At 72.0% G+C, this 112,793-nt stretch carries 101 protein-coding genes and 1 pseudogene; 46 read left to right on the plus strand and 56 right to left on the minus strand.

All coding sequences use genetic code 11. The features are described from left to right. Positions 1 to 100 (plus strand): annotated as a pseudogene (locus ACZ7MY_RS27010) (IS481 family transposase); the annotation flags it as partial. Positions 101 to 401: 301 nt separating this feature from the next. On the opposite strand, the gene ACZ7MY_RS27015 reads toward ACZ7MY_RS27010, so the two are convergent. From ACZ7MY_RS27015 to ACZ7MY_RS27055, 9 genes are all read right to left on the minus strand, one after another. Next, a complete protein-coding gene (locus ACZ7MY_RS27015) occupies positions 402 to 881 on the minus strand; it encodes a flavin reductase family protein (RefSeq protein WP_499605614.1) in 480 nt (159 codons plus the stop codon). A 106-nt stretch (positions 882 to 987) separates the two neighbouring features. Next, the gene (locus ACZ7MY_RS27020; protein WP_499606015.1) at positions 988 to 2,502 is read right to left on the minus strand and encodes an AfsR/SARP family transcriptional regulator; all 1,515 of its coding nucleotides are present in this window, start codon (positions 2,500 to 2,502) and stop codon (positions 988 to 990) included. Next, positions 2,496 to 3,836 carry a winged helix-turn-helix domain-containing protein gene (locus ACZ7MY_RS27025; protein WP_499605617.1) on the minus strand — a complete coding sequence of 447 codons (1,341 nt, stop codon included), beginning with the start codon at positions 3,834 to 3,836 and terminating at the stop codon, positions 2,496 to 2,498. The genes ACZ7MY_RS27020 and ACZ7MY_RS27025 overlap by 7 nt, the downstream gene beginning before the upstream one ends. 109 nt (positions 3,837 to 3,945) lie before the next feature. Beyond that, complete coding sequence (locus ACZ7MY_RS27030; RefSeq protein WP_499605619.1) at positions 3,946 to 4,833, minus strand: dioxygenase family protein; 888 nt, start codon at positions 4,831 to 4,833, stop codon at positions 3,946 to 3,948. Further along, complete coding sequence (locus ACZ7MY_RS27035) at positions 4,826 to 5,920, minus strand: maleylacetate reductase (protein WP_499605621.1); 1,095 nt, start codon at positions 5,918 to 5,920, stop codon at positions 4,826 to 4,828. Before ACZ7MY_RS27035 ends, ACZ7MY_RS27030 begins: the two co-directional genes overlap by 8 nt. Positions 5,921 to 6,372: 452 nt before the next feature. Then, positions 6,373 to 7,827 (minus strand): glycosyltransferase 87 family protein, encoded by a 1,455-nt coding sequence (locus tag ACZ7MY_RS27040; RefSeq protein WP_499605623.1) that lies wholly within the window; start codon positions 7,825 to 7,827, stop codon positions 6,373 to 6,375. Beyond that, on the minus strand, positions 7,820 to 8,674 hold the full coding sequence (locus ACZ7MY_RS27045) for a methyltransferase domain-containing protein (protein WP_499605625.1): 855 nt from the start codon (positions 8,672 to 8,674) through the stop codon (positions 7,820 to 7,822). Before ACZ7MY_RS27045 ends, ACZ7MY_RS27040 begins: the two co-directional genes overlap by 8 nt. Beyond that, positions 8,671 to 9,327 carry a TIGR04282 family arsenosugar biosynthesis glycosyltransferase gene (locus ACZ7MY_RS27050; protein ID WP_499605626.1) on the minus strand — a complete coding sequence of 219 codons (657 nt, stop codon included), beginning with the start codon at positions 9,325 to 9,327 and terminating at the stop codon, positions 8,671 to 8,673. The genes ACZ7MY_RS27045 and ACZ7MY_RS27050 overlap by 4 nt, the downstream gene beginning before the upstream one ends. Continuing rightward, complete coding sequence (locus ACZ7MY_RS27055; RefSeq protein ID WP_499605628.1) at positions 9,324 to 10,067, minus strand: glycosyltransferase family 2 protein; 744 nt, start codon at positions 10,065 to 10,067, stop codon at positions 9,324 to 9,326. Before ACZ7MY_RS27055 ends, ACZ7MY_RS27050 begins: the two co-directional genes overlap by 4 nt. 114 nt (positions 10,068 to 10,181) lie before the next feature. Here ACZ7MY_RS27055 and ACZ7MY_RS27060 point away from each other — a divergent pair, with 114 nt between their 5' ends. Both ACZ7MY_RS27060 and ACZ7MY_RS27065 read left to right on the plus strand, forming a co-directional pair. Continuing rightward, entirely contained in the window at positions 10,182 to 10,898 is a 717-nt protein-coding gene (locus tag ACZ7MY_RS27060) for a response regulator transcription factor (protein ID WP_499605630.1), read from the plus strand. Continuing rightward, positions 10,888 to 12,003, plus strand: a complete 1,116-nt coding sequence (locus ACZ7MY_RS27065) for a sensor histidine kinase (RefSeq protein WP_499605632.1) — start codon at positions 10,888 to 10,890, stop codon at positions 12,001 to 12,003. The genes ACZ7MY_RS27060 and ACZ7MY_RS27065 overlap by 11 nt, the downstream gene beginning before the upstream one ends. Positions 12,004 to 12,065: 62 nt before the next feature. Here the strand turns inward: ACZ7MY_RS27065 and ACZ7MY_RS27070 are convergent, their stop codons facing one another. The 4 genes from ACZ7MY_RS27070 to ACZ7MY_RS27085 all read right to left on the minus strand — a co-directional run bounded on the left by ACZ7MY_RS27070 (position 12,066) and on the right by ACZ7MY_RS27085 (position 15,468). Continuing rightward, positions 12,066 to 13,118, minus strand: a complete 1,053-nt coding sequence (locus ACZ7MY_RS27070) for an NAD-dependent epimerase/dehydratase family protein (RefSeq protein WP_499605634.1) — start codon at positions 13,116 to 13,118, stop codon at positions 12,066 to 12,068. A gap of 82 nt (positions 13,119 to 13,200) precedes the next feature. Further along, positions 13,201 to 13,602 carry a hypothetical protein gene (locus tag ACZ7MY_RS27075; RefSeq protein WP_499605636.1) on the minus strand — a complete coding sequence of 134 codons (402 nt, stop codon included), beginning with the start codon at positions 13,600 to 13,602 and terminating at the stop codon, positions 13,201 to 13,203. Further along, a complete protein-coding gene (locus ACZ7MY_RS27080) occupies positions 13,599 to 14,735 on the minus strand; it encodes a molybdopterin-dependent oxidoreductase (protein WP_499605637.1) in 1,137 nt (378 codons plus the stop codon). Before ACZ7MY_RS27080 ends, ACZ7MY_RS27075 begins: the two co-directional genes overlap by 4 nt. Before the next feature lie 109 nt (positions 14,736 to 14,844). Continuing rightward, a complete protein-coding gene (locus ACZ7MY_RS27085; RefSeq protein ID WP_499605639.1) occupies positions 14,845 to 15,468 on the minus strand; it encodes a CGNR zinc finger domain-containing protein in 624 nt (207 codons plus the stop codon). A 129-nt stretch (positions 15,469 to 15,597) separates the two neighbouring features. Here ACZ7MY_RS27085 and ACZ7MY_RS27090 point away from each other — a divergent pair, with 129 nt between their 5' ends. Next, positions 15,598 to 16,146 carry a carboxymuconolactone decarboxylase family protein gene (locus ACZ7MY_RS27090; protein ID WP_499605641.1) on the plus strand — a complete coding sequence of 183 codons (549 nt, stop codon included), beginning with the start codon at positions 15,598 to 15,600 and terminating at the stop codon, positions 16,144 to 16,146. 163 nt (positions 16,147 to 16,309) lie between these two features. After that, positions 16,310 to 17,767 carry a dihydrolipoyl dehydrogenase family protein gene (locus tag ACZ7MY_RS27095; protein WP_499605643.1) on the plus strand — a complete coding sequence of 486 codons (1,458 nt, stop codon included), beginning with the start codon at positions 16,310 to 16,312 and terminating at the stop codon, positions 17,765 to 17,767. A gap of 34 nt (positions 17,768 to 17,801) precedes the next feature. Here ACZ7MY_RS27095 and ACZ7MY_RS27100 read toward each other — a convergent pair whose 3' ends face one another. The 3 genes from ACZ7MY_RS27100 to ACZ7MY_RS27110 all read right to left on the minus strand — a co-directional run bounded on the left by ACZ7MY_RS27100 (position 17,802) and on the right by ACZ7MY_RS27110 (position 20,413). Further along, positions 17,802 to 18,311: a PP2C family protein-serine/threonine phosphatase gene (locus ACZ7MY_RS27100; RefSeq protein ID WP_499605645.1), complete on the minus strand. Its 510-nt coding sequence runs from the start codon at positions 18,309 to 18,311 to the stop codon at positions 17,802 to 17,804. A gap of 294 nt (positions 18,312 to 18,605) precedes the next feature. Further along, positions 18,606 to 19,103, minus strand: a complete 498-nt coding sequence (locus ACZ7MY_RS27105) for a hypothetical protein (RefSeq protein WP_499606017.1) — start codon at positions 19,101 to 19,103, stop codon at positions 18,606 to 18,608. A gap of 2 nt (positions 19,104 to 19,105) precedes the next feature. Beyond that, positions 19,106 to 20,413, minus strand: coding sequence for a molybdopterin-dependent oxidoreductase (locus tag ACZ7MY_RS27110; RefSeq protein ID WP_499605647.1), 1,308 nt, complete (start codon positions 20,411 to 20,413; stop codon positions 19,106 to 19,108). A gap of 490 nt (positions 20,414 to 20,903) precedes the next feature. Between ACZ7MY_RS27110 and nhaA the strand changes: the two genes are divergently transcribed. Next, complete coding sequence (gene nhaA, locus ACZ7MY_RS27115) at positions 20,904 to 22,220, plus strand: Na+/H+ antiporter NhaA (protein WP_499605649.1); 1,317 nt, start codon at positions 20,904 to 20,906, stop codon at positions 22,218 to 22,220. Between the two features lie 102 nt (positions 22,221 to 22,322). Here the strand turns inward: nhaA and ACZ7MY_RS27120 are convergent, their stop codons facing one another. Then, positions 22,323 to 25,760 (minus strand): phosphocholine-specific phospholipase C, encoded by a 3,438-nt coding sequence (locus tag ACZ7MY_RS27120; RefSeq protein WP_499605651.1) that lies wholly within the window; start codon positions 25,758 to 25,760, stop codon positions 22,323 to 22,325. A 203-nt stretch (positions 25,761 to 25,963) separates the two neighbouring features. After that, positions 25,964 to 29,788, minus strand: a complete 3,825-nt coding sequence (locus ACZ7MY_RS27125; protein WP_499605653.1) for a S8 family serine peptidase — start codon at positions 29,786 to 29,788, stop codon at positions 25,964 to 25,966. 390 nt (positions 29,789 to 30,178) lie between these two features. Here ACZ7MY_RS27125 and ACZ7MY_RS27130 point away from each other — a divergent pair, with 390 nt between their 5' ends. After that, on the plus strand, positions 30,179 to 31,474 hold the full coding sequence (locus ACZ7MY_RS27130) for an MFS transporter (RefSeq protein WP_499605655.1): 1,296 nt from the start codon (positions 30,179 to 30,181) through the stop codon (positions 31,472 to 31,474). 22 nt (positions 31,475 to 31,496) lie between these two features. Here ACZ7MY_RS27130 and ACZ7MY_RS27135 read toward each other — a convergent pair whose 3' ends face one another. The 3 genes from ACZ7MY_RS27135 to ACZ7MY_RS27145 form a co-directional block, all read right to left on the minus strand. Further along, a complete protein-coding gene (locus ACZ7MY_RS27135) occupies positions 31,497 to 31,952 on the minus strand; it encodes a VOC family protein (protein WP_499605657.1) in 456 nt (151 codons plus the stop codon). 191 nt (positions 31,953 to 32,143) lie between these two features. Next, the gene (locus ACZ7MY_RS27140; RefSeq protein WP_499605658.1) at positions 32,144 to 33,199 is read right to left on the minus strand and encodes an MBL fold metallo-hydrolase; all 1,056 of its coding nucleotides are present in this window, start codon (positions 33,197 to 33,199) and stop codon (positions 32,144 to 32,146) included. Positions 33,200 to 33,356: 157 nt separating this feature from the next. Then, positions 33,357 to 35,720 (minus strand): glycosyl hydrolase family 95 catalytic domain-containing protein, encoded by a 2,364-nt coding sequence (locus ACZ7MY_RS27145; protein WP_499605660.1) that lies wholly within the window; start codon positions 35,718 to 35,720, stop codon positions 33,357 to 33,359. A gap of 331 nt (positions 35,721 to 36,051) precedes the next feature. Between ACZ7MY_RS27145 and ACZ7MY_RS27150 the strand changes: the two genes are divergently transcribed. The 4 genes from ACZ7MY_RS27150 to ACZ7MY_RS27165 all read left to right on the plus strand — a co-directional run bounded on the left by ACZ7MY_RS27150 (position 36,052) and on the right by ACZ7MY_RS27165 (position 40,860). Then, entirely contained in the window at positions 36,052 to 36,834 is a 783-nt protein-coding gene (locus ACZ7MY_RS27150) for a hypothetical protein (protein WP_499605661.1), read from the plus strand. A gap of 156 nt (positions 36,835 to 36,990) precedes the next feature. Beyond that, positions 36,991 to 38,190 (plus strand): bifunctional class I SAM-dependent methyltransferase/NUDIX hydrolase, encoded by a 1,200-nt coding sequence (locus ACZ7MY_RS27155; RefSeq protein WP_499605663.1) that lies wholly within the window; start codon positions 36,991 to 36,993, stop codon positions 38,188 to 38,190. A 13-nt stretch (positions 38,191 to 38,203) separates the two neighbouring features. Continuing rightward, positions 38,204 to 39,319 carry a hypothetical protein gene (locus tag ACZ7MY_RS27160; RefSeq protein ID WP_499605665.1) on the plus strand — a complete coding sequence of 372 codons (1,116 nt, stop codon included), beginning with the start codon at positions 38,204 to 38,206 and terminating at the stop codon, positions 39,317 to 39,319. Between the two features lie 437 nt (positions 39,320 to 39,756). After that, the gene (locus tag ACZ7MY_RS27165; RefSeq protein ID WP_499605667.1) at positions 39,757 to 40,860 is read left to right on the plus strand and encodes a hypothetical protein; all 1,104 of its coding nucleotides are present in this window, start codon (positions 39,757 to 39,759) and stop codon (positions 40,858 to 40,860) included. A 20-nt stretch (positions 40,861 to 40,880) separates the two neighbouring features. Here ACZ7MY_RS27165 and ACZ7MY_RS27170 read toward each other — a convergent pair whose 3' ends face one another. Continuing rightward, on the minus strand, positions 40,881 to 41,318 hold the full coding sequence (locus ACZ7MY_RS27170) for a nuclear transport factor 2 family protein (RefSeq protein WP_499605669.1): 438 nt from the start codon (positions 41,316 to 41,318) through the stop codon (positions 40,881 to 40,883). Positions 41,319 to 41,492: 174 nt separating this feature from the next. Here ACZ7MY_RS27170 and ACZ7MY_RS27175 point away from each other — a divergent pair, with 174 nt between their 5' ends. Then, positions 41,493 to 42,503 (plus strand): helix-turn-helix transcriptional regulator, encoded by a 1,011-nt coding sequence (locus tag ACZ7MY_RS27175; protein WP_499605670.1) that lies wholly within the window; start codon positions 41,493 to 41,495, stop codon positions 42,501 to 42,503. Next, on the plus strand, positions 42,500 to 43,198 hold the full coding sequence (locus tag ACZ7MY_RS27180; RefSeq protein WP_499605672.1) for an SDR family NAD(P)-dependent oxidoreductase: 699 nt from the start codon (positions 42,500 to 42,502) through the stop codon (positions 43,196 to 43,198). The genes ACZ7MY_RS27175 and ACZ7MY_RS27180 overlap by 4 nt, the downstream gene beginning before the upstream one ends. Before the next feature lie 66 nt (positions 43,199 to 43,264). Here ACZ7MY_RS27180 and ACZ7MY_RS27185 read toward each other — a convergent pair whose 3' ends face one another. After that, positions 43,265 to 43,867 carry a hypothetical protein gene (locus ACZ7MY_RS27185; RefSeq protein WP_499605674.1) on the minus strand — a complete coding sequence of 201 codons (603 nt, stop codon included), beginning with the start codon at positions 43,865 to 43,867 and terminating at the stop codon, positions 43,265 to 43,267. A gap of 611 nt (positions 43,868 to 44,478) precedes the next feature. Between ACZ7MY_RS27185 and ACZ7MY_RS27190 the strand changes: the two genes are divergently transcribed. Both ACZ7MY_RS27190 and ACZ7MY_RS27195 read left to right on the plus strand, forming a co-directional pair. Then, positions 44,479 to 45,522, plus strand: coding sequence for a methyltransferase (locus tag ACZ7MY_RS27190; RefSeq protein WP_499605675.1), 1,044 nt, complete (start codon positions 44,479 to 44,481; stop codon positions 45,520 to 45,522). 686 nt (positions 45,523 to 46,208) lie between these two features. Next, positions 46,209 to 50,273 carry a Kelch repeat-containing protein gene (locus tag ACZ7MY_RS27195; RefSeq protein ID WP_499606019.1) on the plus strand — a complete coding sequence of 1,355 codons (4,065 nt, stop codon included), beginning with the start codon at positions 46,209 to 46,211 and terminating at the stop codon, positions 50,271 to 50,273. Between the two features lie 153 nt (positions 50,274 to 50,426). Here ACZ7MY_RS27195 and ACZ7MY_RS27200 read toward each other — a convergent pair whose 3' ends face one another. Further along, positions 50,427 to 50,957, minus strand: coding sequence for a hypothetical protein (locus ACZ7MY_RS27200; protein ID WP_499605676.1), 531 nt, complete (start codon positions 50,955 to 50,957; stop codon positions 50,427 to 50,429). A 209-nt stretch (positions 50,958 to 51,166) separates the two neighbouring features. Here ACZ7MY_RS27200 and ACZ7MY_RS27205 point away from each other — a divergent pair, with 209 nt between their 5' ends. After that, positions 51,167 to 51,922, plus strand: a complete 756-nt coding sequence (locus ACZ7MY_RS27205) for an SDR family NAD(P)-dependent oxidoreductase (protein WP_499605678.1) — start codon at positions 51,167 to 51,169, stop codon at positions 51,920 to 51,922. 91 nt (positions 51,923 to 52,013) lie between these two features. Here ACZ7MY_RS27205 and ACZ7MY_RS27210 read toward each other — a convergent pair whose 3' ends face one another. Then, positions 52,014 to 53,375, minus strand: coding sequence for a tetratricopeptide repeat protein (locus tag ACZ7MY_RS27210; RefSeq protein ID WP_499605680.1), 1,362 nt, complete (start codon positions 53,373 to 53,375; stop codon positions 52,014 to 52,016). 314 nt (positions 53,376 to 53,689) lie between these two features. Here ACZ7MY_RS27210 and ACZ7MY_RS27215 point away from each other — a divergent pair, with 314 nt between their 5' ends. The 4 genes from ACZ7MY_RS27215 (at position 53,690) to ACZ7MY_RS27230 (ending at position 57,615) form a co-directional block, all read left to right on the plus strand. Then, positions 53,690 to 55,336: an alkaline phosphatase D family protein gene (locus tag ACZ7MY_RS27215; RefSeq protein WP_499605682.1), complete on the plus strand. Its 1,647-nt coding sequence runs from the start codon at positions 53,690 to 53,692 to the stop codon at positions 55,334 to 55,336. A 170-nt stretch (positions 55,337 to 55,506) separates the two neighbouring features. After that, complete coding sequence (locus tag ACZ7MY_RS27220) at positions 55,507 to 56,217, plus strand: class I SAM-dependent DNA methyltransferase (RefSeq protein ID WP_499605684.1); 711 nt, start codon at positions 55,507 to 55,509, stop codon at positions 56,215 to 56,217. Between the two features lie 188 nt (positions 56,218 to 56,405). Next, entirely contained in the window at positions 56,406 to 56,825 is a 420-nt protein-coding gene (locus ACZ7MY_RS27225) for a CoA-binding protein (RefSeq protein ID WP_499605686.1), read from the plus strand. 46 nt (positions 56,826 to 56,871) lie between these two features. Further along, positions 56,872 to 57,615 (plus strand): VOC family protein, encoded by a 744-nt coding sequence (locus tag ACZ7MY_RS27230; RefSeq protein ID WP_499605687.1) that lies wholly within the window; start codon positions 56,872 to 56,874, stop codon positions 57,613 to 57,615. A 34-nt stretch (positions 57,616 to 57,649) separates the two neighbouring features. Here the strand turns inward: ACZ7MY_RS27230 and ACZ7MY_RS27235 are convergent, their stop codons facing one another. Beyond that, the gene (locus ACZ7MY_RS27235; protein ID WP_499605689.1) at positions 57,650 to 58,306 is read right to left on the minus strand and encodes a maleylpyruvate isomerase family mycothiol-dependent enzyme; all 657 of its coding nucleotides are present in this window, start codon (positions 58,304 to 58,306) and stop codon (positions 57,650 to 57,652) included. A 235-nt stretch (positions 58,307 to 58,541) separates the two neighbouring features. On the opposite strand from ACZ7MY_RS27235, the gene ACZ7MY_RS27240 reads away from it, so the two are divergent. Continuing rightward, positions 58,542 to 59,285: a sensor domain-containing protein gene (locus tag ACZ7MY_RS27240; RefSeq protein ID WP_499605690.1), complete on the plus strand. Its 744-nt coding sequence runs from the start codon at positions 58,542 to 58,544 to the stop codon at positions 59,283 to 59,285. 20 nt (positions 59,286 to 59,305) lie between these two features. Here the strand turns inward: ACZ7MY_RS27240 and ACZ7MY_RS27245 are convergent, their stop codons facing one another. Next, positions 59,306 to 59,683, minus strand: coding sequence for a hypothetical protein (locus ACZ7MY_RS27245; RefSeq protein ID WP_499605692.1), 378 nt, complete (start codon positions 59,681 to 59,683; stop codon positions 59,306 to 59,308). A 145-nt stretch (positions 59,684 to 59,828) separates the two neighbouring features. On the opposite strand from ACZ7MY_RS27245, the gene ACZ7MY_RS27250 reads away from it, so the two are divergent. Beyond that, positions 59,829 to 60,452: a hypothetical protein gene (locus ACZ7MY_RS27250; protein ID WP_499605694.1), complete on the plus strand. Its 624-nt coding sequence runs from the start codon at positions 59,829 to 59,831 to the stop codon at positions 60,450 to 60,452. Between the two features lie 362 nt (positions 60,453 to 60,814). Next, entirely contained in the window at positions 60,815 to 61,666 is an 852-nt protein-coding gene (locus tag ACZ7MY_RS27255; RefSeq protein ID WP_499606021.1) for a D-alanyl-D-alanine carboxypeptidase family protein, read from the plus strand. A gap of 142 nt (positions 61,667 to 61,808) precedes the next feature. Here the strand turns inward: ACZ7MY_RS27255 and ACZ7MY_RS27260 are convergent, their stop codons facing one another. Then, positions 61,809 to 62,810 (minus strand): helix-turn-helix domain-containing protein, encoded by a 1,002-nt coding sequence (locus tag ACZ7MY_RS27260; RefSeq protein ID WP_499605695.1) that lies wholly within the window; start codon positions 62,808 to 62,810, stop codon positions 61,809 to 61,811. A 162-nt stretch (positions 62,811 to 62,972) separates the two neighbouring features. On the opposite strand from ACZ7MY_RS27260, the gene ACZ7MY_RS27265 reads away from it, so the two are divergent. From ACZ7MY_RS27265 to ACZ7MY_RS27275, 3 genes are all read left to right on the plus strand, one after another. After that, positions 62,973 to 63,281 carry a hypothetical protein gene (locus ACZ7MY_RS27265; RefSeq protein ID WP_499605697.1) on the plus strand — a complete coding sequence of 103 codons (309 nt, stop codon included), beginning with the start codon at positions 62,973 to 62,975 and terminating at the stop codon, positions 63,279 to 63,281. Between the two features lie 173 nt (positions 63,282 to 63,454). Continuing rightward, complete coding sequence (locus ACZ7MY_RS27270) at positions 63,455 to 63,709, plus strand: hypothetical protein (protein WP_499605699.1); 255 nt, start codon at positions 63,455 to 63,457, stop codon at positions 63,707 to 63,709. A 69-nt stretch (positions 63,710 to 63,778) separates the two neighbouring features. Next, complete coding sequence (locus ACZ7MY_RS27275) at positions 63,779 to 64,990, plus strand: aggregation-promoting factor C-terminal-like domain-containing protein (RefSeq protein WP_499605701.1); 1,212 nt, start codon at positions 63,779 to 63,781, stop codon at positions 64,988 to 64,990. Between the two features lie 81 nt (positions 64,991 to 65,071). Here ACZ7MY_RS27275 and ACZ7MY_RS27280 read toward each other — a convergent pair whose 3' ends face one another. The 5 genes from ACZ7MY_RS27280 to ACZ7MY_RS27300 all read right to left on the minus strand — a co-directional run bounded on the left by ACZ7MY_RS27280 (position 65,072) and on the right by ACZ7MY_RS27300 (position 70,859). Next, positions 65,072 to 65,401: a DUF1707 SHOCT-like domain-containing protein gene (locus tag ACZ7MY_RS27280; protein WP_499605702.1), complete on the minus strand. Its 330-nt coding sequence runs from the start codon at positions 65,399 to 65,401 to the stop codon at positions 65,072 to 65,074. Positions 65,402 to 65,410: 9 nt separating this feature from the next. Then, positions 65,411 to 65,980: a helix-turn-helix domain-containing protein gene (locus ACZ7MY_RS27285; protein WP_499605703.1), complete on the minus strand. Its 570-nt coding sequence runs from the start codon at positions 65,978 to 65,980 to the stop codon at positions 65,411 to 65,413. A 180-nt stretch (positions 65,981 to 66,160) separates the two neighbouring features. After that, complete coding sequence (locus tag ACZ7MY_RS27290; protein WP_499605705.1) at positions 66,161 to 67,450, minus strand: tachylectin-related carbohydrate-binding protein; 1,290 nt, start codon at positions 67,448 to 67,450, stop codon at positions 66,161 to 66,163. 347 nt (positions 67,451 to 67,797) lie between these two features. Continuing rightward, a complete protein-coding gene (locus tag ACZ7MY_RS27295; protein ID WP_499605707.1) occupies positions 67,798 to 69,879 on the minus strand; it encodes an NPCBM/NEW2 domain-containing protein in 2,082 nt (693 codons plus the stop codon). A gap of 446 nt (positions 69,880 to 70,325) precedes the next feature. After that, a complete protein-coding gene (locus tag ACZ7MY_RS27300; RefSeq protein ID WP_499605708.1) occupies positions 70,326 to 70,859 on the minus strand; it encodes a hypothetical protein in 534 nt (177 codons plus the stop codon). A gap of 151 nt (positions 70,860 to 71,010) precedes the next feature. Here ACZ7MY_RS27300 and ACZ7MY_RS27305 point away from each other — a divergent pair, with 151 nt between their 5' ends. The 5 genes from ACZ7MY_RS27305 (at position 71,011) to ACZ7MY_RS27325 (ending at position 75,439) form a co-directional block, all read left to right on the plus strand. Then, positions 71,011 to 72,300, plus strand: a complete 1,290-nt coding sequence (locus ACZ7MY_RS27305) for a hypothetical protein (RefSeq protein ID WP_499605710.1) — start codon at positions 71,011 to 71,013, stop codon at positions 72,298 to 72,300. Positions 72,301 to 72,421: 121 nt separating this feature from the next. After that, a complete protein-coding gene (locus ACZ7MY_RS27310) occupies positions 72,422 to 72,850 on the plus strand; it encodes a hypothetical protein (protein WP_499605712.1) in 429 nt (142 codons plus the stop codon). Between the two features lie 176 nt (positions 72,851 to 73,026). Next, a complete protein-coding gene (locus ACZ7MY_RS27315) occupies positions 73,027 to 73,671 on the plus strand; it encodes a dihydrofolate reductase family protein (protein ID WP_499605714.1) in 645 nt (214 codons plus the stop codon). Between the two features lie 443 nt (positions 73,672 to 74,114). Next, entirely contained in the window at positions 74,115 to 74,801 is a 687-nt protein-coding gene (locus ACZ7MY_RS27320; RefSeq protein WP_499605715.1) for a DUF4142 domain-containing protein, read from the plus strand. Between the two features lie 68 nt (positions 74,802 to 74,869). Then, positions 74,870 to 75,439: a class F sortase gene (locus ACZ7MY_RS27325; protein ID WP_499605717.1), complete on the plus strand. Its 570-nt coding sequence runs from the start codon at positions 74,870 to 74,872 to the stop codon at positions 75,437 to 75,439. Positions 75,440 to 75,497: 58 nt separating this feature from the next. Here the strand turns inward: ACZ7MY_RS27325 and ACZ7MY_RS27330 are convergent, their stop codons facing one another. Further along, positions 75,498 to 76,082 (minus strand): hypothetical protein, encoded by a 585-nt coding sequence (locus tag ACZ7MY_RS27330; RefSeq protein WP_499605719.1) that lies wholly within the window; start codon positions 76,080 to 76,082, stop codon positions 75,498 to 75,500. Positions 76,083 to 76,430: 348 nt separating this feature from the next. On the opposite strand from ACZ7MY_RS27330, the gene ACZ7MY_RS27335 reads away from it, so the two are divergent. After that, positions 76,431 to 76,877 carry a hypothetical protein gene (locus ACZ7MY_RS27335; RefSeq protein ID WP_499605721.1) on the plus strand — a complete coding sequence of 149 codons (447 nt, stop codon included), beginning with the start codon at positions 76,431 to 76,433 and terminating at the stop codon, positions 76,875 to 76,877. 35 nt (positions 76,878 to 76,912) lie between these two features. Continuing rightward, complete coding sequence (locus tag ACZ7MY_RS27340; RefSeq protein WP_499605723.1) at positions 76,913 to 77,476, plus strand: hypothetical protein; 564 nt, start codon at positions 76,913 to 76,915, stop codon at positions 77,474 to 77,476. A gap of 187 nt (positions 77,477 to 77,663) precedes the next feature. Here the strand turns inward: ACZ7MY_RS27340 and ACZ7MY_RS27345 are convergent, their stop codons facing one another. Together ACZ7MY_RS27345 and ACZ7MY_RS27350 are read right to left on the minus strand one after the other, a co-directional pair. After that, complete coding sequence (locus ACZ7MY_RS27345; protein ID WP_499605724.1) at positions 77,664 to 79,136, minus strand: DEAD/DEAH box helicase; 1,473 nt, start codon at positions 79,134 to 79,136, stop codon at positions 77,664 to 77,666. A gap of 519 nt (positions 79,137 to 79,655) precedes the next feature. Beyond that, positions 79,656 to 80,081, minus strand: a complete 426-nt coding sequence (locus ACZ7MY_RS27350) for a MarR family winged helix-turn-helix transcriptional regulator (RefSeq protein ID WP_499605725.1) — start codon at positions 80,079 to 80,081, stop codon at positions 79,656 to 79,658. 162 nt (positions 80,082 to 80,243) lie between these two features. Here ACZ7MY_RS27350 and eno point away from each other — a divergent pair, with 162 nt between their 5' ends. After that, positions 80,244 to 81,569 carry a phosphopyruvate hydratase gene (gene eno, locus ACZ7MY_RS27355; RefSeq protein ID WP_499605726.1) on the plus strand — a complete coding sequence of 442 codons (1,326 nt, stop codon included), beginning with the start codon at positions 80,244 to 80,246 and terminating at the stop codon, positions 81,567 to 81,569. A gap of 67 nt (positions 81,570 to 81,636) precedes the next feature. Here eno and ACZ7MY_RS27360 read toward each other — a convergent pair whose 3' ends face one another. Next, complete coding sequence (locus tag ACZ7MY_RS27360; protein WP_499605728.1) at positions 81,637 to 82,881, minus strand: MFS transporter; 1,245 nt, start codon at positions 82,879 to 82,881, stop codon at positions 81,637 to 81,639. Between the two features lie 138 nt (positions 82,882 to 83,019). On the opposite strand from ACZ7MY_RS27360, the gene ACZ7MY_RS27365 reads away from it, so the two are divergent. Together ACZ7MY_RS27365 and ACZ7MY_RS27370 are read left to right on the plus strand one after the other, a co-directional pair. Next, positions 83,020 to 83,955, plus strand: coding sequence for a LysR family transcriptional regulator (locus ACZ7MY_RS27365; protein WP_499605730.1), 936 nt, complete (start codon positions 83,020 to 83,022; stop codon positions 83,953 to 83,955). 302 nt (positions 83,956 to 84,257) lie between these two features. After that, positions 84,258 to 84,455 carry a hypothetical protein gene (locus tag ACZ7MY_RS27370; RefSeq protein WP_499605732.1) on the plus strand — a complete coding sequence of 66 codons (198 nt, stop codon included), beginning with the start codon at positions 84,258 to 84,260 and terminating at the stop codon, positions 84,453 to 84,455. A 108-nt stretch (positions 84,456 to 84,563) separates the two neighbouring features. On the opposite strand, the gene ACZ7MY_RS27375 is transcribed toward ACZ7MY_RS27370, so the two are convergent. The 11 genes from ACZ7MY_RS27375 to ACZ7MY_RS27425 form a co-directional block, all read right to left on the minus strand. Further along, entirely contained in the window at positions 84,564 to 85,253 is a 690-nt protein-coding gene (locus ACZ7MY_RS27375; protein WP_499605734.1) for a hypothetical protein, read from the minus strand. A 204-nt stretch (positions 85,254 to 85,457) separates the two neighbouring features. Next, positions 85,458 to 86,021, minus strand: a complete 564-nt coding sequence (locus tag ACZ7MY_RS27380; RefSeq protein WP_499605735.1) for a dihydrofolate reductase family protein — start codon at positions 86,019 to 86,021, stop codon at positions 85,458 to 85,460. A 73-nt stretch (positions 86,022 to 86,094) separates the two neighbouring features. Continuing rightward, positions 86,095 to 86,676: a dihydrofolate reductase family protein gene (locus ACZ7MY_RS27385; protein WP_499605737.1), complete on the minus strand. Its 582-nt coding sequence runs from the start codon at positions 86,674 to 86,676 to the stop codon at positions 86,095 to 86,097. 94 nt (positions 86,677 to 86,770) lie between these two features. Further along, entirely contained in the window at positions 86,771 to 87,259 is a 489-nt protein-coding gene (locus tag ACZ7MY_RS27390) for an alpha/beta fold hydrolase (RefSeq protein ID WP_499605739.1), read from the minus strand. Positions 87,260 to 87,264: 5 nt separating this feature from the next. After that, positions 87,265 to 87,777 (minus strand): alpha/beta fold hydrolase, encoded by a 513-nt coding sequence (locus tag ACZ7MY_RS27395; protein ID WP_499606023.1) that lies wholly within the window; start codon positions 87,775 to 87,777, stop codon positions 87,265 to 87,267. Between the two features lie 67 nt (positions 87,778 to 87,844). After that, on the minus strand, positions 87,845 to 88,234 hold the full coding sequence (locus ACZ7MY_RS27400; RefSeq protein WP_499605741.1) for a hypothetical protein: 390 nt from the start codon (positions 88,232 to 88,234) through the stop codon (positions 87,845 to 87,847). A gap of 159 nt (positions 88,235 to 88,393) precedes the next feature. Continuing rightward, positions 88,394 to 88,561, minus strand: coding sequence for a DUF5670 family protein (locus ACZ7MY_RS27405; protein ID WP_018561957.1), 168 nt, complete (start codon positions 88,559 to 88,561; stop codon positions 88,394 to 88,396). A gap of 78 nt (positions 88,562 to 88,639) precedes the next feature. Beyond that, entirely contained in the window at positions 88,640 to 89,089 is a 450-nt protein-coding gene (locus tag ACZ7MY_RS27410) for a hypothetical protein (RefSeq protein ID WP_499605742.1), read from the minus strand. A 105-nt stretch (positions 89,090 to 89,194) separates the two neighbouring features. Further along, the gene (locus ACZ7MY_RS27415; protein WP_499605744.1) at positions 89,195 to 89,527 is read right to left on the minus strand and encodes a DUF6233 domain-containing protein; all 333 of its coding nucleotides are present in this window, start codon (positions 89,525 to 89,527) and stop codon (positions 89,195 to 89,197) included. A gap of 275 nt (positions 89,528 to 89,802) precedes the next feature. Next, complete coding sequence (gene pstS, locus ACZ7MY_RS27420) at positions 89,803 to 90,951, minus strand: phosphate ABC transporter substrate-binding protein PstS (protein ID WP_499605745.1); 1,149 nt, start codon at positions 90,949 to 90,951, stop codon at positions 89,803 to 89,805. A 724-nt stretch (positions 90,952 to 91,675) separates the two neighbouring features. Further along, the gene (locus ACZ7MY_RS27425) at positions 91,676 to 92,350 is read right to left on the minus strand and encodes an HSP18 transcriptional regulator (RefSeq protein WP_499605747.1); all 675 of its coding nucleotides are present in this window, start codon (positions 92,348 to 92,350) and stop codon (positions 91,676 to 91,678) included. 126 nt (positions 92,351 to 92,476) lie between these two features. On the opposite strand from ACZ7MY_RS27425, the gene ACZ7MY_RS27430 reads away from it, so the two are divergent. The 3 genes from ACZ7MY_RS27430 (at position 92,477) to ACZ7MY_RS27440 (ending at position 93,909) form a co-directional block, all read left to right on the plus strand. Next, complete coding sequence (locus ACZ7MY_RS27430) at positions 92,477 to 92,911, plus strand: Hsp20/alpha crystallin family protein (RefSeq protein WP_499605749.1); 435 nt, start codon at positions 92,477 to 92,479, stop codon at positions 92,909 to 92,911. 100 nt (positions 92,912 to 93,011) lie between these two features. Continuing rightward, positions 93,012 to 93,407 (plus strand): DUF2267 domain-containing protein, encoded by a 396-nt coding sequence (locus ACZ7MY_RS27435; RefSeq protein WP_499605751.1) that lies wholly within the window; start codon positions 93,012 to 93,014, stop codon positions 93,405 to 93,407. Between the two features lie 64 nt (positions 93,408 to 93,471). Next, entirely contained in the window at positions 93,472 to 93,909 is a 438-nt protein-coding gene (locus ACZ7MY_RS27440) for a DUF2267 domain-containing protein (RefSeq protein WP_499605752.1), read from the plus strand. Positions 93,910 to 94,237: 328 nt separating this feature from the next. Here the strand turns inward: ACZ7MY_RS27440 and ACZ7MY_RS27445 are convergent, their stop codons facing one another. The 6 genes from ACZ7MY_RS27445 to ACZ7MY_RS27470 all read right to left on the minus strand — a co-directional run bounded on the left by ACZ7MY_RS27445 (position 94,238) and on the right by ACZ7MY_RS27470 (position 100,980). Then, positions 94,238 to 96,298 (minus strand): SpoIIE family protein phosphatase, encoded by a 2,061-nt coding sequence (locus ACZ7MY_RS27445; protein ID WP_499605755.1) that lies wholly within the window; start codon positions 96,296 to 96,298, stop codon positions 94,238 to 94,240. Between the two features lie 75 nt (positions 96,299 to 96,373). Further along, positions 96,374 to 96,739, minus strand: coding sequence for an MBL fold metallo-hydrolase (locus tag ACZ7MY_RS27450; protein ID WP_499605758.1), 366 nt, complete (start codon positions 96,737 to 96,739; stop codon positions 96,374 to 96,376). Then, positions 96,739 to 97,266, minus strand: coding sequence for an MBL fold metallo-hydrolase (locus ACZ7MY_RS27455; RefSeq protein WP_499605761.1), 528 nt, complete (start codon positions 97,264 to 97,266; stop codon positions 96,739 to 96,741). The genes ACZ7MY_RS27450 and ACZ7MY_RS27455 overlap by 1 nt, the downstream gene beginning before the upstream one ends. 277 nt (positions 97,267 to 97,543) lie before the next feature. After that, on the minus strand, positions 97,544 to 97,798 hold the full coding sequence (locus ACZ7MY_RS27460; RefSeq protein WP_499605762.1) for an acyl carrier protein: 255 nt from the start codon (positions 97,796 to 97,798) through the stop codon (positions 97,544 to 97,546). Between the two features lie 118 nt (positions 97,799 to 97,916). Then, positions 97,917 to 98,504: a hemerythrin domain-containing protein gene (locus ACZ7MY_RS27465; RefSeq protein WP_499605765.1), complete on the minus strand. Its 588-nt coding sequence runs from the start codon at positions 98,502 to 98,504 to the stop codon at positions 97,917 to 97,919. 1,741 nt (positions 98,505 to 100,245) lie between these two features. Next, the gene (locus ACZ7MY_RS27470; protein WP_499605766.1) at positions 100,246 to 100,980 is read right to left on the minus strand and encodes a D-Ala-D-Ala carboxypeptidase family metallohydrolase; all 735 of its coding nucleotides are present in this window, start codon (positions 100,978 to 100,980) and stop codon (positions 100,246 to 100,248) included. Positions 100,981 to 101,594: 614 nt separating this feature from the next. On the opposite strand from ACZ7MY_RS27470, the gene htpG reads away from it, so the two are divergent. The 3 genes from htpG (at position 101,595) to ACZ7MY_RS27485 (ending at position 104,684) form a co-directional block, all read left to right on the plus strand. Then, positions 101,595 to 103,544, plus strand: coding sequence for a molecular chaperone HtpG (gene htpG, locus ACZ7MY_RS27475; RefSeq protein ID WP_499605768.1), 1,950 nt, complete (start codon positions 101,595 to 101,597; stop codon positions 103,542 to 103,544). A 439-nt stretch (positions 103,545 to 103,983) separates the two neighbouring features. Continuing rightward, a complete protein-coding gene (locus ACZ7MY_RS27480; RefSeq protein WP_499605770.1) occupies positions 103,984 to 104,340 on the plus strand; it encodes an STAS domain-containing protein in 357 nt (118 codons plus the stop codon). A gap of 59 nt (positions 104,341 to 104,399) precedes the next feature. Next, positions 104,400 to 104,684, plus strand: coding sequence for a PNPOx family protein (locus tag ACZ7MY_RS27485; RefSeq protein WP_499605772.1), 285 nt, complete (start codon positions 104,400 to 104,402; stop codon positions 104,682 to 104,684). A 31-nt stretch (positions 104,685 to 104,715) separates the two neighbouring features. Here ACZ7MY_RS27485 and ACZ7MY_RS27490 read toward each other — a convergent pair whose 3' ends face one another. Further along, positions 104,716 to 105,114 carry a VOC family protein gene (locus ACZ7MY_RS27490; RefSeq protein ID WP_499605774.1) on the minus strand — a complete coding sequence of 133 codons (399 nt, stop codon included), beginning with the start codon at positions 105,112 to 105,114 and terminating at the stop codon, positions 104,716 to 104,718. 93 nt (positions 105,115 to 105,207) lie between these two features. Here ACZ7MY_RS27490 and ACZ7MY_RS27495 point away from each other — a divergent pair, with 93 nt between their 5' ends. The 3 genes from ACZ7MY_RS27495 to ACZ7MY_RS27505 all read left to right on the plus strand — a co-directional run bounded on the left by ACZ7MY_RS27495 (position 105,208) and on the right by ACZ7MY_RS27505 (position 109,559). After that, positions 105,208 to 106,197 (plus strand): helix-turn-helix transcriptional regulator, encoded by a 990-nt coding sequence (locus ACZ7MY_RS27495; protein WP_499605776.1) that lies wholly within the window; start codon positions 105,208 to 105,210, stop codon positions 106,195 to 106,197. Positions 106,198 to 106,779: 582 nt separating this feature from the next. Beyond that, the gene (locus ACZ7MY_RS27500; RefSeq protein ID WP_499605778.1) at positions 106,780 to 108,576 is read left to right on the plus strand and encodes a serine hydrolase domain-containing protein; all 1,797 of its coding nucleotides are present in this window, start codon (positions 106,780 to 106,782) and stop codon (positions 108,574 to 108,576) included. A 62-nt stretch (positions 108,577 to 108,638) separates the two neighbouring features. Further along, a complete protein-coding gene (locus ACZ7MY_RS27505) occupies positions 108,639 to 109,559 on the plus strand; it encodes a MurR/RpiR family transcriptional regulator (protein ID WP_499605780.1) in 921 nt (306 codons plus the stop codon). Positions 109,560 to 110,063: 504 nt separating this feature from the next. Here the strand turns inward: ACZ7MY_RS27505 and ACZ7MY_RS27510 are convergent. Continuing rightward, a complete protein-coding gene (locus ACZ7MY_RS27510; protein ID WP_499605782.1) occupies positions 110,064 to 111,011 on the minus strand; it encodes an MIP/aquaporin family protein in 948 nt (315 codons plus the stop codon). Positions 111,012 to 111,797: 786 nt separating this feature from the next. On the opposite strand from ACZ7MY_RS27510, the gene ACZ7MY_RS27515 reads away from it, so the two are divergent. Then, complete coding sequence (locus ACZ7MY_RS27515) at positions 111,798 to 112,637, plus strand: RNA polymerase sigma factor SigF (protein ID WP_499605784.1); 840 nt, start codon at positions 111,798 to 111,800, stop codon at positions 112,635 to 112,637. The last annotated feature ends 156 nt before the right edge of the window (positions 112,638 to 112,793 follow it).

Raw genomic sequence — 112,793 nt, forward strand, 5'->3', positions numbered from 1 at the left:
AGACTTCCTCCACACCTACAACCACCACCGCTGCCACACCGCACTCGGAGGCAAGCCCCCGATCAGCCGCGTCAACAACGCTGCGGGTCAATACACCTAGGTCGTGTCGTCACATGAGCTCCCCCAGCTACCGCTGGGAGGTGCCCCCACCGCCCGGAGGGCGGGCCCCACGGCTCCCCCGGCTTGCGCCGGGAGGTGCCCCCTGGTGCGGTGCATCGCAAGGCGGAGAGTCGTCCTCGTAGTGGGCTACTCGGACGATGCGACAACGCAGCGTGGGGGCACCTCCCAGCGGAGCTGGGGGAGTGCCGTGCCTGGGGGCACCTCCCAGCGGAGCTGGGGGAGCGTTGCTGGGTGGGGGCACCCCCGGCCGAAGGTTGGGGGAGGGCATGTGACGACACGCACTAGCCCAAGGCGCCGAACCCGCCGGCGAAGTAGAGCAGCGGACGGGACTGGCTCTTGTGCCCGAAGTGCCGCACGTCGCCGACGAAGATGGTGTGGTCGCCGCCGGGCAGCGCCTCGGAGACGTCACAGACCACCGAGGCGATGGCGTCCCTGAGCACCGGCACGCCGTGCTCCTCGTCGACGGCCACGCCGGCGAAGCGGTCGGGCACCGGAGCGGCGAAGGTGCGGGCCAGGTCCTCGCAGTCCTCACCGAGGACGTTGACGGCGAAGCGCCCGTGCTCGGCTATGGCGGTGCGGGTGAACAGGTGGTTGCCGACGCACACGATCAGCTGCAGCGGGTCCAGCGACAGCGCGGAGACCGCGCTGGCCGTCATGCCCACGGGCGCGCTTGCGGTCCGGGTGGTGATGACGCTGACCCCGGTCGCCAGGCGTCCCATCGTGGAGCGGAAGGCGACGGACAGGTCGAGGGTTTCAGTCATGGGAGACCTCCGGGAGGGAGTGAGCCGAGCCCTGGTGGACGTGGTGAACTGTGCGCCGCCACCTGTTAATGCGGGGGAAACCGAGCGGAGACCCGGGGTTCACGCCTCACCGGCGCAACCTCTCGACCAGGCGTCGCATCTCCTCCGAAGGACGCACGCCGAGATCGGCCATCGCCCGCCGGTAGCCCCGGTACAGCTCGAGGAGACCGTCGTCGTCCCCGGCTGCCTCGGCGCCCGCGAGCGCCAGCCGCCAGGCCTGCTCACGGTAGGGATCACGTTCCAGCGCCGCTCCCGCGAGTTCCCGTGTCTCGCGGATCCGGCCCAGGCGCAGGGCGACTGCGGCCGCGTCGGCCTGCGCCTGGGTGAACGCCGCCGTCAGCGCGTCGCGGCGGGCGTCCAGCCACGGCGTGGAGACGCCCTCGAAGTACGGGCCGCCCCCCGCCGTCCGCAGCGCCTCCAGCAGGGTGCGGAACCGGTGTTCGCCGTCCTGCCGGCCGGCCTCGGTCAGCAGGCGCTCGAAGGAACCCGAGGACCCCGCCACGGACGCCTCGGGCGTCAACCGGTAGACGTCCGCCTCCTGCACGAGCGCCACGCCCTCGGGCAGCACCTCCCGCAGCCGGTACACCGCCTGCCGCAGGTAGCTGCGCCCCGTCGCGTCGCTCCGTCCCGGGAACAGGGCGGCCAGCAGCGCCGCGCGCCGTGCGCCGGCGGCCGGTCCGTCCAGCAGGAACGCCAGCAGTTCGGTGCTCTTGGCCAGGCGCGGGCGGACCTCCCGCCCGTCGGCGGACAGCCGCACCGTCCCGAACTCCTCGAGGACCAGCCGCGGTGGGACGGGGGCGCGCAGCGCCGCCCGGCCGGCGGACAGTGCCGCCACCAGCGCGTGCCACGGCGAGGAGTGCGAGGGCTCGGCGTCGGCCCTGCGCACGGCGACCGCCGGCACGTCGTCCAGTGCCTGCAGCAGCAGATGGCGTCCGCCGCGGGCGTTCGCCACGCCCAGGGCGAGGTCGGCCGCGGCGTCCGCGGCCGCCGCGTCACCGGCGCGCCACATCGCCTCGCTCAAGTAGACGGCGGCGGTGGGCAGTTCCAGCAGCCGGTCGCCCGTGGTCATGGCGGCCACCGCGGCGGCGAGCCGGTGGGCCGCCTCCTGGTCCCGGCCCGCCAGGAGGAGCTGCAGTCCGCTCCACGTGGCCGCCAGGTCCGCGGTGAAGGCGTAGCGGGTGCTGCCGCGGTGGGCGGCCTCGGTCAGGGCCCGGGTGGCCCGTGCGAGGTCGCCGTCGAGACGCAGGGCCAGTTTGGCCTCCAGCAGCAGGCTGAGGATCCCGTACACGCGTGATCCGGTGGCCGCGACGGCCCGGCGTCCGGCCGTCAGCGCGGCCCAGGCCTCCTCGCGCCGCCCGAGGTCGGCCAGCAGTTCGACGTCGTCGATGGCCGTGAGCCACACCGGCCGGGGCCCTTCACCGAGGGACGCGTACAGCTCACCGGCCCGGGAGATGCGTCCCGTCGCCCGCAGCGCCGCGACCGTCCAGGGCGCACCGGTCGCCCGGTGCCAGGCACCGCGCGGAGCGGGCTCGCCCTGCAACTGGGCGAGCCGCCCGGCCATGTAGGCGATCCGCATCAGCATGACCTCGACGGGGCCCGAGGCGTCGGCCCGCGGGTCCGGGAGCGTCGTGAGGGGGGTGCCGTCCGCCAGGGAGAGGAGGGCGGCGGCGATGTCGCGGTGGCGTCCGGGGGGCATGACGCGCAGCATCCGCCGGGCCTCGTCGGTCCTGCCCGCGTGCCAGAAGCACCACACCAGCAGCGCCAGGTCCTCACTGCCGCCGGGTTGCCCGGGCAACCGCCCCCACCAGGACGCTCCGTGGAGTCCGGCAGTTGCAGCCCGCGCCAGCACTGCTCGCGGCCGAACGCCACGCGCAGCGCCGCGGAGGCCAGCCCCGGGGCGGGCGGCCCGGGCACCGGGCGCATCCGGTCGAGCCAGCTCTCCGCCGTCGCCAGGTCCAGCCGCTCCAGGACACCGGGCAGGACCTGCTCGGCGGCGCGCCGAGCCGCCGCCGACTCCCCGGCCATCAACAGCTCCGTCACGGCCTCCTCATGACGGCCGGCCGTTTCCAGCAACCGGGCGTGACGACGCCTCAGCTCGCGCCGGGCGCCGGCCTCCATGGCGTCGGCGCGCCGGAGCAGGTGCCCGCGGAAGCACGGCAGTATCCGCACGTGGGTGCCGTCGGGGGACCAGGTCAGCGGCAGCCGGCGGCGCCGCAGGGTGGCCAGGACCCGGTCCGGTCCGGACAGCCCGAGCGCGTTGGCGGACTCGGCGGTCACCTCGTCCAGCACGCTGGTGGCGACCAGCAGCGCCACCTCGTCCGCGGTGAGCTGCCGCAGCAGGTCCGCGCAGAGGAGGTCGAGCCGGCCGGCGCCGGTAGCGGGTCCGGTGGCCCACCAGTCGTGCAGGACACCGGTGACCCAGCCCTCGACGGCCCGCACCCGGAACCTCGCCTGCTCCTCCAGGCCGGTGGGCCGCAGGGCCCGGGCGGCCTCGGAGACGTCGAAGGCGAGGTCGGTGTCGTCGAGGAAGGCCACGCGGTGGACGTCGCCGAGGCCGCCCACGCCGTGCGGTGGCTCCGCCCGGGAGACGAGCACCAGCCGCGTCCCCGGGGGCGGTTGCAGGACGAGTGCGGTGAGCGCGTCCTCGGCCGCCGGGTGGCCCGCGAGGTGTTCCAGGCCGTCGACGACGAGGACGGGCGGCCCCACGCGGGCGGCGGGCACCACCCGCGCCAGGCGGTCGCGGAACGCCCCGGCGGTGGTGTCGCCGGCGGCGAGGCCGCCCAACGGGATCCAGGCCGCGGGCCCCGGTAGGGCCCGCGCCGCCTGGAGCACCGCGGTGGTCTTGCCCGCCCCGGCGGAGGCCGCGACGACCAGCACCGGATGCCCGGCGAGCGCCTGGAGGATACGGCGGGTCACCCGTGGCCGCGGGACGACATGGGCCGGCAGGCCGGGCAGGCCCGGCTGTTCGGGACGTTCGGGCTGGCCGGGCGGGCCGGGCTGGCCGGGCGGGGCCGGTGGCCGCCGGTCAGGAAGGCCGGGGGTCATGAGCCGACCGTCCCGGCTCGAGCACGAAGGTGTGACGCAGCAGTGTGTACGGCTCGTCGGTCCGCGTGCCGTACGGGCCGGTGCCGGCCTGGTGGCTCGCGTACTCCGACACCAGCGACTGCTTGACGCCGAAGACCGGGTCCTGGTCCAGGTACGGGTCGTCGGCGGGGAACAGCATGGTGGTCACGCGCTGGAAGCCCTCAGCGGCGACCACGACGTGCAGGTGCGCCGGCCGCATCACGGACCGGCCGGTGGTCCGCATCAGCTCGCCCACCGGCCCGTCGTCCGGGATGGGGTAGCTCGACGGGCGGATGGAGCGGAACCGGAAGCGGCCCTCGCCGTCGCTGCGCAGCAGGGCCCGCATGGCGGGGTCGGACAGGCCGGGGACGTCCACGTCGTAGTGGCCGTCCGCGTCGCTGTGCCACACGTCGATCGCGGCGTCCGCCACCGGCGCGCCGTGGGTGTCGGTGACCAGGCCCTCGAAGAAGAAGGGCGTGCCGGGCAGTCCCTCGGAGATGTCCGCGCCGTCGGCCGCCCGCGGGCGGTCGTCCCGGAAGAAAGGGCCGAGGACGCTGTTCTGCGTCGATCCCGCGGCGCGCCGGTTGCCGAGGGCGTCGACCAGCATCGTGATCCCCAGTACGTCGGAGAGCAGGATGAACTCCTGCCTGGTGGCCGTGCACTTCAGGCCCGTCCGGGTGAGGAAGTCCACACCGCGCGCCCACTCGTCCTCGGTCAGACCGGTCTCACGGACGAAGTCGTGCGCGTGGCGGACCAGGGCCTCGAGGATGCCGGCGAGGCGGGCGTCCTTCGCGTGGCGGACGGTGGAGGCCACGGCCTCCGTGATGGTGGAGTCGGTGAGGTCACGCATGACGGGCTCCCGTCGGGTCGTGGGGCTGGTCGGAGGTGGCCCGGAGCGGCGGTTCGCCCGCCCAGGCGCGTCGGAGGAGGTCGTGCACGGCGTCCCGGTGCACCGGCCGCGGGTTCCAGTAGCCGTCGCGGACGATCAGGTCCGCCGCCTCGGCGATGCCCGACTCGGGCATGCCCAGGTCGCGCAGCGCGCGGGGGGCGCCGACGCCGGCCGCGAAGTCGAGGACCGCGCGGGCGGGGTCCGGCCCGGGCAGCGCCCGCCCGATCCGGGCCATCGCCGCCCCGGCCGCCGGGGCGTTGTACGCGATGACGTGGGGCAGCACGACGGCGTGCGTCTGCGCGTGCGGGAGGTCGAAGGAGCCGCCCAGGACGTGGCACACCTTGTGGTGCAGGGCCATGCCGACCGTGCCCAGGCAACTCCCCGCGAGCCAGGCACCGTACAACGCCGTGGCGCGGGCCTCGGTGTCCGCGGGATCGCGCAGGATCGCCGGCAGCGCCGCGGCCAGGGCGTCCAGGGCCTCGCCCGCGGTGAGGAAGGCGAGCGGGTCGCCGTCCTGGCCGTACAGGGCCTCCACGGCGTGGGCCATCGCGTTGAGGCCGCTGACGGCGGCGACGTGCGGCGGCAGGGTGAGGGTGAGGTCGACGTCGTACACGACCGTGTCGAGCAGGATCTCCGGCAGCCGCCGGGTGGTCTTCACGCCGCCCTGGGTCTCGCCCAGGATCGGGGTCATCTCCGAACCGGCGTACGTCGTGGGGAGGGCGAGGTGCGGCAGCCCGGTGCGCAGCGCGACGGCCTTGCCGAGGCCGATCGTCGAGCCGCCGCCCACGGCGACCAGGCAGTCCGCGCGGGTGGCCCGTGCCGCTTCGACCGCCTTCTCCGTGACCGCCACGGGCGTGTGGGCTGCCGCCTGGTCGAAGACGCCGGCGGTGAGGGCACCGAGGAGCCCGGCCACCTCGCCGGCCTGGCCGGTCTGCCCGGGGGTGCACAGCACCAGGGCCCGGCCGCACTCCAATGCCCTGACCTCGTCGGCGAGCTCCCTGCGCGTTCCGCTGCCGAAGACCACTTTCGTGATCTGTCCTCTGTGCACGAACGACTTCATGGCTGCCTCTCGCAATGTCCTTTACCGAAAAGGGAGTCTCGACGTCCGTTCGGTGACGCGTCAATGAAGGGTTCACGTGATGGTGCGCGGGCCGGTTCGATTACCGCATTCACGTGACGACCGGCGGATTGCCCAGGGGTCACGGTGGGCGCGGATATCACCCATCCTGGTGATGCGCACGGCGGTTGGGGCCGCCGGCATGCCCGAAAGGGCTGCTGTCGGCGCGAGTGCGGTCCGCCGGCAAGTGCATGGTGCGGACCACTTCGGCAATGCGGCTTCGCGTACGCAGTTCCGGGCTGTGGAAATTCCGGTGATCGCCGCTCCGGAGGTTCGGCCTTCATCTCCGCATGTGTGGGGAATGGTGAAAGGCGCCCCCGGCAGCCGATCACCACGTGACCGGTGCCGAAGTGCCGTACCGGGAAGCGCGGGCCGGAGATACGTCAGGCGCGCGACCGACGTCCGTGCGGGAACCGTCGCCCCGGGGCGGCGCGCAGCCAGGTCCCGGCCAGAACGCACACGGCGGCTGCACCGTACGCGCAGGTCTGAAGGGGGAGGCCGGGCAGCAGACCGCCCCCGAGGTAGAGGAGGGTGCCGGCGAGGGTGACGGACAGCCACTCCCAGCGGCCGTCCAGCGCGACGAGACCGACGACGAGCAGCGCGTACCAGGGGTAGTTGGGCGACACCAGCAGCAGTGCGGTACCGGTCAGCACGAGGGCACCGCGCCACGGGCGGGCCGGGTCGCCGCGCCACCACACGTGCAGGGCCAGCAGCGTGAGGAGCACGAGGACGACCACTCCCGCGGTGGCGTCCGGCAGCAGCAGACGCAGCAGGGCGAAGCGGTGCACGTCACCGGGTTCGTAGCCCTCCTCCCGCAGGTAGCCGGGCAGATAGCCCAGGACGCCCGCGCCGGACCCGGCGACGTAGGGGAGGTAGGCGAACGCGACCACCGCGACCGTCGCCGTCACCGTGCGCAGGATGCGGGCCGGACCGCGCTCCCCGGACAGCGCGCCGGGCAGGGTCAGCAGGGGCAGCACCTTCACGGCGACGGCGGCACCGAGGAGCGCGCCACGCCGGGCCCCGGCGCCGGCGGTACCGAGGGCGAGCACGGTGAGCAGGACACCGAGGGCGTCGATGTGGGCGTTGTTCACCGCTTCGAAGGGGACGGCCGGGCACCACGCCCACAGGGCGGCGAGTGCCGGGGCCCGGCGGGGGTCACCGCGCCGGCGCAGCACCGCCAGCAGGGCGACGGTGGTGGTGAACGCCAGTACGGCACCGCCCGCTTGGAGCGGCTTGTGGCGGCTGCCGGACGGAGTGAGGAAATGGACGGCGGCGAACCAGCCTTCGGCCACGGGCGGGTAGATGGTCGGCACGTCGGGCCGGTTGATGCGGGTGCACGAGCCGCTGTCCGTCCGGGTCAGCCCCCAGCCCCGGCAGGAACCCTTGGTGGGGAACAGCCAGTCGTCACGCAACCCGGCGAGTTCGCGCGCGGCGGGAGGGCGGGCGTACGGGGAGATCCCGGCGGCCTGGACACGGCCGTCCCATGCGTAGCGGTACATGTCGGTGCTGGTGCGGGGTGGGGCGGCCATCCCGGCCAGTGCCACGGCGGCCGCCCCGGCGAGGACGAGAGCGGTGGCGGCGCGAGCCGGGACCTTGCGGACGGCCCATGCCGAGGCGGCGAACAGCGTCCAGGCGACGGCGTATCCGGCCAGTATGCGGCCCGGGTCGCTCCGGCTGTCGCCCACGCGCAGGGTGCCGACGACGACGGCGGTCAGTGCGGCGAGGAGCACCGCGACGGCGATGGTGCGCACGCGGGCCGGCGCGCGCTCCACGGATGCGACGGGCGGGACGGCCGGCGGCTGAGGGGACCGGTGGTGTGCGGCGGTGGCGTCACTCATGCGCGTCGGGCCTCCCTGTGGTCCTCGGGGCTCCGCCGGGGCGACGCAGTTCCACGAACGGGCGGTCCTCGCAGGTCCACCGGGCGGCCGGGATCCACCCCGTCGCCCGGGCGGTGCGCAGCAGCGCCGTGGTGCCGAGGCGTGCCCAGGGAAACGGACGGCCGTGCCGGCCTCCGGCGTCCTCGACCCGTACGGTGAGGCGCTCGTCCCGATCGTGGGGCGCGGCCTCCGCCAGCAGGCGCCCACCAGGCGCGACCAGGGCGTGCAGGCGGGTGAGGAGGGCGGGCGGGTCGCCGCCGATGCCGATGTTGCCGTCCATCAGCAGGACGCTGCCCCAGCGGCCCTCCCCGGGCAGGCGGTCGAAGACGGAACGGCGTACGGCGGACCCGCCGTGCTGCCGGGTCCGGGCCACGGCGGCCTGGCTCACGTCCACGCCGAGCGCCCGCACCCGGCGCGCGGCGAGGGCGGCGACCAGCCGTCCCGGTCCGCAGCCGACGTCGAGGACGGGGCCGGTGCACCGGTCCAGCACGGTGGTGTCGGCGGCGTCGGCGGGGCCACACCAGCGCTCGACGTCCAGCGGCAGCAGTTGCCCTGCCGCCGTGGTGCCGTCCGGTGCGCCGGGGGCCGACAGGTGGCGCAGGAAGAGCGGGCCCCGGCCGGTGCGCAGGGCGTGGGCGTAGGGGTCGTCCGTCCACGGCTCGCCCGGCTGCACCGGCTGCTGCCCGACCGGACGGGGCCGTACGGGGAGGCCGCCGGGCCGCTCCGGGTTGCGGGTTCTCCAGCGGCCCGCTGTTCGCGTCGCCGGTTCGGCGAGGACGGGGTCCGGGCTGCCTGCCGTCCCGCTCATCGGCCCGCCCCCGCGAGCGAGTTCAGCGTCGTGGCGAAGTGCGAGCCGGGCGGGCAGCAGGCGGCGACCCCGGCGGCGTCGGCGGCTGTGTCCACGTCACGCAGCACCGGCAGGTCGCGCACGCTGAGCCCGGCCTCGACGAGCCGGCGCCGCTGCGTCGCACCGGTGCGGTCCGTGGACATCGGCACGCCGCGCACGAGTGCCGCGGCGCGCCCCGGTTCGGCGAGGCCCAGCGCCCAGAAGCCGCCGTCCTCAGCAGGGCCGAACCAGGCGTCGTGACCGTCCTGCCCGGCCTCCGCGAGGAGTTCCACGGTCAGTTGCGGGGTGTCCATGCCGACGAGGAGGGCCGGTCCGCCGTCGCAGAGGGCGAAGGCGGCCGCGATCCTCTCGTCCAGGCCGCCGCTCTCCTGGCGGACGACGTCGATGCCGGGCGGCAGCCACGGCCCGGGAGCACCGTCGAGGACGAGGACCCGGCGGCGGGCAGGGGCCCTGAGGACCGTGCGCAGCGTGTCGGTGAGGGCCGCCTCGGCGAGTGCGGCGGCTTCCTGGGGCGTGTACGGGGGAGTGAGCCGTGTCTTGACCCGTCCCGGCACGGGTTCCTTGGCGATGACCAGCAGCGTGGCGCGGCCCGCGGCCGGCTGACGGGGACTCATCGTGCCGTCCCCCGTGCGGTCTCCGCGGTCGCCGGTCCGGCGGCGGGGGGTTCGCTTGCGGGAGGTTCGGCGAGCACGGAACGCATGTCCCGGACCGCCTGCCAGGTGCCGCGCCAGGTGCCGGTGACCTTGGAGCGGCCCGTACGTGGAAGGTAGGGCACGTCCGTCTCCTCCACCCGCCATCCCGCGTCGGCGGCACGGACCACCATCTGCAGGGGGTAGCCGGAGCGGCGGTCGGTCAGGTCCAGGGCGAGCAGGGACTCGCGGCGGGCGGCGCGCATCGGTCCGAGGTCGTGGAGGCGCAGGCCGGTGCGCCGGCGGACCAGCCGGGCCAGTTCCAGGTTGGCCAGCCGGGCGTGCAGGGGCCACGCGCCTCGTGTGACGGGCCTGCGCCGGCCGAGGACGAGGTCGGCGGTGCCGGCCAGGACGGGTCCGGCGACGGAGGGCAGCAACGAGGGGTCGAGGGAGGCGTCGCAGTCGCAGAAGCAGACGACGTCGGCCGTCGCAGCGGTGAGTCCCGCATGACACGCGGCACCAAAACCACGCCGTGGCGCGTGGACGACGTGGGCCCCGAGGGCCCGGGCGATGTCCGCCGAGCCGTCGGTGGAGCCGTTGTCGACGACGATCGCGCGCCAGCCCTCGGGGATGCGGTCCAGCACCCACGGCAGGGCCTCGGCCTCGTCGAGGCACGGCAGCACCACGTCCACCGGGACGGAGGGAGAAGGGGATGTCTCGATCACCCGACTCACCCTACGGGCGCAAAAGCCGCAAAAGGGATTCCGCTGTCTTACGGATCGCTGACGTCCGCGGGCGCTCCCGCGGCCGGGCGAAGACCGGGTGCGAGACTCGACGACGTGAAGCACGTACTCGTCGTGGACGACGACGCCACCGTGGCCGAGGTCGTGGCCGGCTACCTGAACCGCGCGGGCTTCGGCGTGGACGTGGCCCCCGACGGACCCTCCGCCGTGGCCCGGGCCGCCGCGCGACCGCCCCACCTCGTGGTCCTGGACCTCATGCTCCCCGGCATGGACGGCCTGGAGGTCTGCCGCCGCATCCGCGACGAAGGGCCGGTCCCCGTGATCATGCTGACGGCGCGCGGCGACGAGGAGGACCGGGTCCTCGGCCTGGAAGTCGGCGCCGACGACTACGTCACGAAGCCCTTCAGCCCCCGGGAACTCGTGCTCAGGGTCGAGTCGGTGCTGCGCCGTACGGGAGACCGGACGACCCGGGCCCCGGACGGATCAGGGCTGCGCGCCGGTCCCCTCGTCCTGGATCCCGGCGCCCGCCGCGTCGTCCGCCACGGCGTCGAGCTCTCCCTGACGATCCGTGAGTTCGACCTGCTGGAGTTCTTCCTGCGCAATCCCGGCCGCGCGACGAGCCGGGAGGAGCTGATGCGCCGCGTGTGGGGCTGGGAGTTCGGGGACCTGTCGACCGTCACCGTCCACGTGCGACGGCTGCGGGAGAAGGTCGAGAGCGATCCCGCTCACCCCCTCCTGATCAGCACGGTGTGGGGCGTCGGCTACCGGTTCGACCCGCCGCCGGCGGACGAGGGGGCCCGCGATGGTGCATGACACCCTTCTGATCGTGGTCTACGCGGCCATCGGCGCGGCCGGTGCGGGCCTGCTGGGCACGGGCGTCCTCCGGCTGCTGCGCAACCGCTCGGTCGCCCTGTCGCTGGCGGTGGTGGCCGTCGTCACGGTCGCGGCGATGCTCGCCGGAACCATGCTGGTGTCCTGGGCCATGTTCCTGTCCGACCACGACCTGTGGGTCGTGACCATGGTCTGCTCGATCGCCGCGGCGGTCTCACTGGTGGTGGCATTGACGCTCGGACGCGGTGTGGTCCGCGGCAGCCGGGCCCTGGCCGAGGCCACCCGCGCCCTCGGCGACGGCGGCGGTTTCACCCCGCCCGCCGCCGCGCCCACCGCCGAACTGGCCGAACTCGGTCGTGAACTGGCCGCCACCAGCGCGAAGCTCGCGGCGTCCAGGGAGCGCGAGAGGGCCCTGGAGGACTCCCGCCGCGAACTGGTCGCCTGGATCTCCCACGACCTTCGCACGCCGCTGGCCGGACTGCAGGCCATGACCGAAGCCCTGGAGGACGGCATGGTCGACGACCCGGCCGTCTACCACGCCCGCATCCGCACGGAGGTCGAGCGCATGAGCGGCATGGTCGGCGACCTCTTCGAGCTCTCCCGCATCCAGGCCGGCGTCCTCGCGCTGCACACCACCCGCGTGTCGGTCTACGACCTCGTCGGCGACGCGCTCGCGGGCGCGGCCGCACTGGCGAAGGAGCGCGGCGTGCGGATCGTCGGGGACGGCGTCGAACCGGTCCCGGTCGAGGTCGACGGCCGCGAGATGTCCAGGGTGCTGGCCAACCTGCTCGTCAACGCGATCCACCGGACCCCTGCCGACGGCACGATCGCGGTGTCGGCCCGCCGGGAGGCGGACAGCGTCGTGGTGTCGGTGACGGACGGCTGCGGCGGCATTCCCGTGGAGGACCTGCCCCGGGTCTTCGACACCGGCTGGCGCGGCACCGACGCACGGACCCCGCCCGCCGGAGCGGGGCTGGGCCTGGCGATCGTGCGCGGGATCGTGGAGGCGCACAAGGGCCGGGCGGCGGTGCGCAACGTTCCCGGCGGCTGCCGGTTCGAGGTCCGCCTGCCCGCCGCGGCGCCCTGAGACGCCCGCCACGGCCCGGGCCCCGCCGTGCCCCGGGAACCCGCCCGGCCGGGCGCGGACGGTCAGCCGTGCCGCAGCGGCGCGGTCGCGAACTCCGCCATCCCCTGCGCGAACACGACCCGCGGCTGCCAGCCCAGTTCCTCGCGCAGCCTGCGCGAGGAGGCGGTGATGTGGCGGACGTCGCCGAGCCGGTACTCGCCCGTGACCACCGGTGTCTTAGTGCCGTGCGCCCCTGCCAGGGCGGCGGCCATCTCCCCGACCGTGTGCGGCTCACCGCTGCCGACGTTGTACGTTCGCGCGGCGCCCTCGGGCAGCTCCGGCAGCCGCTCCAGGGCGGCGAGGTTGGCCCCGGCCACGTCCCGGACGTGGACGAAGTCACGCCGCTGGCCGCCGTCCTCGAACACCCGCGGCGCCTCACCGCGCTCCAGCGCCGACCGGAACAGCGAGGCGACCCCCGCGTACGGGGTGTCGCGCGGCATGCCCGGTCCGTACACGTTGTGGTACCGCAACGCCGTGACGCGTCCGCCCACCGCGCGCGCCCACGCCGAGGCGAGGTGTTCCTGCGTCAGCTTGGTGGCGGCGTACACGTTGCGGGGGTCGAGCGGGGCGTCCTCGGCCACCAGCCCGGGTGCCAGTGGTTCGCCGCACCGCGGGCACGGTGGTTCGAAGCGTCCCGCGCGCAGGTCCGCCACCTTGCGCGGTCCGGGGCCCACGACGCCGTGCGACGGGCACTCGTACCGTCCCTCGCCGTAGACCACCATCGAACTCGCCAGCAGCAGCGACCCGACTCCGGCCTCGGCCATGCCGGCCAGGAGCACCGCGGTGCCCAGGTCGTTGCACCCCACATAGGCGGGGGCGTCGGCGAAGTCCTTGCCGAGGCCGACCATCGCCGCCTGGTGGCAGACGGCGTCCACGCCCCGCAGGGCGTCGGACACCGCCTCCGCGTCGCGGACGTCCGCGTGCCGCCAGTCCACCTCCGCGGGGACCGGCGGGGGCGTGCGGTGCGCCGCGGGCAGCAGCGCGTCGAGCACGCGCACCTCGTGCCCGGCGCCGGTGAGGGCGGTGACGACGTGCGAGCCGATGAAGCCCGCACCTCCGGTGACCAGGATCAACATGATCCGACCGTACGGCCGCCGGCCGGCCGTGCGGCCGAGCGACGCCGTCACGTCAGCCTTTCGTAAGCCTTCCCGCCGCCATTCACCGCCGGCGGCCGCGGCGGGCACCCCGCACGGCGACCACGAGGATCGTGACCACTGCCACGGCAGCCAGCGTGACCAGCCAGTCGCGCGGGTAGTCCAGCGGCAGGACCGATGGGTTGGCCGGCTGCCCCGGGCGCAGCATCACCGGCAGGGCGACCACGGTCAGGGCGCCGCCGACCAGCAACGCCGCGTGGACGGGCCCGCGAGGGCCCCCACGGACCAGCGCCCAGCCGATCAGCAGCACCAGCGGTGCGACCAGCGCGTCGTGCAGCACCACCGCGCCGCCGAGCCAGATCAGGACGCCGGGCAGGTCGGTCACCCCCGTCAGCAGGCGGACGCCCACGCCGGCGAGCAGCACACCGACCGCGCCGGTGAGCCACCGTGTCACCCCCGCCCTCACGTCAGCACCTCCAGCCGGCCGACCCACTTGGTCTGCAGCACGCCCGGCCGGTTCGGGGCGATCAGGCGGGCGGGGTAGCCGTGGTCCGGGGTGAGCTCCGCACCGTTGAGGCGCAGGGCGAGCAGGGTCAGCGGGTCGCGCGCGTACGTGTGTCCCATCTCGGAGACGCGGTAGCCGCCCCGGCGTTCCAGGGAAACCACCCGTACCCCGGCGTGCGGCGGGGCACCCGCGAGGTCCAGGAGGTCCGCGATCCGCACGCCCGTCCAGCGGGCCGACTTGCTCCAGCCCTCCACACAGGCGATCGGCAGCTCGGCCTCGTGCTGCCGCAGGCCCCTCACCTCGTCAAGTGTCAGCGTGTACGGCCGCGGCCCGACGACCGTCAGGCGATAGCGGTCGGCCGTGACCGGTCCGACTCCGGCCGCGACGGCGGTGCGGTTGACCGGCAGGCCCTGCGGGCCGTGGTCCGGATGGCGTGGTGCCAGCAGGACGAGACCCTTCAGCGGGGTGAAGGACTGTCCCACGGTGGTCACGGTGACCGCGCCGACCGCCGTCGCCACCGCGGCGAGCAGCGAGCGCCGGCCGGGACCGTCCTCCTCGGGCAGGGCGACGGTTCCCGGAGACCGCCGGCTCCAGTGGTCCCGGATCTCCGGCGCCTTGACCGCGATGTGCAGCAGCACCGATCCGGCCGCCAGCCAGGCCACGGCGTAGTGGACCGGCACGAAGGAGAACGACCACGGATACCACTGCGCGATGTTCAGGAGGCCGGTGCCGAGTTCGAACAGGGCGGCGGCCACCAGTACGGCCACCGACAACCGTTCCAGGGCGTGCCGCAACGACCTCACCGGAGGCCAGGAGAACAACCGCGGGTACACCGTCCACAACTTCGCCAGCAGCAGCGGGACCGCGGCGATGCCCGAAGCGACGTGCAACCCCTGCGTCACCCGGTAACCCCACACCGGACGGCTCGGCAGGTCGCCTGCCGCCCAGCCGGGCGGATGCTGCAGCAGATGGCTGATCAGACCGGTGGCGAAGCACACCGCGAAGGCGATCCCGAGCCACCGCCCGATCGAGGTCGCCGTTCGGGCGTCGTGCAGCGGGGCGTCGAACCGTGGCGGGAACAAGCGTGATCTCATGCGTCCATCTGAGCCGTCACCAGGGCGTCGCGGAACAGCCGGGCCCCTTACGGAACAAGGACGTTCGAGCCCCGGTCGGGCTGCCGTTGCGCACGGACCATGGGGCCGGTCACCGCGCGGGGTGGTGGCGCCGGTAGTGGCGGGCGACGCGTTCGCGGTTGCCGCACCCGGCAGAGCACCATTGGCGGCGCGGGTGATCCTTGACGAAGAACAGCAGGCAGTTGGGCGCCAGGCAGGGGCGCAGGCGATCGCGGTCCGGCCCGCTGAAGAGCTCGACGGCCTGGTGCGCGATGAGCTGTACGGCCAGGCGTGCGGGCGACCTGTCGCCGCGGTAGACCCGTGAGGTCTGCCCGCCGGCGGGCCACCGCAGTTCCGGCCAGGCGTGGGCAAGGGCGTTCAGGGCGCTGATCGCCTTCTGCCGCTCCAGCTTCGGCGCGGTCGCCGGCGGACGCGGGTCTCCGGTCGTCTCCGCAGCCAGCCGTCGCAAAGCGTCGCGCAGCGTCCGGAGGGACGCGGCGACTTGGCGTACGTCGTCCGCACCGAGTTGGCCGGGACGGATCCCGGTCCCGGACGGGAGCCGTCCTGCAACCGCGTGCAGCCAGGCCACGACACCGGCGTCATCGGCGAGGGCGTCGCGGATGCCGCCGCTCCCGACGGCGACGGTGTTCATGAGTTCGATGGGCAGCGGTTCCCCCAGCAGCACCGCGCTCGTGGTCGCTTCCTCGGTCCTCATGCTGTCCACTCTATCGCTTTTCTAATGGTTGGCATTCGTATTTTCCATTTGACTCCATGAAACGAGCGCGTGAGGCTCCTAATGGTTACAAAAACAGCAAGCGTTAGTTCCTCGTGGAAGGAGTCCGTCGTGTCCGTACTGCCCCTCATCGACCCCGCCGAGGCCACCGGCGACGCCGCGACGCTGCTCGCCGAGCTGAAGCGGACCGTCGGGTCCGTGCCGAACATGGCGAAGGCGATGGCGAACAGCCCGGCCCTGCTGAAGGGCTGGATGAGCCTGTCCGGCGCACTCGCCGGCGGTGTGCTGCCCGCGGCGATCCGGGAGCGCCTGGCGCTGGCGACTGCCGAGTACAACCGCTGCACCTATTGCCTGTCCGCCCACACCTTCCTGAGCAGGAACGTCGCCAAGGTCGAGGACCTCGAGATCGACCGCGCCAGGCACGCGGAGTCCGCCGACCCCCACGTGGCGGCCCTGCTCGCCCTGTCCGACGCCATCCTCCGGGGTCGCGGCGCGATCGACCCGGCCACCCTTGAGACGGCCCGCGCCGCCGGCGTCACCGACGTCGAGATCGCCGAGGTCGTGGGCAACCTCGCCCTCAACATCCTGACGAACTACTTCAACCTCGTCGCCGACGCGGACAACGAGTTCCCCGTCGTCGTGCCGCATCAGCAGCTCTGACGACATCAGCTGTTCGGGCGACGTCCCGGCGCCTGCTCGGCCCATCGTTGCGCGCCATCCGCGAGCCGCCGGCAGCAGGCTTGCAAGAGGCGTTCTCCACCCGCCTCCCGGGACCTGACGACAGCCCGCAGACCAGCCACGAGGACGGAATGAGGAAGCATCGATGACCGAGGAATCCAGGACGCAGGGTCAGGACGGGTACGACGTGATCGTGCTGGGAGCCGGCCCCGTCGGGCAGAACGTCGCCGAACACGCCCGCGCGGCGGGACTTTCGGTGGCCGTGGTGGAACGGGAACTGGTCGGCGGAGAATGCTCGTACTGGGCGTGCGTGCCCAGCAAGGCGCTGCTGCGGCCGGTCATCGCCGTCGCCGACGCGCGGCGGGTGGACGGAGCCCGGCAGGCCGTGACGGGGCCGCTGGACACCGGACGGGTCTTCGCCCGCCGGGACCACTACGTGACCGACTGGGACGACAGCGGCCAGGCGCGCTGGGTGAAGTCCATCGGCGCGGACGTCTTCCGCGGCCACGGGCGGCTCGACGGACCGCGGAAGGTGACCGTCACCTCTGGCAACGGCACCCGGCACACCCTTGCGGCGCGGCACGCGGTCGCCGTCGCCACCGGCAGCCGCCCGCTGCTGCCCGACATCGAGGGCATCGAGGACGTCCGGCCGTGGACCAACCGCCACGGCACCGACTCCAGCACGGTCCCCGGCCGCCTGGTCATCGTCGGCGGCGGCGGGGTCGGGGTGGAGATGGCGACCCTCTGGCAGGGACTGGGCGCCCAGGTCACCCTCGTGGCCAGGCGTCCCCTGCTCTCGCGGCTGGAGCCCTTCGCCGGCGAACTCGTCGCACGCGGACTGACGGACGCCGGCGCGGAGGTACGCGTCGGCGTCCACGTGACCGCACTGCGCCGCCCGGTGCCCGGGGGGCCGGTCACCTGCGTCCTCAGTGACGGTGGCGAAGTGGAGGCGGACGAGATCATGTTCGCCACCGGACGCGCCCCGCTGACCGACGACATCGGCCTGGACACCGTGGGCCTCACCCCCGGCACCTGGCTCGACGTCGACACCACCTGCCTGGTCCGCGGGGTCGACGGCGCATGGCTCTACGCGCTCGGCGACGTCAACCACCGTGCCCTCCTCACGCACCAGGGCAAGTACCAGGGGCGCACCGCCGGCGACGCCATCGGCGCGCGTGCCGCCGGCCGTCCCCTGGACGACGCCCCCTGGGGCGACCACGCCACCACCGCCGACCAGCACGCCGTTCCGCAGGTCTTCTTCACCGACCCGGAAGCGGGCGCGGTGGGCCTGTCCGCGGCCGAGGCCGAGGAGGCCGGCCTGCCCGTCAGGGTCGTCGACCTGGACTTCACCGCCGCCCAGGGCGCCAGGCTCTACGCCGACGGATACCGGGGCCACGCCCGTATGGTCGTCGACACCGACCGGGAGGTCCTGCTCGGCGTGACGTTCGTCGGCCCGGGGATCAGTGAACTGCTGCACTCCGCCACTGTCGCCGTCGCCGGCGAGGTCCCTCTCAAGCGGCTGCGGCACGCCGTCGCCTGCTTCCCCACCGTCAGCGAGATCTGGACCTTCCTGATCGCCGCCTACCACCGCGGTGGTGCGTGAGTCGATCCGGCCGGGCTTCGGCCCGCGCCGTACCTCAGGCCGCGCGGAGCAGCAGCAGGGCCATGTCGTCGGTGCCGGGCGTGGTCCGGACGGCGTGCTGGACGAGGTCGTCGGCGAGGGTGTCGACGGGCTCGTCCGGGGCCCGGCCGACCCCGCGGGCGAGCTCGCCGATCGCCTCGTCGATGTCGGTGCCGGGGGATTCGACGAGTCCGTCAATGTAGAGGACGAGCGTGGTGCCGGAAGGGAGCGGGATCTCCGCGGTGGTGTAGACGGTGTGCTCCTGGATGCCCAGGAGCAGACCGGGCGGCAGGCGGAGGACATCGGTGCGGCCGTCGGCGTGACGGACGAGCAGCGGGAGATGGCCGGCGGTGGACAGGTGGGCCCGGTGCCGGGCCAGGTCGAGGTGCGTGTGGAGACAGCTCGTGAAGAGGCCCGGGTCGAGGTCGATCAGGAGGCGGTTGGTGCAGGTGAGGACCTCGTGCGGGCGTGGGCCCGCTGTGGCGTGGGAGTGGACGGTGGCGCTGACAGCGTCGGTCGCCTCCACGACCCCGGCGAAGGAGCCCTGGAGCCTTCGAGTGGGGGGACCTGCATGTGCCAGGCCGTCCCGTCCCCCCCCAGGCGCACGGGCGCCCGGGTGCCGCGCGGGTTCGTGTGGAGGCCGCCCCGCACTCCCGCTCGGTCGGCCGCTGTCTGGGAGGGGCTGGGACCTGCGCTTTCGCGCCTGCGGTGTGGGGTCATCCGATGGGGCCGCCTACCCGATGACCCTGTGGTGACTCCCGCGGGAGGGGAGCGGCTCCTTCGAGGACGGGATGGCCTGCCGGGGCCGCCGCAAGCCGGATCAGCGGGGGGAGGCGGTCGGCGGGGGTTGATCGTCGTCGCGCGCCTGCCGGCGGATCCGGCCCAGCTTCAGGGCGAAGAGCACGGCGGACAGACCGAACAGCACGGCGGTGACGGCCAGCCATCGGCCGAGGTGGACGGTGTCGGTGAGCCCCGTCGCTCCTCGGTACGGACGGGACAGACGGAAGATCAGGGGGAACCAGACCAGGAGCAGGACGCCGGACAGGAAAGCCGGCACCCGCAGGTAGTTGATCCACGACGGCGTCGGCATCTTCGGGACGCGGTGACGGAGTACGGAGCGGGCCTTGAGGTCGGCGAGCGAGTACAGCGGCAGCAGGACGAGGTCGTGCAGGACGGCCGCGCCCACCAGCCAGATCGCCACTTCGACGGGCCGCAGCGCGAACAGGCGGACGCAGGCGTAGCCGGTGACGGCGAAGGAGCAGACGAGGACGAGCAGGTGGAGGGGACCGGCGCCGTACCAGCGCGGGAATCGGCTCATGATCACGTCCGGAAGGTGAGTCGGTGCACCCACTTGGTGTTGTTGACCCCCGGATTGGCCGGCACGATGACACGCGCCGGGAAGCCGTGGTCCAGGGACAGGTCCGCCCCGTTGACCCGCAGGGCGAGCAGGGCCCGCGGGTCGTGGATCTGGTTTCCGCGGAGCATCACGGAGCTGTAGGGGCCCGGCGGCTGGACGGACTCGACCAGCACGCTCCCGGCTCCGCGCAGTCCGCCGAGCGCCGCGAGGTCGGACAGCCGTAGACCCTCCCAGTGCTGGTCATCGGTGGACCAGCCCTCGACGCACGCGATCGGCAGGGCCGCGGTGTAGTGCGGCATCGCCAGCAACTGCTCACGGGTGAGCACCAGGGGCCGTCCGGCGCCCCGCACTTCGAGCCGCCAGGCGGGGCCGACGAGCTCGGGGGTGACGCCGACCGACGCGGCCGTCTTGTTGATCTGGAAGCCGTTCGGTCCGCTGCCCGGATCGCGACCGTGCGGTGCGAGCAGCGCGGTGCCACGCAGCCGGCCGCCGATGCTCTGCCCGGCGGTGACGACCAGCAGCAGCAGCGATCCGGCGCCGACCATCCCCACCGCGCCGCGACGGCTCATCGTCGCGGCGGCCGGCGCCACGGGCACGAGGCCGTCCGCGTCGGGAGGCTCGGGACGGGTGCCGGAGACTCCGGTGCGCAGTTCCCGGAACGGATCGCGACCCCGCAGGGCGCGCGTCATCCGGCCGAGCCTGAGGCCCACGTGGGCGACGAACGCGGCGACGAACACCCAGGCGCCGTAGAAGTGCAGGGTGTAGAAGGAACCGGGGAAGACGTAGAAGAGCTGGACGTTGAAGATCCCGGTCACGAACTCGAAGACGGCGCCGCCCACCAGCAGGAGCAGTGACAGGCGCTCAAGGGCGTGGGCGGCGGACCGCAGTGGCGGCCACACGAACAGTTTCGGGATCACCGACCACAGTTTCGCCAGCACCACCGGCACGAGCACCACCCCCAGCGTCACGTGGACGCCCTGGGTCAGCCGGTACAGCCAGGAGGGCCGGGTCGGCCAGTCGAAGAGGTAGAACCCGAGCAGGCCCTTGTCCGGCGTCTGGTCGTTGAGCGGCCCCAACCCCGGGTTGTAGGCGGCGTAGGAGAGCAGGCCCGTCACGAACATGACCGGGATGCCGAACAGCAGGACGAGACCGAAGACCGACGTCAGCCACGGCCCCCGGATCGGGCTGCGCCAGAACCCGGGCCGGAACGGGCCCGGGGGCGCGGGCGCAGAACCGATCCGCCGCCCGACCCCTCGCGCACGGGCGGTCACCGCCGGGACGAACCTCCGACGGCGTCCGCGCTCGGCCGCGCGGGCGTCGTCCGGACCATCCGGCCGACCCGCCGGCGACGGCTGTCCGCTGCCGCTCATGAACCACCCTCCGGCGTCAGGGCGCGCCCCGGGCAGGACAGCGGCCGTGATCCAGCCACCCACACATATCCCGGCCTGTGCCGGAGGCCGTTCCGCCGCCGCCGGGGAACACGAAACACCGACCGAAAGAGGGTGTGATCACGCCAAGCGGGTGACAGGTCGGCAGTCGGCGGCACGGCGAGGGCACTGCGGCTCCACGGCCCCTCGCGGACAGGGCGGCACGGCGGCCGGACGGCGACCACGGACCTCCTCGCCCGGGGCCCGTTCACTCCGGTGCCCCCGCTAGGGTGTCAGTAAGGCGTCAAGAAAAGGCGCCCGGTGAGCCGGGAAGTCTGGTCGGCGAGTCAGGGGCGTGTGCCCCTCGTCGCCGACACCCCGGAGGTTCGCCGTCGTGGCCGCCACCCCACCTTCCCGGCCTTCCACGTTCCTCGGCGTGCTCCCGTGGCCGGAGCGGCGGGCCGTCGCCCGCGCCTTGCGGACGGAGACGGTCGGTGGGCTGGTTCTGCTCGCGGCGGCGGTGGTGGCCCTGGTGTGGGCGAACAGTCCGTGGGGCGGAGCCTACGAGGCCGTGCGCGACGTCCGTTTCGGAGTCCCCGCCCTCGGGCTGGACATGTCGGTCGGGCACTGGGCCGCGGACGGGCTGCTGACGGTCTTCTTCCTGGTGGCCGGGATCGAGCTGAAGCGTGAGCTCGTCGTCGGGGAACTGCGCACTCCGGCGACCGCCGCGCTGCCGGTCATCGCGGCGGTGTGCGGGATGGCGGTCCCCGCGGGGCTGTACGTGACGGTCGCCGCGCTCGGGGGCGGGAGCCTGCGGGGCTGGGCCGTGCCCATGGCCACCGACATCGCCTTCGCACTGGCCGTGCTGGCGGTCATCTCCACCCACCTGCCCGCGGCCCTGCGGGCCTTCCTCCTGACCCTCGCCGTGGTGGACGACCTGGGTGCGATCCTGGTGATCGCGGTGTTCTTCACCTCCGACCTGAACCCGTGGGCGCTGGCGGGGGCGGTGGCCGGGCTCGCGGTCTTCTACGGGCTGCAGCGGCTGCGGGTCACCGGCTGGTGGTGGTACGTGCCGCTGGGCCTGGCGATCTGGGCCCTGATGTACAACGGCGGCGTGCACGCCACTGTCGCCGGCGTCGCCATGGGCCTGATCCTGCGCACCACAAGGGACGACGACGAGATCGCCTCGCCCGCCGAGCGGACCGGATACCTGCTCCACCCGCTGTCCGCCGGCATCGCGGTTCCCCTCTTCGCCCTGTTCGCGGCGGGCGTCACGGTCTCGGCCGGGGCTCTCGGCGAGGTGTTCACCGACCCGGAGCCGCTGGGCGTCGTCGTGGCCCTGCTCTGCGGCAAGATCATCGGCATCTTCGCGGGCACCTACCTCGCCGCCCGCTTCACCCGTGCCCGTCTCAACCCGGACCTGGCCTGGGCGGACGTCCTCAGCCTCGCCACCCTGGGCGGCATCGGCTTCACCGTCGCCCTGCTGATCGGCGAACTCGCCTTCCCACCGGCCGAGGGCGAGCACGTCAAAGCGGCCGTCCTCGTCGCCTCCCTGGCGTCGGCCTGCCTCGCCTCGCTGCTCCTCCACCGGCGGAACCGGCTGTACCGGCGGCTGTGCGCGGAGGAGGACGCCGACGCCGACGGCGACGGCGTTCCCGACATCTACCAGCGTGGTGCCGGGAGGACCGCGGCGGCCGAGCAGGCGGACTGAACGCCGGGTCGTGGCCCGGCGCCTCCCGTGTCCGTGGCCGGTGTGCCCCGGGCGGGGGCGGCAGGCCGGAGCCCACCGCCCCGCCGAGGAGCGCGCGGCCGGTCAGGCGTCGGCGATCGGGCGGGTGCCCAGACGGACGTTGTCGATAGCCCAGAACCAGTTGTTGCCCGCGTTGAAGATGCGGAAGGCGACCTTCGCCGTCGTCGCGCCCGCGGGGACGGGGCAGGACAGCAGGACGAGCCGGTTCTCCCGGTCCTGGCCCAGGTTGGTGTTCCCGGACGTCGCGCTGCTGTAGTGGAGCAGCCGGACCGGCTCGCCGGTGTCGAAGGTGACGGTGACCTCGGCCTCCTGCGGGCTCTCCTGACGGTAGTGGGAGTCGAAGCCCAGGTGGAGGGTGGGGGTCCCCGCGGGGATCGCCACCGCCGGGCTGGTGAGGGTCGAGTCGAACCGGCCCCGGCCGGACGGGCTGCCGGTGTCGTCCCAGTCGTCGGGGTCGGCCACGGCCACCACGCCGAGGGCCCGGCCGAAGTTCGGCCGGTCCTGTCCGGCGGGGAACCAGAACTGCTTGGACAGGAAGCTCCAGCCCTGCAGTTCCCGCGTGCCCTGCGGCATGGCCGCGGCGTTGGCGACCGTCCAGCCCTCCGGGGCGGTCCGGGTCCATCCGAGCAGGCCGGGCCGGCTGAGGTCGGCCGCCGCGGCGAGCGCCGGGGCGACGGACTCGAAGTCCTCCGCGAGCAGGTGGCCGGTCATGACGGGCCCGGTCTTCGCGGACAGGGACGCAGACGCTTCGGTGGCGTCGCCGTTCAGCTTCGCCGTCACGGTCGCCTTGAGGCTGCCGGAGACACGCGCCGCGGCGGCGGGCGCGACGACGTCCCAGGCCAGGGCGGCCGACGAGCGGGCCGGAACCGACACCGGCGTGCCGCCCTTCGCGGTGGCCGTCCAGCCGTCGGGGAGGGCGAGCGTGGCCGCGAGGCCGGTGAGCGGTGTGGTGCCGGCGTTGGTGACGGTGGCGGTCACGGTGACGGGCCTGCCCGGCGAGAGCACCGTGCCGTCCGTTCCGGGGGAGCTCGCCGGACCGGTCAGTGCGACGCTCATGGCCGGGGCGACCTTCGTGCGGACGCGCGCGTCGGCGATCTTGAGCAGCCCGTCGCCGTCGGCGTGCGCGGCGACGGCCAGTTGCCCGGCGGTCGCGTCGCGGGAGGGGGTGACGGCGAAGCGCACGTCGGCGGAGTCGCCGGCCCGGAGCGTGGCCGGTGCCGCGCCCTCGCGGTGGACCGTCCAGCCGGCGGGGGCGAGCAGGGCGACGGAGAGGGCGTCGAGCCGCCGGCGGCCCTGGTTCCGCACGGTGATCACGACGTCGGTGGGGTTGCCCTGCGCGAACGGCGTGTCCAGGGACGGCAGCGCCGCCGGGAGCCCGATCGCCGCCGTGAGCGCGGGGGCCGTGCCGGTCTCCGGGTCGGTGACGCCGGGCTCCCCGTCGGCCAGACGGCCGGTCATGCGGCGCAGGAAGGACGGGTCGTCCCGGTCGACGACCACCACGTCGTACCAGCCGTGGTCCGCGAGGCGCAGGTGCACCGTGTGGGACCTGCCGGGCTTCAGGGTGACGGTCTCCACGCGGTCGCCGTGCGACCGGGAGTACACCGACTCGCCGACGAGGAACGTACGGGTGGTTGCGGAGGGGTTGGAGCACACCACCGCGACCTGGCCGGCGGCGCGGTGCTCGACGAGGTGGGCCTCGCCGCCGGCCCCGCTGCCGCGCAGTTCCCACACCGACCACCCGGGGCCGTGGACCCGCAGGTCGTAGCCGTCGGCGCCGTACTCCACGGTCTCGGTGGCGTGTCTGCCCGCCGGTACCGTCCACGCCCGCGGGACGGTGCCGTCGCCGGGGTAGGCGGTGAAGGCGGCGCCGGTGCCGCCCTCGTTGCCGAGCCGCAGCTGCACTGCGGAGCGGCCGGTCTCCGTACGCAGGGACAGCCGGTACGGGGAGCGGCGGGTGCGGCGGGTGCCGGACTCCTGCTCCGGCAGCGCCTGCTCCGCGGGCGGTACGGGGTTCCACCGGCCGACCGGGGCCGGGACCCCGGCGGGCCGGTCCACCTCGGGCTGCCGGTGCGTGCGGTCGAAGTCGAAGGCGGAGGTCAGGTCGCCGAAGACGCTGCGGCGCCAGGCGCTGATGTTGGGCTCGTGGACGCCGGTCCACTTCTCCAGGAACCGGATGACCGAGGTGTGGTCGAAGGCCTCCGAGCTGACGAAACCGCCCACCGTCCACGGCGACACGACCGTCATGGGCACGCGCGGGCCGGGACCGACCGGGCTGCCCTTGAACCAGTCGTCGCCGTTGCCGGAGGCCGGCTTCGGCGCGACCGGGGCGGGGACGTGGTCGAAATAGCCGTCGTTCTCGTCGAAGTTGATGAACAGTGCCGTCTTCGACCAGGTCTTCGGGTCGCGGGCGATGGCGTCGAGGAGGTCGTAGACGAGGTTGGCGCTGCCGACCGGGGTGGAGCTGCCGGGGTGCTCGGACAGGGCGGCGGTCGGAACGATCCAGCTGACCTGGGGCAGCGTCCCCTTCTTGATGTCCGCGGTGAGCCGCTGGATCAGGGTGTCCGGCTCCGAACGGTAGGCGCCGCGCAGGAACAGCCGCCGCTCGGCCTCGGTCAGCGCGTCGACGCCCCGCTGGAACTCCGCGAGCGCGGCCTTGCGCTGATCGGCCGTCCGGTCCCAGAGGCTGTCGTAGAACTGCTCGGTGGTGGCGTACCCACCGCTGACCCCGGCCAGGATCTTGCGGCCGATCTCCTTCCAGGGACGGAAGTACTCCACCGCGTTGTCGGTGAAGTTGTCCCACTCCTGGTAGATCTGCCAGGAGACGCCGGCGGCCTCCAGGCGCTCGGGGTAGGTCGTCCAGTCGTAGCCGGCGTGGTCGTAGTCGTACGCGGCGTTGGTGACGGCCCGGTTGACGCCGTCCGGCTCGTAACCGGTGGTGCCGGTCCACAGGTAGTTGCGGTTGGGGTTGGTCGAGCCGTAGACGGAGCAGAAGTAGGCGTCGCAGAGGGTGAAGCGGTCGGCCAGTTCGTACTGCAGCGGGATGTCGTGCCGGTCGTAGAAGGCCATGGTGCTCTGGCTCTTGGCGGCGATCCAGTCGTTCCACCAGCCGTTCCCCCGGGCCTGGGTGGCGTCGGAGAACCCGTGCGCGAGCGACCCGAGGTACTGGATGTCGCTCTCCGGACGGCCCGCGTCGACCGCCGCCCGGCGGGCCGAGAACGGCAGGACCCGGCCTCCGTCGGCCTTCGGCTGCTCGAAGACGGTTCCTCCGGTGGGCAGTCGCAGCGGGGTGCGGTCACCGAATCCGCGGACGCCCTTGAGGGTTCCGAAGTAGTTGTCGAAGGAACGGTTCTCCTGCATCAGGACGATGACGTGCTCGATGGCGCGCATGCCGCCGCGCGGCAGGGGAGCGGCCATCGCCTGGTGCAGCGAAGGGGGCAGGAAGGAGAGGGCGGTTCCTCCGGCGAGGGCGCCGAGGACCTTTCGGCGGGAGACGTCAGACATGCCCGGAGGCTAGGTCGGCCCCGCCCCGTGACGTAACCCTGGGTGACCGATCTTCCCCGACCGTTCACCCGGCGGCACCGGACGTTCCCCTGTCGGCCCGTCCCGCCTAACTGTATGAGCCACGAACATGGTTGGGCGGAGACGGAGCGGGTGCCGGGGGCAGGACCCCCGGCACCCGCGGTGCCGTCACATCGCCGACGCGGCTACGAGCCGAGCCGGTAGGCGCGTTCGACCGTCTGCCGGACGGAGTTGCCCGCCTTGTCGGTCGCGGTGACGCGCAGGGTCACGTACGCGCCCTGCCGGTGGTCGCCCGGCCGCTCGACGGTGGCGGTGAACCGGTTGTGGCCGCGGTCCTTGACGTGGACCTGGCCCTTCCAGCTCTTGCCGTCGTCGAAGGAGGCCTCGACCTGGAGCCTGACCCCGGTGGGGGCGGCGAGCCCGTCCTGGTTCCTGACCGTCAGGTCCAGGTCGTGCCGCTTGCCGCCGCCCACCGAGTTCCCCAGGTCCGCGGGCACGCCGTAGTCGACCTGGAGCAGCGGCAGCAGCGTCTTCTGCGCCGCCGTGCCGGAGCGGAAGGTCCAGGAGGTGCTGGTCCGCGTGCCGGTCTGCCAGTACTCGGTGTCGCGCGCGGTCGTCAGGTCCAGGCGGTAGCCGGCCGTTCCGGCGGGGACGGGGAACTCCCGCCAGGCGTCGTCGCCTTCACCCACCTTCCGGCCGTCCCGGTAGAGGACCGCCGACACGGTGTCGCCCTTCATGTAGGAGGGGTCGTCCATCGTCCCGGGCGCCCCGGACCTCCCGCCGATGCCGCCCCCGAGCGAGGCGACCCGCCGGCGGCCCCAGTGGCCGGCCACCGCGTCGGTGTACTCCGGGATCGCCAGGCTGAGGACGTCACCGTCGCGGACGGCGGGCCGGCTCCAGCCACGCGGGATGGACGGCCGCACCACCGCCCGGTACCACTCCTCGCCGGCCTTCTCGCCCGCCCTGAAGGTGCGCGGGGTGTCACGCAGACCGGACTGCAGGGCCCCCGCGAGGAACAGATCCGGGCCCGTCATGAAGTCCACGTCGTGCATCCACCGGGTGTCGCCGGAAGTGACGTACTCGGTACGGGACTTGCCCGTCGGCGCCCAGCGGGAGGTCTCCCAGGCGACGTCGGTGTAGGGGCGCCAGCCGAAGCGCTGCTCGCTGGTCCAGTGCAGCGGGCCGTTGTTCGCGTAGGACGCCTTCACCCGCGCGGTGTTGCGGTCCGAGACGGTGTACGTGACGTCCTGCGGGATCTGCTGCCACTGCGTGGTGATGTCGTACAGGTACGGGCTCTCGACCGTCCCGGAGACGTCGACGACGGCCGTGTGCCGCTTCATGTACTGCAGCAGCGCGGCGCCGTCGGCGGCCGTCATCCGGACGACGGGCACGGCGGAACGGGTGTCCATCGGCTTCCAGCGGGTCCAGGCGAGGATGCCCTCGGGCAGGACGACCACGATGCCCTTGGCACCGGCCTTCGCGGCCGTCTCCGCGAGGTCGTAGCCCTCCATCGCGTAGTCGTCGCGGATCACGGCGAGCCTGCCCCGCACGGTGGACGGCCGCAGGTCGGGCTTGTCCCGCGTCCCCGCGTCCACGGCGACCAGCCGCTCGCCCCGGGGGTCGAACGGCGTGGACTGCTTGGCGTAGAACGGCCTCAGGGCGAGGCCCGCGCCGCGGACCTCGGTCCTCAGCTCGGGAGCGGTCATCTCGAAGCGGGCGTTGAACTCGAAGGCGCCTTCGGTGACCTTGGACGTGGGGTTCGCGTAGAGGTCCACGAACCCGCCGCCGTCCTCGTAGTAGATGCCCATGGTCTGCTCGACGCCGTCGATCTTCCGGTACATCTGGTACGTCACGTTGTTGCGCCGCTCGGCGGGCTCGGGCGTGCGCACCCGCACCTGCTTGGCCTTGCGCGCGTCCAGGGTGACGGTCGTGTCCTTGGTGACCTTCACCTCGGGCTCGACGACCTGGATCACGCGGACGCCGTCGCTGGTGTCCTCGGCCAGGGTGCCGCCGACGAGGTAGGTGCCCTCCTCGACCTCGGCGACCCCCAGGTCGGTGAAGGTGACCTCGGCGTCCCCGCCGAAGACGTCCAGGAGGGACCACACGGTGGGCTGTCCGTCGGGCCCGATGGACCGGGTGGTGAGCTTGTGCAGCGGGGCGCGCACCCACAGGCTGAGGGTGGTGTGCACCGAGGCCCCGCCGGCGGACGTGGCGGTGACCCAGCCGTGGTAGGAGCCGCGGCCGGCCTTCGACGGGTCGACGGCGACCGGCACCTCGACGGTCGCGCCGGGGGCGACGCGGACGGTGTCCTGCCCCAGCGTCAGTGCCCCCGCGGGCAGTTGCTTGCCGCCCTTGGCCGTCAGCGCCGACCGCAGGTCCAGTGACACCTCGGCGTCGCCGTGGTTGGTGTAGCGCACCACGCCGGCCCGCTGCACCGGCGACCCGTCCCGCTCGAACGGGCCCAGGACGATCGTCCCGGTGGCGGTCACGGGGGAGGTGAACGCCGCCTTGACGTCGACACGGCCGCCGCCCTGCTCGGTCGGCAGCTGCCCGGACACCGTGTGGGACGTGCTGATCAGCGCGTCCTTGAGCTGCTCACCCGTCCAGTCGGGGTGCTTCCCGGCCAGCAGCGCCGCAGCGCCCGCCACATGGGGCGTCGCCATGGACGTGCCGCTCGCCGAGGTGTAGCGGTCGTCGACCGGGACGCCCATCGACGTCCCCGCGGCGCGCGCGGCCACGATCCCGACGCCCGGCGCCGTGATGTCGGGCTTGGCGGCCTTGTCACCGAAACGCGGGCCACGGCTGGAGAAGGAGGCCAGCGAGTTGTCACGGTCGACGGCACCGACCGTGAGGGCGGCGTCGGCCGCGCCGGGCGAGCCCACCGTCATCTCGCCGAGCTCACCGGTGTTGCCCGCGGCGACGACGAACAGCGCGCCGCTGCTGCGGGAGATCTCGTCCACCGCCAGGCTCATGGGGTCGGTGCCGTCGGTCTGCATGTCCGCGCCCAGGCTCATGTTGACGACCCTGGCGCCCTGCCCGGCGGCCCACTCCATGCCCGCGATGACCTGCGACTCGCTGCCGGAGCCGTCGTCGCCGAGGACCTTGCCGATGAGCAGGTCGGCGTTCGGCGCGACGCCCTTGCGCAGGCCGTCGGAAGCCGCGCCGCTGCCGGCGGCGGTGGCGGCGACGTGCGTGCCGTGACCGAAGTGGTCCTCGGTCGAACCGCTGTCGCTGAAGTCCTTCGCCACGCTCACCCGGCCCGCCAGGTCCGGGTGCGTCTGGTCGGCACCGGTGTCCAGGACCGCGACCTTGACGCCCTCACCGTGGTAGCCGGCCGCCCACGCGGCCGGCGCGTTGATCTGCGCCGTGCTGCGGTCCAGCGTGGGACGCACCTTGTGGTCGAGCCAGACCTTCGGGGTCGCCGCGGCGGCGCTCGCCACGGAGGCGCCCTCGGCGGGCGTGAGCTGCTTCCAGAACGCGGCGAGATCCCCGTCGCCCACGCGCAGCGCCTGGGCGTCGATGCTCGTCAGCCGCCGGGGTCCGGCGGAGCCCTCGTGGAACCTCGCGAGCGCGTCCGCCTTCTTCGCCGCCGCCCGCGCCGAACCTCCCGGCGTGGACACGATCAGCGGCAGAGCGTCGGCGTGCGCCTCGTCGTACCCCTGGGCGACCAGGGCCGTCACGTCGAAGAGCCCGGCGTCCAGCCGTCCCGTGCGGACCAGCGCGGCCGCGTCGGAGGGCAGCACCGTCAGCGCGCCGTCCCTCTCGGTGGTCTGGAAGAAGACGTGCTCGCGGCCCGGAGCGCGCGTGACCGAAGCGGTTTTCCTGCCGCCCGGCGCGTCGCTGAGGGTGACCAGGTCGCCGGTGATCAACCGCACGGTGGCCGTACCGTCCTGCGGCGCGGACGTCGGCGCGGTGGACCCCGAGGGGGCCTGGGCGGAGGCGGGCGCGACAGCACCCGACGCGACCACCGCCGACAGGGATATCGCCGCCCAGAGGCGGATCCGTCTCATCGGTGTCTGCATCCTTTCTGTCGTCCCGGCACCCGGGAAGCGCGTTCGTGAGCGGGTGTCATGACCTGCCGTCGTGACGCCCGCCGCGGTCGACGGTGTCGGGACTCCGGGCCGGGGCGCCATGGGGGCGAAGGCCCGCACGGGCGTGCCGAGGGCCCTCGTACCACCGCGGTTCACGAGCCGTTCGGGAATCATCCGGCGTACCGGGAGGCGCTGTCAGCGATCCCGCGTGGCACAACTGGGCCATGTCACAAGGGCGACAGACTTCGGCCGGGTGTCCGCCGGGACATGGCCCGCGACCTCGGGAAATCCAGGTGACCGGCGGGCCGTGGTTGCCTACGATCGGGCGCTGCCCGTTGTGTCCGCCTGCTGCCCCTGATCGGTCGTCCCGTGAAATCCATCGTCCCCGGCGTGCTGTGCGACGAGCCGCAGTTCGCCCGCCTGTTCATCGGGCAGTCCCTGTCCGTGCTGGGCGACCGGGTGTCGTTCGTCGCGGTGCCCTTCGCCGTGCTCTCGGCGGGCGGATCCGCCTCCGACGTCGGAGTGGTGACCGCCGCGGCGCTCGTGCCGACGCTGCTGTTCACCCTGGTGGGCGGCGTGTGGGCGGACCGCTTCCGGCGGCACCGCATCATGCTCCTCTCCGACCTCGTGCGCTGTGCCGCCCAGGCCGTCATCGCCGCGCTGCTGCTGACCGGCGCCGCCGAAGTGCCGTACCTCGTCCTGCTGCTGGCCGTCTTCGGCACGGCCGACGCGTTCTTCATGCCCGCCTCCACCGGGCTGCTGCCGCTGGTCGTGGCGCCCGACCGGCTGCGGGAGGCGAACGCCCTGCGGGGCTTCGTCCAGTCGTCCTCGCTGGTCGTCGGCCCCGCCCTGGCCGGCGGCCTGATCGCCCTGGTGGGACCCGGCGGCGCACTCGCCCTGGACGCCCTCACCTTCGCCGTCAGCGCGGCGTTCCTGGCCCGGCTCAGACCTCGCGGGACCGGGTCCGGGACGGAGGGGTCCGGGGCTGCGCCGGCCGCCGCCGCGGCGACGTTCCTCACCCAACTGCGCGAGGGCTGGGCGCAGGTGCGCAGCCGTAGCTGGGTGTGGTCCGGCATGGCGGCCATCGCGGTCTACCACGTCGTCGTGCTGCCGTCGGTGTTCGTGCTCGGACCGGTGCTGGCCGAGGACGAGTGGGGCGGAGCGGCGAGCTGGTCGGTGGTGGTCGCGGCCTTCGGTATCGGCGCCGTCGCCGGGGACGTCTGCGCCTACCGGCTGCGGATCGCGCGTCCGCTGGCCCTGGGCGCCGCGGCGCTCGCCGTGGCCTCCTGCCAGGCGGTCGTCATCGGCAGCGGCGGGTCGATCGCCCTGATCGCGGCACTCGAAGCGGTCACCGGAGTCGCCGTCTCCCTCTTCTTCGTCCTGTGGGAGACCGCGCTGCAGACCCACGTGCCGGAGGCCGCCCTGTCCCGCGTGAGTTCCTACGACTACCTGCTGTCGAGCGGACTCATGCCGCTGGGCCTCGCCCTCGCCGGCCCGGTCTCCGAGGCGGTCGGCGTACGGCCCACGCTGTACGCGATGACGGTCATCGGGGTGCCCGCCGCCCTCGCCCTGCTGTGCGTCCCGGCCGTACGCCGTCTGCCGGCGTCCCCGGACGCCGCGGACGGCTCCGTCCCCCGCGCCGCCCCGGAGACGCTCGTGCCGTGAGGCGCGCGGGGGACGGGCCGGGTCAGGAGCCCGCGGGCGGCGCGGCGAGGACGCCGCGCAGCAGGCCCGTGGACTGACCCACCTCGATCAGGTGGCCGTCGGGGTCGCGCAGGTAGCAGCGCAGCTCGGACCCGCGGTCCAGGGGCTCGGTCAGGAAGCGGGCGCCCTTGGCGACGGCGTGCGCGTGGAAGGCGGCGATGTCGGCGACCCGCACGTTCAGGAAGCCGGACACCCGCTCGGTGCTCTGCGGCACCTCCAGGGTCACGTCCGGCTTGTCGGGGGTGGGGCCGCCACCGGGGTTCATGATGAGCCAGCTGTTGGCGACCTTGACGATCGCCGGGTTCTCCTCCATCACCACCTCGCCGCCGAAGACGTCCGCGTAGAAGCGGCGGGAGACCGCGACGTCCCGGACGGTCAGGAAGTGCGTGAGGAGCAGGCCGTGCTCGGGCACGGGGAGATCGGCGGGCGATGCCGTCATCGTTGGTCACCCTTCGTCGACGTGAGGCGCGTTCCCGGGCCGCGCGTCCGGCACGGGGCCGGACCGCGCGGGCGGCGCACGGGCGGGTGGGCCGGCCCGGGACGCGTACCGTTGCGCAAGGTTCGACCGGTGCGGCCGGGGGTGTGTGACACACGGCCCCGCCGTCGCGGCGCGCCGCCGCCCGGTGGGGATCAGGCCGCGGTGACGCGGTGCGTGGTGCCGCTGCTGCTCGCGGCCCACGCGTCGGGCATGGCCGCGGCGAGGGCGTGCTGGGCGCGCCAGCCCGTGCAGTGCCCGGGGGCGATCAGGTGCGGGCCGAGGTCCGTGAGCGCCCGGACGGTGGGAGGGATGACGGGTTCGAAGGCGGGGCCGGTCAGATGGAAGCCGCCCAGCACGGCGTGGACGGAGGGCACGCCGGTGAGCCGCCGCGCGTGGCGGACGATGTTGACGACTCCGGCGTGACCGCAGCCGGTCAGCACGACCAGGCCGCGGCCCCTGAGGTGCACCACCAGCGCCTGGTCGTCGATGACCTGCGGGTCGTGCTCCCAGCGGTCACCGCGCCACGCCTGGTGCGCGGCCGGCATGCCGTGCTCGAAGTCGGTGGTGCGGTCGACCTCTCCGGTCAGGAGCACGCTGTCGTCGACGAGGAGGGAGGGCAGGCTGCGTTCGACGACCTCGAACCCCTCCGCCGCGAGGGCCTTCTTGCTCAGGGTGGGCATGTCGAAGGTGCTCTGCGGGGTGTGGAGGCGGCGCCGGGTCCAGGCGTGCGGGTGGACGACCATCGGCATCCTGCCGGAGCCGAGCCGGCCGGCGAGGGCGCCGAGACCGCCCGCGTGGTCGAAGTGCCCGTGGCTGAGGACGACGGCTTGCAGGCTCCCCAGGTCGACCGCGAGCCGGTCGGCGTTGGTGACCAGGCCCGACGGCGACAGGCCGGCGTCGAAGAGCAGCACGGTCTCGCGCTCCCCGCGGCGGACGGTGACCAGGGCGGAGAAGCCGTGCTCGGCGATCAGGCCCACGGCCGTGTGGCCCGTCTCGAACTGGCCGGCCGGGGTGGCGGCGGGCCCCATTCCCGCCCTGGTGGTGTGTTCGTCTCCGACGAGCAGGGCGTCGAAGGTGTTGTCCACCAGGACCGTGACACGGACCTCGTCGACGGGCTCGAGGGCGATCGGGTCCACGGCGCGGCCGGGTGCCGGCCGCGGGGCGGAGAGCGCCGCGTCCCCGGCGGTTGCGTGGGTGGTGTCGCACATGGCGGTCCCCGGTCCGTTCGCGCCGTGGGGGTGGGCCGACGGCGCCGGTCAAGACGGCTCCAGACCGATGCTCCTCCGCTCCTCCCGCCCTCGCAAACGCACCCGTGAGGGGGCCGCGCCCCGGGCTCCCGGAGCGCGGCCCCCTCATGAGACTTAGCTAGGGGATCCGTACCGTCACGGACTTGCCCGGCTTGAGCGTGAGCTGCTTGCGGAAGCCGCCCGCGCGCAGTTCGGTCGTGGTGCCGCCGGTGCTGCGTACGGTCGCCTCGGTCACCTTGCCGTCGCGCCAGGAGAGGTCGACCTCGAAGCCGCCGCGGGCGCCGACGCCCGTCACGGAACCCCTGGGCGCCCAGGCCTCGGGGAGCGCGGGCAGGAGCTCGATGACACCGGGCCGCGAGTAGAGGATCATCTCCAGCGCGGCGGCGGCCCCGCCCAGGTTCGCGTCGATCTGGAAGATCGTGTAGCTGCCCTGGCTGTACATGTCGAACCAGTTGGCCGAGGTCCCGTTGCTGTTGGTGATGGACGGCCGCAGGACCGTCAGGTAGAGCTGGTAGGCCTTCTCGGCGTCCTTCAGCCGGGACCAGCACAGCGAGCGCCACGCGCACGCCCACCCGTAACTGTCCATGCCGCGGGCGGTGAGCAGCGCGCGGACGCCCTCCAGCAGCGCCGGCGAGCTGGTGTCGGCGGCGATCCGGTCGCCCGGGTAGAAGCCGATGAGCGGGGACAGGTGGCGGTGCGTCACCTCGCCGAGGTTGTCGGGGGTCATCCACTCCTCGAGCCAGCCCGTCTTCGGGCTCACCCGGGGCAGGTAGAGCCTGGCCTGCATGGCGTCCAGCTCGGCGGCCATCCCGGTGTCCCGGTCGAGCACGCGGGAGGCGGTCTTGAACTCCTCGAAGAGCTCCCACGCCAGTTCCTGGCCGTAGGTGTTGCCCTTCCCGTCCGGGCCGTGCTCGGGCGACCAGGAGGTGTCGTCGATCAGGACCTCGCGCGACGTCCCGTCCTCGTCCTTGACGGTGGTCGTGATCAGCCGCGCCTGCCAGAACTCCGCCGCGCCCTTGAGGACCGGGTAGATCAGTTCCAGGTACTCCCGGTCCTGGCTGTACTCGTAGTGCCGCCACAGCGAGTTGCACAGCCACGCGTTGCCGGAGGGGTGCCAGGCCCAGCCGCTGCCGCCGTGGATGTTGGTGGAGAACGCGACCGCCCACCCGGCGATCTTCCCCGAGCTGTTGCGGAACCGGTTGCGGTCGCTGTTGAACAGCCGCTTGGTGACGTCGGTCCACACGGGCAACTGGGACACGCAGTAGCGGGCGAGGGCCAGGGAGTTCTCGCCGAGGCCCGCCGGGTCGGCGAGCCAGTAGTTCATCTGGACGTTGATGTCGGTGTGGTAGTCGGCGTACCAGTCCGGGTTGTTGTTGTGCACCCAGATGCCCTGCAGGTTCATCGGCAGCCAGTCGCGGGAGCCGGTGATCGTCAGGTAGCGCCCGTACTGGACGTAGGCCGCCTCCAGTTCCGGGTCCGGCGTGGAGTCGTCGGTGTACCGCACGGCTATGCGCGACCAGGAGTCCAGCGACCGCTGCAGCGCGGAGGACTCGCCCAGGTCGATGGTGAACCGGTTGTAGAGCCGGTGGTAGTCGGAGACGTGCGTCTTCAGCAGCTCGCTCCCCGGCACCTTCGCCGCGGCGGCGATCTTGGTGCGGGCCACGGCGAGGGGATCGGTGCCCGGCTCGCGGAAGTCCTTGGCCGCGTCGGGGGAGTAGTCGGTGCCGCCGCACACCACGATCAGCAGTTCACGGCAACCGGCGAAGGACAGCTTGTCGCCGTCCACGCTCACCCGGCCGGTGCTGCCGACCGCGGTCACCGCGGCGGCGTAGCGCAGGCCGTTCTTGAGCTTCCCGGCGAAGGAGAGCTGCCCGCCCCCGCCCGTGGTGGTCTCGCCGTGGGTACCGGCCAGCGAGACGGTGCCGGTGTGCGGGCCGCCGGTGAGCCGGACGACGACCACGTCGTCCGGGTGGCTGGCGTACACCTCGCGGCGGTAGGTATGGCCCTCGTGCCGGTAGGTCGCGGAGACCACGCCGTTGCTCAGGTCCAACTGGCGGCGGTACGCGCTCACCTTCCCGGCGGTGTGGCCGGGCAGCGCGATGCGCAGTTTGGCCAGCAGGCCGAAGCTGCCGAAGTCGTCGGGGCCGTAGTTGAGCTGGCCGTCGTCGGTGAGGGTGTCGTTGCGGCCGCCGGTCCAGAACGCGCCGTCGGTCAGGTAGAGGAAGTCGTCCGCCGGATCGCAGCCGACGAGGGCACCCAGCCGGCCGTTGCCGACGGGCAGGGCCTCCTGGATGATGTGCGCCTCGTCGGCCGGCGTCCGGTACCAGAGCGACGTGGCCCTGCCCTCCGGGACGAAGTCCACGCTGGACGGGCGGGCGGGAGCGGCGTGCGCGGCGAACGCCGGGAGACCGCCCCAGAGGGCGAGACCTCCGCTGGTGGCGCCGGCGATGCGGAGGAAGTCACGGCGGGAAGAAGCGGACACGGCAAGGGTTCCCTTCCGGGGGTTGCAGGAGCCCACAAAAAGTATTCATAAATAATCAACTTGTTTCGTTCGCGTCAACGGCTGCGACCAGATTAACCCGACCTTTGCTCTCGCCCCTGTTGCACTTATGCCCTTTTGGTTCGTGATTTCGGCATCGGTGGCGGGGAGTTCGGGGTCGTGTGGCTCAAGTAGGTCGGATGTCTCAGGGTGTTGGGCGGCGGAGGCTGCGAGGCAGCCGGAAAGGTGTGCTCCCCGCCGGAACGGCCCGACCACGCGGGTCCGGACGCACACCCGTCGACGGCGGGGTGCGGCGCGGTGTCGAATGGCCCGCATGGACAGGCGCCTGATGCGGACGATCGAGGAGGCCAACCGGGCGGGTGAGCTGGCGGGGAGGGCCTACCTCGACGGCCACTACCACGACGCCTTGGTGGCGGCGGACCGGAGCATCCTGCTCACGCGGCAGATCCTCCGGCGCATGCCCGACGACCAGCGTGCCCTCGCGACGGCCGTCGACCGGTACCGCTGGCGGGCCTGCATCCACGAGCAACTCGGCTACCTGGCCGCCGCTATCGACGACGCGCAGGCCGCGATCGACCTCTGCGCACGGCGCGAGGACCCGGGGCCGCTGGAGGTCCCGCTCATGCGCCTGCTCCAGTGCGAACTGCACGCGGAACTGGGCCACGTGGAGGTCGCACGGGCGAAGGGGACGGCGATCGAGGCCTACCGGAGGTTCCGGTACGACGGCGACGTCGGACCCGTGGCCGTCGCGGAAGGGTTCAGCCGCTACGGCGCGGCCATGGCACTCATCGGCGACCTGGAGGAGGCGAACCAGGCGCGGCGCGCAGGCCTCGCCGTCTACCGCGCCTGGCGCGGGGAGCTCTGGTCGGATCACCGCACGCGGTTCGTCCGGACGGTGACGGGACTGGTCGAGGGCGTCGAGCCGCCCGACGCCGCGACGGCGCCGGAGGTGTTGCCGATGATGTGGGAGGCCGTGGAGGAACTCGTGCCCCTGATCCGTCCCGCGGTCCCCTCGGACCCGGACCCGGCGGCCACCGAGGCCCGCCGGATCCTCGCCGCGCAGAGCCGCTGGCTCGACGCGCTGGGGGCCCGGTAGGCATCAGCGGAGTTCGCCCGGGTCTCGCGGGCACCTGACTGGATCGAACGTCTGCCGTCCCTGCACGACCTGCTGGAACGGGCCCTCGCCCCCGCGGCGGATCCGGAGGGCACCGTTCCCTGATCGACGTCCCCCGCGAGGGGGAAGGACTCCACCGTGGACCATCCCGAAGTGACGAACGCCCGTGCCTGGACCGACTACGGAACCCACCACCTGGCGAGGGCCACCGAGGTCCCCGACGCGCAGGGCATCTCCTGGGGGTTCTGGCCGGACGCCCACGGCGCGGACGCCCACAGCGCCGACGTCCTGGGCGACGTACGGGGCCGGCGCGTCGCCGACCTCGGCTCGGGCCTGGGCCGGCACGCCGCCCATCTCGCCCTCGCGCACGGTGCCCTCGTCGACGCCGTCGAGGCCTCGCCCACCCAGCACGAGCGCGCCACCGCACGCCACGCCGGCGTGCCGGGGCTGCGCCTGGTCCTGGCGGACGCCGTCGACCACCTGCGTCGGGCCGATCCCTACGAAGTCCTCTACTCCGTCCACGGCTTCGCCTACATCGACCCGCGCCGGCTGCTGCCCGCCGTCGCGGACGCGCTGGTCCCGGGCGGCAGGCTCGTGTTCTCGGTCCTGCACACCGACTCCGACGGCCGGGGCCCCTCGGACACCGTCACGGCACGCCCGCAGATCCTGCCGCTGGCGGGCGGCGGAGGACTGACCGTCCGGATGTGGGTCCTGGCCCCGGAGTTGTGGCGCGACCTGCTGGAGGAGCACGGCCTGGTCGTCGAGCGGATCGACACCCTGGACGCGCCGGAGGAGGACGTCCCCACTTCCTGCCGCCTCTACCACGCGCGCCGGCGCACCCGGGTCACCAGCCGTCCCCGCACGGCCGGCCCGCCACCGCCGAACACCGCCCTCGGCGTGGGGGCGATCCTCCACGGCCCCCGCGGCCTGCTGCTCGGCAGGCACCGGCTGGGTACGTGGGAGCTGCCCGGGGGTTCGGTGGAGCGGGGCGAGTCGCTGGCGGGCACCGCCGTCCGCGAGGTGAGGGAGGAGACCGGCTGCGTCGTGCGCGAGGAGGACGTCGAATTGCTCGGACTGCTCCTCGACGAGGTCCAGGGCACGGTGCGGGCGACGGCCGTCGCGGTGGTCACCGCGTGGGAGGGCGAGCCGGGTGACCAGCCCGGCGAGAGCGTGGGCGACTGGCGGTGGTGGCCGCTCGACCGGCTTCCCGACGGCCTGTTCGTCCCCAGTGCCCAGTGCCTGACCACCTGGTGCCCCGGCCTGCCGGTCGAGCATCCGCCCGCCCGTCTCCACCGCCTCCGGGCACGCGGCGACGAGCCGGCCGGCGCCGGGGGTTAAGGGGTTGCCCCAGGTGACTGCCGTCCGCATGATCTCCGGTGTGATGAACCTCCTCGCCCCCGTTCACAAGGCCCGCCTCGAGCGATGGGTCCGCACCCGGTTCGACCCCACCGAGTACGGGATGGTGCCCGTCGCGATGCTCGACGCCCGGCGGGCCGGGCCGCCCCTGCCCGCGCACCGGATCGACGAGATGCAGGCGGTCGCGGACGCCGCGTGGGGCGGCGACTGGCGCACGGCGGCCTCCTACGTCGACCGCGCGGGCGAGGAGTGGGACGAGCGCTGGCACCGGCTGGAACTGCTGCAGGAGGTCGCCGGGGAGGACGACGACTGGCTGGGCGAGTGGCGTCGCAACGACCCGGACAACGGGGACGCCGCCACCCTCCACGCACAACTGCTCGTGCACCGTGCCTGGGAGATACGGGGAGCGGGGTACGCGAACCAGGTCCCGTCCGAGCGCATGCGCCGCTTCAAGCAGATGCTGCCCGCCGCCATGGAGGCCGCGCGGCACGCCGCCGGGCTCGCGCCCCGCGACCCCGGGCCATGGGTCGTCATGATCACCACCGCACGCGCCCTGAAGTACCGCGGCATGCAGTTCCAGCCGCTGTGGGAGGGCCTCGTCGAGCGCGCCCCGCACCACTACGCGGGCCACTGGCAGGCCCTGCAGTACTGGTGCGCCAAGTGGTGCGGCACCGACAAGCAGATGATGGACTTCGCCGAGCGTGCCGTACGCAACGCCCCCGAAGGCAGCCCCCTCGCCGGCATCTACCTGCACGCCCTGTCCGAACTCACCGAACGCCACGGCGCCATGGCGTCCGTGACCACGGCCAAGGTCAAGGACGTCCTGGCGGAGGTCACCCGGTCGCTCGGTCAGGTGCCCGGGGACGCCGGCGAACTGCCGCCCCTGCGCCACCTGCTCGCGCACTACCTGGGCGAGAACGGCGACTACGACGCCGCGCTCGAGCAGTTCCGGCTCCTCGGCCCCTGGTGCGGCGCGGAACCGTGGACCGGCAAGGCCGACCCGGTCGCCGCCTTCCAGCTCGCGCGCGGCACCGCCGCCGCCAAGGCCGCGAACGGCAGGCTGCAGGACAACGGTGACGGCGCCGCCCGCTGGGGCCGCAGCGGCGGGTGACGACCGGCCGACCATGCGGTGAGGCGGAGAACGGGCCCGGCGGCGTCACGCCGGACCCGTTCACCGCCGTGGCACGGACCGGGCGCGTCGCGCCCGCCTTCCGCGGGGGCCGCGGTGCGCACGGACGAAGTGGGCGACTTCCGCGTCCAGGAGCGGGCCCTTGACCCGTGAGGGCAGGCCCGCGGCAGTACCTCGGCGGCAACGCAGATCCCGTCAGCCGGCGCAACCGGCCGTGGCGGGGCGGTCACGTCCACCCGTCGCGGGGGAGCCCCGGAGCTGCCTGCCGTAGGCGGCGCAGCGGGCCTCACCCCGGTCGCGGGTTCTCCGTGCCGGGCGTCGACCACACCGCCCCCTGACCCCGAGGGCGCCGGCCCGGACTGCCTGTCGGCGGCGTGACATAGGGTTCGCGGAACCTCACCGCCGTACAGGAGGACCCGATGTCCTTGCAGGCCCGCCTTGTCGCCACGCTCGCCGTCCCCTACCCGGCAGACCGCGCCGACGCCCTGGAGGTGCTCGGCGTGCCGGGCCGCCGCATGCTCCTGCAGCGCCGCGAGGACGAACTCGTGGTCCACGCCCTGGAGGACGACCCCGTCCGGATCGGGGACGAGACGGCCCGCTTCCCCGCACCGTGGCCGCGCCGCTTCGGAACGTCGACGGTGGCACCGGACGGGAGCCTGGCCGTCTTCACCGGGACGCACGCCGTGCGGGCCGTGGAGCCCGGGGGAGGCGTCCGGTGGGAGGTGCGCCACGGTTGCTGGTACGGGGCCTGCCTGGAGATGCACCGGTCGTTCGACGAGTACGCCGGCGAGCGGGACCACCGTCACCCCGAGAGCGGTTCGGCGGGCTTCTCCGCGGACGGGAAGCTGCTCTGGGCCCATGTGCGGGGACCGCTCGCCCCGGGCGTGCCGGACGCGGACACCCTGGACGAATGGCTGGTGCTCGACCCCCACGACGGGACGGTGCTGGCCCGCGCCGACGCCCGGGCCGCGGCCGCCGGCAGCGTGCACGTGCCCCACCCCGACCCGGCGCAGATGGGCCTGAGCATCGGCGAGGGACAGGACGGTGCGCCGCTGCGCTGGGGCCGCTGGGACGGGCGGCGGTTGACGGTGGACGACTTCGGCGGCAGGGACCTGGTGCTGACCGGCGTCAGCCCCTCCGGCGGCCGGCTGCTGACGGTCACCCACGACCAGGACCGTCTCGTGGTCCTCGACGCCGCGGACGGCTCCGTCCTGGCGGAACTGGACGCCGCGTCGGCCGTCGCACGCCATCCCGACACCGAGCCCGACAATGACGAGGCCGAGCCCTACTGGGACTACGCGGGCGGCTTCCTCGACGAGACCGACGTCATCACCTCCACCGTCGAGAGCGACGAGGAGTGGGGAGAGGGCCGGCACTGGCTGACCGACACCTCGGGGGCACGCGCTCCCCGGCACGTCACGTACCCCGTGCCGGTGACCGGCCTCCCCACCGCGCTCGGTGACGGCACCTGGTGCACCATCGCCGACGACAGGGCCACGCTGCGGGTGTGGACCCGCCCCTGACCCTGCCGGGGCGGCGTTCGTCAGCGGGGGGTGCCCGCCCCGGCCCGCGCGTAGAACGCGGCGAGTTCGTGGGGGTTCTTGGTGTAGACGTCGATCCCGCGGACCGTGCCGTCCTCGACCTGGTGGATCTCGACCATGGTGAGCGGGAACACCTCACCGGTGCTGTGGGCCGTGAGCGTCCCGGTGAGCGTGCCCACGACGCCCGCCGGGCCCTCGAACACCTCGGCGGCGCTGATGGCGACGACGGCGTGGCCCGCCATCACGCCGAGGACGGACCGGGCGAACGCCTCGCGTCCCCGGTGCACACCCCCGTAGGGGAGCTGGGCCGGCTCGTCGACGACCACCTCGGGGGCGAGCCGGGCCAGGACACCCGCCACATCGCCCCTGCCCAACGCGTCGTACAGCCCCCGCACGACGTCCGCGCGGCCCTGCGCCGTCGTGTCACTGCCGTTGCTCATCTCGTGTGTCCTCTCGCTCGTGCTCGTCCTGCGGCCGGGCCCCCGCCGGGTCCGGCTCCCGGGGGATCCGGGCGGACACCATGCAACGACGGACGGCCGGGGTGGGGGAGTCCCCGCCGTGAGGGGTACCGGCAGGGACCCCCACGCCCCGCCCGGCGTGCCTACGCTGTCCCCATGGACAACCGGGACGCAGTCGGCGACTTCCTCCGCTCCCGACGGGACAGGATGACCCCGGAGCAGGCGGGTCTGCCGACGTACGGGCAGCGCCGGGTGCCCGGGCTGCGCAGGGGAGAGGTCGCCACGCTCGCCGGGGTGAGCGTCGAGTACTACACGCGTCTGGAGCGCGGCAACCTCAAAGGCGTCTCCGACAGCGTGCTGGACGCCCTCGCCCGGGCGCTGCGGCTCGACGACACGGAGCGGATGTACCTGTACGACCTCGCCCGCGCCGCCGGCCCGGCGCCGGCGGTTTCCGCGGCGCGCCGTCGCGAGGCCCGGCCGGCGGTCCGGCCGAGCGTCGCCCGCATCGTCGAGGGGATGCCGGGCATGCCGGCGTTCGTGATGAACGACCGCCTCGACACCCTGGCCGCCAACGCGCTGGGCCGCGCCCTGTACGCGCCGATGTACGCCGACCCGGCCTGCGGCGCCAACGTCGCCCGGTTCGCCTTCCTCAGCCCCGGGGCCAGGCGGTTCTACGCCGACTGGGAGCGCATGGCCCGCTTCGCCGTGGGCGCGCTGCGCGTCGAGGCCGGCAGGCACCCCCATGACCGCGACCTGACGAACCTGATCGGCGAACTCTCCACCCGCAGCGACTCCTTCCGGGTGCTGTGGGGGTCCCACGACGTCCACGTCTTCCGCGAGAGCACGAAGCGCCTCCACCACCCGCTCGTCGGCGACCTGGAACTCGACCAGGAGACCATGGGCCTGCCGGACGGCAGCGGCCTGAGCGTCGTCGTCTACAGCGCGCCCCCGGGGACCGCCGCCGAGGACGCCCTGAGACTGCTCGCCGGCCGGCCGGCGACGGGCGGACCGGAGCAGCGGGCCGAGGGCGCGGGCGGCCTCCCCGGCGCGGGCCCGGGCGGGAACACGGGGCCGGTCGCCGCGGGCGCAGAACCTGCGGGGGCCGGCGAGCGTCTGGGTGGTGTGAGAGCAGGCGGCTCTCGCAGACCCCAAGGGGAGCAGAGATGAGCACGGTAGTCGTCGTCGGAGCCACGCAGGGCACGGGGCGGGCACTGGCCGCGGAGTACGCGCGGCGGGGCGCGGACGTCCTGATCACCGGACGCACCGAGGAGCGGGCCACGACGGTGGCGGCGGAACTCGCGAAGGAGACCGGCGGTACGGTCACGGGCCTCGCGCTGGACCTGAGCCGTCCGGCCGGCATCGCCGCCGCGCTCGAACCGGTGCGCCGGGTGGACCGCCTGGCCCTGGTCGGCATGGTCCGCGACATGAACACCACCGGTGCCTACGACGTGGTGAAGGCGACGACCCTGGCCACGACGAAGATCGTCGGTTACACAGCGGTGGTCGCCGCGCTGCGCCCCCGGATGTCCGCCGACGCCTCGGTCCTGCTGTTCGGCGGCATGGCCAAGGACTTCCCGTACCCGGGCTCGACGACGCTGACCGCGGTCAACGCCGCCGTGCAGGGCCTGGTGCGGACGCTGAGCACCGAACTGGCCCCGGTGCGGGTGAACTCGCTGCACCCGTGGGCCATCGTGGACAGCCCGTTCGTCGTGGACAACGAGCACCTGCAGGACACGGCGCGGAAGATGACGCTCACCGGGCGGCTCGGCACCATGGCGGACGTCGTCGACGGCTGCGTCTTCCTGCTGGAGAACCCGCTGGCCAACGCCATCGACCTCACGCTGAACGGCGGCATCGCCTGACGCCACGGGGGCTCCGCGCACGACGGGGCCCCCTCCGGCGGGAGGGGGCGTTGTGCTGTGCCGTCGTCAGATCGTCGGCGTGTCGTCGACGTGCTCCTTGTGCACCTCGAGGACGAACTTCCAGCCCGCGCTGGCCTCCATGAAGCGCACGCGGGTCGGGTGGATGTCCAGGGCGCGGCGGTCGCGGTTCTGGCCGCCCGTGCCCCCCTTCCGCCCGCGGGCCGGCTCCTCGAAGAGGTCGACCTTGACGTCCGGCACCGCGACGACTTCCTCGTTCCAGCGCTGGACGATCCCCGCGCCGAACGCCTCCCGGGCGGCGGCGTAGAGCGACGCCAGGGACTCCGCGTTCCCGTTGGGCACGAAGAGGGCGAGGTTGAGGAGGACACCGGCCCTCTGCAGGACCTCTATCTCCTCACCCGCCTTGTCCGCGACCCATATGCCGCGCTCTTCGGCGTCGTCCGGCAGCACGTGGACCTCGTCGCCGAAGACGGTCCTCGCGGTGAAGGATCCGCCCTCGAAATTCTTGCCCGACTTGGTGAGCGTCGCCGGTGCGAAGCAGTCAAGCCGAAGCTCTTCCATCTCCGCCTGGACGAAGATCTCGTCCTGGAGGCCCAGCTCCGAAACCTCCTCGGCCGTGAGACGTCGGGCTGCAACCTTCTCGGTGTTCACTTTCTTTCCCTTCTTCGTGTAACCACGGACAGTTCGGCGACCCGCGGCGGCGGCGTGGCCACGGCCACCGGCCGACCGGTGGTGACGTCACGTCACATGACCGAGCGGTGGGTGTTCCGGCATCGCCGCCCCCGGAGGGGACGCAGAGGTGTCCGGCTCCCCGCGCCCGAACGCGCAACGGCGGCACGGTGGGCAGGAGGAACCACGCGCCGTGAGTGTAGTGCGGCGGTCTGACAACGCCGCCATCTCGGCTGCCTGGAGGGGCCGTCGGAGCCTGTCGCACTGGCCGTCGGGGCCCGTCGGACCGGGCTTCGTGGCACGCCGCCCGGCCGTTCGCGGCACCACGGCGACGGCGCCGCCCCGCTTCCCCCTGGCGCGCCGAGGTACCCGGCGGGTGCCCCCCGACCGGTCGCCGGCCACCGCGTCCGCCCCCCACGCCGGGACGTCCACGCAGGACCTGCCGGTGAACCGCCGGGGACGTTTCACCGACGCGGCGCTGAACGGTCCGGCACCAGGCCCTTTTGATGTACCGGGCACGCGTTCGGCGCCCCGGACCGGGTTACATTTGGTTGACCGTTGAACCAATCCATTGCCGATGGGTGTGCTTGCCGATGACCGAGAATCCCCCGAACCCGCCCACCGAGGCCGCGAACGCCGGTGTCCTGATGCAGATGCTCAGCGGCTACTGGGTCACCCAGATCGTCCGGGCCGCCGTCGACCTCTCCCTCCCCGACCACCTGGCCGACGGACCCCTGGACGCCGGGGAGATCGCGGAACGGGAGGCCAGTGACCCCGCGACGACCTACCGGCTCCTGCGCGCCTGCGCTTCGCTCGGCCTGGTGGCCCACCAGGGCGGGCGACGGTTCTCCGGCACCCCCCTGAGCGAGCTGCTCCGCACCGGGGTGCCGAACACCCTGCGGGAGGTGGCCCTCACGTGGGCGGGGCCCTCCCACTGGCGTGCCTGGGAGCGGTTCCCGGAGGCCGTCCGCAAGGGTGGCACCCAGATCGAAAGCGCACTGGGCACGGACTTCTTCAGCTACCTCGGCGACCACCCCGCCGAGGCGGAACTCTTCTCGGTCGCCATGTCCGGCATGTCGGAGCAGCTGAACCGCGACCTCGCCCGGGCGCTCGACACCACCGGCAGCGCGGTCGCGGTCGACGTCGGCGGCGGCACCGGGGCGCTGGTGCAGGGCCTCATGCAGGCGAACCCGGAACTGCGCGGGGAGAGCCTCGACCTGCCCCACGCCACCGCCACCGCGCTGGCCTCCGCCGAGAAGCAGGGACTGGCCGACCGCTTCACGGCGGTCACCGGCGACTTCTTCGAGTCCGTCCCGCCGGCGGACCTGTACCTCCTCAAGATGGTCCTGCACGACTGGAACGACGCCGACTGCGTCACGATCCTCAGCAACTGCCGCGCCTCCGCCCGGCCGGGCGCGCGGGCGGTGGTGGTGGAGAACGTGATCGGGGAGATCGGGGCGCCCGGCTTCGAGCCCCTTGCGGACATGCACATGCTCGCGATGCTGCCGGGGCAGGAGCGCGATCTCCCCGAGTTCGACGCGCTGTTCGCCGCCTCCGGGTGGCGGCGCACGGCCGTCACCGCCACAGGATTCCAGTTCAAGATCATCGAGCTGGAGGCGATCCGACCCGGCGGGTGAGGGGCGGCCGCGTCGGTTTCGGGGGTCCCGCAAGGACGGCGGGAGAGCCGCTCAGCTCCGCCGGGGAGGGGTGGGGTCCGACGCGGCGTCCGCGTTCCTCACCCGTACCCGGCCGGTCGGCGGGACGCCGCCGGAGCCCCCGACAGGTGGGGGAGGGGGAGGACGGGCAGGTCAAGGGCCGGCAAAGGCGCTTCGCGGCCCAGCGGGCCCCCCGCGTCGCCGAGTTGCTCCCGCAGGACCGGGATGACCAGCGCGGATGCCCGTCGGGACGGCTGTTCCGGGGCTCCGTGGGTGCTGGCGGCTTTGCGTCGCGTGTCGTATTCACGCCCCCGATACGCCCAGTGAACAGTTTCGAACACGGGAGGCGCGGCGTTCACTCAACGAACACGAAAGGAACATCCGTTTCGCCCAAAACATCAAAAAGCCGCTACGCGTCGCGCACATTCCGCACTCGCGTTGTGACGTTGGGTCACATCCGTCGCCTCAGGCTCCTTATTGACATGAACAGAACCCAACACGCTAATGGGCTCCGGCGAATGCTCGGACGTTCGCCGCCGCCAGGAGCCGTACACGGCTCGCGATCCCTGCAAGCACGCATGGGAGTCACGTTGCGCAGACCAGCAAGTACCCCCCACCCCCTCCGCCGGACGGTGAACAGAGGCCTCGCGGTCCTCGGTGCCGCCGCCATGGCGGTGCTCGGCATACAGGCACCGGCGTTAGCCGCGGGTGCCGCGGGAGCGAACTCCGCCGCGGCCAACGGCGTCCGCCGCTCCTTCGAACCCACCTGCGACACGGCCAAGCCCGGCCACTTCAGCTGCTTCGCCCTGCGGCGCACCGACGTGAAGCCGGTCAAGGGCCTGGTGCCGGCGGCGGACACGCCGTCCGGCTACGGAGCGGCCGACCTGCAGAGCGCCTACAACCTGCCGGCCGACGGCGGCGCCGGACAGACCGTCGCGATCGTGGACGCCTTCGACGACCCGACCGCGGAATCCGACCTCGCCGTCTACCGTGCCCAGTTCGGGCTGCCGGCCTGCACCACGGACAACGGCTGCTTCCGCAAGGTCGACCAGCGCGGCGGCACCGACTACCCCGAGCCGGACCCGGGCTGGGCCGGTGAGATCTCGCTCGACGTCGACATGGTGTCGGCGGCCGCGCCCAACGCTCACATCCTGCTGGTCGAGGCCGACGACAACAGCTTCGAGAACCTCTCCGCCGCCGTGGACCAGGCGGTCGCGATGGGCGCGAAGTACGTGTCGAACTCCTACGGCACCGACTACCGCGGCGGGAACGGCGAGGACCCGTCCGAGACCACCGTGCTGGACGCCCACTACAACCACCCCGGCGTCGCGATCACCGCGTCCACCGGTGACTACGGATACGGCGTCAGCTACCCGGCGGCCTCGCAGTACGTGACCGCGGTCGGCGGCACCACGCTGACCCGCGCCCCGTCCACCACGCGCGGATGGACCGAGTCCGCCTGGAGCCTGGCCGGTTCGGGCTGCTCGCTGTACGAGCCCAAGCCCGCCTTCCAGCACGACACCGGCTGTGACAACCGGGCGCTGGCCGACGTCTCGGCCGTCGCCGAGGACGTGGCGGTCTACCAGACCTACGGCCACGGCGGCTGGGCGGTCTACGGCGGCACCAGTGTCTCGTCGCCCATCATCGCCTCGGTCTACGCGGCCGCCGGCACCCCCGCCGCCGGCTCGTACCCGAACGCGTACCCGTACGCGGCCGGCACCGGGATCAACGACATCACCACCGGCAGCAACGGCAGTTGCTCCCCGTCGTACCTGTGCAACGGCGCGGAGGGCTTCGACGGCCCGACCGGCCTGGGCACGCCCGCCGGCCTGACCGCGTTCCGCACCGGCGCGCACGGCGTGATCTCCGGAACCGTCACCGACGGCACCACCGGCAAGGCCGTCAGCGGTGCCACGGTCACGGCGGGCACCGGCATCACCCACACCGACGCCGCCGGCTCCTACACCCTGACCGTGCCCACCGGCACCTACGACGTCTCCGTCGAGGCGTTCGGCTACGCCGGGTGCTCGGCCGACGGGGTCGTGGTCGACGACGACGCCACGGTCACCAAGAACTTCACCCTCTCCCCGGTGCCGAGCCAGACCGTCGCCGGCAAGGTCAGCGACGGCTCCGGCCACGGCTGGCCGCTCTACGCCAAGATCACCGCGGACGGCGTGCCCGGAGCGGTGTGGACCGACCCCGCGACCGGCTCGTACAGCATGGACCTGCCCCAGGGGCACTCCTACACGCTGCACGTCGCCTCGGCGACGCCCGGTTACAAGACCGTCAGCAAGAAGATCACCGTCGGCGACTCCGCACAGACGGTCGGCATCGCGGTCCCGGCCGACTCCTGGACGGCGAACACGCCCGGGTACCGCGTCGACGTGACCGGCACCACCGAGCCGTTCGACGCCACCGACGCCCCGCCGGCCGGCTGGAAGGTGGTCAACGCCGACGACACCACCGGTGGCTGGCAGTTCGACGACCCCGGTGACCGCGGCAACCACACCGGCGGTGACGGCGCGTTCGCCGTCATCGACAGCGACCACTTCGGCGGCGGCGCCGTCCAGGACAGCTCGCTGCTCAGCCCGGTGTACGACTTCACCGGGAAGAACGACCCCGAGGTGGCCTTCAGCACCGAGTACAAGCAGTACAGCGGCCAGTCCGCGGCCCTCGAGGCGACCTCGGACGGCGGCGAGCACTGGACCAAGGTCTGGTCGCCGGGCGCGGACGTCACCGGCGACCGCATCGAGGCCTCCCTGGCCGACTTCGCCGGCAAGTCCGAGGTCCAGCTGCGCTTCCACTTCGCCGGCAGCTTCGGCTGGTGGTGGGCCGTCGACGACGTCTTCGTCGGCGACCGGCAGCTGACCGCGGTCCCCGCCGGCCTGGTCGTGGGCACCGTGACCGACGCCAACACCGGTACGGGCGTCGTGGGTGCCACCGTCACCAGCCAGGACAAGCCGTCCGAGAAGACCACCACGACGGCCACGCCCGAGGACCCGAACCTCTCCGACGGCTTCTACTCGTTCATCTCGACCGCCTTCGGCAGCCACCCCTTCACGGCGGCCAAGGCGAAGTACACCTCCCTGAGCAAGAACGTCAAGGTCGGGGCCGACAGCGCCGTCCAGGCGAACTTCAAGCTCAAGGCCGGCAAGGTCACCATCACTCCGGCCTCGGTCTCCGCCACCGTCGCCTGGGGCGGTTCCAAGACGCAGAACCTGACCGTCAAGAACACCGGCGGCGCGGCCGCCACGGTCAAGCTCGGCGAGCAGTCCGGCGGGTTCACCCAACAGGCCAAGGGCGCCGCCCTGCAGACCGTCAAGGGTGACTTCAACCCGCTGTCCAGCAAGGCCCACGCGGCGGGCGCCAAGGCCGGCCCGACGGCGGCGGCCCCGGCCGACGACACCTGGCAGACGGCCCCGGACCTGCCGGGCGCCCTGATGGACAACGCCGTCGACTCGCTGGACGGCAAGGTCTACTCGGCCTTCGGCTACAACGGTTCGGCCGACGTCAAGGACCTCTACGTCCTCGACCCGGTCGCCGGCAGCTGGACGAAGCTGGCCTCCGCGTCCGACACCCGTGAGGACCCCGCGCACGGGTTCATCGACGGCAAGCTCTACGCCGTCGGCGGCTGGGGCCCCTCGGGCGCCCCGGACGCCAAGCTGGAGATCTACGACCCGCAGTCGGACAGCTGGACCACCGGTGCGTCCGCGCCGAAGCCGTACGCGGGCTCCGGCACCGCCGTCCTGGACGGCAAGCTGTACATGATCGGCGGCTGCGGCGCCGACTTCTGCGGCACGACCGACGCCAGCGTCTACGACGCGGGCTCCGACAGCTGGTCCCAGATCGCCGCCTACCCCGAGCCCATCTCGTGGGAGGCCTGCGGCGCCATCGACGGCCAGATCTACTGCGCCGGCGGTCTGGGCGCCAGCGAGAACGACGTCGTCCACTCCTACGCCTACGACCCGGGCACCGACAGCTGGTCGCAGCTCGCGGACGTCCCGGCCGCGCAGTGGGGTACCTCCTACGCCGCGGCCAACGGCCGTCTGCTGATGGTCGGCGGCGTCGGCAACAACGCCCTCACCAACCGCGGCCAGGCCTTCGACCCGCAGTCCGGCACCTGGGGCACCCTCCCCAACGCCAACGTCGCCACCTACCGCGGCGGCGGCGCACCCGGCTTCTACAAGGTCGGCGGCGGCAACGCCCCCGGCAGGCCGATCAGCAAGGTCGAGGTGCTGCCCGGCTACGACCAGGGCGGCGCGGGCGACGTCGACTGGCTGAGCGAGAGCGTCCAGGAGCTCACGCTGCAGCCCGGCGCCAGCGCGACCGTCTCCGTCACGCTGGACGCCAAGGCCACCTCGGTGACCCAGCCCGGCGACCTCACCGCGAGCCTGAGCGTGGGCACCGACACGCCGTACTCCACGGCGCCCGTCCCGGTGAGCCTGCACGTCAACCCGCCCAAGACCTGGGGCAAGATCACCGGCGTCGTCCTGGGCAACAAGGCCACCGGCGGCAGCGCACCGCTGGCCGGGGCGACCGTTCAGCTCGACAGCTGGGCCGCGAGCTACACGCTCACCACGGCCTCGGACGGCACCTACGCCCTGTGGCTCGACGTGCGCAACAACCCGCTCACCGTCATCGTCGCCAAGGACGGCTACCAGCCGACCGTCACGACGGTGAAGCTGACGAAGGGAGCGACGGTCACCGCCAACTTCACCCTCAAGCGCAAGTAACCGGGTACGCGCCGGGGAACGGCGCCGACGGTCCGCGTACGCGTACGGGCCGTCGGCGCACCCCCGGCCGGACCCCGGACACGAACGCGGCCGGGCCGGTCCCTCCCAGGGGCCGGCCCGGCCCTGCGCGGCCCGAGCCGGGAGGACCGGCGGTCAGCCGCCCGGGCTCGCGTCGACGTCCACCGTCTTCATGCACGCGTCGTCGAAGGCGCTGAGGGTGATCGTGCCGTCGTGGAGGTCCACCCAGCTCGCGACCACGGTCCAGCCGCGCTGCTTGAGGGTCACACGGACCTCGAAGACCACCCCGGAACTGTCTCCCGTGAGCCTCTCCGGCTTCCCGTCCTGCTCCCACTCACGGTCACGCAGCTCGTGCACCACCGCTTCCCAGCGGGCGACGTCGACCTTGGCGGTCTTGGTGGCGAAGCCCTTGAAGCCGACGCCGCACGATCGCGGCGTGCCCGGCTCGGCGTCCTCGTTCATTCCGCCCCATTCCGGCACGTTCGCCGGGACGCCCGCGTCCGCCGCCGAACCGTCGAGGTCCGCCAGCACGAACTCCTTCGTCAGCGGCCCGGTACCCGCGGGCCGCGGCTGAGGCGCCGCCGGCTTCGAGGACGCGGACGCCTCCGCGCCGGCGTCGCCGGTACCGCAGCCCGCGCCGCCCAGCGCCATGACCGCGACCGCCACGGCTGCCCAACAAGTCCTGCTCCCAGGTCAGGGGCCGTTCACCCCCATGATCAGCGAGGAGTATGCCACGCGCTGTCGACAGGCCGGCACGGATGATGCGGCGGATCGATCGCCGCGGAACGCTGCCGCGCTTGACCTTCACACTAGTGTCAATCTTTAGCTTCGGGCGAGTAAGCGGAAGTCACCTGACCATTGCTAGGAGATCTGCCATGCCCCAGGCTCTGACCGGACGGACCGCGCTCGTGACCGGAGGGTCGCGGGGTATCGGTGCGGGGATCGCCCGTGAACTGGCCCGCGAGGGTGCGAGCGTCGTCATCACCTACCGGAAGTCGCGCGAGCAGGCCGAGGAGGTCGTCGCCGAACTGGGCGCCCTCGGCGCGAAGGCGTTCGCCGTGCAGGCCGACCAGTCCGTTCCCCACGAGGCGTCGACCGCGGTCGAACAGGCCGCCGAGTTCCTGGGCGGCCGGATCGACGTGCTGGTGAACTCCGCCGGTGTCGCCGTCCTGGGCACCGTCGACCAGCTGGACCTGGAACTCCTCGACGGCGTCCAGCACATGATGGCCACGAACGTCCTCGGCACCGTCGTCACGACGCATTCCGCTTCGCGTTTCCTGCCCGACGGCGGACGCGTCATCCTGGTGGGCAGCATCGTCGCCCACCGTATCCCCAGCCCCGGCGTCGCGGAGTACGCGGCGAGCAAGGCGGCCATCGACCAGCTCGGTCGCGGCTGGGCCCGCGACTTCGGTCCGCGCGGCATCACCGTCAACGTCGTGCAGCCGGGGGCCGTCGACACCGACATGAACCCCGCCGACGGGCCGAACGCGGCGGCCCAGGTGGCCATGACGCCCCTCGGGCGTTTCGGCACCGCCGCCGACATCGGCAAGGCCGTCGCGTTCCTCGCGAGCGAGGACGCCGCGTACATCACGGGCGCACGGCTGACCGTCGACGGCGGATCCAGCGTCTGACGCGGGAGAGCACCCCGGCGTGCCCGGTGCTCCGGTCCGGACGGCGACGGCCGGCACCGGAGCCCCGCCGCCGGGGCCGCCCGCACCGCCCTCAGGCCCACTCCGGTGCCGCGGACCAGGAGCGCCGTTCCTCCGCACGCTGCGCGGCCACGTCCGGGATGACGGCGAGTGCCTCCGCACAGCGGCCCTGCCCGACGAGCAGGTGGGCGAGGTGGGTTGCGGCCCACCGGCCGGAGCACTGCCGGAGGAGGGCGATGGCCTCCCCCACCCGGTCGTCCCGGGCGAGCAGCCAGGCGATGGTGGCCTCCCGGTCGTCGACCTCGTCCGGCGGCAGCGCCTCGATCTCGGCGATGGCCTCCCGGCTGCGCCCTGCCTCGCGCATCAGCCACCACCGGTTGGAACGGAGCCAGTACCTCTCGTTCTCCTCGAGGAACTCGGGGCTGCGTCCCTCGGTGAGTTCGACGGCCCTGTCGGGGTGTCCCTGTTCGGCCATGAGGATCAGGGTCGACTGCAGGAGGTTCTCGTGGAGGTCGTCAAAGGTGTGTCCCACCACCTGAACGGCGTCGTCGAGGCGGTCCTGCCGGATCAGGAGTTCCTGGAGGGCGACCGTGAAGATGCCAGGGTGCGCCGCGGGGTCGTGGAAGCCGCGCAGATACGCCTCGGCCTCCGCGGCCCTGCCGAGGTCCTCCATGGTCGTGACGTACGCGCGGACGGCCTTGGGGTTCCGGGTGCCGGTGGCCAGGTCCCGCAACTGCTCGGTCCGCCCGTGCCGGGCGAGCAGTTCGGCGTAGAAGTCGACGGTGTTCTCCGGGCCGTGGCGACGCGCGTCCACGTCCGCGCCGAGCAGTGAGATCGCCTCGTCCGCCCGGCCGGAACGCTCCAGGACGGTGGCCCGTCCGGGAAGCGCGTCCCAGATGTGGCGCACGCCGCACCCCCAGGGATCGCTGCTGAACTCCTCGGCGACCGGGGTGAGCAGCTCCAGCAACCGGTCGTCGCGGTCCTGGCCCTCGGTGATCCGCACCAGGGCATGCACCATGCCCCGCTCGCCCAGGTGCGGTACGAGCGCGTCGATCGCCTCGTCCACCCGCCCCGCAGCGACCAGCACCTCGGCGTAGTCGGGCCACATGTCCCGCGGTTTCGCGTCCCGGCCCCCGGGGTGCGCCAGCTCCAGCGCCCGGTCGACGCGGCCCCATCGCAGCAGGACGCCGGCGCCGGCGCGGACCGCGGGCTGCCAGCCGGTGGCCGTGAACGGCTCGATGACCGCCCAGGCCCGCGCGAACTCGCCCGCCGCACAGAGCCGGCGCACCGCGCCCTCCGCGCAGAACCAGTCCCCGCGCCGTTCCGCCGCCTCCACCAGCAGGTCGAGGCCGCCGCGTTCGAGGACCTCGTCCACGATGCGCGGCGGAACGCCGCCGTACCGCTCCCGCTGCCATTCAAGATCATCGATGTTCACGAGGGGCACCCTAGGCCGCGTGACCGACATCGCCGCCGAGCCGGCTCGCGGTCGCCCGGCCGGCGGTCCGTTCCGCCGCCCACAAGCCGGTGCGGGCTGCGGGGAGGAATGAAGTACCTCTGGGGAATGACGGGTTCGTGGGGGAGTCGTGAAGGAACGGGCCTCATGCCGCCCACGGGGCCAACGGTCACCCTCCATACATGTACGCGCCAACTTTTCGGCGGCTGTGTGCCGCACTGCGCCATTGCAATGCCCTGGCAAAGACCGACCGGGCCGTACGGCCGCACTTCTCACGTCAGGGATTGCGCACACACATGAAGCCTTCAGCATCACCTTCTTCGCCCGGGCACTCCGCCGAACTGCGTGACGCCGTACGCCACGTGGACCGGCGCCGCTTCCTGACCGTCACCGGGGCCGCGGCGACGCTGGCGTTCGCCGTGAACATCCCGCTCGGCGGGACCGCCGCGGCGGCCGAGGCGAGTGCCGCGCAGATCACCGAGAACCCCTTCACGCTCGGCGTGGCCTCGGGCGACCCGATGCCCGGCTCCGTCCTGCTGTGGACCCGGCTCGCCCCCCGCCCCTACGAGAGCGGCAGCGGCCTGCCCCAGAAGCGCTTCAACGTGCGCTGGGAGCTCGCCCACGACGAGCGGTTCACCCGCGTCACCCGGCGTGGCAGCGTCGACGCGCACCCCGAGTACAACCACGCCGTGCACGTGGAGGTGGACGGCCTGGACGCCGACCGCGTCCTGTACTACCGCTTCCGCGTGGGCCAGTGGACCAGCTCCGTGGGCCGTACCCGCACCGCGCCCGCGAAGAACGCCCGCCTGACCGAGCTGCGCCTGGCGGCCGTGTCCTGCCAGGCGTACCACGACGGCTACTTCACCGCCTACCGTCACCTCGCCGACGAGGACCTCGACGCGGTCTTCCACCTCGGCGACTACCTCTACGAGTACGCGGTGACCGCCACCGGCGGCGCCCGCGCCTACACCGACCGCGTGCTGCCCTCGCACTTCAACCGCGAGACGCTCACACTGGAGGACTACCGGCTCCGGTACGCCCTGTACAAGTCGGACCCCGACCTGATGGCGGCCCACGCGGCGCACCCCTTCGTGGTCACCTGGGACGACCACGAGACCGAGAACAACTACGCGGACGACGTCCCCGAGAACGACGTGCCCGCCGAGGAGTTCCTCCTGCGGCGCGCCTCGGCCTACCGCGCCTACTGGGAGAACCAGCCGCTGCGCCGCCGCCAGCTCCCGCACGGCCCCGACGCCCAGCTCTACCGCCGGCTGCAGTTCGGACGGCTCGCCCAGTTCGACATCCTCGACACCCGCCAGTACCGCTCCGACCAGGCCTACGGCGACGGCTGGCAGGTGCCGGGCCCCGAGTCGCAGGACCCGGCCCGCACGATGACGGGCGCCACCCAGGAGCGCTGGCTCCTCGACGGCTGGCGCGCCTCGAAGGCGACCTGGAACGTCGTCCCCCAGCAGGTCACCTTCGCCCAGCGCAAGGACCGTTCGACGCCCGACTTCAAGGTCTCCATGGACTCCTGGGACGGCTACCCGGCGTCCCGCAAGCGCCTGCTGGACGGCTGGGAGGCCGCCGGCCGGGACAACCTGGTCGTGCTGACCGGCGACGTCCACGTCCACTACGGCTTCGACCTCAAGAAGGACTTCGACGACCCGGCGTCCAGGACCCTCGGCACCGAGATCGTCACCAGCTCGATCAGCAGCGGCAAGGACGGTTCCGACAAGCCGTCCAACTGGGCCACCTACATGCAGGCCAACCCGCACCTGAAGTTCTACAACGGCCGTCGCGGCTACGCCCTGGTGACCCTCGGCAAGGACGCGGCACGCGCCGACTTCAAGACGGTCTCCGCGGTGACCACGCCGGGCGCCCCGGTCACCACGGCCGGCTCCTTCGTCACCGAGGCCGGCAACCCGGGGCTCACGCCCGCCTGACCGCCGTTCCGCGCCGTACCGCTCGCGGTACGCGCCGGGGCCCCGGGGCCGTCCGGGGCCCCGGCGGCGTGGGCGCGCCCGCGGCGGCCGGGCGGGGCAGTACGGCCGGGGTGGTCCCTCCTCCGTCGCGGTCGCCGCCCGCCGGACGTCAACGGCTCTACCCTGGAGCGGTGTTCTCACCCCAAGGGCCCTCGCTGCGCGAACTGGCCGTGCAGGCCTTCTCCTCCGTCGAGCACGGCTACGACCTGCTGGCACCCAGGTTCGACCACACGCCGTTCCGCACCTCCGACCGCATCCTCGACGCGACCGCCGCCGCCCTCCGCCCGCTCGGCCCCTTCGCCGACGGGCTCGACGTGTGCTGCGGGACGGGAGCGGGCCTGCGGGTCCTGCGACCGCTGTGCCGGGACCGGGTCGCGGGACTGGACTTCAGCGCCGGCATGCTCGCCGAGGCGCGCCGTGCCCACCCGGACGCGGAATGGATACGTGCGGACGCGCGGACGCCGAACTTCACCGCGGAGTTCGACCTGGCCGTCAGCTTCGGGGCCTTCGGGCACTTCCTGGCCGCCGACCGCCCGGCCCTGTTCGCCGGGGTGCACCGCGCCCTGCGGCCCGGTGGGCTCTTCGCCTTCCCGGTGTTCGCGCCGGCCCGCATCTCCTCCCGGCGCTACTGGGTGCCCGCCGGGTTCGACGTGGCCATGCGGATACGGAACGCGGTCTGGCGCCCGCCGTTCGTCATGTACTACCGCACCTTCCCGCTCCGCGCGGTGCGTTCCGAGCTGACGGCGGCGGGCTTCACGGTGCGGACGGCGGCGCTGCCCGACTTCGGCCGTCGTCCGGACGGCGCCCCGTACGCGCGTCTGGTCCTGGCCCACAGGGCGTGACCGCGGGGCCGGCACCGGCACCGAACGCTTAGGCGCAGCCGACCGGTTGGGCGGCTGGGTTCTCCGCCGCCGATGCATTGCATACAGTATTCGAACGGGGTAGGGTCGGGTGCCATGCGCCAGACGAAACCCCAGAACCCGGACCTCCTGACCGGTGCGGAACCCGTGTGCGCACGGGGGTGCCGGGCATGACGACCTACGGCGACGACGAGACGATCCGGCGGATATTGACCGCCGCCGGCGACACCTGGGCCGTGGTGGGCCTGTCCGACAACCCCGAACGCGCCGCGTACCGCGTGGCCGAGAAGCTGCAGCGCCTCGGCAAGAAGGTGGTGCCCGTCCACCCCAAGGCCGAGACCGTGCACGGTGAGCAGGGCTACGCGTCCCTCGCGGAGATCCCCTTCGCAGTGGACGTGGTCGACGTGTTCGTCAACTCCGCCCTGGCCGGAGAGGTCGCCGACCGGGCCGTCGAGATCGGCGCCAAGGCGGTCTGGTTCCAGGTGGGCGTCATCGACGAGGCCGCCTACGCCAGGACGCGCGAAGCCGGCCTGCTGATGGTGATGGACCGCTCCCCGGGACGGGAGATCCCCCGGCTGGGCCTGGGCTGACCCGCCGCGGCCCCCGCCCGGCGACGGGATGCGTACGATCGCCGGCATGGCACTGCGTCCCGTCCAGGTGAACGTCAAGGCACTCGACAGCACGGCGGTCGGCCGGTTCTGGGCGGAGGCACTCGGCTGGAGCGCCCACAGCCCCGGTGTCACCACCTACGTCGGACCCGGCCGTGACCTCGTCTGGCCGGACCCGGTGGCCGTCGGCATCGACGTCGTCCCCGTCCCGGAACCCGGGGCGGCGACGAAGAACCGGCTGCACCTCGACCTCGCCACCACCTCCGCGGCACATCAGGCGGAGCTGGTCGCGCACCTGCGGGCGCTGGGCGCCACACCCGCCCACGTGGGACAGGGGGACGACGTCCCGTGGACGGTCCTCGCCGACCCCGAGGGCAACGAGTTCTGCGTGCTGGAACCCCGGGAGGCGTACCGGGACACGGGCCCGGTCGCCCGCGTCGTCGTCGACTGCGCCGATCCGCGCGCGATGGCCCGGTTCTGGGGCGAGGCGACGGACTGGACCCCGTACGAGGTGACCGGCGACCACGCGGTGTTCCGCTCCGCCGAGGGCGCCGGCCCGTACCTGGAGTTCGTCCGCACGCCCGGCGCGAAGACCGCCCCGGACCGCGTCCACCTCGACCTGCTGCCGTACCCCGGTGACGACAAGGAGGCGGAGGCGGCCCGGCTGCGAACCCTCGGCGCCACCGACCTCGACCTCGGCCAGGGCGACGTCCCGTGGACGTGCCTGACCGACCCGGAGGGCCACGAGTTCTGCGTCCTCGCCGCGTCCTGACACCGGAGCCGCACGGGGTGCCGGGACCCCTGGGTCACCCCGTCGCGCAGCGGCTGCGGAGGAGTTCCACACCCTCGCCTTCGAGTTCCTCGCAGTAGGCCGCGCGCCCCGTGGTGGCCATGATCAGCGCGAGGGTGGAGCCGGACACGAGCGGCCCGGAACCGGTCGTGAAGGGGCCGTCGTCGGCGACGAGCCTCAGGCCGCGGACGCGTCCCTTGCCGAGCACCACGAGGTCCGACCCCTGGTAGTACTCGGCCACCCGCGTGAGGACCTCGATCGGGTGCTCGTGACGGACACCCAGTGGGCGCCGGATGTCCTGCCCGTGCACGACCGTCTCGCCCAGCATGGCGACGGCGGGCAAGGGCGGCTTCGTGGTGCTGGGCACGACGCGCCGGAACCGCTCGAGGGTCTCCGCCGGGGACGCGCCCAACTGCTCCGCCAGCCGCACGGCCACCTGCTTGTCGAAGTCGAACCTGCACCGGATCACCCCCGCCATCCAGCGCACGGCGTTGAGGCTCGCGGACGCCGTGAGGTGCGCCAGCACGTCACGCACCGTCAGACCCGCGCACAACGACGGCGTCGCCCAGCGTTCGTCGGTCAGATCCACGAGGTCGGCCGCCAGCGCCGCCCGCTCCGCGTGGATCAGCGGCCAGACCTCGCTGCCGTTGCCGCGCTCTGCTGTATCGGTCATCGCGGAAGGTCTCCTGTCCCGGGGGGCTGCTCCACCTGCACGCGGCCCCTCCCGGACCGGCGTCCGGCACGAGGGCGTGCACAGGGGAAGACTCCCGCCCGGCAGCGAACTCATCGCCCCCGGCCCACGAATCCTCCGAGCCCGGCCCCGCCGCTCCCACCGGCGGAAATCCGGTGCCGGCCGGCATGCGGGTGCGGTGTTCAATGACCTCGTCAGATCCGTATCAGGGGTGGGAATGCCGAAGTCGAGAAGTTGGGTCCTGCGTGCGGTGCCGGCGGTCTGCGCGGCTGTGGTGCTGGGCGCGTTGACGGGATGCGGGAGCGCCGGCGACGACGGCGCCGCCGTGAAGCCGGCAGCCGGCAAGGGGAAGGCAGGCGGCGGCGGTTCCCGTCTGGTGAGTCAGCGTGAGGCCGAATCCTTCGCGCTTCACCGCGAGGACGTACCGGGTTACACGATCCAGACGCTGGCGGGCCGCGGTGAGGACGCCCGGGTGCCGGTGCGTCTGTTCACGGGTGACATGCCCCGGGTCGAACCGGAGCAGTGCCAGCCCGTCTACGACAACACCCAGCAGGCCAGCGCCTACCGGCAGTACGCACGTACCGACGCCCTCGTGTCGGGCCACGGGGACTACGTCGAGGTGGCCCTGGTCGCCTACGCTGCGGGCGACGCGCACAAGGCCGTGGCCGACCTGAGGGCGGCGCTCGCCCGCTGCCGGTCGTTCGCCATGCCGCTCCAGGTCATGGAGGAGCACTTCGAGCACCCCCGGCTGCTGCCGGACCCGCACCTGGGTGACGAGGCCGTCGAGTACACCATCACGCAGAAGATCGACGGGGACGAAGGCGTGACCCGTGCCCCCTTCCGCCACCTCGTCGTGCGCAAGGGTTCCGTCATCGCCTGGTTCATGGTGCACGGCTTCCCCGGCGACGCTCCCCAGCTGCCCGCGAACGTCATCGACACGCAGCTCGGGAAAGTGCGCTGACGCCAGCGGCACCGAGGCCGTCAGCGGTCGACGGCCCAGTGCCCGTCCGCGGGCCACGACCCCGTGCGGACGATGTGCTCCACCAGCCTGAGGGCCTCGTCCACGGGCACGGTGTCCTGGTCCCGGTAGGTGTCGTGCTGCCCGCCGGAGAGAACGAACCCGTCGCTCGATCCGTCGGCTCCCGGATCCACCGCGTGCTCGCCGGGATCGTCCTCGTCGCGGAGCAGCATCACCATGGCCCGCTCGGTGTTCGTCACGAAGGCCAGGGATCGTCCGGACGAACCGGTGAGCCACGTCTCGAGCTGTCCTCTGCCGACCCTCGCCCGCAGGATCTCCGGCACCGCCCCGGACGGCACGGGGGCGGCGCTGCCGTCATCGATCACCCAGGACTCACTCACATGCCCGACGATCTCACGCCCGGGGCCACCCTGGGGTGCGGCCGGACGACGTGGGGGCGGGCCCGTTCCTCGGTGCGGCGAGCGGGGTGATTGACTGCCGGGTGCAGGCAATGTCGCCGGTCAGGTCGCGACGTACTGTCGGCGCATGTCTTCGAGGTTGGGGCAGGCGGGGGCGAACGCGTGGTACGGGCCGGCGACGCAGTGGGTGCGGCGGGTGCGGTCCTACCGGCCGGACAGGCGGGGCCGGCTGGTGTTGCGGCGATGGCTGCGGGTGGTCCTGCTGCGCGTGTTCGCCGTCTGCGCGTTCGCCGGGGCGGTGGTTGTGCTGTCCACCGGCCAGGAGGAGAGATGGTTCGTCGCCGCACTGCCCTTGGCCAATGCAGCGTACTGCTGGCGCTGCTCCTTGATCCGTGTCGTGCTCCGTCCGGGCGAGATCGTCCGCTACTACGTCTTCCGCAATGTGGTCGTTCCAGCGGGCGCTGTGCGTCGTCTGCACCGCGACTCCTGGCGCGGCGGGCTGGTCCTGGAGACGCATGCGGGTGAGGAGGTCGACTTCTTCTGGTTCGACGGGTCGCTCTGGGATGTGCTGTACGACTTCTCGGCGGTGTGCGTGGACGCGATGACGGCGCATACGCGCCGGCCGGGAAGCAAGCAGAACAAGCCGTCCTCTGCCGCGCTGGTCCGCCGGTTCACCTGGACCCCGGTGGGTGATCTGCTCGCTCTGTCGGCCGTGGCATGCGTGGTCGCCGGGCTCGTCGCCCAGCCGTGAGCGGATCAGGCGGTACATGGACGGGACACGCACCGCGCGGCTGACGGCGCATGGCTCCTCCCCGCGTGCGGCGCCCGCCGCGGTTGCGGTGCTGATGCCTTCGGCTCTCGATGCCGGATCGAAGCCTGCTGAACGCCAACCCAAGCGGCCCGGGCGGGCGGCTCCCGGCTGGCCGGCGCACCGCCCTCCTAGCCCGCGCGGCGGAGCCGAAGAAATCCCGAGATTTGTCGGCGGGAGGTACATCTTTTTGCCCCTGCCGGATGTCCTAGGGGCTGGCGGCATCTTCGTGCCGTCAACCCATAGCGACATTTGGGGTATACATTTTGAAAACCGGCATAAAAATCACAACTCGTGTGGCAGCGGTGTCCATCACCGCGGGAGCGGTGGTGTCCGCAGGGGCGCTCACCGTCCCGGCCCAGGCAGCCACCCTGGCCGTGCCCACGATCGCCGCCAAGGGCGGTTACGTGATGAACAACGGGACCGGCAAGACCCTCTTCACGAAGGCCGCCGACACCCGTCGTCCCACGGGCTCCACCACCAAGATCATGACCGCCCGTGTCGTGCTCGCCCAGCCGCATCTGAATCTCGACGCCAAGGTCACGATCCAGAAGGCGTACAGCGACTACATCGTCTCCAAGGGCGCCTCCTCGGCACGCCTGATCGTCGGCGACAAGGTGACCGTCCGCCAGCTGCTGTACGGGTTGATGCTCCCGTCCGGCTGCGACGCGGCGTACGCCCTCGCCGACAAGTTCGGCACCGGCTCCACGCGGGCCGCTCGCGTCAAGTCCTTCATCGGCAAGATGAACTCGACGGCCAAGAGCCTGGGTCTGAAGAACACCCACTTCGACTCGTTCGACGGCATCAGCAACGGGTCGAACTACTCGACGCCCCGGGACCTGACCAAGCTCGCGAGCAGCGCGATGAAGTACTCCACCTTCCGCAGCGTCGTGAAGACGAAGTCGACGAAGCAGAAGGTGACCACGAAGAGCGGTGGCTACCGCACCATGTCGTGGACCAACACCAACACGCTGCTGGGCAGCTACTCGGGAACGATCGGGGTCAAGACCGGCTCCGGTTCGCTCGCCAAGTACTGCCTGGTGTTCGCCGCGACCCGGAACGGCAAGACGGTCATCGGTGCCGTTCTCGCCTCCTCCTCGGCGACCGCCCGCACCAGTGACGCCACGAAGCTGATGAACTACAGCTTCAAGAAGTAGGCGCGTCAGTCATGACGGAGGGCCTGCCCGCGACCGCACGGTCGGGGGCAGGCCCTTCGCCGTTGACCACCGCGGTTCGGCACGGGGCACCCGGGCCGCGGGCAGCCGCTACGGCCCGGTCGTCCCGTGACCCGGCTCCTCGTCAGCCTTCGGAAGCGGTCGGGAGCCAGCCCCGCTGCACGGCGCGCACGCCGGCCTCGAACCGGCTGCGTGCGTCCAGGCGGTCCATCAGCTCGGAGGCGATCCGCCGGGCCGTACGGTGCGACACCCCGAGCCGCTTGGCGATCGCCTCGTCGGTGTGGCCCTCCGCCAGGAGCCGCAGGGCGGTCGCCTGCTGTCCGGTGAGCCCGTTCGGGTGCGTGGGGACGCTCTCGCCCAGTGGCTGGGCCGCCTCCCAGGTGGTCTCGAAGAGGGCGCACAGCGCGGTGAGCGTGCCCTGGCCGGTCAGCAGGACGGCACCCGCGGCGGTGTCGTCGCTGCTCACCGGGATCATGGCGGTCAGGCGGTCCATGATGATCATCCGGGTCGGCAGGGACGGGGTCGTGCGGATGCGACCGCCCAGTCCGGCCAGCCAGGTGGCGTGCTCGACGGTCGGCCGGTGGGCGCGGACGCTGTCGAGGTAGATCGTGCGCATGCGCACACCGCGGTCGAGCAGGTCCTGGTTGAGCGGCCGCGAAGCGGCCATGTTCTCCGCGGTCTGCGGGCCGCCCGGGGCGAACGTCAGGAACTCCTCGCGTACTTCGCGGGTGAGTACGGTCAGCCGGTCGCGTATCCGGTCCAGGCCCACCAGTTGCTCGACCCCGGGATGGCTGGTGGCCGGACGGAGCTCGGCGTACTCGGAGATCAGCTGGGCCGCGGCGGCCCGCGAGGCTTCGAGGCGTTGCTGCTGCGCCGCCAGCTGGGCCTGTTGCCGGCCCATCAGTATCTCCATGCCGACGTCCGGTGAGACGGCCCGGAGGCGGCCCACGTCCCCGGCTGCGGGGCGCACCAGGGCCAGCTCGCTCAGCGTGTCGAGGGCGTCGCCCACCTCCTCCCCGGAGAGTTCCACGGTGCGGGCGAGGGCCGCGACCCCGGCGGCCGGTTCTCTGAGCATGGCGCGGTAGACCTTCTCCGCGACGGAGTCGAGTCCGAGAGCTGTCAACATCCGCTTCCCCCCTGGTTTCCTGCACACAGCATCCCCTGTCCGACGGGGATCTTCGCAGAGGGGCGGGCGATCGTCACAGAGTCAGGACGGAACCGGCCACGGCCCCAACGGTCCAGTGCACAAGGGCACTTGTGCACGGCTTCGGTTGAGACTCTGGAGCGCATGTACCTGGTCCACGCGCATCTCGAACTGCCCTCCGACGAGGCACTGCCGCAGGACGTGAGGGTGTTGGTGCGGTCGGCGATCGTCCCTGTTGACGGCGTCGAGCACGTTGCCGTGCACCCGACGTCCGCCGGCGAACTCACGCTCGGCTTCTATGTGCTGGCCGCCGGTCTCGACGCGGCGGAGGAACGGGCCCTGCGCGTCTGCCGCCGGCTACTGCGCGACGTGGCGGAGCTGGCCGCGGCGCGACTGACCGGCGTGGGGGTGCCGCTGGTGCCGCTGGCTTTCGTGCCCCAGGCGGTGGACTGAACCGGTCCGGGTGGACGCATCGGTCCAAGGCCCTTTCCGTCCATCCCTGAACCCTTCTCACGGGCCTGAGCTGCGACGAACCTATTGCTCACCGGCCGGGCCGAGCGTCACCGCGGGACGCGAGGAACCGGGCCCGGCACCGCAACCCACCTCCGGAAGGAACGGAAACAGGCATGCTTCGCAACCGAATCGCCAAGGTCGCCGCGGTCTCCTCCCTCGTCGTCACCGCGGCTCTGGCCGCCCCGCTGGTCGCACCCGGCTCCACGGCGGACGCGGTCCCTTCCTCCTCCGTCGTGGTCGCGGACGCCGGCTGGCAGGTCGCCCCGGCCGACGCCGGCTGGCAGGTCGCCCCGGCCGACGCCGGCTGGCAGGTCACCCCGGCCGACGCGGGCTGGCAGGTCGCCCCGCAGGACGCCGGCTGGCAGTAGGCCGTCCGCCGCCGGCACCGCCGACCGACACCGCCTGACCCGCCACCACGACCCCGGGGGACTCCAGAAGTGAAGAACGTCCGCACGACCATCCGCGACACCACCCGCAAGAACAGCCGGCGCATCGCGGGCCTGCTGACGGCCGGAGCCCTCGGCGCCGGACTCCTCACCGTGACCGCGCCGACCGCCGAAGCGGCCACCACCTGCTCGGGCGGGGTCAGCATCTACGGCGTGCTCGCCGACGGCCGAGTGACGTACAGCCAGATCAACCCGGCCACCGGTGACCTCGCCAAGGTCCTCGTCGGACCCGGCCTCGGTTTCGAGCCGAAGGCCATGGCGACCCTCAACTTCAACACCATCCTGGTGACGTCGGCCTCCGGCGCGCTGTACCGCGTCGACATCAAGACCAACAACACCAGCCTCGCCCTGCTGAACGCGCCGGTGAGGATCGCCGACAGCGGCTGGACCCACGACAAGCTCACCTACGACGGTCACGGCCACCTCTACGGCACCACCGCCTCCGGCCTGCTGCTGCGCTACAACGTCACCGAGGACAAGCCCGCGGGCCCGCAGCACATCGGCGTGCGCACCGAGATCGACACCGGATTCGTCCTGAAGACGCTCACCGCCACCGGCGACGACCGCCTCGGCGCCACCACCACGGACGGACGGCTGCTCGACTACTCCGTCACGGGCGCGGGCTCGTGGAAGAGCAACACCCTCAAGTCCTCCGGCTGGTCCGGCTTCAACCAGCTCGTCTCGCCCGGCGCCGGCCTGTACTTCGGCCGCCTGTCCACCGGTGCGATGTACTGGTACAAGGACGCCGACCCCACCGACGGTTCCGGCTCCGACATCTCGTACCACCTCGACGACCCGGTCAACACCGGCGGCTGGACGCAGAGCCTGCTGTCCGCCCAGCCCGGCACCTACACCTGCACCACCAGCACCCAGACGGTCGACCGCAACGACATCGCCGAGGTCAAGGCCGCGGGCCGGCAGATGATGAACACCAAGGACGCCGCCTGGGCCACCTCCGCGCAGTGGGCCTGCCTGGAGACGCTCTGGGACCACGAGAGCGGCTGGCGCTGGAACGCGACGAATCCCTCCTCCGGTGCCTACGGGATCCCGCAGGCGCTGCCCGGCACCAAGATGGACGTCGCGGGCGACGACTGGAGGGACAACCCCCTCACCCAGATCAAGTGGGGTCTCAGCTACATCGACGGCCGCTACGGCTCCCCGTGCGGCGCGTGGAGCTTCTGGCAGGCGAACAACTGGTACTGACGTCACCGGACGTGCCATGGGCGGCGCCCCCTCGAACCGAGGGGGCGCCGCCCTTTCGGCGTGGGCCGGGTGACCGTGCCGTCAGTCCCTTCGAGCGGCCGCGCTTCGGCAGATGAGCCAGTACACGAGCGCCGCAGGGGGCGAGACGCACAGCAGGATGATCAGCAGCCGGGAATCGACCACGGGGGTGTGTGCCGGGGGCTGTTCCGGCTCGTGGGGCAGGTCGTGCAAGAGGGCGTCGAGCTCCGCGCGGGTGCCCGCCTGACAGGCCGCGCCCACGCGTTCCTCGAGTTCGGGGAGGGTCAGCCGGCCGATCGCGTAGTGGTGTTGCAATTGCGCCTGGGCCCGGTCGCGTTCGGCGTCCGAAGCGCGAAGGGCAGGGCCGGTGCTGTGTTCCTCGCTGTCGTGCATGGCGGCCTCTCAGTCGGGGGTGGCGGCATCCGGGGACGGGCGGTCCTGCAGGTCGACGACCGCGACGACGACACGCGTCCACACCCCGGGGGCGTCACGGTCCCCGAAGCGGGCGGCGAGTCGCCCGATGTGGGCGCGGAGTTCCGCCAGGCCCTCGTCGGTCAGTCGCAGTGCGCCACGGTGCAGGTCGACCTCCCGGCGGGCACCGGCCTGCCGGGACCGGTGGGCGGCGTTGATGTCGGCCCGGGTGGCCTCCAGCATCGAGCCGAGGAACTCGGCCATCTCCTCCGGGCTCGCGGCGTCGCCGGGTGGTTCCGCGACCGCGGGGGTGTAGACCCGCTCGACCTTGCCGCGGGCCAGCGGGCGGTACTCGGCGATCTCGATGAGCCCGGCCCGTTCGAGCTGGTTGAGGTGGTAGTAGATCCGGTCGGCCGGCAGGCCGACGTGAACGGCGAGTTCGCGTGCGGACAGCGGTGTCTCCCACAGCGCCTCCAGGAGCCGGATGCGCAGCGGATCGGCGAGCGCCTTGTGCACACCGTGCCACCGCCGGCTCGATGCGCCGGGGTCCTGTGAGCTCATCGATCCCCCCTCCTTCACTGCACCATTCTCCACTGGTTGGACAAATTTACAACCATGCCTCGCATACGGCTGGTTGACGCTGACGACGCCGATCGGGCAGGAGGCTTCCTTCCCGGTCGAGGACGTCGCGAAGGCCCCGCCGATCCTCGGCGGGGCCTTCGCGACGTCGGGGGCGGGGCGTCAGGCGATCTTCTTGTAGCGCAGGGCGACGTAGTTCGAGGCCGGGTGGCCGCCGATGTTGCCGCTGTAGACGTTGGCGGTGGAGTAGTTCATGTCCGTGGAGGTGCTGCCCTCGGCGTAGTAGTAGAAGGTGCCCGCGTCCTGGTTCTTCCAGCCCGCGAAGAGGACGGCGTGGTCGGAGAAGTCGTTCAGGGCGTCACCGGGCCTGAGGTCGGCCTTGCTGATCTGCGTGCTGACGTTGGGGAGGGTCTCGGTCGTCAGCGAGCTGGTGAGGTGCCAGGTCATGGAGACGAAGCCGGAGCAGTCGGTGCGGTACGTGTGGTCGCCGTCGACGTCGGTGGCGTAGGCGCTCTGGCTGTACTGGATGTTGCGGTTGTACCAGTCCTTGGCCCGGGCGATGACCTCGTTGCGGTAGATGGTGCCGCCCTGCACGGACTTCGGCGGGGCCGGCGCCACGTAGGCGCAGTTGTTGGCGTAGGCCGACAGCAGGCTCTGGGTCCAGCCGGACGCGTCCACCGGGTCGTCGGAGTGGTAGGCGATGTCGCTGCCGTCACCGTCGGTGGGGTCCACGTCGTGGTACCAGTACATGCCGCCGTTGGTCCGGCCGTAGTAGAGGCCGCCGCCGGGGGAGGAGAGCGAGTCCACGGCCGACCAGCCGCTCGACTTCAGGACGGAGCTGTCCCAGTCGTTCACGCCGTTGATCTTGTAGCTGAGCAGTCGCCCGTCCGCGGTCGAGGCGACGATCCGGTCGTCGCCCGCGGCGGCGAGCGTCTTGAGGACGAAGCCGGTGTCGATCACGACGTGCTGGCCTATGTGGGCCGACCCCGAGGGCTTGGCCTGCGACACCAGGTACTGGTGGAGCTGGCCGTCGACGGTCCCGTAGAGGTGACCGGCGCCGTCGTAGACCAGCTTGTCGAAGGTCCAGCCGCCGTCCCAGATCTTGACGACGGCCGCGAGCGTGAGGGACGTGTTGTTCGTCTGCACGTCGACCCGGTAGAGGTCGCCGGCGGTCGAGGTGACCAGGACCGTGTTGAAGTTGAGGGCCGCCATCGTCTTGGGCGTGAAGCCGAGGTTCGGGCCGATGAGCGTCTTGACGCGGTCGCCGGTGTTCGGCTCGATCTGCGTGTACGTCAGACGGCCGTCGGACAGCGTGCCGTACATCGACACGTCACCGGTGCACGACGCGGCGGCGGCCGCGGTTCCGGCGGTGGTGGCGACCAGGCCGAAGGACATCGCGCTGACGGCGACCACGGCGGCGGCGGTACGGCGGACGGCATGGCTCAGCTTCATGACTTCTCCTGCGGTGGGTGGTTCGGGCGGTGACGGCACACCCCTGGCCCGGACAGCTGCCCTGCAGGTGCAGCTGTGAGGGATGTCGGGGGTGTGACGCCCGGTGGCAGGAACCACTCTCGTCGCAGGTCACGCGGGTGGGAAGAGAAGCCGGATGGACGCAAGGGTCCTTGGCCTGTTGCGTCCTGACGACCCATTCGGCCGTCCGAAGCGCCGCACCGTGCGCTCGGCCGTGGCCGGGGTACGACGACACGACGCCGTGGCGCGGGAGTCGCGCCACGGCGTCGTGCGGCTGTCGTGGTGTGGCCGCACCCGGGCGGGGAGACCCGGGTGCGGCCGGTGGGGCATCAGCAGGTGGCGTTCAGACCCGCCCAGTTCGCGCGGTCGTTGTAGCCGCCGTCGCCGGCGTCGCCGACCACGAGGTCGAGCACCCGGACGCCGGTCAGGTCGACGTCGGCCTCGCGGACGTCGTCGCGGTTCAGCACACCGCTGTCGAACAGTACCTTGCCGTCACCGATCACCTGGAAGGTCGAGGTGCCGCCTTCCGGGCCGACGTTGCGCACCGCGTCGTCGATGCCGACGGTCGTGGTGAGCCGGCTGCACTGGTCGCCGAGGTAGTAGCGGATGGTGGAGGGCGAGGCGACCCCGACGCCGGTCGGGTAGACCTTGCTGAGCATGCTGATCGGGGACCAGCCGCCGACGCTCAGGTCGACCGTGGGGCTCATCCAGCCGCTGGTGGCGCTGATCCACTGGTGGTGCGAGAGGGCGACGTCACCGTGCGGAGCCGCCGGTGCGACGACCAGCGCGGTGGACGTGTCCTGCTGCTGCCGTCCCTTGCCGACCACCTGGTACGACGTCGCGGCGGTCAGCGTGGCGCTGCCCGGCGCTGCCGTCTCCGGCAGGGTGACCGTGAAGGCGAGGGTCGCGGAGTGGTTGGTGGCCAGCAGCAACGGCGCCTTGCCGACCGAACGGGCCGTCCACCCGGTGGGCACGGTCAGCTCGACACGCGGCGTCAGGACCGGCTGCGTGCCGTCGTTGCGGACGGTGACCTCGACCCGGGCCTGATCCCCACCGGCGACCAGGGGAGCGCTTCCGGCCGGCACCGCGTCCGAACCGACCTGCGTGACCTGCGGCAGACCGGCGACGACGTGCGGAAGGCCGAGCTTGCCGGTGGCCCGGCCGACCCGGATCAGGGCCGCGCCGTGGGCCGGGACGGCGGCACTGATGGTGCCGGCGCTCTCGGTGACCTGGTTCGTCCAGGCGTTCTTCAAGGTGAACCGGTTGCCGGACAGCCCGACCGACGACGCCTTCGTGGTGAGGGTCGCCGGGCTGTCGCCCCGGTTCAGCAGGACCACGGCGCGGTCACCGTCGGCCAGCCGCTTCACCCAGGTCTCCGTGGTGCCGGCGGGGCCGACACGCACGGCCTGGACAACGGCGGGGTCCTGGTTGATCGCGAGTACGTCGGGGTCGGAGAGAGTGCTGATCGAGGTCTTGCCCAGCTTGGTGACGTCGCTGCCGATGATCAGCGGGGCGGCGGCCACCGACCAGAGCGTCATCTGGGTCCGGAACTCCTCGTCGGACATCCCGTGTTCGGGACCGAGGTAGTCAGGGTCGTTGAAGTGCCCGGGGCCCGCGGCCTCGGGGTGCCGCGCGTTCGCGTCGTAGTTGCGCAGCACGTCCTTGAACTTGATCTCGTCGACGAAGCCCACGTCGGTGTACGTCCGCCAGGACTGCGCGATCTTCGGCGCGTAGGACCAGGAGTACGTCGACTGCTGCTCCTCCGGGTAGTTGCCCCAGTCCGGGGAGGTCACCGGGTTGCAGAGGTTGAAGATCATGGGGCGCTTGGCGGCGTTGTTCCGCAGCGCCTGCGCGAACTCGGTGTAGACGGTCTTCGGGTCGAGGTCCGCCGCGATCCCGCAGAGGTAGTCCACCTTGACCGCGTCGAACTTCCACGCCGCGAACTGGTCGGCGTCACGCTGGTAGTGACCCCCGCTGCCCAGCCCGCACTTGCCTGGGATGTACGGGCCGGCGTCGGTGTAGATGCCGGCCTTCAGGCCCTTGGAGTGGATGTAGTCGACGAGCGGCTGCAGGCCGTCCGGGAACTGGGCGGGGTTGGGCGTCAGGTCGCCGGCCGCGCTGCGCGGGGTGGGCGCCGCCCAGTTGCCGTCGATCCACACGTACTCGTAGCCGGCGTCGCGCAGGCCACTGCTGACCAGGAAGTCGGCCGTCGACCTGATCTCGGCGTCGGTCGGGTCGCCACCGAACGCGTAGTAGGTGTTCCAGCCCATGTACGGAGTCGGGCTCAGCACCTCGGCGGCTGCCGGTGCCTTCACGCCGGCGGTGGCGGTCGCCGGGGCCGCCTGGGCGGGTGCCTGGACGGCCAGTAGGCCGGTCGCGAGGGCGAGGAGAGCGGTGAGACGTCTTTTCACATCGGATCCTTCGCTGTCCGATCGCGCAGGCACGCGGACCCGTCCCGGTCGTGGGTCCGGTGCCGCCCCCGGGGGAGGGGCGGCGGGCGGTTCCAGGACGGGTCCGTGGCCGGATGCCTGCGATCTTGTTGGCAGGATCCTGGAGCGGTTGAGGGCTGGTGTCAATAATAATTCCTAAATTAAGAGTTACTCCTCGGGTTGGGCGGGCTGCCGCGATGCCGTCTGTCACGAACCGCGCGCTTTGGCACCCGACATGACACATGAGCAGCTACGCGGGATCCGTCCCGCGTCCGAGCAGCCTCCACGGAGCAGACACCGGCCCTGAGCGCCGCGTGAACGAAAGCCCCGCGCGGGCGGCCTGCGGCCCGGCGCCCGACGGGCGACATGACACCGCCGCCGGACGGGCGTCAACGCCCGTCCGGCGGCGGTGTCGCCGGCCTGCGGTCCTACCCGCGGATGCTGCCGATGAACTCGGGTGCCGCGATGTTGCCGGCACGTCGCACGACGACGAGGATCTTCCGGCCGTGCTTCCGGTCGATCACCGCGTCGTCGGTCTTCGTCGCGGTCGCCCCGGGTGCGAGACTGCCCGCGAGAGGCGCGGCCCCGTTGCGGAACGTGCCGGATGTGGCGATGGCCGCCTCTTCGTTGGCGCTCATGACGAGTGTGGAGACCTCGCCCAGGTCAGCTGGCGTGTCGCCGCCGTTGGTGAACCGCAGCTTCGCCCGGAACTGATGGCTCCTCGGATCGGCCGGACCCTCTTCGTCCGTGAAGTCGGTGAAGATCCGCGCCTCGGTCACCGTGACCTTCAGGCCGTCCGCCCAGGTGTACGTCGTTCCGAAGGTGATGTCCTCGGCCGGATCCACCGCGTCGATCCGGCTCGCGCCAGGTGTCGGCCCGGCCCCGACGTCATCGCCGTTGCCGCAGGCGGTGAGTGTGAGCGCGGCGGCAAGCAGGACACCACCGATGATGTGCGTACGCATGTCGGCCCCCCGTAGGTCGTGCATCCGACCATATGGGGCCGGATCGCGCTCCGATACCCACGGTGACAAGGCTGCGACGCCCCGGTGACGAAGGCGGCGCAAGCCGCCTTGCGCCCCCGAGAGTGTCGGTACGCGCGGCTACGGTCGGGGTGTGACTGATCTCGAGGTCGTGGCGCGTGCGCGCGTCGACGGCGGATGCCTTGTCGAGCGCTTGGTGAGCCACCCGCGCCTGCCACTGGTGGCCGGCCTGGACGGGGAGCGTCCGGCGGTCCACGTATGGAGCTGCGAAGGGGGCCGATTGCGCGAAGTCGGCTCTGTCGTCGCCGAGTCCGAGCGCTACGGGGACACCCGAGGCTGGGACCGCATCAAGCGGACGCCCGCACTGGCCTGGCATCAGGACGAGCCGCGGCTCGTGGTGGCGGGCAGGGAGTGCGGCGTGGTGGAGTGGACGCCTGCCGGGCTTTCCCCGGTGAACGGCGTTCCCCCGTCGGCCGCCTACCGCAGGGTGGCATTCAGCCCGGACGGCGGCACTCTGTGGGCTGCGCCGTCGTCAAGCGGCGCGGACGACGTCTGGGAGAGCTCGGACGTCGTCGACCTGGCATCGGGGACCGTCGGCTCGGGCCCGCGATGGGACACCGGTGTGGAACACCACCCGGGCGGCTCACTGGTGGCCACGCTGGCCAGCGACCAAGGCGCGACGTACGTCCTGTTCGCACGGGTCGATCCCGAGGCCGGGTCCGGTGCCATGCGTCTGCTGCGGCGGGCCATGATCCTGGACGTCGACGGTTACGGGGCACCGCTGTTCAGCGTGGACGGCCGGCATTTCGCGATCCGCGGCAACGCCTACGGGAACACGCTCGAGGTGTTCGCGTTCCCCTCGCTGCGGCGCGTCCTCGCGACGACCCTCGGCGAGCCGCGCCCCGATCATCCCTGTCCGCAGGAATGGCTCGATCAGATGCGCGCCTGGTCGCGGCAGAACATCGCGTTCGCAGCCCGGCCCGGCGTGCTCTGGGTCGGGACCCCCACCGGGGCCCTGGTCGAGGTCGACGTCGAGACCCTGAGCGCGGTCGAGCACGACGACGTGGCCGGATCACCGGTGTCCGCGCTCGCCGCCACGGCGGCGGGAGAACTCGTCCTGGCGCGGGCCGACGGCGAACTCGTCCTCCTGTCCGTGCGGTCCGGCCCCGGGAACACCCGCGCCGCACACGACACTGCTGCGTCGGCCGTCGCGGAGTTCCTCGAGGCCACCTGCGACGTTCCCGACGGCGGCGACCTGGACGAGCACCTCGTCCTCACCGACGGAGACCGGACCTGGAACGCGGACGACCTGGCCGCGGTGGACACCGCCTCGGCACAGGATCCCACATGGCTCCGTCTCCGAGCGGCCATCAACCAAGCGGAAGGTGAGCAGGCACGAGGCTCGTACGACGGTGCCGGCTGACCGACCCCGGTCCGTCGTGATCGTGGATGCGATAGAAATGTGCTCCTGCGTCGGGACGCAGACCACGCACGCAGCCTCATCGGCACGGATCGGCACCCTACTTCGCCCCACGGGAGTCAACATGAGCAAGCGCCCCGGCCGGCCTGCGCGACGGCGACGGCTGTTCGTGGTGGCCGGCATCGCGGCCGCACTGTGCGCCGGCATCACCACGGCAGCCGTCGTGACGTCCGGAGCGCGGGCAGTGGACGGGAACAGGACCATGTGCGCTCACACGTTGACCGCCGGGGCAGACCTCAGCGAACCGCCCGTGGAGGTCACGAAGGACTTCGACGTACAGGACGCCACACGTACCTGCGCGGCCACCTGGCTGCAGATGTGGCAGGGCACGCCGCAGCCGGACCGGTTCGCGGCGTGCTACCTGCCGAACGCGCAGACCGATCGCGGTGTGTCCTCCGGTTCCGGCGCGCCCGTCGTCTATCCGGCGGACGGCTTCCCGACGGACGAGGCGGCCTGCGCGTCCATCGGCTCGAAACCCGTCGTGGGTGACTGAGGACGACCGGGACTGCCACGTGCCGGCGCGGTCCGGAGTTCCCTGCGACACCCCCGCCGCAGAGACGTCACGGAAATGGGTGGCGGGCGGCTGTCGATCCGGGCGGGTCGTGTTCGACGTGATGGTGTGCGGCGCTCCGCCGTACGACGACGCGACAGGACCCGATGGGGAAGCACGTGGAACAACTGCTGAGAGTGATGAACTTCAACGTCTCGAGTGACGGCATCGGAGCCGGCGAGGAGCAGAGCCTGGACCGGCCGTTCGGCTGTGACCGTCCCGAGCGGCTGTTCGGCTGGGCCGGCGCGACGGCGAGTTGGCCGATGCGCACCGATCCCGGCGGGAGCCGGGGTTTGGACGACTACTTCACACGGGACTTCGCCCGCAACATCGGGGCCGAGATCATGGGCCACAACAAGTTCGGGCCCCAGCGGGGGGCTTGGCAGGACCACGAGTGGCGTGGCTGGTGGGGAGCGGAGCCGCCGTTCCGCACGCCGGTGTTCGTCATGACCCACCACACGCGTCCTTCGTTCACGCTCTCCGACACCACGTTCCACTTCGTCGACGGCGATCCGGCCACGGTTCTGGAACGGGCGCGCGAAGCGGCGCAGGGCAAGGACGTCCGGCTCGGCGGCGGGGTCACCACCGTCCGGCAGTTCCTGGACGCCGACCTCGTCGACACCCTGCACGTGACGGTCGCGCCCGTGGAGCTCGGATCCGGGCTGCGGCTGTGGGAGTCGCCCGACGAACTGCTGGACCGCTTCCACCTGGAGGTGGTGCCCAGCGCGAGCGGTGTGCGGCACCACTTGTTCTGGCGCAGGTGACACGACGGGCCCAGCCGGGCGCGGCCATGGCCGCGCGGGGGCGTCCGCCCGGCGGACGTCCTTCGCGCGGCCAGGCCGGTCCATCGGCGCAGCGCCGACGCCCGGCCGGCGCCACATGCCGGAAAAGCTCCCCACGGCCCGCGCTCCCAGGCCGTCGGACGGGCTGAGCGGGTGCGAGCGAGCGGACACATCACCCCGCACGATGGGTGACGTCGTGGGGGGAGCCGATGGGACACGCGAGCCGCCCTCCCCTCCGGCGGAGGCCGGTTGCCGGACGACCCCGTGCGCAATATTCAAGCCGGCCGGGGCCAAGGCAGTGAACTTGGCGCCGCCCCCATGCGGCCCCAGGCGTCCTATGCGATCAATGGTTAGGCGAACGCTGCACGGCCTTCGCATTCCGCGTTCCCTCAGTCGGTCCGTACTGAGGGCGAAGGGAGTACGCAGTGATACGTCTGGGCAAGGTTCCGGCAGCCGCTCTCGCGGTGGCGATCAGCGCCGTGGCGGCTCCGCAGGCCACGGCCGCGTCGGTCAGCGACCAGGAGATCGCTTTCGTGAAGGCCGTCCACCAGGGCAACCTCGCGGAGATCGCGGCCGGGCAGGACGCACAGGCACACGCGACGACGGCCTGCGTGAAGGAGGTCGGCGAAGTCCTCGTGCGCGACCACACCAAGCTCGACGCGGACGTGAAGGCCCTCGCCGCCAAACTCGGCATCTCGCTGCCCGCCGGCCCCAGCGCCATGCAGGACCAGGAGCTGGCCTCCGTGCAGGAGAAGTCCGGCTCGTCGGCGTACGACGCCGCATGGCTGAAGATCAACGATGCCGGCCACGTCAAGACGCTCGCGCTGATTGACCAGGAAGTGGAATCGGGTGCGAACGCCGAGATCGTGGCCGCGGCCAAGGCGGCCCGGCCGGTCGTGGCGATGCACCTGCAGATGGTCGAGGGCGGCACCTGCCACGCCGCCATGGACGCGGGCACCATTCACGCCGGCAACGGCGGGCAGGTCGCCGCGGCCCGCGACGCCTCCCTCGGCACCCCTGCGGTCGTCGGTCTCGCCGGTGGTGCGCTGCTGGCCGGCCTCAGCGCCGGATGGCTCGTACGGCTCCGGCGCCGGAGCGCCACCAACCGTTGACACCATTTCCCGGGCCCCGTGCTGCCACTGCGCTGGCCGCCCTGGGCACTGCCGCGGGTGTGGCGGCCATGGTGACGGGCTGGGCCCTGCTCGGGGGACCCGCTCCTGCCGGTGACGTGGGCAGCCTGCGACAATCGCCGAGAGCCGTCGCGTTCGACGGCCTCACCCCCTCGCCTCCCGTCGCGATCCGCGGGCCCGCGGGCTTCCACGCCGATGTGGTGCCCGTGGCGGCAGCGTTGGACGGCGCCCTGAGACTTCCCAAGTCCGGGCGCGTGGGCGGCTGGTGGGCCCTGGGTGCGGCGACGGGTTCCGCCGGGGGCACGACACTGATAGCCGGCCATGTGGACACCCGGCGGGAGGGAATCGGTGCCTTCGCGGCCCTCCTCACGCTCGAACCGGGAGCCGGCATCGACGTGACCACTGCCGGCGGCCACGTCTATCACTACGTCGTCGTGGCCCGGCGCACCTATGCGCAGGGAAGTCTGCCCGCCGCGCTTTTCACGCGCGACGGCCCGCCCCGCCTGGCGCTGGTCACCTGCACCGGTGCCTACAACCGTGCCGAGGGCGGGTACGACAGCGCGCTCGTCGTCTACGCCACCCCGGATACGCACCGCGGCGCTCCGAGCGCCGGGGCGTAGTACGAAGCGCGGAAGGCCCGGCGCGTCGAAGGACGTCCGCCGGGCCTTCGCGGGTGGGTCAGCCGGCGGGGGTGGTCTCCGCCGGAGCCGTGGCGGGCGCGGGGGTCTCCGCCGGGGCGGCGGGGGCGACGGCCTGCTCGACGGGCGCGGCAGGGGCGACGGCCTCGACCGGGGCCGCGGGGGCCTGCGCGGGAACCGGAGGCACTGCGGGGGCCGCGGGCGCCGTCACGGGCGCAGGGGCCACCGGCGCCGCCACGGGCGCGGCGGGCGCCACGGCGGCGGCCGCAGCCGCAGCGGCCGCCGCGGCGGCCACGGCCTCCTCCGCCGCCTTCGCCTCGGCGGCCTCCTCGGCCTCGATCTCCGCGGTGTGCTTGGCCACGAACGCCTCGCCCAGGACCTCGCGGGCCTCCTTGAGGTGGTCGAGTTCCACCTCGCCGTTCTCGGCGACGTGGCCCTCCAGGGCCTCGAACATCCTCTCCACCGGCTCGTGCGAGCCACCCAGGCGCTGCTCGGCGTAGACCGCGACACCCAGCTTGAGGAAGAGCTCGGCCGTGCGACGGTTGACGGTGAAGTCGTGGATGGCGTCACCGCCCGCGTCAAAGCCCTTCTCGATGACTTCGAATGCCTTCTTGATGAGACTCACGCTGTGCTCCCCTGCACGTGCCTGTCGCACGACTGCCTGACGGTGACCTGATCTGACGTGAACTGAACTGCTCTGTATCGCAACTGATCGAGCGAGCCGGTCCGCGCCGAACCCTATGGCAGATTCCGGCCCGAGGTGCAGCCGACCCGCCCCAAACCGTCCCGGTCGGAGGGCGCTTGACGGGACGACGGGCGTCACGCCCGCTCAACCGGCGTCCCAACACCGTTGGCCGCCACGGACGTTCCGCCCGTTCCGGACGCGGGCGTCAAGGGGAACCGTTTCATCGGGCGCCGTGTCCTCCTTCACATGTGGTCCGTGCGGCGGATCCACGTGTGAAGGGAGAGGGCGATGGGTGAGGTGCGTGAGGGGGCACGGATAGGGACCTGGGCGGTCGTCGGGGTGGTCTTCCTGGCGGTGCTGTACGTGATCGGGGCGTTCGCCTTCGGCAAGGCGGCGTGGATCACCGCCCCGTTCCGCGGTGAGGTGGAGGAGCGCGAGAACACCGTCGCCTCCGGCGAGTTCCGGCAGACGACGTACGAGGAGTTCTTCGACCTGTGCACGGCCGTGCAGAACGCCGAGGGGACGATCCAGGTGCTGCAGGAGGAACGCAAGGCGGCTTCGGAGGTCCGTACCGCGCAGATCGACCAGTCGATCACCGCGCTGAAGGCCACGCGGATCGAGTCGGTCAACACCTACAACTCCAAGGCCGCCCAGGAGCACCGCGCGCCGTTCCACGACAAGGACCTGCCGTACCGGCTTGACGTCACCGCCGAGCACACGACGTGCGCCAACTGATCCCCGCCATGTTCCGGAGAAGAGGGCAGCCCCGCATGAAGAAGTTCGCACGCATGTCCCTGGCGGCCGTTGTCGCGCTCGTCCTGGGCCTCGTCCTGGCGTCCTGCACCGAGTCCAGCCAGGACAAGGAGAACAAGGCCAAGCAGGACAACTACGACCGCCTCGTGGCCCAGCAGCCGGCGGGCCGCATGGAGTACTCGCCGACGCGTGAGGCGATCAACCAGTGGATCACGACGTGGGGGAAGCGCGGCAAGCTCTCCTACGTCTACATCCAGAACGCCAACGGCGAGTACGGCTACTTCGTCATGAAGGGGCTGCCGGTGCCGCGCTGCAAGATGCTCACCCCGACGGAGAGGGTGGAGTCCTCCTCCGAGGGGCTCGCGGTCCTGGCGCAGCCCGGCATGGACGGCACGTACACGACGGGCTCCACCTGCAACGCCTACTACGGGTTCGACGCCACGACCAACGCGTACATGGAGTTCACGGTCGGCACGAACCAGTCGTTCTTCCTCTTCGACAAGCCCATGACGATGCCGGAGTACGCCAGCGCGAAGCAGTTGGGCCCGACCTCGGTCAAGGACGTCGCGCAACAGCGCTGAACGGCACGGACCGGGGGACGGGAGCCGATCTCGGCTTGTCCTCCGTCCCTCGCCGGCCGGGGCGCCCCCTCGCGGGAAGTACGGGGCCGAGCGCACCCCCACGATCCACGGTGCCTTCCCCGGTCCCCCGCGAGGGCCCCCACCCGGGCGCTTCCCGTCGGATCGGCGGCGCGGCGCGGTCCGGGGCTCAGTTGGAGCGGCGGACGCGGGCGGCCTCGCGGGCCGCGGCCATCTGGCGGGCCTCGGCCTGCTTGCGCGACTCGCGCCCGGGACGGGTGCCCAGGCCGCGGAACGGAGCACCACCGCGGGCCGGCGCGCCGGCGGCCGGCGCTCCGTCGACGGGGACGCCGGAGGGGGCCTGGGCCCCGGTGATCCGGCTCAGCGCCGCCTCGCCCGAACGTACCTGGGTGATCGTGGGCCGGATGCCCGCGTCCGACATCAGCTTGGCCACGTCGCTGCGCTGGCCGGTGGTCACGAGGGTCACCACCGTGCCGGACCGGCCGGCCCGCGCGGTCCGTCCGCCACGGTGGAGGTAGTCCTTGGAGTCGCCGGGGGGATCGACGTTGACCACGAGGTCCAGGTCGTCGACGTGGATTCCGCGGGCGGCGACGTCGGTGGCCACCAGGGTCGTCACCGCTCCGGTCCTGAACCGGGCGAGCGCCCGGGTGCGCTGCGGCTGAGACTTGCCGCTGTGCAGGCCCGCCGCCGGAACTCCCGAGGCCTCCAAGTGCCGGGTGAACCGGTCGACCGCGTGCTTGGTGTCCAGGAACATGATCACCCGGCCCTCGCGGGCGGCGATCTCGGTGGCGGTGGCGTACTTGTCGGCGGCGTGGACGTACAGCACGTGGTGCTCCATGGCGTCCACGGTCGCGGCCGAGGGGTCGACCGAATGGACCACCGGATCGCTCAGATAGCGGCGGACGAGGAGGTCGATGTTGTCGTCGAGGGTGGCCGAGAACAGCATCCGCTGCCCGCCCGCGCGCACCTGGTCCAGCAGTTCGGTGACCTGCGGCAGGAACCCCAGGTCGGCCATCTGGTCCGCCTCGTCCAGGACCGCGATCCGCACGTGGTCCAGGTGGCAGTCACGGCGCGCGACCAGGTCGCTCAGGCGCCCCGGCGTGGCGACGACGACCTCCGCCCCCGCCCGGACCGCCGCGACCTGCCGGCCGATCGAGAGGCCGCCGACCACGGTCGCGAGCCTCAGGTCCAGCGCCCCGGCGTAGGGTGCGAGCGCCTCCGTGACCTGCTGCGCCAGTTCACGGGTGGGCACCAGGACCAGCGACCGGGGCCGCTTGGGTTCCGCACGTCGTCCCGCGGCGGTACGCGCGAGCAGCGGCAGGCCGAAGGCCAGGGTCTTGCCCGAGCCGGTGCGTCCCCGGCCGAGCACGTCCCGGCCGGCCAGGGCGTCCGGCAGCGTGGCGGACTGGATGGGGAACGGTTCGTGGACACCGAGGTCGGTGAGGGTCTTCAGCAGGGCCGGCGGGAGGGGGAGCTGCGAGAACGCCGTCACGGGGGGAAGGGCCGGGGTCACCGTCTCGGGTGCCGCGAAATCGCCCCGCGGGCCGACGGGGCGCCCCTTGCCGCCGGAGCTGCCGGGAACCCGCGCGCGGGTACGGCCGGCCGGACCGGAGCGGTCGTCGTTGCGGGGCGAACGGTCCATGGGCGAACCTTCCTCGACGGGGCACGCATCGAGGGAGTCCCCGGCGGACGGTGCGGCCGGGAAGTCGCCGGAACGAGCCGAAGACAAGACGGAAAGCGGCAGCGGGCCCTCCCGTCCATGCGGCGCGGGGCCCGGCTGCGTCGTGCGTGCCGACGCCGGGTACGGACGTCCGCGGGATCGCACTTCCGGCGAGTTTACCCGCCCGCTCCCCTTCCCCCCGGCGAGTCCGCGGCCGCGCACGCGGCGGAAGGCCCGGCTGAAGGCGTAGCCGACGGAGGCGGCGATCGCGTCGCGGCTGTGGCCGATGTCACGCCGGCGCCGGGCGGCGAGGTCCCTCCGCCTGCGGGTGAGGTACATGTTCGACGTGCCGCTCGCGGCGGTGAAGCGGCGGCCACGCGCGGCGGCGTCACGGCTGACCCCGCGAAGGCGATGCGCGGGGCCGCTCAAGGCCCGGCGGGAAGTCGCCCCTGCGCGGGGTCACGGCGCGACGAAGCCGTCCCTGACCCGTTGCCGTACCAGCTAGTGGCGGGTGGCGAGTCGCTCCAGCAGGGCGGCGCTCTGTGCCAGCAATGCCCGCTCCTCGTCCGTGAGTTCGGCCTCGATGGCCTGTGCGAGCCACCCGGCCCTGCGGCCGCGCTCCGCCTCGAGTGCGGTCCGGCCGGCGTCCGACAACTCGACCAGCGACTTGCGGCCGTCCGTGGGGTGCGCCCGTCGCGTGATCAGGTCCTGCTCCATGAGCAGCCCCACCGCCCGGGCCATCGACTGGGGGCGTACGCGCTGATCGACGGCGAGGTCGCTGGTGGTCATGGCGCCGTTGCGGTCGAGTGCTCCGAGTACGGCGACCTGGCCGAGCGGGATGCGGTCCTCGTTCTTGACGCGTCGGGTGAGCTTGCCCATCGCGGTGCGCAGGTCGGCGGCGATGGCGGCGGCTTCCGGGGTGGGCATAGGGCACCTTACCCCGTTGGCCGGCAAGGCTGAGCACCACACCTGCGCAGCAATGCTGTACAGCAAAACTGCGCAGCATTGCTGTATGGTTCTGGTCGTCGGGCTCAGCGCCAGCGTTGTCGCAGCCGGGGCCCCGGCACACGACAACGGGAAGGACCTCCCATGACCGCCACGGCAGTCGGAACCGTCAACGCCGTCATCGAAACCGTCACCGCCCGCCGGATCATCGACAGCCGTGGCAACCCCACGGTCGAGGTCGACGTCGTCCTGGCGGACGGCTCCCTGGGGCGCGCGGCTGTCCCCTCCGGCGCCTCCACCGGCGCCCGGGAGGCCGTGGAACTGCGCGACGAAGACCCCGCGCGCTGGCACGGCAAGGGGGTCGACCGCGCGGTGGCCCACGTCAGCGGGGAGATCGCGGCCGCCGTGCGCGGCCGGGACGCCGGGGACCAGGCGGCGCTCGACGCGGCGCTGGTCGCCCTCGACGGCACCGCCACGAAGTCCCGGCTCGGTGCCAACGCGATCCTCGGCGTCTCCCTCGCCGCCGCCAAGGCCGCCGCCGCGGCCCGCCGCGAACCCCTCTACCGCTACCTCGGTGGCGCCGGTGCCCGCCTCCTGCCGCTGCCGATGATGAACATCGTCAACGGGGGCGCCCACGCCGACAACCCGCTGGACTTCCAGGAGTTCATGATCGCGCCGGTGGGCGCCGACACCTTCGCCGAAGCCGTCCGCATGGGCAGCGAGGTCTTCCATACCCTGCGCCGCGATCTGCTGGCCGCCGGCCATTCCACGGGCGTCGGCGACGAGGGCGGCTTCGCCCCCGAGCTGCGGACCGCCGAGGAGGCGCTCGACTTCGTGACGGCCGCCATCGAGCGCACCGGCTACCGCCCCGGCGAGGACATCGCCCTGGTCATGGACCCGGCGTCGTCGGAGTTCTTCCGCGACGGGGTGTACGACTACGTGGGCGAGGGGGTGCGCCGCACCCCTTCCGAGCACGCCGACTACCTGGCCCGGCTCATCGACGGCTACCCGGTCGTCTCCATCGAGGACCCGATGGCGGAGAACGACCTGGACGGCTGGCGCGAGCTGACCGCCCGCGTCGGCGACCGCTGTCAGCTCACCGGCGACGACGTGTTCTGCACCAACGCGACGCTGCTGCGGGAGGGCATTCGGTCCGGCGTCGGCAACTCGGTCCTGATCAAGGTCAACCAGATCGGGACCCTGACCGAGGCGCTGGCCGCGGTGGACATGGCCCACCGGGCGGGCTGGACGGCCGTCATGTCGCACCGCTCGGGCGAGACGGAGGACACCACCATCGCGGACCTGGCGGTGGCGACCGGCTGCGGTCAGATCAAGACCGGCTCGCTCTCCCGCTCGGACCGTACGGCGAAGTACAACCAACTCATCCGGATCGAGGAGGAGTTGGGCGACGCTGCGCGCTTCGCGGGCCGTTCCGCCCTGTCGGCGGGCGGGAACGGCGGGCAGGAGTAGGGCCCACGCCCGGCCCCCCGATCACGGTCGGGGGGCCGGCACGGCGGTGAAGGAGGCGGCCGGTGCGTCATGAGTGGTCGCGGGCCGGTTCCGGCTCGTCTCGCGACGTCTGCTCATGCCGGGGGAGCAGGAGCGGGGTGGCCAGGATCAGCAGTCCCGCGACCGCGAGAGCGGTACGCGGGCCGGTGGCGGCGGCGAGCAGTCCGGCGAGCGCGGTCAGGACGGCGATGGACGCCTGCTGGCCGATCGACCAGGCCGACAGGGTGCGGGCGACGAGGTGCCGGGGGGTGTGTTCGAGCCGGTAGGTGGCGAGCACCGGGCTGTACAGGCTCATGTTGATGATGATCGCCAACTCGACCGCCATCACGGTGACGAGGCCGACGGCGCCGGGACGGACGAGGGCCAGGCCGATCAGCCAGACGGCGCGCAGGGTTCCGACGGTCCGGAAGACCCGGTGCCTGCCGAAGCGGGACACGACACGGGGGGCCAGCCGTGACCCGATGAGTCCGCCGAGGCAGGGGACGGCGAAGGCGAGGCCGTACTGCCAGGGCGCGAACGCGAGCTCGCGCAGCAGGAGGACCGCCAGCAGCGGCTCGGTGGCCATGATCAGACCGGCGACGAGCAGCTGGTTCAGGTAGAGCGCCCGCAGACCGGGATGGCCCATGATGTGCCGCCAGCCCTCGAGCGCGGCGCCCGCCCGGAACGGGCTCTTGCCGGACGCTCGCGGCGCTTCTTCATCACCTCGGATCGCGGTGAGGGAAAGTGCGGAGAGCAGATAGCTGAGCGCGTCGGCCACCACGGTGGTGACCGGCCCGAACAGGCCGATCGCTGCCCCGCCGAGCGGCGGCCCCACCGCGATGGAGCTCCAGTTCGTCGACTCGAACCGAGCGTTGGCGACGAGCAGGTCGTCCGGCCGGACGAGGGCCTTGAGGTAGGCGCCGCCGGCCGCGTTGAACGCGATCTTGGCTGCGGCGACCACGACCGAGATCAGGAGCAGGTGGACGAAACCGAGCCGCCCGAGGGCGTAGGCGAGCGGGATCGTCGCCATGGCCGCGAACCGTGCCAGGTCCATCGTGATCATCACTGGCCGCTTGCGCCGGAACTCCACCCACGGCGCGAGAGGCACCGCGATCAGCGCACCGACCGCGGGCCCCACCGCGGACAGCGCCGACACCTCCGCGGGTCCCGCGTGCACCACCAGTACGGCGAGCAGCGGCAGCGCGCCGAACCCCAGCCCGGATCCGTAGGCGCTCACGGCGTACGCCGCCCACAGCCGGCCGAACCGCCGGCCCAGCGCTCTTCTGCCCACCATGATCCGCGTGCTCTCCTCGAGGTCCTCCCGCACAAACCGGTGTTGACCCGGAGAGCCAAGCGGCCAGGACAACGGCAGGTCAAACAACCGGACCGCCGGCCGCCCACAACCATCGGTTGTTCACTAAGGTGGGGCGGCGTGGACTTCGAAGCAGTGCGCACCTTCGTCGCCGTCGCGGACGCGGGCCAGTTCCAGAAAGCCGCCGTCGACCTGTCGATCACCCAGCAGGCCGTCTCCAAACGCATCGCCATGCTGGAGCGCACCCTCGGGGTGCGGTTGTTCACCCGTGCCGCACGCGGCGCCGAGCTCACCATCGACGGGCAGGCGTTCATGCCCCACGCCCACGAGTTCCTGCGTGTCGCCGAGCGTGCCCGCGCGTCCGTGCGCCCCGGCCGCCGGCCGCTGCGCGTCGACGTCATCGCCTCGCGCAGCGCGCAGTCGGGCCTGATGCGCGGCTTCCACCGCGCGCACGCCGGGATCGAACTCGACGTGATGATGCTGTTCGACATCGAGACGGCCGTCGCCGCCCTCCGCTCCGGTGCGATCGACGCGTCCTTCCGCGCCGTCGCCGCGCCCGGCCGGCCCCTCCCCGAGGACATCGAGTCCGTCCGGGTGCTCGACGAGCCGCTCCAGCTCCTGACCGGCTCCGCCCACGCGCTCGCGGACGCCCGGTCGGTGACCGTCGCGCAGCTCGTCGGGCACCGGATCTGGATGCCCGGCATCGCCCCCGGGACCGAGTGGGGCGCCTACTACGACGACCTCGTCGCCGAGTTCGGCCTCACGATCGAGGCGACCGGCCCCAACTTCGGCTCGGACGCGCTCCTCGACACCATCTCCGACACCCCGGCCCTGGCCACCTTCATGGGTGAGCACAGCCGCCTCATCTGGCCCGCCGACCACGGCCTGCGCCGCATCCCGGTGACCGACCCGACACCCGTGTACCCGCACTCGCTCCTGTGGCACCGGGACAACCCCCACCCGGCACTGGCCGCCCTTCGCACCCACTTGGCCGCCACGACCGCAGGCGAGGACGCCACCGGTACCTGGGTACCGAGCTGGGTGCTTCCGCGCTGAAGGGCTCGAAAGGCGCGCAGGACGTCCGAGGGGGCAGTCCGCCGCGGCCGGAGCGCCCCTCACCGTGCAGGAGTTCGAGGTTCGCTGACGCGTTCACACCGCCTTCCCGGTGATGCCGTCAGCTCGCGCCCTTGCCTGCCATGACCTGCGGTGATGCTGTCGCAGGCCGCCTGTGCCGACGGCTCTGCGGTGCGCATCCGCACCTGGACGAGTCGCGCATATGATCGCAATCCGCTCATACTGACACGTAAATCCGAAGCCGGGTCGTGGCGGCCCGGCGGATCCGAGGCACGGTCATTCGTATGAACTCCAAGACCAAGTACACGCTCGCGATCGCTGCTGCCGGGTGGACGTTTCTCGCGTCCCAGTGGTCCGGCAAGGGGTGCGACTTCGTCCCGCAGTCCTACGCTCTGGTGATCTCCCATGGCATGCCGGCGAACGGTGAGGGCTGCAAGGCCCAGTCGGACGGACCGCAGTACACCGACCAGTACTCGAAGTGAGGCACAGGGGGAGGCTCGCCGTCGGAGTCCCCCCGGTGCCCGGTCGCCGTCGCCCGTATGGGCGCGCGACACCCGGTCGGGTCCGCCGGGGGAAGAGCGGGCCGTCGTTCAGCGGCTGACGTCCCGCAATCGCTCGTGCTGCTTGCGTGCGACGGCCTCGCGCACGGGCGTCGGCTCGCCGGGGCCTTGCGCGAGCAGGTACACGGACAGGGTCCCGCCCGTGCGGATCACCGACTCCACGTTGCCCTTCCCCTCCGGCGCGCTCAGGTTGGTGATGAGGTAGGAGACCGCCTCGTCGCCCGCCTCCACCGGGGCGAGTTCCTTCACGCTGAACCCGTGGTCCCAGCCGGCGGCGGACGTGGCCTGGAAACGCGCGCATCCGGGCAGCGCGCCCTTGAGGTCCGCGACCCACGCCTGTGCCTCGGCCGGGGTGTGGCTGCTCAGCGCCAGACTCCCCGACGTCTCACCCGCGCCGTCGCGCACACCGTCCAGCACCTCCCACACCAGCGCCTTCCGTGCATGGCGAGGGCGCACGCTCATCAGGTCCGCCACCGGCTGGCACTCCCGCGGCGACGCCGTCACGACGTCGTCCTGGTCGAACAGGGGCAGCCCCGGCCCGACGTCGGCGGTGAGTCCCGGAACGTCCGAGTCCCGCAGCAGCGCCTTCGACAGCTCTTCCTCGGTCAACGGCTTGAGGTCGGCGGACGTCGCCACGGCCGCCTGGTCGTCGCAGCCCGCGCACATCGCCACAGCCGCCGTCAGGGCCACCGGGACAAGATGACGCACCAGACGTCGCATGACGAGTTCCCCCACACCAACACAACGGGCCCGGCCGTCGCACCCCGGTCAAGGCGATCACGGTACGACGGCGACCGCGGGCGAGGCCTCGGGCCCGGCGGATCGTCATGCCCCGTGACGGCCGGGGTCGAGCGCGAACCGGACGGACCGGATGCGGCCGCCAGAGGCGAACTCGCCAAAGAACTTGCGCCGCTTGACGGGTGCTCAACGCCGCGTCTCGTACCTGGTCAGGATCACGCCGTGCGGAAGCGTCCGCGTCTCCAGCAGGTTCAGGTTCACCCAGCTGTCCAGCACGGTGAAGAACGGCGTGCCGCCACCCACCAGGACCGGCGCGGTGAGCAGCACGTACTCGTCGACCAGCCCGGCCCGCATGGCCGCGCCGGCGAGCGTCGCGCCGCCGATGGCCATCGGGCCGCCGTCCTCGGCCTTGAGCCGGGTGATCTCGGCGACCGCGTCGCCGGTGACCAGGCGGGAGTTCCAGTCGACCTTGTCGATCGTCGAGGAGAACACCACCTTCGACATGTCCCGCCAGCGGCGCGCGAACTCGATCTGCGCCGGGGTGGCGTCGGGCTGCTGGTCGGCGGTCGGCCAGTGGGAGCTCATCGTCTGCCACAACTTGCGCCCGTACAGCGACAGGTCGGTCGCCGGCAACTGGTCGGACCAGAACTGGAACAGCTCGTCGCTCGGCACGCTCCAGCCGATGTCGTCGCCGGGCGCGGCGATGAAGCCGTCCAGGCTCAGGTTCATGCCGTAGATCAGTTTCCGCATGGCGTCTGCCTTCCGTGAGTCGGTCTCCCGCGTACGGACCGGCGCGGCGCGGGAAACTCATCGGTGTGCACGGTCAACGGCGCACCCGGTAGCAAAGGTGAAGCACCCGGTCGCCCTGGATCACCACGTCGGGATCCTCCAACAGGTGCTGCGCGTGGACCGACCCGAAGTAGCGCTTGCCGGACCCGAACACCACGGGTACGACGTCCATGCGCACCTCGTCGACCAGACCCGCGGCAAGCACCTGGCCGCCGACGTCGCCGGCGGCGACCTCGACCACGCGGTCACCCGCGAGCCCTTGCGCCGTGGCCACGGCTGCCTCGACGCCGTCGACGAAGTGGAACGGCGCCTCGGGCTGCCAGCCCTCGGGCCTGCCCCGGTGGGTCACGACGACGACGTGGTCGATCCCGCCCGGAGGCTTCCCGTCCCAGCCGTCCGTCATGTCGAAGACGTGGCGGCCGACGACCGTCACCCCGATCCGGTCCCAGTACGGCCGGGTGTGGTCGTAGGACGCCTGCGACACCTTCAGCGCGCCGCTCTCGTCCAACGGGACGTCACCGCCGGACAGCCAGTCGAACAGGGGTCCGGGCTGGTCGTTCTCGTCGGCGACGAAGCCGTCCACCGACACCGAGCCGTACATGACCACCTTGCCCACGGGGCTCTCCTCTGCTTCGGGGAGCCCCCAAATTAGCGTGTCGTGAGCCGCGTGCTCTCGACCTCGAACACGGGCGGCTCCTGCCGACGCACGCTCAGGCGTGGTCTGCCGGCGAGCCGGCGAGGAGCGGGCCGACGATCCCGGGCGCTTCCACCTGGGGGAAGTGGCCTACCGCGGGATCCTCGTCCAGGACGGTGAGCGTCGCGTGAGGCACGACCTCGCGGATCCGGGGAATCACATGTGCGCCGCTGACGGGGTCGGCCGGTCCCCAGATGAAGTGCTGCTCGCCCTGGTGGCTGCGCAGTGTCCCGGTCCAGCGGGCGCTGTTCTCCCTGCGTTCCTCCATGTAGTGCAGCAGCGACGGCAGGACCCTGAGGCCTTCACGCGAGCGTGCTCCGAGCCACATGTCGTGCAGCAGACCGGCCGGAAGGGGCCGTTCGTCGATCAGGCGGTCGATTGCGGCCGTGAACTTCTCCTCGTCCACGTGGCGCGCCACCTCCGCGCTGCCCGGCCTGGAGAGGATCTGCTGCTCGGGGATCGGATGATGCGGGTCGGGCCAGATACCTCCGTTGCACCATGTCATGGACGTCACCCTGGCCGGATTCCGGGCCAGTAGTTCCTGCCCGACGGACACCTGGTAGTCGTGGGCGACCAGCGCAGTCGCCCCGCAGCCGGTGAGCCGCCAGACGGCTTCGATGAGGTCGGCCTGCTCAAGAACCGAGTACTCATGGGGATACGGCTGTCGTTCTCACCGAACCCGAGGAAATCCGCTGTCATCACACGGCACCCCGCGGCCACGAGGTAGGGGATGACGGCGGCCCAGTCGTGCGAGGACGTGGGGAACCCGTGCAGCAGCGTCACGGGACGACCGGATGCGGGACCGTCCTGTCGCACGAACACCGCATGCGGGAATCCGGGCAGGGACTGGCGACCGCCCCCGGCGATCCACTCCTCTCGGGACCGGAAGGTGTCGGTCATGCTCATTCCTGCACGTAACCTGCGGAAAGTGCTTTCCGGAGCCCCGTGAGAGGGGACGGAATCCAGGCCGTCTGAAAACGGCGCCCTTTCGTCGGTCATGGTGTGCGGCTCGCCGCGGCGCATCTCGAGGCGTCCCACGAGCCGCGAGCCGATATCCGCCGCTCCCGGAGTCCGTGTCCATGGAGCTCCGCTATGCGCTCGGGCTCTTTCCGTAGTAGGCGCTCACGGTTCTGACCAGCTTCCGCTGGATCGCCCTGAGAACTCTGATGGTGGCCTCGTCACTGATGCCTGTGGTCGTGGGCCACTCGACGCCTGAGCCGGCGAGGTCGCTGACGAAGACGATCTCCACGGCCAGAAGAGTCCGCGCCCAATCGACCGGCCTGAGCGGAACGTCGTTGCCCAGGGCGTCGCGGAGGACGCAGCACTGATCGAGCAGATCCTGAGCGTCCGCGAACCCCATACCGACGGCGAGTTGGTCGCTGCACCGCGCCGGCCCGCCCCATTCCAGGAGGGCTCGTCGCAGCAGCCGGATCTCACCTGAGGCCAAGAGTTCGCTCGGCCTCACCGCCTGCTCCGCCATCCGCCCAGCCCGTTCCCGTTCTCGTCCTCACCGCGGGACGATCACGCTACCTTTCCCCAGCCACCTCGGGGCGATGACGCTTGATGTACGAAGGGTGGGGTCCGCGGCCCTCCGGCATCGCGGACCCCACCCGGCTCGAGGTAGGGGAGAGGTCTCAGGTCACCATCGGTACCAGCGGCGGCGTCCGCCGCCTTCGGCGGCCCGGAAGACGAACCCGAGGAGCCACACCACCAGCACGATGATGGCGATCCACCACAGAGCCTTGAGGGCGAACCCGGCGCCGAACAGGATCAGCGCCAGCAGCAGGACCAGAAGCAAGGGAACCATTGTGTATACCTCCTGACCACGCGTCTGCCCCGGGGATTCCGCGACATGCGGGACCGGCGTGACCGGATCGCTCGGCGTTCAGGAGTCGTCGTCGGCGCTCCGGTCGGGGCGAGCGGGGGAGCGGCGGGCCTCCTTCAGTTCGGCTTCGTAGAGATGGTCCCGGCCCTCGGCGAGGTCGTCGACCAGGCTGCGTTCCAGGTCCGCGAAGGGCCGGTAGTACGTCCGGTCGTACGCCTCGACGATCTGGAACGTCCAATGCCCGGGGATGACGTCGCGTCCCACGATCTCCCGTTCGACGGTGTCGGCGTGTGACGCGTGACCGGCCTCCCGGAGCAGCCGTACGGTGCGGTCCAGTTCCAGGTCGGCGGTTCCCGTCAGCTGGTGGAAGGCGTACAGGTGGCCGCGGGCGCGCTCGGTGGTCTCCAGCGCCTTGGACAGCGAGCCCAGAGCCTCGACCGTCCGATCGCTCACCCCCGGGGGACGCAGGTGACCGGCGTCCGGCGGCTGCTGCTGAGGTTCTTCGCTCACCCTGTCGTCATGCCACACCGAGCTTCCGGCGTACCCTGCGTTACCCCATGTGGGCGGGCCTGCCGGGCCGGCTGCCGGGGGATGGTCGGTGACGCCACCGGGCCGTCAATCAGGGCCGGGGTGACAGCGCGGGCACGGCGTGACTTCAGGCATACGGAGCGCGATGTCCAGCTCGTGCCGGCTGATCCAGCCGCCCGCTGCGTCCGGGCAGTCGCCACGGTGGACCACAGCACGCAGGGTCCCGCCCCTGGGCACGTGTTGCAGGCGGAAGCCGGTGTCGCTGTCAGCGGAGGGCTCCGGCTGCGGTGACGCGGGGGCGACACCCTTGGCCGCCTCCTCCGTACTCTCGCGGATCTTGGCGTCGACAGCGTCGAGCTGCAGCTGCAGGTAGAGGCGGATCACCTGTAGCCGATCCAGATCCGGAGGCAGGTCGCCCACATGATCGACTTTACGGCGAGTGGGAGTGCCGGGCCAGCGGGCGGGAACGACCGAGGGCCGCAGGACAGCGCCGACAGGACACGGGCGGCCCCTCCGCGGCTCGGGCCGCGAACGCAGGTGCGACCGGGCCCGGGCCCGGGACGGGAGTGCATCCGCGTAGACCGCGACCGGCCTTCGCGGGGTTTCCCTGTGCCCTGTCGGCGGAGACGCCTACTGTGTCGGCACGTGGACGACGGACGGCCCCGCGACGTGTGTCGCGGGGCCGGCCGACTGGGTCAGGACAGGGCGTCCACGGTGGAGCGGACCTTCGTGGCGATCTCGGCCGGGAGCGGCGCGTAGCCGGCCTCGGACAGGATCGCCTGGCCCTCCTCGGAGGCGGTGTAGCCCAGGAAGGACTTGACCAGCGGGAGGGTCTCGGCCTTGTTGCCCTTGTCGCAGGCGATCTCGTAGGTCACCAGGACGATCGGGTAGGCGTTGTCGGCCTTGGTGGTGTACGCGGCGGACATGTCCAGGGACAGGTCGGCGCCGGTGCCGACGACCTTGGCCTGCGCGATGCCGGCGGAGGCGTTGTCGGCGGTGGCCTCGACGGGGGCGGAGGCGCCGGTGTCGATCTTGACCGTCTTGATGCTGTTGGCGGTCGCGTAGGAGAGCTCGAAGTAGCCGATCGAGCCGTTGACCTGCTTGACCTGGGCCGCGACACCGGCGGACTTGGCGGCGGACTGGCCGCCCTTGCCCGCCCACGCCTTGGCGTGCTCGTACGGCCACGCGTCCTTGGCGGCACCGTTGAAGTACTTGGTGAGGTTGTCCGTGGTGCCGGACTCGTCCTGACGGTGGAAGGTCTGGATCTTGCTGCTGGGGAGCTTGGCGTCCGGGTTCAGCTTCTTGATGGCCGCGTCGTCCCAGTTGGTGATCTTCGAGTCGAAGATCTTGGCCAGGGTCGGGGCGTCCAGGACCAGGTTGTCCACGCCGGAGACGTTGTAGCCGATGGCGATCGGGCCGCCGACCATCGGGATGCTGATGCCGGTGCCGGTGGCGCAGATCTTCTTGGAGGCCTCGACCTCTTCGGGCTTCAGCGGCGAGTCGGAGCCGGCGAAGCCGTCCGTGCCGTTGTTGAAGTCGATGATGCCCTCGCCCGAGGACGACGCCTTGTAGTTGATCTGGGCGCCGGAGCAGGCCTGCTGGTAGTTCTTGACCCAGGCGTCCATGGCGTTCTGCTGCGCCGAGGAGCCGGAAGCGAGGAGCTGGCCGCCCTTGTCCGCGCACTTGATGCTGCTGGACGACGTGGAGGGCGCCTTGCTGCTGTCGCCGCCGGCGTTGGTGTTGTCGTCCGAACCGCACGCAGTGAGCATGAGGGCACCGGAGACCGCGATCGCGCCGACGGCCAGGGCGCGGAGCCCGCTCTTACGCTGAAGCTGAAGCTTCACCTTTGGTGATTCCTTCCTGAAGCCCGCCGGTGGACGGCGAAGCAGAGGTATGGATTTCTGCATCCATCCGGCGGCTCCTCGCTCACCGGTAAGGCCGAAATTAGGCAGATCAGGTGAAGTGGTCGAAGGCCGATGGTAAATGCGGGGTGAACCTCGCATATCAGTGCGGTGCTGTAGCCCACACCGAGTGGCGTACGTCTCAGCGTGCCGGGGTCACATGCCCGTTGCCCGAGGCGTCGGCGGCAGCCGGACCATCCGGTCGACCTTGCGGTTGGGGGTGAAGGGGCCCTCTGTTGTCCGCCCACTGGGTTACGCGTTGGACTGGCGGTTCGCACGGTGATGCCGTCCGTGCGCGCCGACTGCGAGGGCACATGCTGTGCGTACCCCTGCCGCAGGCGGGACTTCAGCGCCTGCACGGGGGGTGAGGCTCTCACGCGACCGGGCGTCCGTAGGTGATCAGCGATGCGAAGAGTGCCCCCGGCCGGCACAACAGTGTCCACCGAGCCGGCCGAAGGCACTCTTCAGGTGAGCGAGCAACTGGGATCTTACCCGCGACTGTTGGCGTCGGGTAACAGAAGGGTCTCGGCCCGCCGACGGGCGGGTTAACAGCTCGTCGGACGGGGCTGGACACGGCGCTGTCGTTGGCGCCCACACCGAGGAGTGCAAGGACCAGGCCGACGACCGGCCCGCGGAGACGGCGTGGATCGCTGCCGGCTCCTGAGGGTCAATCGCCGCCGCGCCGTTGCTCGTTGCTGTCCTGCCGCAGCTGCTCGGCGTGCCGGGTGAGGGCCTCGACGCGTGCGGCGACCTCCGGGTGGCCCGGCTGCAGATGGTTGCGGGTGGCTTCGAGGGGGGCCATCAGGCGCGCCGCGTCGTCGTGGGCGAGGGCTTCGTCGATGTCGGCGATGGCTGAGCGGGCGCCGGGAGGGAGGTCGGTGAGCCCCGTGACATGGGCGGCCAGGCGGCGCAGGTCGGCGGCGTTGTCGCGTGCCCAGGCGGTGACGGTGCGGTCGGCGGCACGGCGGTCGCGAGTTGCCTTCACGCGCTCCTCGCCGGTGCTGCCCGCTGCTCCCGGTTGGAGCCGGAGGTAGCGACGTTCGGCAGCTTGACGACTGGCGACCCCCAGAGGGCCGGCGAGGTCGGCCCAGCTGGTACCGGCGGCTCGGGCGCGTTCGATCAGGCCCCTCTCCCAGCCGGCGAGCTGCTCGCGCACCTCTCTCAGGAGTACCAGGGAGGCGAGCGCCTCTCCCGCATCGTCGGGAGCAGGTGCCGCGCTCGTGACTGCGGCACGGGCGTCGCGCAAGGCCTGCTCGATGGCCCCGAGAGCAGTGGCCGCAGCCAGAAGCGGTACGGGCCCGTCATCGGCACTCATCTGCCCGGCCGGCTCGGCGGCATCCATGGCGGCCAATCCTCTCCGTCATCCGATTGACGACTCAAGATTTGTCATCGCTTCGACGACATGCTACAAGGGAACCAGGTGAAGCGCATTGGCAGTCTCTGCCCAAACGCTTGGAGGTGTTTCACGATGTTGATGCGCACCGACCCGTTCCGTGAGCTGGACCGGCTGACCCAGCAGCTGCTGGGGACGTCCGGCACCTGGTCGAGGCCCCAGGCGATGCCCATGGACGCCTACCGAGAGGGCGAGCACTACGTGATCGCCCTCGACATGCCCGGCGTGACGCCGGACGCGATCGACATCGACGTCGAGCGCAACATGCTCACGGTCAGGGCCGAACGCCGGCCCGTGGCCAAGGCCGACGATGTGCAGATGGAGCTGTCCGAGCGACCCCTGGGTGTCTTCTCACGGCAGCTCGTGCTCGCTGACACGCTGGACACCGAACACATCGAGGCCGACTACGACGCAGGTGTCCTCACCCTGCGCATCCCGATCGCCGAGCGGGCCAAGCCCCGCAAGATCGCGATCACGTCCACCGGCGACCGCAGGCAGATCAGGGGCTGAGCCCCGAGCCGGGCGACACACCCGGCGTGCTGGCGGCGGAGGACGGACACCGTTCCCCTCCCTCCTCGGTTCCGTCCTCCGCATCACCCAAGGGGGAACTGTGGCTATGCGACCTGAGGCGTTCCTGGCGCGTGTACAGGAACGCGGCGAATACCCCACACCGCATGAGGCGGACCGGGCAGCCCGTGTGGTGCTCGGACTGCTCGGCGCACACGTGGTCGGCCAGGAACGCGCCGAACTGGCCGCCCGGCTGCCCGAGACCTACGCACTCATCCTGCTCAACCCACTCCAGGCCGTCGAGCCGCTGGACGCGGAGCGGTTCGTGCGGGCCACCGCCGCCTGGATCGAAGGCGCGACCGAAGCGACGGCGCGCTGGGACGTCGGCGCGGTCCTCAGCGTGGCGGCAGAAGCGGCCGGACCGGACATCTTGCAACGGCTGCTCCTGCAGCTGCCGCCCGGCTACGACCTGCTGTTCGGCAACCTCGCGCCGGCCTGACCTTCGCGACCGAGGGGCGGGGAGCACCCCGCCCGCAGCACAACACAGAGAGAAAGGCACGACGATGTCCCCGCAGCGCCAAGTGGACGACTCCCACACCACGGCGACGACATTCGACGCGATGGTCGAGCACGTTCGTTACGAAGGCGCCTATCCGAACCGGGACCGGGCCGAACAGGCCGTTCGTGAGGTGCTGGCCGGCCTCGGCCGCCAGCTCGTCGGCGAAGAACGCGTCGCCCTCGCCGCCCGGCTTCCCGTCGAGGCCGCCCTCGAGTTCACCGCCCAAATTCCCTGCCGGCAACCGCTCACCGGTTTCGCCTTCGTCAGCGACCTGGCCGTCCGCACCGGCGGAACACCGGCCACCGCCCGCTGGGACGCCGGGACCGTCTTCGCGGTACTCAGGCGCTTGGCCGGGGAGGACCTGATCAGCAGGGTCCTCACACAACTGCCCAGCGGGTACGCCTTGCTCTTCGGCCGGGCCGAACTGGCGCCGACCGGCTAGAGGCGGCCATCCGTGCGAGCCGGGCGGATCCGGCCCGCCAGGTGGTGCAGGCGCCGGGCGGAAGTTCCGTGCCGTCAACGGCTGTTGCGCTTTGCCGCTGGAGGCCGCGTGTTCCTGCAGTGGCGCAACCGGAGCGACTGCACTGCCGCCTCATCCGAGATCGCCGACGCCGCGCGTGCGCCGGGCGAGGACGTCGTCCTCGATGGCGAGGTGCAATCAGCGCCCTGCTGCGCTCGAGGCACCCGGTGCTTGCGGGTTTGCTCGACCGGTCGGCCCACACGCGAAGTAGGGCGTCAGCGACTTCGCGGCATGTCTCGATGCGCTGTGGCTACAGGACCCGGACCAGGACGAGCGCGATGTCGTCGATGCCGGGACCTGTCTGCATCGCGTGATGCAGGAGTATGTCGGCCAGGTCGTCGGCGTCCTCGTCTCCCGCTTCGCTGAAGTGTTCCGCCAAGCGTGCGGTGGCGTGTTCGATGTCGATGCCGGGGGCTTCGACGAGTCCGTCGGTGTAGAGAGCCATGACGGTGCCGGGCGGCAGGGGGTTGTCGCTGCTGGGGTAGCGGGCGTCGGGTGTGATGCCCAGCGGGATGCCGACGGGCACGGAGAGGCTTTCCGTGTGGCCGTCGGGGTGGCGGACCAGGGGTGGGGGATGGCCGGCGGTGGCCAGCCTTGCCTGGTGGCGGACCAGGTCGAGGTGGCCGTACAGGCAACTGGTGAAGAGGCCGGGGTTGAGGTCGGCTACCAGACGGTTGGTCCGGGCGAGAACGGTGCCGGGTGTGGTGTGGGCGGTGGCGTGAGCGTGAACGGCAGTACGGACTTGGCCCATGAGAACGGCAGCTTGCACGTTGTGCCCTTGGACGTCTCCGATGGTGACGGCTGCGCAGTGCGGGCCGCAGCGGATGAGGTCGTAGAAGTCTCCGCCGATGTCCGTTCCGTGGCCTGCGGGCAGGTAGCGGGCGGCGACCTGAAGGCCGGGGATGTCGGGCAGGGCCTGGGGGAGCAGGCCGCTTTGCAGAGTGCGGGCGAGGTTGAGGTTGGCGTCGTACAGCCGGGCGCGGTCCAAGACCTGGGCGATCAGTCCCGCCAGTGAGGTGAGGACGGCGCGCTCGGCAGTGGAGAAGGCGCGGGGGCGGTCGTAGGACAGGGTGAGCAGGCCGATGGGGCGGCCGGAGGCGATCAAGGGGAGGAATGCCCAGGCGTCTCGCTGCTCGTAACGTGGGGCGTGGGGGTAGGCGTTCCGGAAGTCGGCGAAGCTGGAGTAGAAGCCGGGGGAGCCACTGGTCAGGGCCCGGACGGGAGGAGTCGGGTCGCTGAGGGGCCGGCCGTCGAAGCGGGCCATGAACTCGGAACTGTAGCCGCGGTGGCCGGCGATGTGCAGTCGCCCTTCTTCCGCCAGCATCAGCGCCAGGCCCTGGGCTCCGAAGGCCGGTACGAGCTGGTCGGCTACCCGGTCGACCACGTCCTTGACCCCTACCGCTTCACTGAGGGTCGCCGCCATGTGCATCAAGTGGTAGAGCGTGCTGACGCCCGGGGGCTCTGTCGACCCCCGCGGTCCCTGCGCCGCGGGGTCCGTGCCGGCGCCGTGGAGCTCCCGCGGGACAGCGCTGATGTGGACGCTGACTCCGGAAGCGCTGGGGTACAGCTGGAAGGACAGCCACGTCTCCGGTGGGCGCAAGGCGGTGAACGAAGTCGGCCGGCGGCTGATGACCGCGGCGCGGTAGCGGTCCTCGAAAGCGGGCTGGTCCAGCCACAGCAGCACTTCCCAGGGCCTCGCACCCACCAGCCGGGCGGCGCCGACGTCCAGGAGGTCGGCTGCTGCCGCGTTGAGGTAGGTCACGCGGCCGTCGAGATCGAGGGAGCAGCAGCCCATGGGCAGCCGTTCCGCGAAGTCGTGCGCCGCAAGGGCCGCGGTCCGGTCGGGGATCTGGGGCCGGGGCGGCGCCAGCGTCCGTGGTTCGCGTCCTGGCAGCACCGGAGCGCCGGTGTCGGCGGCCTCCTGCAGCAGCAACCCGGCACGATGGCAGAAGGCGTCGATCACGTCCCGCTCGCCGACGCTCAGTGTGGGCGGATGCCACACCGGCCACAGAAGTACCAGTCCGCCGCATACGCCTCCGCCGTGGGCAAGGGGGGCGGCCGCGAGCATGAAGTCGTACGGCACGACGAACCCCAGCCGGGGAAAGCGTCGAGCCATCTCCTCCTGACTGGCCACCCACACCAGGCACCGCCGGCGCGCCGCCTCCGCCAGTGGCATCGGGTCCTCAAGCGTCAGCCGTGCCCAAGGCGCCGCCATCTTCTGCGGCACGCCCGACAGAACGGCAAGTTGCAGCACCCGCTCCCGCGGCGGCATCAGGTACACCATGCCCACCGACGCTCCGCTGTCGCGCATCGCATGCCCGAACAGGCGCTCGAGCCCCCTCAAGCCCTGAGTGCCTTCGGAACGCGGCGACGGCTGCACCGCTCGTCACTCCCTTCGCGCGCACCGTTTCGGCGGCCGATTCGGCGACTCGACGTCATCACACGACTGTGACGGGCCGGCCAGCTGTCGGGACGATCGCCTCCTGGCCCCGGTGGCAGTGCACGACGCGCTCGGAAGGCCACGCTTGCCTGCTTCCGACAGGAGCCCGGCCAGCGGCGACTTCATCACCGTGTAGTCGTCGTAGTGGATCGGCATGACCAGGCGTGGACGGATGCGTGCGGCGCGTTCGGCTCCCTGGGCACCGTCCATCGTCGCCAGGAAGCCGCCCGGCAGGGTCGTCCCGCCGAGGTGCAGCAGGGCCAGGTCCACGTCGGGGTAGCGCCGCCCTATCTCCTCCAACGGGTCGACCATCAAGGTGTCTCCCGAGATGTGGAGGCGCAGGTCCGGCGGCCCCGACTTCGGGCCGAACTCGAGCAGGCTGCCATCACCGGGGGTAGCAGCCGCCCCAGCACACCGCGTCCGTGCCTGCCGGGCAGGGCGGTGACCCGTACCTGGGTCTCGCGGGTGGTCACGGTGTGGTCCTGCCACGTGCGCAGGCCCAGGGCCCGGGGGAAACCGTGCAGCACGCGCAGGTGCCTCGAGGCGTGCGGTGTGGTGAGGACCGGTAGCGACCTGCGCAGACGCCGTCGGGCCACCCGGTCCCAGTGGTCACCGTGGAGATGGGAGAGCACCACGGCATCGATGTCGGCCGGAAGGTGGTTCGGGTCCACGGCGGGTTCCGTGAGGCGGCGCGTGAACAGCCCGTAGCCGAGGTAGGCGTACTGCCCGCGGTGCAGGAAATTGGGGTCGGTGAGGACCGTCAGCCCCTGGTACGTGAGCAGGACGGTCGCGTTGCCGATGAAGTGTACGTGGAGCGATGCGTCGGAGGGCGGCTTCATGATGCCTCCTTGCGCGAGGCGGTGCCGCGCGGCGCGACGTGTCTCGATCGCCGTGCGCGCGCTTGCGTTCAGGCTTCGGCTGTGACCGGGCGGCGTAGCCGCTGAGGGCGTCCGTGATTTTCGTGGGTCACCAGATCGGCCTGCGGCCCTTACGGCCGGCGCACTCCCTCCATGGTTTCTCCGTTCGTCCCGAACCACAGCTCCCGGAGCCGTGGGAACGGGGAACGGGCCCCCGCGACGTCGCGTGGGGCCCTTCCCGGACGTCGCAGCCGCGGTCTCAGGGTGTCGGTCGGGAGGCTGCCGGGCCGATGTCGCCCTTCTTCGCCAGTTCGCCCAGGAAGTCGTGGCAGCGTGCGGCCCGTTCGGAGTCCTCGCGCATCACGCCCTGGAAGAAGTCGGCGATCTCGGTCTCCCCGGCGTTCATCGCGTCCCGGACGTACTGACCGTAGTCGTGTCCCGACTTCAGTGAGTGGTACTGGACCGAGACCAGGTCGTAGGCGACGTCCTTGAATCCTGTCTCACCTGTCGCCATGGTTTTCCTCCGTTTCGTGAGGACACCCCACGCCTGCCCGTGCGAAAACGGCACAAACAGTCCTCCCGCTCCGTCGGTCGGTCTGCCGGGGTGGAGCGGCCCGCCTCGGCACGCTCCTTCAGTGACGGCTGCGGGACGCTTCGACCGCGTCCTTGACCCGGTCCAGGAGTGCGGCGAACGGGCCCACCGTCCATTGCGCCGCAGTCGATCCGGCGACCTTCGGATGCGGATGTGTGGGCGCCATCGAGAGGACCGACTGCAGGTGGTAGCCCATGGTCCTCAACTGGTCCCGGTCACAACCCGCACGCACGACGGGGAACTCCAGCTGCTCCTCGCGTTCGGCATGCGTGATGACGGCTCGTTCGAAGTAGCCGAACTTCGTGTCGAACTCGTCGCTGTCGACATCCATCCTCTCGAGCTCGGCCAGAGTCTCACTGGCGAACTTCTCCTCGAGATTGCGTGCCTCGGCCTCGGCCTCACCGGCGGTACGTTTGGCGACCGGCCGCAGGATCATCTCCTCCGCGGTCTCGTGGACGGCGAGTGTGGCCCGCAGCTCGTCGAACCAGTGCTGCCTCTCATCGCCCCGCGTCGCCTTGACGTTCGAGAACAGATCCCTGATGTGAGCGTGCTGCTGCAACAGGATGCGTACGACATCGCCTCCCGGCAGCTCGTCGGCTTGTTCGCGTTCGGTCTTCGCGTCGCCCATGGTTTCCACCCGCCTACCCAACGTCGGTCCATCGTTCGAACCCACCCGATGGAGCACCTGACCGTGACGGGCCGCCCCAAACGAAACGCCCCGCCCGGAGCGCCCTCGGCTGCGATCAAGCTGAAGGGCAGGCGCCCTGCGACCATCGCCCGCGCCCCCGCCCTCGCCGCCGTCAGTCCGCGTACCGGCATCTGTCGGCCGGTCGTGACCACCTGCGACCTGCGGGATGTCCCTCAGGATGCCCCGGTGCTCGCGGACTCGAACGTGATCGTCTGTCGGCCCTGGTCAAGCGCTTCGCCGCTCGACCGGGGCGGATCACCGTCGTCCGGGCGAGAAGGCCGCACGGTCCGTGGGCTGCGTGGCGGACCTCGCCCGATTCCTGGAGTGGGCGCACCATGGAACTGCGGCCTCGTCGCCGTCCCTGAATCGGGTCGAGGCCGCTGTACGTCCGCCCGACTGGTCGTGTGAATCGCCCACGAGGCCCGGGCCCCAGCCGGGCGGGCCCAAGCTTCGCGTCCAGCCACTCCTTCGCTGGTTTCGGCGGTGCGCCGGGGGTAGGTGACCTCGCGAGCCGCCGCACTCCACAGCAGTGGTTCCGGGCGGCTACCGAGGAACTACCGGCCCTCGCGATCAGCCTTGTATGCCGGAGCCCTCCTCGGGCTCCGTCCGCCGAGGAGATCGTCATGGATGAACAGAGTCGTATGCACCGGCCCGGAGAAGAGGTCCCGGTCATCGGCATCTACGAGTGCACCTGCGGTCAAGGGCACCGCTTCACCAGCAGCGACGTGCTGGGCCATACCTTCCCGCCCGTCCCGCGAGATTGCTCCGGAATCGGCTGGAACCTCTTGGCACCCGCTCACGCGGAGCGGAGTCCGTAGGACCACCCAGACGCCCGCCTGGCCGTGCGGGGCGAAGTTGCGGCCGGGCGGGCCGCAGACGCGGTCCCGCCCAACACTGACCCGCCTGCCGCCGGCGGGACCGCCACACCAGGGAATGACCGTGCAGATCGACAGCACCACCGTCCGCCGCGTCGTCGCCGCCGGCCCGTCCTCGCGATCCTCGGGGCCGGCACGACCGCCGCCGCGCCGCCACAGACCGCCCCCGCCTCGCGGCAGTCCGTCATTGACCACGATTGCTGCTGGGGCTACGGGAACTGAGGTTACGGCTGGGGCTACCCTGCCCAGGGCGGCTGCGGCCACGGTGGCTACTACGGTTGCGGCTACGGATACGACAACAACGACGTGATCGTCGTCATCCGGTAAGCGCCCGTGAGACACCGTTGGCCAAGAAGCGCTCGCCCGGCGATTCTTCCGTGGTACGGGACCCGTCGGGCGGGCCCACGCACGCGGCTCCGTCTACCTGCCTTCAGGATCACCGTCCCCGGCCGCTGACTGCTCGTGGGCGAAGGCTGCGGCAGGGGGCGTACGGACGCGGTCAATGCCGCGACTCGGCCGCCGCTGCTGTACCAGTGGTGCTTCCTTCAGCGCGCGCGGCAGGAGTTTCACGAGCAGACTGAAAAGGAGGCCCCGCCCGACGTACTCCCCCCTGCGTCCCGCGGGGCCGCCCACATGGGAGGGGGCGCCGCGCACCCATGAGTCCCCCAGGGCCGGCTCTCCGGCCGTCCCGGGCAAGGTGGGGAGGGCCGCGCCACGACGTGGTTCCGTACGCGCGCCCCTCCATCGACCCGGGGCGGTTCAGTGAGGGACCTCGTCCGCCCGGCTGTGCGGCCCGCTGTCCGTCGTCAGATCCCGCAGTTGGGTGCGGACCAGTACGGCGACGGGTCGAGGGCCACGTGGGCGTGGTCGTTGTGGTCGGGGTAGCCCGGACCGAGGATTTCCGAGAAGCCGTGCACCCGCGCCTGCTTGGCGAGCGTGCAGAGGCTCGGTGAGCCGGTCAGGTCGGCGGCGTCGCCGTACAGGTGCCGGCTGGTGGAGGCGCCGCCCACGGCGCTGTTGCAGGCGTAGGAGCGGAAGCCGCTGGAGATGGTGATCGGCACGTCACCGAGGGCGTGCCGCATCGCTTCCAGTTTCCACATGGTCTTCAGGGCGTTCGCCTTGGCGGTGGCGGCCGAGACGGCACCGCCGGACCAGTCGGAGTTGCACTTGTTCAGCTCGGAGTAGGCGAAGTGGATCGGGGTGCAGTCCGCGTCCTGGAGCGCGTAGATCTTGTTGAAGGTCTGTAAGCCCGCCACGCCGTCGGCCGGCAGGCCGTATGCGGACTGGAACTTCTTGACCGCGGCGGTGGTCCGCGCTCCGTAGACGCCGTCGTACGACAGCCGTTCGCCCGAAGTCACCCAGCCGGCGACGCGGATCTGCAGCTGCGTCACATCGGCGCCGGAGGAGCCCTGGGAAAGGGTGCGGCTCCAGGTGTAGCACTCGTCGGCATGAGCGGTGCCCGAGGTGGCGCCCATTCCGACAAGGACGCCCGTCATGAGCATGACAATTCCGAGAAGCATGCGTGCTGTACGTCGGATCATTCCGACCTCCCGGCCCGTCGGATCGAATGGGGGGTGGCGCCGCCGTGGGAACAGCGGGCGCACCCAGGGTGGCGCCCGTCCGCTACGCGCGTCAACTACGCCGGGGTGACGAAAGGCTGTCATCCCTTTCCCACCAGAACAGTCGGTGGACGGCGACGGCGGCGCCCGGGCACGCCGACGTACGCCGCACTCCGTCCCTGATGCGCCGTCCCTGCGCTCCGTGCCACGTAGCGGCTTTCGGGGGCCGGTCAGGTCGTCGTAGCCCTTTGATCGATGCCGATACCCGTCGGGCAGCCCCAGTTAAGCCTGGCGGGGGCTGGTCGGCGCGCGGGACTGGCCGTGCTTGTGTGCCACTGCTTCGGTGAGGCGCCGGGTGCAGTGGCTCTGGAGGGGCGATCAGGGGTGTGGCTGGGGTTGTTGGTGATGCCCTGTGGCGGGATCCTGTTGTGGCAGTGGCGGGGCGATACGGGTATCCGCGGACGGTCCTCGTAGTCGGCCGAGCCGGGCGCTTGAACATCTGCGGGTTCGGTGGCGGGGCCTGCCGGCGGCCTGCGGCGATCGGTTTAGAGTGCATCCGGTAGTCGGCTATCTGATCTTTGGAGGGTTCGCTCGTCATGTCGGCTGAGGTCCACGAGTTCCAGGTGGAAGCCCGTCAGTTGTTGCAGCTGATGATCCATTCGATCTACTCGAACAAGGATGTGTTCCTCCGGGAGCTGATCTCCAATGCCTCCGACGCGCTGGACAAGCTGCGCCTGGAAGCTCTGCGCAACGACGCGCTCGGGGCGGACGTCTCCGATCTCCACATCGCCCTTGAGGCGGACGCTCAGGCGCGCACGCTGACGGTGCGGGACAACGGCGTCGGCATGTCGCGCGAGGAGGTCGTCGCACTCATCGGCACCATCGCCAGCTCCGGCACGGCGCGTCTGCTGCAGGAGCTGAAGGACACCAAGGACGCGGACGCGGCGGCCGGCCTGATCGGCCAGTTCGGCGTCGGGTTCTACTCCGCGTTCATGGTCGCCGACGAGGTCACCGTGGTGACCCGGCGGGCCGGTGAGAGCCACGGCACCCGCTGGACCTCGCGCGGTGAGGGCACGTACTCGGTCGAGGGGGTCGACCAGGCGCCCCAGGGCACGGCGGTGACGCTTCACCTCAAGCCCGTCGACGTAGAGAACCAGCTGCACGACTACACCGACGGCCGGCAGCTCCGGGAGATCGTCAAGCGGTACTCGGACTTCATCACCTGGCCCATCCGTATGCCCGCGCGCGCCACGACGCCGGCGGCCGGCAGCGACACGGACACCGTCGACGAGGGCGAGGGCACCGGGCAGGCTCCGGCGGCCCTGGAGACGGTGAACTCGATGAAGGCGCTGTGGGCGCGGTCGCGGGAGGAGGTGACGGACGAGGAGTACCACGAGCTGTACAAGCACCTGGCCCACGACTGGCTCGACCCGCTGGAAACCATCCGGCTGCAGGCGGAAGGCACCTTCGAGTACCAGGCCCTGCTGTTCATCCCCTCCCACGCCCCGCACGACCTGTTCACCCGCGACCACCGGCGCGGCCTGCAGCTGTACGTCAAGCGCGTCCACATCATGGACGACTGCGAAGAGCTCCTGCCCCCTTACCTGCGCTTCGTCAAGGGCGTCGTCGACTCCCAGGACCTCTCGCTGAACGTCTCCCGCGAGATCCTGCAGCAGGACCGCCGGATCCAGATGATCCACCGGCGCCTGACCAAGAAGGTCCTCACCACCATCAAGGACCTCATGACCAGTGCTCCCGACCGCTACGCCACCGTCTGGCGGGAGTTCGGCCCCGCCTTGAAGGAAGGCCTGCTGGACGACGGCGGCAACCGCGACACCCTGCTGGGCCTGTCGTCCTTCTCCTCCACGCACGACGCGGACGGGCTGACGACGCTGGCGCAGTACGTGGAGCGGATGAAGGACGGGCAGGAAGAGATCTACTACCTGACCGGCGACTCCCGGGAGGCCATCGAGAATTCCCCGCACATGGAGGCCTTCCGCGCGAAGGGGATCGAGGTGCTGCTGCTGACCGACCCCGTCGACGAGGTCTGGGTCACCACCGTGCCGGAGTTCGACGGCAAGCAGCTGCGGTCGGTGGCCAAGGGCACGGTCGACCTGGAGGACGGCGATCAGGACGCCGGGACCGGCGGCGAGCGCGAGAGCCGGCAGAAGGAGTACACGAACCTGCTGGCGTGGATGACCGAGGTGCTCGCCGCCGACGTGAAGGAGGTCCGGCTGTCCGCCCGCCTGACGGTCTCGCCGGCCTGTCTCGTCTCCGACACCCACGACATCACGCCGGCCCTGGAGAACCTGTACCGGGCCATGGGTCAGGACGTCCCGCACACCAAGCGCATCCTGGAACTCAACCCCGGTCACGCGCTCGTCGGCAGCCTCAACAAGGCCCACGCCGAACGCGGCGACGACGCCGGTACCGGCCTCGCGGGAATCGCCGAACTCCTTTACGGCATGGCTCTGATCGCCGAGGGCGGCGCCCTGAAGGACCCGGCACGTTTCGCCAAGCTCATGGCGGACCACCTCGCCGTCTGAGCCGGCCGCACCTGGTCGGTGGGCCGTGACCCGCGCGCGACGACGCGTCGCGGCCCACCGACCACGGCACACGGTGCGCTGCCACCCCAGTACGCTGGCAACACCCCCTTGCCATGCGGGCGGCTCCCTCGGCGCAGGTCCCGTTCGCAGGCGCCGCCGAGGCCCGCTGAGCCCCGTACGGTCGTCCTCGGACGCGCCCCGCTCTCGCCTGGCACGACGGGGCGGAGGGGCTGGCGCTCCGGACGTATTTGTGCAACGGTCTTACTAACCAGCCTGGTCTGGCGAGGGACCCCGCGCTACCGAACGGTCACGGCTCGTGGCCGACGGGAGGTGCGGGTGGTCTTACTCGACTGTGGGCGGCGCGGTGTCGCCCGGTTTGCGGCCGCTCCCGATCCGGCAGCTGACCGTGAGGGGCTATGAACCCGAACGGTGATGTCCCGTGCAGAAGATAGGCATACGTGTCAGCGAAGCGCCCGGCCTCACGACGATCGAGCTGACGGGCGAACTGGATCTTGAGACGTGCCCCCCGGTCGCCGAGGTCACCGACGCTTTCCAGCTGCGCGGCAGGACCCTTTGTATCGACCTCTCAGAGGTCACCTTCATGGGATCAACCTTCCTCAACCTGCTGCTCCGCCTCCGTCAGCGAGCGGAAGTGGAGGAAGGCACCCTCGAACTCACCGGTCTGCAGCACCAGGCCGAACGCGTTCTCGCGCTTACCGGCGCTCGCCCACTCTTCCGGATCCGACCTTGCGTGCCGCCGGTACCTTCCATCAGGCTCGTCGGCTCCGACGGCTGAGCCGAGCGCCTGCACCCCGTCATACGGGGCGGCGGCCCAGCGCGGTCATCCGTACCTCGGTGCGCCGTCGCAAGGTCTGGCGGATCCGCAACAACCCTCATGTCACGCTCGCGCCCCGCGGCATGAACGGCACGGTCCCCGCCGGCGCCGCCGTCACCGCGGGCACGGCCCGGCACCTGGACGTGACGGGGACCGCCTGCGTACACAACCTGATGCGGGAACGGTTCCTCATGTACCGCGCGGTGCTGCTCGACCGCATCCTACGGCGCGAACGTTCCCTGGTGGCCATCGCCGTCTCGGCGTGGACCCCTCCGCAGTGCCGCCCGCCGTGCATCCAACGGTGACGGCGTTCACCGGGAGGGGCCGTGCGTGGTGTCAGCGTGCGAATTTCGCGACGGCTGCCGGGGTGACGGGGGTGAAGAAGTTGACGAGGTTGCCGTCGGGGTCGCGGAACAGCAGTGACCGGTTGCCCCAGGGCATGGTGGTGGGCCCGGCGACGAAGTCGGTGACGAAGCCGATCAGGTTCTGGTGGACGCGGTCCACGTCGTCGACGAGGAACTCGGTGATCACGCTGTGGTTGTCCGCCGGCCGAGCCGAGCCCGGGGCGAAGAGCGGGACGGTGCGGGTGCCGGCGATGGCGAGGGTGGCACCCGCGGTCGTGAGCTCGGCGAAGTCCTCGGTGGCCCAGGTCGCCCGCACCCCGGTGGCCCGCTCGTAGAACGCGACGAGGCGAGCGACGTCGCCGGTGATGATGCGGATCGAGGCGAAGTCCATGGGAATCTCCTTGGCTGTGCTGAAGGCGTGCACGTCGCAGGCTAGGAGAAATAGAGGACAGAATCAGTCCTGTATTCGCGTTAGGCTGTGAACATGCCCCGCCCCACCGTCCGCGTGCTGACCCTCCTGGAGCTGCTGCAGTCGGGCGGCACCCGAACCGTGGCGGAGCTCGCCGACCGGCTCGGCGTCGAAGGGCGCACGGTGCGGCGGTACGTGGACCAGTTGCTCGACCTGGACGTGCCCGTGGAATCGGTTCGCGGCCGCTACGGCGGGTACCGGCTCGCCCCCGGGTACCGGATGCCTCCGCTCATGCTCAGCGACGACGAAGCGCTGGCCGTGCTGCTCGGCCTGGTCGCCGGCCGCCGGGCAGGGCTGACGACGACGGAGCGCACGGCCGGCGAGACGGCGTCGGCCAAGATCCGCCGGGTGCTGCCCCAGCACATCGCCCACCGGCTCGACACGCTCCTGGAAGCCCTCGCCTTCACGGATCAGCCCGGCGAGTTCGACACCCCGGACGCCGAGGTCCTGCTCACCCTCGCCGACGCGGTGCGCCACCGCCGGCCGGTCTCGATCCGCTACGCCGACCGCGACGGCCGGCGCAGCGAACGCACGCTGCACGCCTACGGGATCGTCGCCCACGCGGGCCGGTGGTACGTCACGGGCTGGGACGCCCGGATCGACGAGGACCGCACCCTCCGCCTCGACCGCATCGCGGACGCGCGGGCCCTGCCCGGTTCATTCGAAGCGCCGGAGGGCCCGGATCCGGCACAGCGCGTGCTGTCGGCGTTCGCCACGGCCGAGTACCGGCACCAGGTGACCCTGCGGATCCACGGCACGGTCGCGCAGATCCGCGCCCGCCTTCCCGCGAGCGTCGCGAGCCTGGAGGAGTACTCACCCGTGGCAGGCGAGGACCAGGCGGGCGAGCGCTGGCTGCGCGTCGAGCTGCGGGCGGAGCGGCTCGACTGGCTGCCCCCGGTACTCGCCTCACTCGACCGGCCGTTCGTCATCGAACGACCCGCCGAGCTGCGCGACCTCGTCACCGCGCTCGCCGATCGCCTCACGGCTTACTCCCGTCAGGTCTGACAGCGGCGAACCCATGTGTCCGCCGACTTCGCCGGCTACGCGCTCCAGGATCACGGCAGGAAGCGCGGCCTCCAGGACATCTGACGTATTTTCGCCGGCGATGTCACGAGGCCCCACAGCCACCCTCTTACCGTCATGTCAGTGCCTCGCCGTACGCACTCAATCGACTCGGTCCGCAACCCGGCACCATGTGAGTGCCGGGTCCCCGAGGCACCGGGATCGCCGTCGGTTGCCTGTAGGGGCCGGGTCGCAGCGCCGACCGTGGCCGAAGCGGCAATCGTTGCCGACGGCCCGTCAAGTGTGGTCGGTGCACGCATCGCGTGAAGTCGGCCGGCGCGAGCGGGCAGTGACCGTGTGTCCGGCCGCCGACGTCGATCGGGATGTTGACCGACCACCGTTCGGTTACTAACTTACGGACGTCGCCCCAAGTTGGTTAACGATTTTCGACTCCAAAGGGTCGCAACTCTCCGCCGGCTTGGGGGCGACCACGGCTCCGCCGCCTGACCGTCCGCCGTCCACGCGACGCGGCCAGGACGGAGACGTGCCGAGCAGCGAAACCAACTCCTCACCCACGAGGTACCCATGCGGATTCCTGTACTCGCACTCACCGCGGCGTCGGCCATGGTGGCGGCCCTCGTCCTGCCGGCCGGAGCCACGGCCGCCACGGCCACGACCTCGGGCGCCGGCGCCGGCGCCGGGACCGACGGCGGCGGCCGCCGCTTCGACCAGCCGTACACCGGGTTCGCGCCCGAAGGCACCGTGCTGCGGCCGTCATCCCCGCGAGCCGCCGGGCTCGCCCCGGAGCCGATCGCCGCCTTCGAGGAACAGGTCGCCGCGTGGACGGACCCGGCGAGCGGCGCCGGCTACCTCTTCCCCGGTGCGACCAGTCTGATGGTCCACGACGGCAGGGTCGTCGAGCGCAGCGCCACCGGCTACGCCACGCGGTACTCCGCCCCGCAGACCGAGTTGCCCGAGGACCAGTGGACGCCCGCACGGACCGACACCATCTACGACCTGGCCTCGCTGTCGAAGCTGTTCACCTCCCTGGTGGCCGTGCAGCAACTGGAGGCGGGAAGGATCCGGCTCGACAGCCCGGTCGCCGACTACCTGCCCGAGTTCGCGGTGAACGGCAAGGGCGCCATCACCGTCCGGCAGTTGCTCACCCACACCTCCGGCCTCGCGCCCGACCCCGAGCCCGCGCTGTGGCAGGGCTACCCCGACATCCCGTCACGGGTGAAGGCCATCCTGGACACCACGCCGGTGAACCCGGCGGGGACCACCTACACCTACTCCGACCTCAACATGCTCACCCTCCAGTTGGTGCTGGAGAAGGTGACCGGGCGCAGCCTGGACACCCTCGTCCGCGAGGACGTCACCGCGCCCCTGCACATGACGGACACCGGATACAACCCACCGGCCTCCAAGCTGCGGCGGATCGCCGCGACCGAGTACGAGGCCACCCCGGCACGGGGCCTGGTGCACGGTCAGGTGCACGACGAGAACGCCTGGGCCCTGGGCGGCGTCGCCGGGCACGCGGGCGTGTTCTCCACCGTCGACGACCTCGCCGTACTGGCCCAGGCCATCCTCAACGGCGGGACCTACCGCGGCCACCGGATCCTGAGCCGGCACGGTGTCTCGCTCCTGGAGGAGAACTTCAACCAGGCCTTCCCCGGCGACTCCCACGGCCTCGGCTTCGAGCTGGACCAGATCTGGTACATGAGCGGTCTGTCCGGCCCGCGCACTTTGGGCCACACCGGCTTCACGGGCACGTCCCTGGTCATCGACCCCGAGTCGCGGTCGTTCGCCATCCTGCTGACCAACCGGGTCCACGCCACGCGCACCACCCCCTCCACCAACCCCGCCCGGCGGGGCATCGCCGGGGCCCTCGCCCAGGCGATGCCGGTCAAGGCACCGGGTGGCGGCCGCTCGTGGTTCTCGGGACAGGGCGGCGGTGCCACCAGCACGCTGACCACCGGTCCGCTGGACGCCTCCGGGACGGTCGACGTCGACTTCAGGTCCTTCGTCAACACCGAGTCGACGGATCGTCTCCGCCTCGAGTCCAGCTCGGACGGCGGTGCCACCTGGCAGCCCTTGGCGCTCCACGTCACCGGTACCGGCGCGCCCGCCGACGGCGTCACCTCGTTGTCCGGACAGGCCGTACGCGCCTGGTGGCGGGTGCACGCCGAGGTCCCGAACGCGGCGTCCGGTCTCGAGCTGCGCTGGCGCTACACCACCGACTCGGTCTACGAGGGGCGTGGGGTCAACCTCAGCGGGCTGTGGATCACCGACGGCAGGCACGTCCTGGTCAACGGCGACAAGCCGGACGCCCCACTGACCTCCGCCGGCTGGCGGGAACTCCCGGCGGGCGGAGGGCACTGATCCCCGCGCCGGGGCGCCGGCTCCACGTTGACCTGCGGCAAGGCCCTCAGTAGGTTTCCCGCGTGGTGACCGAGAACACGGCCGACGACCTGAAGGACAGCGCCCTCCTGGTGCGCATCCGCTCGCTCCTGCCCGGCCTCGCCCGGGCGGAGCAGCGGGTCGCCCGGGCGGTGCTGGACGGCCCCGCCCGGACGGCCCGCCGCAGTATCTCCGAGGTGGCCGCGGCGGCGGGCACCAGCGAGACCACGGTGATCCGGTTCTGCAAGTCGATCGGCCTGGACGGCTATCCCGCACTGCGGATCGCGATGGCCGCCGAGGCCGCCCGCGCCGGGACGCGCGCCGAGAGCCACCTGGGCGACGACATCACCCCTGCCGACGACCTGGCCGGCATCGTCGGCAAGGTCGCCTTCGCCGACGCCCGCGCGGTGGAGGAGACCGGCGCACAGTTGGACGTGGCGGTCCTCGGCGGCGTGGTCGACGCGATGGCGGCCGCGGGACGCATCGACGTGTACGGAGTGGGCGCGAGCGCCTTCGTGGCCGCCGACTTCCAGCAGAAGCTCCACCGGATCGGACGCGTCGGCTTCGCCTGGAGCGACACGCAGATCATGCTGACGTCGGCGGCGGTGCTGCACCCCGGGGACATCGCCTTCGGCCTCTCCCACACCGGCGCCACCGCCGACACCGTCGAGGCGCTGCGCGTGGCCCGGCGGCACGGCGCCACCACGGTGTCCCTGACCAACTTTCCCCGCTCGCCCATCACCGAGGTCTCCGACTTCGTGCTGACCACCGCCGCTCGCGAGACCACGTTCCGCTCGGGCGCGATGGCCAGCCGCATCGCGCAGCTGACCGTCATCGACTGCCTGTTCATCGGCATCGCCCAGCGGCATCCGGAGCAGTCGGGAAAGGCCCTGGCGGCGACGTACGAGGCCGTCAGCGGGCAGCGTCTCGGCCCACGCCCGCCCGGAGGCAGACGGCCGGGCTGAAGCCGCGGCCCAGGCTGAATCCGCGGCCGAGAGGAACCGGACCGGGGTTCCGGTGCGCAGCGAACACGCGTCTAGAGGCGGCAACCCTCGGGACCCGCCGGCGACACGGGGCCTCCTCTTGCGTGAAGCGGCCCCGCCCGTCCAGAGCCGAGGGGATCAAGGCGGGGCCGCGTGCGTGGGCGGCGCCGCCCGCGAGGGCTGAACCCTCCGCTTCGGGCGCGCCACATCTCCAGGGTGCCCGCTCAGCGCCCCGCGTCGCACGCCGGCCTATGCGCCCGCTGCGGACCGGCTACATCGGCTACGGCCTGGCCATGCCCGGCCACGATCCACACGCAGCTCTACTCCGCGACTCCGCGACCGAAGAGCACGGTGCCGGCTTCTACGAGGTGTACGCCGGCGCGGCGCCCGCATCAGCCGGCCGCGCGTGTGCGGCTTGAGGACGTCACAATGCCGCATCCGGAGATCGCGCGTGGCTGGAGCGACCGCCCCCTTGCATGAGCGCAGCTACCCCTTGTGGTCCTGGTTCGTAGGCCGGGCCCGTCCGACTTCCCGCGCCGCCCCCTCCTGCGCGCGGATGTGGAGTACGTCGCCGATGAACAGGTCGTAGACCAGCACCCCGATCACGCCCCCGATGAGTGGGCCCACGATCGGTATCCAGAAGTAGCCGCTGTAGGCACCCGGTGAGCTGCCGGGTAGCGCCAGCTCTCCCCAGCCGGCGATCCAGGTGAACAGGCGCGGGCCGAAGTCCCGTGCCGGGTTGATCGCGTAGCCGGCGTTGGCGCCGTACGACATGCCGATGGCGGCCACGACGAAGCCGATCACCAGGGGCCCGAGATTCGCCTTGACGGCGGTGTTGCGCAGGTCGATGACGGCGACGATCAGCATGCCCAGGAAGGCGGTACCCACGATCTGGTCGATGAGCGGTCCCCAGACACCACCGTGGAAGTAGGGCGCCGGGAACGTGGCGAAGATCGAGAACGAGGCGACCGTGTGCCCGTTGGTCTTGGGTCCCTTGCTGGCGGCGTCGAACGCCGAGATCGCGTCGTGGTAGACGAGGTAGACCAGGGCAGCTCCGGCGAACGCGCCCGCCACCTGCGAGATCCAGTACGGCAACACCTTGTACCACGCGAACTTGCGGCGGACGGCGAACGCGAGGGTCACCGCGGGGTTGATGTGCGCCCCGCTCACGCCCCCCGCAACGTAGATGCCGAGCACCACCGCCAGCCCCCAGCCCCAGGTGATCAGCAACCAGTCGCCGGCGGCCAGGAAGATGGTCGTCGGAGTCTGCGCGCGTCCGGACCCGGGCAGTGCGGCGACGGCCGTCGCGACGACACCGCAGCCGAAGGCGATCAGAACGAAGGTCCCCAGGAATTCCGCGAGGCATTCCCCCCACAGCCCGCCGCGGCTCTTCAGCCGGGAACCCTTGATGAGAGGGGAAATATCCGTGGCCATGGTGCTGGCCCCCTTAGGTTTTCCTCCTTCTCCTCCTCTTTCCGTGGTGGCCCGACTCATGCACCCCCCGCAAGCACCGTCTGGGTGCGCGGACCGTCACCCATGCCCCGACGTCGTGCTGTCAGCTCGACGGTACGGCCGTCGGGACGCTCCACGCCCTGCACGATCTCGACTGCGGGACCTCCACCTCCTCCCTCGCGCGCACCCTCCGGTGCCTGCTCTGGAGCCGTTGGTGCGTGCACCTGGTGGAAGCCCGTGCCGTGCTCCTCGCCGGTCGAGGGGAGCAGCCCGGGGCGGGACATCGGCGCCCGGTGCTGCTGCGCGCCAGTGATCAGGCCCGCATGACGCCGATCGCGTCAGCGTTCCTCCAGAGGAACGTCACCTTTGCCAGGACCGCGGCGTGCCGCCCGTCCCGGTCCGGCTCGTGTGCCACACGACGGCGCCACGCCACTGACTGCTGCCGCACCCCAGTACCCCGACGCCACCGCTCACGTCCGCGCTCAGGGCCGCCGCGTCGCGGCGAGGCTGCGTCGCATAGGCCTGCCTGCCGCCCCAGAATGAGAGTCCGAACACGGTGTGTGGTTTCTTTCGCGATGCCTCGGCCGAAGCCGCCACGCCGGATCCTCTGATGAGCGCGACGCCGTAGCGGGACCCGCGGACGCGAGGGCGCGGGCTCGTCCGGCTTTGCCCTACCGGGGTTTTCTTTGCCGACGCCGGCCCATGTGCCGCATGAGCCCGGGTAGGCGGACCAACTCTGCTTTCTTGGCTGAGTGAAGGGACGCTGACATGACGGTCGCACAGGTCGCAGACGAGCTGGTTGCCGGGCCGGGGCCGCAGTCCGCGGTGGAAGGACGTTCGACGGCGGAGCTCCGGCAGGTCTCCACGGCGTTGTTCGCCCGGCTGGCGGTGCTGGAGGAGGGCACAGAGGAGTACCAGTACGTCCGCAACACGCTGATCGAGATGAACACCTCGCTGGTGCGGTTCGCGGCGCGGAGGTTCTCCCAGCGTTCTGAGCAGATGGAGGACATCCTGCAGGTCGGCACGATCGGGCTGATCAAGGCGATCGACCGGTTCGATCCGGACTACGGGGCGGAGTTCGTCACCTTTGCGGTGCCCACCATCGTGGGGGAGATGAAGCGGTTCTTCCGTGACACGAGTTGGTCGGTGCATGTGCCGCGCCGACTGCAGGAGTGGCGCATCGACGTGGCGAAGGCCTCGGACGCGCTGGCTGCCGAACTCGGCCGCGACCCCACCGTCACGGAGCTGGCCGAGCACCTGGACCTCGGGGAGCATGATGTGCGGGAGGCGCTGGTGGCTGCCAACGCATACTCCGCTGCCTCGCTGGACGCGCCGCCCCCGCAGGAGAGTGCCGGTTCCGGCACGGCCTGGACCGATCGTTTCGGCTACGAGGAATCCCGTTACGGCAAGGTCGAGGACTTGCATGCTCTGAAGCCCCTGCTGAGCGAGCTGCCCGAACGCGACCGCAGGATCATCGACATGCGCTTCGGGCAGGAGATGACACAAGCGCAGATCGGCCGGGAGCTGGGGGTGTCCCAGATGCACGTCTCACGGCTGCTGTCGCGCATCCTGACACGTCTGCGGGCCCAGCTCGTGCCGCAGGACTGACGCCACCGCAAGCAAGCGCGCCGACCTCCTGCGGGGGCGCGCGCCATGGTTTTGGCGGCCGATCCGCCGAGCAACTCGGGGATCGTGGTGCTGCGAGGTGGCCTCCAGGTCCAGCCGGTTGCACGCTTCGGCGAACTTCAGATACGTGTCCACGCC

This window comes from Streptomyces sp. NPDC111520 (assembly GCF_055635295.1).

Excerpts from the sequence above, each read along its gene's own strand:
- ACZ7MY_RS27150 (WP_499605661.1), top strand. The coding sequence starts at position 36,052 with ATGGACAGGCGCCTGATGCGGACGATCGAGGAGGCCAACCGGGCGGGT.
- ACZ7MY_RS27335 (WP_499605721.1), top strand. The coding sequence starts at position 76,431 with ATGGGTGAGGTGCGTGAGGGGGCACGGATAGGGACCTGGGCGGTCGTC.
- ACZ7MY_RS27280 (WP_499605702.1), bottom strand. The coding sequence starts at position 65,401 with ATGCACGACAGCGAGGAACACAGCACCGGCCCTGCCCTTCGCGCTTCG.
- ACZ7MY_RS27310 (WP_499605712.1), top strand. The coding sequence starts at position 72,422 with ATGAGCAAGCGCCCCGGCCGGCCTGCGCGACGGCGACGGCTGTTCGTG.
- ACZ7MY_RS27065 (WP_499605632.1), top strand. The coding sequence starts at position 10,888 with ATGGTGCATGACACCCTTCTGATCGTGGTCTACGCGGCCATCGGCGCG.
- ACZ7MY_RS27390 (WP_499605739.1), bottom strand. The coding sequence starts at position 87,259 with ATGACATGGTGCAACGGAGGTATCTGGCCCGACCCGCATCATCCGATC.
- ACZ7MY_RS27515 (WP_499605784.1), top strand. The coding sequence starts at position 111,798 with ATGACGGTCGCACAGGTCGCAGACGAGCTGGTTGCCGGGCCGGGGCCG.
- ACZ7MY_RS27375 (WP_499605734.1), bottom strand. The coding sequence starts at position 85,253 with ATGCGACGTCTGGTGCGTCATCTTGTCCCGGTGGCCCTGACGGCGGCT.
- ACZ7MY_RS27095 (WP_499605643.1), top strand. The coding sequence starts at position 16,310 with ATGACCGAGGAATCCAGGACGCAGGGTCAGGACGGGTACGACGTGATC.
- ACZ7MY_RS27030 (WP_499605619.1), bottom strand. The coding sequence starts at position 4,833 with ATGCGTGACCTCACCGACTCCACCATCACGGAGGCCGTGGCCTCCACC.
- ACZ7MY_RS27080 (WP_499605637.1), bottom strand. The coding sequence starts at position 14,735 with ATGAGATCACGCTTGTTCCCGCCACGGTTCGACGCCCCGCTGCACGAC.
- ACZ7MY_RS27425 (WP_499605747.1), bottom strand. The coding sequence starts at position 92,350 with ATGGATGCCGCCGAGCCGGCCGGGCAGATGAGTGCCGATGACGGGCCC.
- ACZ7MY_RS27510 (WP_499605782.1), bottom strand. The coding sequence starts at position 111,011 with ATGGCCACGGATATTTCCCCTCTCATCAAGGGTTCCCGGCTGAAGAGC.
- ACZ7MY_RS27225 (WP_499605686.1), top strand. The coding sequence starts at position 56,406 with ATGACGACCTACGGCGACGACGAGACGATCCGGCGGATATTGACCGCC.
- ACZ7MY_RS27215 (WP_499605682.1), top strand. The coding sequence starts at position 53,690 with ATGAAGCCTTCAGCATCACCTTCTTCGCCCGGGCACTCCGCCGAACTG.
- ACZ7MY_RS27180 (WP_499605672.1), top strand. The coding sequence starts at position 42,500 with ATGAGCACGGTAGTCGTCGTCGGAGCCACGCAGGGCACGGGGCGGGCA.
- ACZ7MY_RS27350 (WP_499605725.1), bottom strand. The coding sequence starts at position 80,081 with ATGCCCACCCCGGAAGCCGCCGCCATCGCCGCCGACCTGCGCACCGCG.
- ACZ7MY_RS27050 (WP_499605626.1), bottom strand. The coding sequence starts at position 9,327 with ATGAGTCCCCGTCAGCCGGCCGCGGGCCGCGCCACGCTGCTGGTCATC.
- ACZ7MY_RS27165 (WP_499605667.1), top strand. The coding sequence starts at position 39,757 with ATGTCCTTGCAGGCCCGCCTTGTCGCCACGCTCGCCGTCCCCTACCCG.
- ACZ7MY_RS27265 (WP_499605697.1), top strand. The coding sequence starts at position 62,973 with ATGTACCTGGTCCACGCGCATCTCGAACTGCCCTCCGACGAGGCACTG.
- ACZ7MY_RS27260 (WP_499605695.1), bottom strand. The coding sequence starts at position 62,810 with ATGTTGACAGCTCTCGGACTCGACTCCGTCGCGGAGAAGGTCTACCGC.
- ACZ7MY_RS27240 (WP_499605690.1), top strand. The coding sequence starts at position 58,542 with ATGCCGAAGTCGAGAAGTTGGGTCCTGCGTGCGGTGCCGGCGGTCTGC.
- ACZ7MY_RS27085 (WP_499605639.1), bottom strand. The coding sequence starts at position 15,468 with ATGAGGACCGAGGAAGCGACCACGAGCGCGGTGCTGCTGGGGGAACCG.
- ACZ7MY_RS27125 (WP_499605653.1), bottom strand. The coding sequence starts at position 29,788 with ATGAGACGGATCCGCCTCTGGGCGGCGATATCCCTGTCGGCGGTGGTC.
- ACZ7MY_RS27105 (WP_499606017.1), bottom strand. The coding sequence starts at position 19,103 with ATGAGCCGATTCCCGCGCTGGTACGGCGCCGGTCCCCTCCACCTGCTC.
- ACZ7MY_RS27175 (WP_499605670.1), top strand. The coding sequence starts at position 41,493 with ATGGACAACCGGGACGCAGTCGGCGACTTCCTCCGCTCCCGACGGGAC.
- ACZ7MY_RS27140 (WP_499605658.1), bottom strand. The coding sequence starts at position 33,199 with ATGTGCGACACCACCCACGCAACCGCCGGGGACGCGGCGCTCTCCGCC.
- ACZ7MY_RS27205 (WP_499605678.1), top strand. The coding sequence starts at position 51,167 with ATGCCCCAGGCTCTGACCGGACGGACCGCGCTCGTGACCGGAGGGTCG.
- ACZ7MY_RS27250 (WP_499605694.1), top strand. The coding sequence starts at position 59,829 with ATGTCTTCGAGGTTGGGGCAGGCGGGGGCGAACGCGTGGTACGGGCCG.
- ACZ7MY_RS27070 (WP_499605634.1), bottom strand. The coding sequence starts at position 13,118 with ATGTTGATCCTGGTCACCGGAGGTGCGGGCTTCATCGGCTCGCACGTC.
- eno (WP_499605726.1), top strand. The coding sequence starts at position 80,244 with ATGACCGCCACGGCAGTCGGAACCGTCAACGCCGTCATCGAAACCGTC.
- ACZ7MY_RS27015 (WP_499605614.1), bottom strand. The coding sequence starts at position 881 with ATGACTGAAACCCTCGACCTGTCCGTCGCCTTCCGCTCCACGATGGGA.
- ACZ7MY_RS27495 (WP_499605776.1), top strand. The coding sequence starts at position 105,208 with ATGCCCCGCCCCACCGTCCGCGTGCTGACCCTCCTGGAGCTGCTGCAG.
- ACZ7MY_RS27325 (WP_499605717.1), top strand. The coding sequence starts at position 74,870 with ATGGTGACGGGCTGGGCCCTGCTCGGGGGACCCGCTCCTGCCGGTGAC.
- ACZ7MY_RS27405 (WP_018561957.1), bottom strand. The coding sequence starts at position 88,561 with ATGGTTCCCTTGCTTCTGGTCCTGCTGCTGGCGCTGATCCTGTTCGGC.
- ACZ7MY_RS27460 (WP_499605762.1), bottom strand. The coding sequence starts at position 97,798 with ATGGCGACAGGTGAGACAGGATTCAAGGACGTCGCCTACGACCTGGTC.
- ACZ7MY_RS27170 (WP_499605669.1), bottom strand. The coding sequence starts at position 41,318 with ATGAGCAACGGCAGTGACACGACGGCGCAGGGCCGCGCGGACGTCGTG.
- ACZ7MY_RS27235 (WP_499605689.1), bottom strand. The coding sequence starts at position 58,306 with ATGACCGATACAGCAGAGCGCGGCAACGGCAGCGAGGTCTGGCCGCTG.
- ACZ7MY_RS27500 (WP_499605778.1), top strand. The coding sequence starts at position 106,780 with ATGCGGATTCCTGTACTCGCACTCACCGCGGCGTCGGCCATGGTGGCG.
- ACZ7MY_RS27470 (WP_499605766.1), bottom strand. The coding sequence starts at position 100,980 with ATGATCCGACGTACAGCACGCATGCTTCTCGGAATTGTCATGCTCATG.
- htpG (WP_499605768.1), top strand. The coding sequence starts at position 101,595 with ATGTCGGCTGAGGTCCACGAGTTCCAGGTGGAAGCCCGTCAGTTGTTG.
- ACZ7MY_RS27345 (WP_499605724.1), bottom strand. The coding sequence starts at position 79,136 with ATGGACCGTTCGCCCCGCAACGACGACCGCTCCGGTCCGGCCGGCCGT.
- ACZ7MY_RS27020 (WP_499606015.1), bottom strand. The coding sequence starts at position 2,502 with ATGCTGATGCGGATCGCCTACATGGCCGGGCGGCTCGCCCAGTTGCAG.
- ACZ7MY_RS27490 (WP_499605774.1), bottom strand. The coding sequence starts at position 105,114 with ATGGACTTCGCCTCGATCCGCATCATCACCGGCGACGTCGCTCGCCTC.
- ACZ7MY_RS27285 (WP_499605703.1), bottom strand. The coding sequence starts at position 65,980 with ATGAGCTCACAGGACCCCGGCGCATCGAGCCGGCGGTGGCACGGTGTG.
- ACZ7MY_RS27230 (WP_499605687.1), top strand. The coding sequence starts at position 56,872 with ATGGCACTGCGTCCCGTCCAGGTGAACGTCAAGGCACTCGACAGCACG.
- ACZ7MY_RS27450 (WP_499605758.1), bottom strand. The coding sequence starts at position 96,739 with ATGGTCGACCCGTTGGAGGAGATAGGGCGGCGCTACCCCGACGTGGAC.
- ACZ7MY_RS27120 (WP_499605651.1), bottom strand. The coding sequence starts at position 25,760 with ATGTCTGACGTCTCCCGCCGAAAGGTCCTCGGCGCCCTCGCCGGAGGA.
- ACZ7MY_RS27465 (WP_499605765.1), bottom strand. The coding sequence starts at position 98,504 with ATGGGCGACGCGAAGACCGAACGCGAACAAGCCGACGAGCTGCCGGGA.
- ACZ7MY_RS27300 (WP_499605708.1), bottom strand. The coding sequence starts at position 70,859 with ATGCGTACGCACATCATCGGTGGTGTCCTGCTTGCCGCCGCGCTCACA.
- ACZ7MY_RS27340 (WP_499605723.1), top strand. The coding sequence starts at position 76,913 with ATGAAGAAGTTCGCACGCATGTCCCTGGCGGCCGTTGTCGCGCTCGTC.
- ACZ7MY_RS27455 (WP_499605761.1), bottom strand. The coding sequence starts at position 97,266 with ATGAAGCCGCCCTCCGACGCATCGCTCCACGTACACTTCATCGGCAAC.
- ACZ7MY_RS27135 (WP_499605657.1), bottom strand. The coding sequence starts at position 31,952 with ATGACGGCATCGCCCGCCGATCTCCCCGTGCCCGAGCACGGCCTGCTC.
- ACZ7MY_RS27360 (WP_499605728.1), bottom strand. The coding sequence starts at position 82,881 with ATGGTGGGCAGAAGAGCGCTGGGCCGGCGGTTCGGCCGGCTGTGGGCG.
- ACZ7MY_RS27195 (WP_499606019.1), top strand. The coding sequence starts at position 46,209 with ATGGCGGTGCTCGGCATACAGGCACCGGCGTTAGCCGCGGGTGCCGCG.
- ACZ7MY_RS27380 (WP_499605735.1), bottom strand. The coding sequence starts at position 86,021 with ATGCGGAAACTGATCTACGGCATGAACCTGAGCCTGGACGGCTTCATC.
- ACZ7MY_RS27370 (WP_499605732.1), top strand. The coding sequence starts at position 84,258 with ATGAACTCCAAGACCAAGTACACGCTCGCGATCGCTGCTGCCGGGTGG.
- ACZ7MY_RS27190 (WP_499605675.1), top strand. The coding sequence starts at position 44,479 with ATGACCGAGAATCCCCCGAACCCGCCCACCGAGGCCGCGAACGCCGGT.
- ACZ7MY_RS27445 (WP_499605755.1), bottom strand. The coding sequence starts at position 96,298 with ATGCGCGACAGCGGAGCGTCGGTGGGCATGGTGTACCTGATGCCGCCG.
- ACZ7MY_RS27440 (WP_499605752.1), top strand. The coding sequence starts at position 93,472 with ATGTCCCCGCAGCGCCAAGTGGACGACTCCCACACCACGGCGACGACA.
- ACZ7MY_RS27290 (WP_499605705.1), bottom strand. The coding sequence starts at position 67,450 with ATGAAGCTGAGCCATGCCGTCCGCCGTACCGCCGCCGCCGTGGTCGCC.
- ACZ7MY_RS27045 (WP_499605625.1), bottom strand. The coding sequence starts at position 8,674 with ATGAGCGGGACGGCAGGCAGCCCGGACCCCGTCCTCGCCGAACCGGCG.
- ACZ7MY_RS27400 (WP_499605741.1), bottom strand. The coding sequence starts at position 88,234 with ATGGCGGAGCAGGCGGTGAGGCCGAGCGAACTCTTGGCCTCAGGTGAG.
- ACZ7MY_RS27040 (WP_499605623.1), bottom strand. The coding sequence starts at position 7,827 with ATGAGTGACGCCACCGCCGCACACCACCGGTCCCCTCAGCCGCCGGCC.
- ACZ7MY_RS27395 (WP_499606023.1), bottom strand. The coding sequence starts at position 87,777 with ATGCGCCGCGGCGAGCCGCACACCATGACCGACGAAAGGGCGCCGTTT.
- ACZ7MY_RS27430 (WP_499605749.1), top strand. The coding sequence starts at position 92,477 with ATGTTGATGCGCACCGACCCGTTCCGTGAGCTGGACCGGCTGACCCAG.
- ACZ7MY_RS27270 (WP_499605699.1), top strand. The coding sequence starts at position 63,455 with ATGCTTCGCAACCGAATCGCCAAGGTCGCCGCGGTCTCCTCCCTCGTC.